General features: G+C 64.7%; 91 protein-coding genes and 1 pseudogene (1 of these 92 only partly in view). 45 read left to right on the top strand and 47 right to left on the bottom strand.

Annotated elements, in window-relative coordinates; all coding sequences use genetic code 11:
• Positions 1 to 113 carry the 5' portion of a hypothetical protein gene (locus CH281_RS24400; protein ID WP_094695727.1) on the bottom strand. Its footprint begins 1,438 nt before the window's first position, so only the first 113 of its 1,551 coding nucleotides appear in the window; its start codon is at positions 111 to 113; its stop codon lies beyond the left edge, outside the window.
• Positions 110 to 1,195, bottom strand: a complete 1,086-nt coding sequence (locus tag CH281_RS24405; protein WP_143544874.1) for a hypothetical protein — start codon at positions 1,193 to 1,195, stop codon at positions 110 to 112. Before CH281_RS24405 ends, CH281_RS24400 begins: the two co-directional genes overlap by 4 nt.
• A 227-nt stretch (positions 1,196 to 1,422) precedes the next feature.
• On the opposite strand from CH281_RS24405, the gene trmB reads away from it, so the two are divergent.
• Genes trmB through CH281_RS24425 form a run of 3 tightly spaced genes read left to right on the top strand, consistent with a single transcriptional unit; the run spans position 1,423 to position 6,287 of the window.
• Positions 1,423 to 2,199, top strand: a complete 777-nt coding sequence (gene trmB / locus CH281_RS24415; protein ID WP_370878763.1) for a tRNA (guanosine(46)-N7)-methyltransferase TrmB — start codon at positions 1,423 to 1,425, stop codon at positions 2,197 to 2,199.
• Positions 2,200 to 2,213: 14 nt separating this feature from the next.
• The gene (locus CH281_RS24420; protein WP_228139387.1) at positions 2,214 to 2,900 is read left to right on the top strand and encodes an NYN domain-containing protein; all 687 of its coding nucleotides are present in this window, start codon (positions 2,214 to 2,216) and stop codon (positions 2,898 to 2,900) included.
• On the top strand, positions 2,901 to 6,287 hold the full coding sequence (locus tag CH281_RS24425; protein WP_094695730.1) for an MMPL family transporter: 3,387 nt from the start codon (positions 2,901 to 2,903) through the stop codon (positions 6,285 to 6,287). It abuts the gene before it with no gap.
• A gap of 116 nt (positions 6,288 to 6,403) precedes the next feature.
• Here CH281_RS24425 and CH281_RS24430 read toward each other — a convergent pair whose 3' ends face one another.
• From CH281_RS24430 to CH281_RS24440, 3 genes are all read right to left on the bottom strand, one after another.
• Positions 6,404 to 8,317 carry a DUF2339 domain-containing protein gene (locus tag CH281_RS24430; protein WP_179274284.1) on the bottom strand — a complete coding sequence of 638 codons (1,914 nt, stop codon included), beginning with the start codon at positions 8,315 to 8,317 and terminating at the stop codon, positions 6,404 to 6,406.
• Between the two features lie 75 nt (positions 8,318 to 8,392).
• Positions 8,393 to 9,043 (bottom strand): DUF1707 SHOCT-like domain-containing protein, encoded by a 651-nt coding sequence (locus CH281_RS24435; RefSeq protein WP_032369502.1) that lies wholly within the window; start codon positions 9,041 to 9,043, stop codon positions 8,393 to 8,395.
• 21 nt (positions 9,044 to 9,064) lie between these two features.
• Positions 9,065 to 10,177 (bottom strand): glycosyltransferase, encoded by a 1,113-nt coding sequence (locus CH281_RS24440; RefSeq protein ID WP_045841188.1) that lies wholly within the window; start codon positions 10,175 to 10,177, stop codon positions 9,065 to 9,067.
• Positions 10,178 to 10,287: 110 nt separating this feature from the next.
• On the opposite strand from CH281_RS24440, the gene CH281_RS24445 reads away from it, so the two are divergent.
• Complete coding sequence (locus tag CH281_RS24445) at positions 10,288 to 10,677, top strand: hypothetical protein (protein WP_032387598.1); 390 nt, start codon at positions 10,288 to 10,290, stop codon at positions 10,675 to 10,677.
• Positions 10,678 to 10,680: 3 nt separating this feature from the next.
• Here the strand turns inward: CH281_RS24445 and CH281_RS24450 are convergent, their stop codons facing one another.
• From CH281_RS24450 to CH281_RS24465, 4 genes are read right to left on the bottom strand one after another with little or no spacing between them, the layout of a single operon-like run.
• The gene (locus tag CH281_RS24450; RefSeq protein WP_045841033.1) at positions 10,681 to 10,899 is read right to left on the bottom strand and encodes a hypothetical protein; all 219 of its coding nucleotides are present in this window, start codon (positions 10,897 to 10,899) and stop codon (positions 10,681 to 10,683) included.
• Between the two features lie 37 nt (positions 10,900 to 10,936).
• Positions 10,937 to 11,563, bottom strand: a complete 627-nt coding sequence (locus CH281_RS24455; protein WP_027495360.1) for a response regulator — start codon at positions 11,561 to 11,563, stop codon at positions 10,937 to 10,939.
• Positions 11,564 to 11,598: 35 nt separating this feature from the next.
• Positions 11,599 to 12,768: a MacS family sensor histidine kinase gene (gene macS / locus CH281_RS24460; protein ID WP_057474410.1), complete on the bottom strand. Its 1,170-nt coding sequence runs from the start codon at positions 12,766 to 12,768 to the stop codon at positions 11,599 to 11,601.
• On the bottom strand, positions 12,755 to 14,002 hold the full coding sequence (locus CH281_RS24465) for an AI-2E family transporter (protein ID WP_371828769.1): 1,248 nt from the start codon (positions 14,000 to 14,002) through the stop codon (positions 12,755 to 12,757). Before CH281_RS24465 ends, macS begins: the two co-directional genes overlap by 14 nt.
• Before the next feature lie 73 nt (positions 14,003 to 14,075).
• Here CH281_RS24465 and CH281_RS24470 point away from each other — a divergent pair, with 73 nt between their 5' ends.
• The 12 genes from CH281_RS24470 (at position 14,076) to CH281_RS24525 (ending at position 25,390) form a co-directional block, all read left to right on the top strand.
• Positions 14,076 to 15,551: an adenylate/guanylate cyclase domain-containing protein gene (locus tag CH281_RS24470; RefSeq protein ID WP_032367437.1), complete on the top strand. Its 1,476-nt coding sequence runs from the start codon at positions 14,076 to 14,078 to the stop codon at positions 15,549 to 15,551.
• Between the two features lie 9 nt (positions 15,552 to 15,560).
• Positions 15,561 to 16,694 carry a TIGR00374 family protein gene (locus CH281_RS24475; RefSeq protein ID WP_057474411.1) on the top strand — a complete coding sequence of 378 codons (1,134 nt, stop codon included), beginning with the start codon at positions 15,561 to 15,563 and terminating at the stop codon, positions 16,692 to 16,694.
• Positions 16,695 to 16,806: 112 nt separating this feature from the next.
• On the top strand, positions 16,807 to 17,358 hold the full coding sequence (locus CH281_RS24480; RefSeq protein WP_027495356.1) for a YceI family protein: 552 nt from the start codon (positions 16,807 to 16,809) through the stop codon (positions 17,356 to 17,358).
• A gap of 182 nt (positions 17,359 to 17,540) precedes the next feature.
• Positions 17,541 to 17,915 (top strand): DUF3054 domain-containing protein, encoded by a 375-nt coding sequence (locus tag CH281_RS24485; protein WP_032367109.1) that lies wholly within the window; start codon positions 17,541 to 17,543, stop codon positions 17,913 to 17,915.
• 134 nt (positions 17,916 to 18,049) lie between these two features.
• Entirely contained in the window at positions 18,050 to 19,366 is a 1,317-nt protein-coding gene (gene nhaA / locus CH281_RS24490; protein WP_032392684.1) for a Na+/H+ antiporter NhaA, read from the top strand.
• Between the two features lie 79 nt (positions 19,367 to 19,445).
• Positions 19,446 to 20,699 carry an APC family permease gene (locus CH281_RS24495; protein ID WP_094695732.1) on the top strand — a complete coding sequence of 418 codons (1,254 nt, stop codon included), beginning with the start codon at positions 19,446 to 19,448 and terminating at the stop codon, positions 20,697 to 20,699.
• A gap of 31 nt (positions 20,700 to 20,730) precedes the next feature.
• Positions 20,731 to 21,096: an ArsR/SmtB family transcription factor gene (locus tag CH281_RS24500; RefSeq protein ID WP_032374799.1), complete on the top strand. Its 366-nt coding sequence runs from the start codon at positions 20,731 to 20,733 to the stop codon at positions 21,094 to 21,096.
• A complete protein-coding gene (gene arsB / locus CH281_RS24505) occupies positions 21,093 to 22,181 on the top strand; it encodes an ACR3 family arsenite efflux transporter (RefSeq protein WP_094695733.1) in 1,089 nt (362 codons plus the stop codon). The genes CH281_RS24500 and arsB overlap by 4 nt, the downstream gene beginning before the upstream one ends.
• Positions 22,181 to 22,603, top strand: a complete 423-nt coding sequence (locus tag CH281_RS24510) for an arsenate reductase ArsC (RefSeq protein WP_094695734.1) — start codon at positions 22,181 to 22,183, stop codon at positions 22,601 to 22,603. Before arsB ends, CH281_RS24510 begins: the two co-directional genes overlap by 1 nt.
• The gene (locus CH281_RS24515) at positions 22,600 to 23,016 is read left to right on the top strand and encodes an arsenate-mycothiol transferase ArsC (protein WP_094695735.1); all 417 of its coding nucleotides are present in this window, start codon (positions 22,600 to 22,602) and stop codon (positions 23,014 to 23,016) included. Before CH281_RS24510 ends, CH281_RS24515 begins: the two co-directional genes overlap by 4 nt.
• Positions 23,017 to 23,021: 5 nt before the next feature.
• Positions 23,022 to 24,077 carry an ArsO family NAD(P)H-dependent flavin-containing monooxygenase gene (locus CH281_RS24520; protein WP_094695736.1) on the top strand — a complete coding sequence of 352 codons (1,056 nt, stop codon included), beginning with the start codon at positions 23,022 to 23,024 and terminating at the stop codon, positions 24,075 to 24,077.
• Entirely contained in the window at positions 24,074 to 25,390 is a 1,317-nt protein-coding gene (locus tag CH281_RS24525; protein ID WP_094695737.1) for an FAD-dependent oxidoreductase, read from the top strand. Before CH281_RS24520 ends, CH281_RS24525 begins: the two co-directional genes overlap by 4 nt.
• Positions 25,391 to 25,465: 75 nt before the next feature.
• Here the strand turns inward: CH281_RS24525 and CH281_RS24530 are convergent, their stop codons facing one another.
• From CH281_RS24530 to CH281_RS24540, 3 genes are all read right to left on the bottom strand, one after another.
• Positions 25,466 to 26,212 (bottom strand): sulfite exporter TauE/SafE family protein, encoded by a 747-nt coding sequence (locus CH281_RS24530; RefSeq protein WP_027495346.1) that lies wholly within the window; start codon positions 26,210 to 26,212, stop codon positions 25,466 to 25,468.
• A gap of 33 nt (positions 26,213 to 26,245) precedes the next feature.
• A complete protein-coding gene (locus CH281_RS24535) occupies positions 26,246 to 27,907 on the bottom strand; it encodes an NTF2-like N-terminal transpeptidase domain-containing protein (protein WP_179274286.1) in 1,662 nt (553 codons plus the stop codon).
• Between the two features lie 107 nt (positions 27,908 to 28,014).
• Positions 28,015 to 29,844: a penicillin-binding transpeptidase domain-containing protein gene (locus CH281_RS24540; protein ID WP_094695738.1), complete on the bottom strand. Its 1,830-nt coding sequence runs from the start codon at positions 29,842 to 29,844 to the stop codon at positions 28,015 to 28,017.
• A gap of 91 nt (positions 29,845 to 29,935) precedes the next feature.
• On the opposite strand from CH281_RS24540, the gene CH281_RS24545 reads away from it, so the two are divergent.
• The 3 genes from CH281_RS24545 (at position 29,936) to CH281_RS24555 (ending at position 33,111) form a co-directional block, all read left to right on the top strand.
• The gene (locus CH281_RS24545; protein WP_032374791.1) at positions 29,936 to 30,481 is read left to right on the top strand and encodes a hypothetical protein; all 546 of its coding nucleotides are present in this window, start codon (positions 29,936 to 29,938) and stop codon (positions 30,479 to 30,481) included.
• A gap of 133 nt (positions 30,482 to 30,614) precedes the next feature.
• On the top strand, positions 30,615 to 32,261 hold the full coding sequence (locus CH281_RS24550) for an ABC-F family ATP-binding cassette domain-containing protein (RefSeq protein ID WP_094695739.1): 1,647 nt from the start codon (positions 30,615 to 30,617) through the stop codon (positions 32,259 to 32,261).
• Between the two features lie 64 nt (positions 32,262 to 32,325).
• Positions 32,326 to 33,111, top strand: coding sequence for an alpha/beta fold hydrolase (locus tag CH281_RS24555; protein ID WP_094695810.1), 786 nt, complete (start codon positions 32,326 to 32,328; stop codon positions 33,109 to 33,111).
• 288 nt (positions 33,112 to 33,399) lie between these two features.
• On the opposite strand, the gene CH281_RS24560 is transcribed toward CH281_RS24555, so the two are convergent.
• Positions 33,400 to 35,115: an AMP-binding protein gene (locus CH281_RS24560; RefSeq protein WP_371128956.1), complete on the bottom strand. Its 1,716-nt coding sequence runs from the start codon at positions 35,113 to 35,115 to the stop codon at positions 33,400 to 33,402.
• A 77-nt stretch (positions 35,116 to 35,192) separates the two neighbouring features.
• Between CH281_RS24560 and CH281_RS24565 the strand changes: the two genes are divergently transcribed.
• Positions 35,193 to 35,666 carry a DUF3995 domain-containing protein gene (locus CH281_RS24565; protein ID WP_218829794.1) on the top strand — a complete coding sequence of 158 codons (474 nt, stop codon included), beginning with the start codon at positions 35,193 to 35,195 and terminating at the stop codon, positions 35,664 to 35,666.
• Here the strand turns inward: CH281_RS24565 and CH281_RS24570 are convergent.
• From CH281_RS24570 to CH281_RS24590, 5 genes are read right to left on the bottom strand one after another with little or no spacing between them, the layout of a single operon-like run.
• Positions 35,663 to 36,769: an ABC transporter ATP-binding protein gene (locus CH281_RS24570; RefSeq protein ID WP_027495338.1), complete on the bottom strand. Its 1,107-nt coding sequence runs from the start codon at positions 36,767 to 36,769 to the stop codon at positions 35,663 to 35,665. The genes CH281_RS24565 and CH281_RS24570 overlap by 4 nt on opposite strands.
• Before the next feature lie 11 nt (positions 36,770 to 36,780).
• The gene (locus tag CH281_RS24575; protein WP_027495337.1) at positions 36,781 to 37,647 is read right to left on the bottom strand and encodes a carbohydrate ABC transporter permease; all 867 of its coding nucleotides are present in this window, start codon (positions 37,645 to 37,647) and stop codon (positions 36,781 to 36,783) included.
• Positions 37,647 to 38,597, bottom strand: coding sequence for a carbohydrate ABC transporter permease (locus CH281_RS24580; RefSeq protein ID WP_027495336.1), 951 nt, complete (start codon positions 38,595 to 38,597; stop codon positions 37,647 to 37,649). The genes CH281_RS24575 and CH281_RS24580 overlap by 1 nt, the downstream gene beginning before the upstream one ends.
• On the bottom strand, positions 38,594 to 39,946 hold the full coding sequence (locus CH281_RS24585) for an ABC transporter substrate-binding protein (RefSeq protein ID WP_441344194.1): 1,353 nt from the start codon (positions 39,944 to 39,946) through the stop codon (positions 38,594 to 38,596). The genes CH281_RS24580 and CH281_RS24585 overlap by 4 nt, the downstream gene beginning before the upstream one ends.
• The gene (locus CH281_RS24590) at positions 39,943 to 40,968 is read right to left on the bottom strand and encodes a sugar-binding transcriptional regulator (RefSeq protein WP_032367122.1); all 1,026 of its coding nucleotides are present in this window, start codon (positions 40,966 to 40,968) and stop codon (positions 39,943 to 39,945) included. Before CH281_RS24590 ends, CH281_RS24585 begins: the two co-directional genes overlap by 4 nt.
• Positions 40,969 to 41,084: 116 nt before the next feature.
• Between CH281_RS24590 and CH281_RS24595 the strand changes: the two genes are divergently transcribed.
• Both CH281_RS24595 and CH281_RS24600 read left to right on the top strand, forming a co-directional pair.
• Positions 41,085 to 42,119, top strand: a complete 1,035-nt coding sequence (locus CH281_RS24595; RefSeq protein ID WP_027495334.1) for an NAD(P)-dependent alcohol dehydrogenase — start codon at positions 41,085 to 41,087, stop codon at positions 42,117 to 42,119.
• A complete protein-coding gene (locus CH281_RS24600) occupies positions 42,116 to 43,591 on the top strand; it encodes a mannitol dehydrogenase family protein (protein ID WP_032367123.1) in 1,476 nt (491 codons plus the stop codon). Before CH281_RS24595 ends, CH281_RS24600 begins: the two co-directional genes overlap by 4 nt.
• Here the strand turns inward: CH281_RS24600 and CH281_RS24605 are convergent.
• The 5 genes from CH281_RS24605 to CH281_RS24625 all read right to left on the bottom strand — a co-directional run bounded on the left by CH281_RS24605 (position 43,575) and on the right by CH281_RS24625 (position 49,318).
• Positions 43,575 to 44,240 carry a potassium channel family protein gene (locus tag CH281_RS24605; protein WP_027495332.1) on the bottom strand — a complete coding sequence of 222 codons (666 nt, stop codon included), beginning with the start codon at positions 44,238 to 44,240 and terminating at the stop codon, positions 43,575 to 43,577. The genes CH281_RS24600 and CH281_RS24605 overlap by 17 nt on opposite strands.
• Positions 44,233 to 45,546, bottom strand: coding sequence for a TrkH family potassium uptake protein (locus CH281_RS24610; RefSeq protein ID WP_032367124.1), 1,314 nt, complete (start codon positions 45,544 to 45,546; stop codon positions 44,233 to 44,235). Before CH281_RS24610 ends, CH281_RS24605 begins: the two co-directional genes overlap by 8 nt.
• A gap of 170 nt (positions 45,547 to 45,716) precedes the next feature.
• A complete protein-coding gene (locus CH281_RS24615) occupies positions 45,717 to 46,916 on the bottom strand; it encodes an L-talarate/galactarate dehydratase (RefSeq protein WP_094695740.1) in 1,200 nt (399 codons plus the stop codon).
• Positions 46,917 to 46,988: 72 nt separating this feature from the next.
• Positions 46,989 to 47,942, bottom strand: coding sequence for a 2-hydroxyacid dehydrogenase (locus tag CH281_RS24620; RefSeq protein ID WP_094695741.1), 954 nt, complete (start codon positions 47,940 to 47,942; stop codon positions 46,989 to 46,991).
• A gap of 29 nt (positions 47,943 to 47,971) precedes the next feature.
• On the bottom strand, positions 47,972 to 49,318 hold the full coding sequence (locus CH281_RS24625) for an enolase C-terminal domain-like protein (RefSeq protein ID WP_094695742.1): 1,347 nt from the start codon (positions 49,316 to 49,318) through the stop codon (positions 47,972 to 47,974).
• A gap of 288 nt (positions 49,319 to 49,606) precedes the next feature.
• Between CH281_RS24625 and CH281_RS24630 the strand changes: the two genes are divergently transcribed.
• The 3 genes from CH281_RS24630 to CH281_RS24640 are packed head-to-tail and all read left to right on the top strand — an operon-like array spanning position 49,607 to position 53,431.
• Positions 49,607 to 51,205, top strand: coding sequence for an aldehyde dehydrogenase (NADP(+)) (locus CH281_RS24630; protein ID WP_094695743.1), 1,599 nt, complete (start codon positions 49,607 to 49,609; stop codon positions 51,203 to 51,205).
• A 31-nt stretch (positions 51,206 to 51,236) separates the two neighbouring features.
• Complete coding sequence (locus CH281_RS24635; protein WP_094695744.1) at positions 51,237 to 52,163, top strand: 5-dehydro-4-deoxyglucarate dehydratase; 927 nt, start codon at positions 51,237 to 51,239, stop codon at positions 52,161 to 52,163.
• The gene (locus CH281_RS24640) at positions 52,163 to 53,431 is read left to right on the top strand and encodes a glucarate dehydratase family protein (protein WP_371831922.1); all 1,269 of its coding nucleotides are present in this window, start codon (positions 52,163 to 52,165) and stop codon (positions 53,429 to 53,431) included. Before CH281_RS24635 ends, CH281_RS24640 begins: the two co-directional genes overlap by 1 nt.
• A 7-nt stretch (positions 53,432 to 53,438) precedes the next feature.
• Here CH281_RS24640 and CH281_RS24645 read toward each other — a convergent pair whose 3' ends face one another.
• The 8 genes from CH281_RS24645 to CH281_RS24680 all read right to left on the bottom strand — a co-directional run bounded on the left by CH281_RS24645 (position 53,439) and on the right by CH281_RS24680 (position 62,141).
• Positions 53,439 to 54,086 (bottom strand): TetR/AcrR family transcriptional regulator, encoded by a 648-nt coding sequence (locus tag CH281_RS24645; RefSeq protein WP_094695746.1) that lies wholly within the window; start codon positions 54,084 to 54,086, stop codon positions 53,439 to 53,441.
• Positions 54,083 to 54,928, bottom strand: a complete 846-nt coding sequence (locus CH281_RS24650) for an SDR family NAD(P)-dependent oxidoreductase (RefSeq protein ID WP_094695747.1) — start codon at positions 54,926 to 54,928, stop codon at positions 54,083 to 54,085. Before CH281_RS24650 ends, CH281_RS24645 begins: the two co-directional genes overlap by 4 nt.
• Complete coding sequence (locus tag CH281_RS24655) at positions 54,925 to 56,463, bottom strand: flavin-containing monooxygenase (protein ID WP_256984026.1); 1,539 nt, start codon at positions 56,461 to 56,463, stop codon at positions 54,925 to 54,927. Before CH281_RS24655 ends, CH281_RS24650 begins: the two co-directional genes overlap by 4 nt.
• A gap of 126 nt (positions 56,464 to 56,589) precedes the next feature.
• Complete coding sequence (locus tag CH281_RS24660; protein WP_162247558.1) at positions 56,590 to 57,444, bottom strand: N-acyl homoserine lactonase family protein; 855 nt, start codon at positions 57,442 to 57,444, stop codon at positions 56,590 to 56,592.
• Between the two features lie 14 nt (positions 57,445 to 57,458).
• Positions 57,459 to 58,454, bottom strand: coding sequence for an ABC transporter permease (locus tag CH281_RS24665; protein ID WP_052057384.1), 996 nt, complete (start codon positions 58,452 to 58,454; stop codon positions 57,459 to 57,461).
• Positions 58,451 to 59,524 carry an ABC transporter permease gene (locus CH281_RS24670; RefSeq protein WP_057474430.1) on the bottom strand — a complete coding sequence of 358 codons (1,074 nt, stop codon included), beginning with the start codon at positions 59,522 to 59,524 and terminating at the stop codon, positions 58,451 to 58,453. Before CH281_RS24670 ends, CH281_RS24665 begins: the two co-directional genes overlap by 4 nt.
• Positions 59,521 to 61,014 carry a sugar ABC transporter ATP-binding protein gene (locus CH281_RS24675; protein WP_057474431.1) on the bottom strand — a complete coding sequence of 498 codons (1,494 nt, stop codon included), beginning with the start codon at positions 61,012 to 61,014 and terminating at the stop codon, positions 59,521 to 59,523. The genes CH281_RS24670 and CH281_RS24675 overlap by 4 nt, the downstream gene beginning before the upstream one ends.
• Positions 61,014 to 62,141 (bottom strand): ABC transporter substrate-binding protein, encoded by a 1,128-nt coding sequence (locus CH281_RS24680; protein ID WP_162247559.1) that lies wholly within the window; start codon positions 62,139 to 62,141, stop codon positions 61,014 to 61,016. Before CH281_RS24680 ends, CH281_RS24675 begins: the two co-directional genes overlap by 1 nt.
• Positions 62,142 to 62,467: 326 nt before the next feature.
• Between CH281_RS24680 and CH281_RS24685 the strand changes: the two genes are divergently transcribed.
• From CH281_RS24685 to CH281_RS24710, 6 genes are all read left to right on the top strand, one after another.
• Positions 62,468 to 63,589 (top strand): LacI family DNA-binding transcriptional regulator, encoded by a 1,122-nt coding sequence (locus CH281_RS24685; protein ID WP_235580058.1) that lies wholly within the window; start codon positions 62,468 to 62,470, stop codon positions 63,587 to 63,589.
• Positions 63,590 to 63,746: 157 nt separating this feature from the next.
• Positions 63,747 to 64,769, top strand: a complete 1,023-nt coding sequence (locus CH281_RS24690; protein WP_094695748.1) for a ketopantoate reductase family protein — start codon at positions 63,747 to 63,749, stop codon at positions 64,767 to 64,769.
• Between the two features lie 24 nt (positions 64,770 to 64,793).
• Complete coding sequence (locus tag CH281_RS24695) at positions 64,794 to 65,720, top strand: 3-keto-5-aminohexanoate cleavage protein (RefSeq protein ID WP_032387571.1); 927 nt, start codon at positions 64,794 to 64,796, stop codon at positions 65,718 to 65,720.
• Between the two features lie 6 nt (positions 65,721 to 65,726).
• Positions 65,727 to 66,251: a gamma carbonic anhydrase family protein gene (locus CH281_RS24700; RefSeq protein WP_094695749.1), complete on the top strand. Its 525-nt coding sequence runs from the start codon at positions 65,727 to 65,729 to the stop codon at positions 66,249 to 66,251.
• A complete protein-coding gene (locus CH281_RS24705; protein ID WP_256984027.1) occupies positions 66,248 to 67,348 on the top strand; it encodes a glycerate kinase in 1,101 nt (366 codons plus the stop codon). The genes CH281_RS24700 and CH281_RS24705 overlap by 4 nt, the downstream gene beginning before the upstream one ends.
• A gap of 172 nt (positions 67,349 to 67,520) precedes the next feature.
• Positions 67,521 to 69,230 carry a ribonuclease J gene (locus tag CH281_RS24710; RefSeq protein WP_045841016.1) on the top strand — a complete coding sequence of 570 codons (1,710 nt, stop codon included), beginning with the start codon at positions 67,521 to 67,523 and terminating at the stop codon, positions 69,228 to 69,230.
• 25 nt (positions 69,231 to 69,255) lie between these two features.
• Here the strand turns inward: CH281_RS24710 and CH281_RS24715 are convergent, their stop codons facing one another.
• Positions 69,256 to 69,660 carry a MerR family transcriptional regulator gene (locus tag CH281_RS24715; RefSeq protein ID WP_032367131.1) on the bottom strand — a complete coding sequence of 135 codons (405 nt, stop codon included), beginning with the start codon at positions 69,658 to 69,660 and terminating at the stop codon, positions 69,256 to 69,258.
• Between the two features lie 34 nt (positions 69,661 to 69,694).
• Positions 69,695 to 71,203 (bottom strand): SulP family inorganic anion transporter, encoded by a 1,509-nt coding sequence (locus CH281_RS24720; RefSeq protein ID WP_027495310.1) that lies wholly within the window; start codon positions 71,201 to 71,203, stop codon positions 69,695 to 69,697.
• A gap of 173 nt (positions 71,204 to 71,376) precedes the next feature.
• Here CH281_RS24720 and CH281_RS24725 point away from each other — a divergent pair, with 173 nt between their 5' ends.
• Positions 71,377 to 72,270, top strand: coding sequence for a LysR substrate-binding domain-containing protein (locus tag CH281_RS24725; protein WP_027495309.1), 894 nt, complete (start codon positions 71,377 to 71,379; stop codon positions 72,268 to 72,270).
• Between the two features lie 3 nt (positions 72,271 to 72,273).
• On the opposite strand, the gene CH281_RS24730 is transcribed toward CH281_RS24725, so the two are convergent.
• Complete coding sequence (locus tag CH281_RS24730) at positions 72,274 to 72,669, bottom strand: universal stress protein (RefSeq protein WP_027495308.1); 396 nt, start codon at positions 72,667 to 72,669, stop codon at positions 72,274 to 72,276.
• Positions 72,666 to 73,565, bottom strand: coding sequence for a 2-hydroxyacid dehydrogenase (locus tag CH281_RS24735; RefSeq protein ID WP_179274288.1), 900 nt, complete (start codon positions 73,563 to 73,565; stop codon positions 72,666 to 72,668). Before CH281_RS24735 ends, CH281_RS24730 begins: the two co-directional genes overlap by 4 nt.
• A 436-nt stretch (positions 73,566 to 74,001) precedes the next feature.
• On the opposite strand from CH281_RS24735, the gene CH281_RS24740 reads away from it, so the two are divergent.
• Genes CH281_RS24740 through CH281_RS24770 form a run of 7 tightly spaced genes read left to right on the top strand, consistent with a single transcriptional unit; the run spans position 74,002 to position 81,368 of the window.
• On the top strand, positions 74,002 to 75,579 hold the full coding sequence (locus CH281_RS24740) for an ABC transporter substrate-binding protein (RefSeq protein ID WP_094695750.1): 1,578 nt from the start codon (positions 74,002 to 74,004) through the stop codon (positions 75,577 to 75,579).
• 1 nt (position 75,580) lies between these two features.
• Positions 75,581 to 76,510 (top strand): ABC transporter permease, encoded by a 930-nt coding sequence (locus CH281_RS24745; RefSeq protein WP_094695751.1) that lies wholly within the window; start codon positions 75,581 to 75,583, stop codon positions 76,508 to 76,510.
• Positions 76,511 to 76,514: 4 nt separating this feature from the next.
• Positions 76,515 to 77,501: an ABC transporter permease gene (locus CH281_RS24750; protein ID WP_094622536.1), complete on the top strand. Its 987-nt coding sequence runs from the start codon at positions 76,515 to 76,517 to the stop codon at positions 77,499 to 77,501.
• A complete protein-coding gene (locus CH281_RS24755; RefSeq protein WP_094622535.1) occupies positions 77,498 to 78,523 on the top strand; it encodes an ABC transporter ATP-binding protein in 1,026 nt (341 codons plus the stop codon). The genes CH281_RS24750 and CH281_RS24755 overlap by 4 nt, the downstream gene beginning before the upstream one ends.
• The gene (locus tag CH281_RS24760) at positions 78,516 to 79,511 is read left to right on the top strand and encodes an ABC transporter ATP-binding protein (protein ID WP_094622534.1); all 996 of its coding nucleotides are present in this window, start codon (positions 78,516 to 78,518) and stop codon (positions 79,509 to 79,511) included. The genes CH281_RS24755 and CH281_RS24760 overlap by 8 nt, the downstream gene beginning before the upstream one ends.
• Positions 79,508 to 80,248 (top strand): sulfite exporter TauE/SafE family protein, encoded by a 741-nt coding sequence (locus CH281_RS24765; RefSeq protein WP_080731235.1) that lies wholly within the window; start codon positions 79,508 to 79,510, stop codon positions 80,246 to 80,248. Before CH281_RS24760 ends, CH281_RS24765 begins: the two co-directional genes overlap by 4 nt.
• Before the next feature lie 46 nt (positions 80,249 to 80,294).
• Positions 80,295 to 81,368 carry an SDR family oxidoreductase gene (locus CH281_RS24770; protein ID WP_094695752.1) on the top strand — a complete coding sequence of 358 codons (1,074 nt, stop codon included), beginning with the start codon at positions 80,295 to 80,297 and terminating at the stop codon, positions 81,366 to 81,368.
• A gap of 37 nt (positions 81,369 to 81,405) precedes the next feature.
• Here the strand turns inward: CH281_RS24770 and CH281_RS24775 are convergent, their stop codons facing one another.
• From CH281_RS24775 to CH281_RS24785, 3 genes are all read right to left on the bottom strand, one after another.
• Positions 81,406 to 82,806, bottom strand: a complete 1,401-nt coding sequence (locus tag CH281_RS24775; RefSeq protein WP_094695753.1) for a xylulokinase — start codon at positions 82,804 to 82,806, stop codon at positions 81,406 to 81,408.
• A 40-nt stretch (positions 82,807 to 82,846) separates the two neighbouring features.
• A complete protein-coding gene (locus CH281_RS24780; RefSeq protein WP_094695754.1) occupies positions 82,847 to 84,544 on the bottom strand; it encodes a SulP family inorganic anion transporter in 1,698 nt (565 codons plus the stop codon).
• Between the two features lie 106 nt (positions 84,545 to 84,650).
• Entirely contained in the window at positions 84,651 to 84,995 is a 345-nt protein-coding gene (locus CH281_RS24785) for an ArsR/SmtB family transcription factor (RefSeq protein ID WP_027495297.1), read from the bottom strand.
• Positions 84,996 to 85,110: 115 nt separating this feature from the next.
• Between CH281_RS24785 and CH281_RS24790 the strand changes: the two genes are divergently transcribed.
• The 4 genes from CH281_RS24790 to CH281_RS24805 all read left to right on the top strand — a co-directional run bounded on the left by CH281_RS24790 (position 85,111) and on the right by CH281_RS24805 (position 89,051).
• Positions 85,111 to 85,758 carry a TetR family transcriptional regulator gene (locus CH281_RS24790; protein WP_094695755.1) on the top strand — a complete coding sequence of 216 codons (648 nt, stop codon included), beginning with the start codon at positions 85,111 to 85,113 and terminating at the stop codon, positions 85,756 to 85,758.
• A 148-nt stretch (positions 85,759 to 85,906) separates the two neighbouring features.
• Positions 85,907 to 87,064, top strand: coding sequence for an acyl-CoA dehydrogenase (locus tag CH281_RS24795; RefSeq protein WP_027495295.1), 1,158 nt, complete (start codon positions 85,907 to 85,909; stop codon positions 87,062 to 87,064).
• Between the two features lie 5 nt (positions 87,065 to 87,069).
• Positions 87,070 to 87,918, top strand: coding sequence for a 3-hydroxybutyryl-CoA dehydrogenase (locus CH281_RS24800; RefSeq protein ID WP_306427562.1), 849 nt, complete (start codon positions 87,070 to 87,072; stop codon positions 87,916 to 87,918).
• Between the two features lie 209 nt (positions 87,919 to 88,127).
• On the top strand, positions 88,128 to 89,051 hold the full coding sequence (locus CH281_RS24805; protein ID WP_080730209.1) for a glucose 1-dehydrogenase: 924 nt from the start codon (positions 88,128 to 88,130) through the stop codon (positions 89,049 to 89,051).
• Positions 89,052 to 89,130: 79 nt separating this feature from the next.
• Here the strand turns inward: CH281_RS24805 and CH281_RS24810 are convergent, their stop codons facing one another.
• The 6 genes from CH281_RS24810 to CH281_RS24835 form a co-directional block, all read right to left on the bottom strand.
• Complete coding sequence (locus CH281_RS24810; RefSeq protein ID WP_027495292.1) at positions 89,131 to 89,889, bottom strand: SDR family oxidoreductase; 759 nt, start codon at positions 89,887 to 89,889, stop codon at positions 89,131 to 89,133.
• Positions 89,890 to 89,957: 68 nt separating this feature from the next.
• A complete protein-coding gene (locus tag CH281_RS24815; RefSeq protein ID WP_032390279.1) occupies positions 89,958 to 90,695 on the bottom strand; it encodes a lysophospholipid acyltransferase family protein in 738 nt (245 codons plus the stop codon).
• A 57-nt stretch (positions 90,696 to 90,752) separates the two neighbouring features.
• The gene (locus tag CH281_RS24820) at positions 90,753 to 91,145 is read right to left on the bottom strand and encodes a hypothetical protein (RefSeq protein ID WP_094695757.1); all 393 of its coding nucleotides are present in this window, start codon (positions 91,143 to 91,145) and stop codon (positions 90,753 to 90,755) included.
• Positions 91,146 to 91,332: 187 nt separating this feature from the next.
• Positions 91,333 to 92,088, bottom strand: coding sequence for an ABC transporter permease (locus CH281_RS24825; protein WP_094695758.1), 756 nt, complete (start codon positions 92,086 to 92,088; stop codon positions 91,333 to 91,335).
• On the bottom strand, positions 92,085 to 93,068 hold the full coding sequence (locus CH281_RS24830) for an ATP-binding cassette domain-containing protein (protein WP_094695759.1): 984 nt from the start codon (positions 93,066 to 93,068) through the stop codon (positions 92,085 to 92,087). Before CH281_RS24830 ends, CH281_RS24825 begins: the two co-directional genes overlap by 4 nt.
• 96 nt (positions 93,069 to 93,164) lie before the next feature.
• Complete coding sequence (locus CH281_RS24835; RefSeq protein ID WP_052053635.1) at positions 93,165 to 94,130, bottom strand: lysophospholipid acyltransferase family protein; 966 nt, start codon at positions 94,128 to 94,130, stop codon at positions 93,165 to 93,167.
• 116 nt (positions 94,131 to 94,246) lie between these two features.
• Between CH281_RS24835 and CH281_RS24840 the strand changes: the two genes are divergently transcribed.
• Entirely contained in the window at positions 94,247 to 95,650 is a 1,404-nt protein-coding gene (locus tag CH281_RS24840; protein WP_094695760.1) for a GntP family permease, read from the top strand.
• Here the strand turns inward: CH281_RS24840 and CH281_RS24845 are convergent.
• Positions 95,647 to 96,621, bottom strand: a complete 975-nt coding sequence (locus tag CH281_RS24845) for an SMI1/KNR4 family protein (protein WP_094695761.1) — start codon at positions 96,619 to 96,621, stop codon at positions 95,647 to 95,649. The two genes, CH281_RS24840 and CH281_RS24845, sit on opposite strands and share 4 nt — an antisense overlap.
• 136 nt (positions 96,622 to 96,757) lie before the next feature.
• Between CH281_RS24845 and CH281_RS24850 the strand changes: the two genes are divergently transcribed.
• On the top strand, positions 96,758 to 97,240 hold the full coding sequence (locus CH281_RS24850; RefSeq protein ID WP_094695762.1) for a hypothetical protein: 483 nt from the start codon (positions 96,758 to 96,760) through the stop codon (positions 97,238 to 97,240).
• A 15-nt stretch (positions 97,241 to 97,255) separates the two neighbouring features.
• Here CH281_RS24850 and CH281_RS24855 read toward each other — a convergent pair whose 3' ends face one another.
• Positions 97,256 to 97,960 (bottom strand): M50 family metallopeptidase, encoded by a 705-nt coding sequence (locus CH281_RS24855; protein ID WP_032369542.1) that lies wholly within the window; start codon positions 97,958 to 97,960, stop codon positions 97,256 to 97,258.
• A gap of 62 nt (positions 97,961 to 98,022) precedes the next feature.
• Positions 98,023 to 98,140: pseudogene (locus CH281_RS27450) on the bottom strand (acyl-ACP desaturase); the annotation flags it as partial.

Consider the following 98,140-nt stretch of genomic DNA (forward strand, 5'->3'; position numbering starts at 1 on the left):
CCTGCAGGTCGGCTGCTGCGCGCACGGTCGATGCGTACGAGGGATTCCGAGTTCCGTCGACGCAGAACACCTTTCAGATCGTCCGGCAGCGGGAACCGGTTCGGATCGGTCACGGTCGGAGCATCCGCACATAGCCACGGCACAGGGCCAGGGCGGAGCGCCGGACGGCGTCGTCCTCCGAGGTGGCGGCACACCGCTTCCACACCAATGCCTGCTCCAGCAGGGCCCGCTCCGAGCCCGTCTCGATCGGCACCGCCAATCGCGCTGCAGCACAGCGCATATCGGCAGCCACCGCCTCGTCCGAAGCCAGATACGATTCGACGGCACCTCGAACGTCTCGGTGACGGGCGGATATCTGCAGCAGTTGTTCGTGCAGGTCGTCGTCGCGGGCCGTCGCAGCAGCCGAGACCGCGTCGGACACCACCGTCGTCACGGCGTCGACGCCGGTGGCCTCCCACAGCTCACGCAGTACATCTGCGTCGGACACCCCGCTGCGCCGCCGGAGCGCCTCGACCAGCAGGGCGAGACCGCGTAATTCCACACGGTCCAGCAGTGCCTCTCGGCGGGGCGTCGAGAGCGGAATATCAGCACTCCGGAACCGATCGACCGTCATCAGATCCCCAGTACGCAGTGCACCGGCCGCGACGGCCCGCACATCGGCCATGTCCACAGCGGAGCCTCGGGCCGCGCCGCCCAGGCCCGCTGCAACAGATCCCATCACCGGCAGCACTCTTCGCCCCAGTTGCTCGGATGCCGCTGCGGCTGTCGCCGCGGGCTCGTCGAGAGTGTCGGCCTTGTTCAGCAGGATCACGGTGTGTTCCGGCGGTCCGCCGGGTCGAGCGGACAGGAACGTGATGTCGTCCGGGGACACGGCACCGGCCAGCACGTGGACGAGAACGTCGATGTCGGATGCGGTGCGGCTCTGCTGCACCTTCGCTGCACGCGGGGTATCGGCCCATCCGCTCTCGTGCAACCGGACCTCGAACCCGTCGGTATGCAGTCGCGCGGCATCGAGCACCGAGAGAATCGCCGACTTCCCTACTCCGACGCGGCCGGAAACGTGCACCTCCAGCGGCCGCAGACGCCGCTCGACGGCGTTCTCGACAGCCTTCCGGGCTGTGCCGGCACCGGCCGCGTCCACGTCTCCCGAGCGCACACGCAATCGACCCAGACCTGCCTCGGCACCGTCCATCATCGATCCCCCCCGGAAACAACCCACCGAACGGCCACATCGAGATGTGCGATCGGCTCGTCGAGCACGATCGGCCACGTGGCCCGCAGCCCCCTGCTGCGGCACCGATTCTGGCACACGACGGCCGTCCCGGACGGGCCGTCGAGAATTACACCGTTGTAGTTATAGGACGCGGCCCTACCGCTGATCAGCGATGGAACGGCAAGTCTCAACTTCAACTCGAGACCCACCTGTCACACACTCCGCCGATGCGCGACAATGGACCGGTGAACGAGCCACAGGACACCTCTGCCGACACCGGAGACAACTCGGTGCAGACCCAGGAACGGGGCTCGCGGCTGTACCCCAGAGTGACCAGTTTCCGCTCCCGCCGCGGAGCGCTGACCGACGCTCAGCAGAGCACCTGGGACAACCTGTGGCCACGCATCGGCCGCGATGTCGCCGACGAGCAGATCGACATCGACGCCTGGTTCGGGCGCAGCGGTCCGGCGATTCTCGAGATCGGGTCGGGCACGGGCACGGCCACCACGGCGATGGCGATGGCCGAGCCGCACGTCAACCTCATGGCCGTCGAGGTCTACCGACCCGGGCTCGCGCAGACTCTGCAGCAGATCGAGCGCGAGAACATCGAGAACGTCAGGTTGTTCCGCGGCGACGCGATGGACGTCCTCGAGAACATGCTGACCTCGGAGTCCTTGACCGGCGTTCGCGTCTTCTTCCCCGACCCGTGGCCCAAGGTGCGCCACCACAAGCGTCGTCTCCTGCAGGGCCCCACGTTCGCGATGATCGCGGATCGCCTGAAGCCGGGCGGCGTTCTGCACGTGGCCACCGATCACGCCGAATACGCTGAGTGGATTGCCGAGGCCGGGAACGCCGAGCCCGGTCTGACCGTTCTCGATTGGGAGTCGCCCATGACGCACGAGCGGCCGGTGACCAAGTTCGAGGGCAAGGCCCAGCAGGTGGGCAGCTCGGTGACGGAATTGATCTGGGGAAAGAAGACAGCATGAGCGTCAGTACGGACATGCCCGACACCGTGATCGATCCCGCCGAGCTCGGGGCGATCGGTGAGTCCCGCCACAGCAAGCGAGTCCTGCTCGTGTGGGATGCACCCAACCTGGACATGGGTCTCGGCGCGATCCTGGGTGGCCGGCCCACCGCCGCCTACCGCCCACGATTCGATGCGCTGGGCCGATGGCTGCTCAGCCGCACCGCCGAACTGTCCACCTCGGGCACCGCGACGCTCGAGCCCGAGGCAACGGTGTTCACCAATATTGCACCCGGCAGCGCCGACGTCGTCCGCCCCTGGGTCGAAGCATTGCGTAACGTGGGCTTCGCGGTGTTCGCCAAGCCCAAGGTCGACGAAGACAGTGATGTCGACGCCGACATGCTCGACCACATCGACTTCCGCAACCGTGACGGCGGCCTCGCCGGTGTCATGGTCGCGTCCGCCGACGGTCAGGCGTTCAAGGGGCCGTTGGAGGCCATCGCAGCAACCGGAGTACCCGTTCAGGTACTGGGATTCCGGGAGCACGCAAGCTGGGCTGTCACGTCGGACATCCTGGAATTCCTCGACCTCGAGGACATTCCCGGCGTCTTCCGTGAGCCACTGCCTCGGGTGAGTCTCGATTCGCTCCCCGACGAGGGCGCGTGGCTGCAGCCCTTCCGACCGCTGTCCGCCCTGCTCGTCGGGCGCCAAGGAGTTTCTTAAGTGTTCGCCAGATGGGGAGACATCGTCTACCGCCTGCGGTACACCGTTATCGGTGTCATGGTGGCCGGGCTGTTGGGCTTCGCTGCCTACGGTCTCGATCTCAACAGCCATCTCAGTCAGAGCGGTTGGGACGATCCGACCTCGGAATCGGCCCAGGCTGCCCGTCTGGCGGACACGACGTTCGGACGCGACAAGCAGGGTGACGTCATCGTCCTCTACACCGCGCCCGAGGGGTCGTCGATCGACGATCCGGAATTCCAGTCGAAGGTCGTCTCGAGCCTCGAATCGCTCCCCGTCGACCATCCCGACCAGATCGAGAAGGTCAACGGCACCTACTTCAAGGTGCCCGGCGCACCCAACCTCGCAGCTCTCGGTACCAACGACAAGCAACATGCCATCGCCAGCATCGCGATGAAGGGTGCCGACGACACCGAACTGACCAACAACTTCCAGGCCGTCAAGGACGCCTTCTACATCGACGGCGTCGACGTGCAGGTGACCGGTCTTCAGGCCGTGGCCGGCGCACTGCAGTCGACGATGGCAGGCGACATCCACCGCATGGAACTGCTGGCGATCCCCGCCGTCGCGGTCCTGCTGTTCTTCATCTTCGGCGGCGTCGTCGCCGCGGCGCTCCCGCTGATCATCGGCGGTCTGACGGTGGTCGGAGCCAACGGCATCGTCAAGGTGTTCACCAACTTCACCGAGGTCAACTCGTTCGTCGCGCCCGTGGTCTCGCTCGTCGGACTCGGGTTGGCCATCGACTACGGACTCTTCATCGTCTCGAGATTCCGCGAGGAACTCGGTGACGGACATACGACGCCACAGGCCGTGCGCCGTACCGTCATGACGGCGGGTCGCACCGTGGTGTTCTCCGCGACGATGATCGTCGCTTCTCTCGGTGGCCTGCTGCTGTTTCCGCAGGGCTTCCTGAAATCGGTCGCATACGGATCCATCGCCACCGTCGCGCTCGCAGCGCTGACGGCCATCACGATCCTGCCCGCGATGCTCGCCATCCTCGGCCCACGCGTCGACGCCCTCGGTCTGAAGTTCATGCGAAAGACCAAGTCGAGCGAAGAGATCGAGAACGGCATGTGGGGCAAGCTCACCCGCTGGGTGATGCGCAACCCCGTCAAGGTCACCGTGCCCATCGTGCTCGGATTGGTCCTTCTGACGCTGCCCGTCGGCAACATCAAATTCGGTGGCATCAACGAGACCTACCTACCGCCGGACAACGTCACCCGCGTCGCGCAGGGAGAGTTCGACAGCCTGTTCCCCGGCCAGCGCACCGAACCCATCAAGATGGTCATCGAGGGCGCGCAGGGCCCGACGCTCGGCGCGATCACCACGCAGGCGAACAACGCTCCCGGATTGATCGAGAAGTTCACCCCCGTCGGTGCCAGCAAGGACGGCGTCATCGTCTTCAAGGCCGGGTTGACCGATCGCAACGACTCGAAACCGGCCATCGACTTCCTCCGCAGCATCGACGTGCCGGACGGCGCGACGGTCATGATCGGAGGTACCCCGGCAATCGAGCAGGACTCGATCAGCGCACTCATCGACAAGCTGCCACTGATGGCCGTGCTGGTGGTGTTCATCGTGACGATGCTGATGTTCCTGACGTTCGGATCGCTGGTGCTGCCGATCAAGGCGGTGCTCATGACCGTTCTCGGCCTCGGTGCCACCATGGGCATCCTGACGTGGATCTTCATCGAAGGTCACGGGGCGGGGCTGATGAACTTCACCCCGGGGCCGATCATGGCTCCGGTGCTGGTGCTGATCATCTCGATTGTGTTCGGCCTGTCCACGGACTACGAGGTGTTCCTACTCTCCAGAATGGTCGAGGCACGCGAAAAGGGTGCCAGCACAAGCGAAGCCATCCGCATCGGAACCTCGCATACGGGACGCATCATCACCGCGGCGGCACTGATCCTCATCGTCGTCACCGGCGCGTTCGCGTTCTCCGATCTGGTGATGATGAAGTACATCGCCTACGGCATGATCGCCGCCCTCATCATCGACGCGACGCTGATTCGCATGTTCCTCGTGCCCGCCACGATGAAGCTGCTCGGCGACGACTGCTGGTGGGCTCCGCAGTGGATGAAGCGCATTCAGCGCAAGCTCGGCCTCGGCGAGACCATCCTCGAAGACGAGCTGCTGCCCACCGGAGACGTGCCCGAACTCGCCCTCGCGGGCGGCGCACCCTCGTCGACCGTCGCACCCCCGATGCGTCCGACACCGCGCCGCGGTGAGCCCCTCACCGAACCCATCCCGGTGGTGGCACCGCACGGAGGCGGACCGATCCGTGCCACGCACGCCGCGAAGGAAGAGTCGCGTCGAAGCGTGACCGGCCGGCCGGCGACGCCACCCGAGCCGACCCGCGCGGCACCGACCACTCCCCCGAAGCAGGCTGAGCCCCAGCCCGATTCGGTGCAGCCGTACTCGTCGCAGGCCTACTCGCCCCAGGCTCGCCCGTCGCAGGCTTACTCGCCGCAGGCACCCGCGGCGCGTCCCACTCCGCCGCGTCCTGCCGAACCGCGCCCACCTGTATCCGGGCCGACTCGGGCTCCGCAAGTTCCGCCGCGTCCGCACGTCGAACCCGAACCGACTCAGGCAGCGGACGTCGTTCGACCCGCTCCCCCGAGTGCCGCACCCGCACCCGCACCCGAACAGTCGCCTCAACCGCCGAGTGCACCCCCGAGCCGCACCCGCGGCACGCGAGCGGGACGGGCCGAGGAGCCGGATTCGCGATCCATCGAAAGTTGGCTGGCCGATCTGCGAGCCCCGAGCGCATCGCAGGCACCACGTCCGAGCACTCCGCGAAGCGAGTCGCCCACCAACGGCTCCCACGGCTCTGACAGCCACGCCTCGAATGGTCACGGCTCGAACGGTCACAGCACCGGTGCCAACGGGTCCTCGTCCAACGGCTCGACCACCAACGAGGCTGCTACCAACGGCGCTGCTACCAACAGGGCTGCCACGAACGGGGCCGACAAGCACGGCACCAACGGCTCGAGCACCGGCACCCACGGCGGCACAGCTGCCGGACGCAACGGTTCCGGGCGAAACGGCAACGCCGACAACGGGTCCGAACGCCGTGGCTCGAACGGAAACGGCATCGACCGCAACGGTTCGGACAGCAGTGGTTCCAACAGCAGTGGCTCCAACAGCAGTGGTTCCGACCACCGCACCTCGGAACGACATGACACCGAAAGCAACGGCAACGGTGTCGGGGCCAGTTCGGAATCGGATCGCGAGGAGAAGCCGTCCGGTCGTCGTGCCGCTCCGTCCACCGAAGGCGGCGACAGTGGCCGCCACCGCGGCGGCGACAACGGCCAGGTGCTCAGTGTCAGCGAACTGTTGGCTCGGGAGCGCAACCGCTCACGCTGACGCGAGCCGTCACAGCCGGGAGCCACCCCTCCCCGGCAACGCGTGAATGAACCACTGCACCGTCGAGACGTGTGCAGTGGTCCATTCACGCAGTTGGGATTAGGAGGCAGCGGGGATCAGGAGGTGACCGCGCCCTCTCGGTCCGCGAATACCTTGGCGTATCGGGTCCCCGCGATCAGCAGCAACAAGCCGACTGCGATGAAGGCGATGACGCGGAACAGGCCGTCCAGGGCGACGAGGTCGAACAGGAACAGTTTGGCGATGGAGGCGGCGGTCAGGGACAGTCCGGCCAGCAGAGCCAGGTGAGCGTGGGCGACACTCCGCAATCCGAAGGCCAGCAGGGCGAATGCGGCGATCATCCACTCGATCGTGGCGGCGGTGTGCCCGGCGGTGAATCCGGTGGTGTTGCCGCCGATCGAGGTTCCCAGGCTCACGGTGGCCGAGGTGAGGCCGTACAGGGCGAGCACTCCGGAGACGATGGCGAGGGTCTGCATTCCGTCGTCGATGAGTTTCAGTTCGGTCAGGACATAGGCGAACGCGAATGCTGTTGCAGCGAGCAGTATTCCGCCGATGATGATGCCCGCGTTCCCGGCAGCGTGATCGGAGTCCAGGAGAGCCTCCGGCGGGGAGATCGAGACGAAGGTCAGCGCGCCGATCACACCGAACGCGCTTCCGATCAGGTACGCCAACGACGAGCGAATGCGGTGGGCCGCGGCGAACAGTGCCAGGGCAACCGCGAACAGCACGACCGGACGCACGTCGACCGTCGTCGATCCGACTGCGGCCTGCAGCATGGCCACGGCCCCGATGATCGAGACGGCGATGCGGGCATGCGCCGGCAGCCAGTGCACCAGCAGCACGATCGCCAGTGCCGCGGCCACCAGAACCAGTTGCACGGTCACGGTGGTCCACCGATCGAACACGCTCGCCGAGATCAGCAGCGGCAGCGCAGCCAGAGCGGTCATGACGGTGGCCACCACGTCGGAGACGTTGCGGCGCAGCAGTTCCAGAGACATACCCATTCCGGACGCGGCCACCAGGACGACGACGAGAAGCAGTCGGTAGTCGGTCGGTTCGGACAGGTCGGTTCCGACCAGCGCTATCAGGACCGTGCCGACGAGGGGAAGGGTCCGGACGATCTGCAGCAGCGGCCAATCACGGCCGATCTGAGCCGGGAAGCTCGCAATGTAGGTGGCGATGAAGAACGCGATCAGGGCCAGGGTCGGACCGTCGGTCAGGATGGGCCCGCACGCCGCGACTCCGGCGAGAATCAATACCGCCATCGGCTGCGACTTCCACTGCACTGCGAGAGCTGTTCCCGCAGCGGCAATTCCGAATGCAGCAATCAACCCGATCACCGGATCGAGCCAGCCGTACAGGACGGACGTCGCCAGAACGTCGAGGTACAGACCCGCAATACCCGTAGCGGCCAGAGCAATTCCGCCGACGCGTCCTCCGGAGCGACCGAACACTCGCACGCCGGCACCGATCAGTGCGAGGGAGAACACCCCGCCTGCGGCGACGCGCAGAGGCGGCCCGAACCAGCCGGCCTGTGCGGCCAGAACCAGCAGCATCACGACGCCGACGAGCGTGACACCTGCGCCCGCGACGGCGAGCAGGCGACTGATGACGCCGTCTCGTTGCCACCACGGCTCACGGGGCGGAGCGGGTGGCCGCGGCGCGACCACCGGCCCTCGCAACGGCGGGGCTGCCATGGACCGGCCGACCGCAGGAGGCGGCGTGACCGGAGGTGCCGACACCGGGCCGTGCGCGGCATAGGGCTGCTGCGGTGCAGGCATCTGGGGCGGCGAGAACGTCTGCGGAGGGACGGTCGGCGCAGACGACCGCGGCACCGGCTGTGGCCTGGCGGGAGCCGAAACGGGCATGGAGGTGGGTGCGGTACCGAGCTGCGACTGCAATGTATGCAGGTCGACGGCCACCTGACGCATGTGGTCGCCCAGGGAATCGAAGCGGCTGGACAGGCGCGCGACGAGTTGCGGGTCCAGCCCGGAGTTCTGGGAAGAAGTCATGGGATAGATCCTGCGGGCCGCGCGGCTCGATAGCCTGAGTAGTGCTACTCGGATCCCTCGAGTAGTCCAGCCCGACTATCCGAAAATTTTACGGAACGAGCTGCCGAAGGGGTGCTTGACGGTGAGGGAACCGAAGCGGACTTTCCCGGTGAGCACCACGTGCAGCGGTCCGTACGGCGGGCCGGTGCGCACCTTGTTGGTGACGGTACCTGCGACGGCCTCGGCACCGTTGACGTCGGCGGTGGCTTCGGTCGGGAGAATCAAAGTGACCGAGCTGCAGTAGTCGTCGACGTGGATGTCGACGACCTGGCTGACCATGACGGCCTGCGTGAAGTCGAGTGTCACCGACGACAGCCGCGTCACCACGTTCAATCGGCGCGGTACGTTCCACGGGCCTTTGCGGGTGATGGTGGACATGCTGCCGCGCACCGTGTCCGGGGTACCGCCGCCGTGCCCCCAGTGCTCCTGCACGACGCGGCGCGGCGTCGGTTGTGGGGTGGGATCGGCGAAGGGTTTCGGCGACGGGAGGTGCTCGCCGGCGATCTGCATGCCCGGTAGATCGGCGAGTACCGAGTTCAGCTCGCCCCGGGTCTTCGACGCCAGAGCGGTGTCCATTCTTTCGGTGAACTCACCGAGCGACAACATGCCTTGGCCGACTGCCCGTTGCAACAGCTGCCCGACGTGCTCGCGTTCGGCATCGGACACTCGCAGATCCCTTGCCTCCATGGGCCCAGGGTAGCGAAGTTCTCAGGCGGCGTGCCCGCGGAGAACCGACAACATTCCGTGTACCGATGCGGGCCAGCCGAACTCTTCGGCGCGCACTCTCGCCGCGATCCGGCGTCCGTCGGCCGGAAGTCGAAGCAGCCGTTGGATTTCCGCTGCGAAGCCGTCGGCGGTGTTGATCGAGGATCCACCGCATTGCGGGGTGACGATCTGGGCCAGTGCCGAGGTTTCGGAGACGACGACGGGCGTGCCCGCGGCGAGCGATTCCAATGCCGCGAGGCCGAATGTCTCGTGCGGCCCCGGCGCGAGAGCGATGTCTGCCGAGGCGAGCAGCTCGGCGACGGCCGACCTGCCGTCGACGAAGCCGAGGAAGTCGACAGGCAGCCCGCGGGCGCGTCGTTCGAGGCCCGCTCGTCGGGGGCCGTCGCCGGCGATGACCAACCGAGCCCGCACACCCGAATCGCAGAGCGCGGCAAGCGAATCGATGCTGGTCTCGACATGCTTTTCCACCGACAGTCGGCCGCAGTGGACCAGCAGCCGGTCGGCGCTACCCAGCCATGCCGAGCGCGCGCCGGCTCGGCGTCGTCGGGGATGGAACAGCTCGAGATCGACGCCGAGCGGGACTCGATGGACGTTGGGTGTTCCGATTCGATCGAATTCCTGCTGTGCGAACTCGGTGGTGCAGACGACGGCGTCGTACGACTCGGCAGTGCGTCGGTTGGCCGCGTCGGCGAGGGGCCGGGCGTATCGCATCGGCATCGTCTGAGCCAGCAGCCGGTCGAGGCGCTCGTGGGAGATCATCACGCTGCGGATGTCGCGACGCGACGCCCACCTGCCCATTCCGCGCAGGGTCAGCCGGTCCGACACTTCGATCACGTCCGGACGTAGACCCGACGCGATCGAGGCCACTCGCCGCGGGTCGGCCACACGGTAGCCGCCGGTGAACGGAACTTTCGGCGCCGGCACCTCGACACGCGTCACTCCCGACTGCAGCGTCGTCTCACTCCACCGGGCACCCGGCACGATCAGCGTGACGTCGTGACCAGCGGCCACGTAGCCCGATCCCAGCTGGTCGACGGCCGTCCGCAGACCGCCGGACCGCGGCCCGTAGAAGTTCGCCAGTTGAACGATGCGCACCTGCTCAGTCTCTCCAGCCGGACGTCCACCCGATGCCACGGCGGTGGATGGTGACCGAACGTTCGGCGAATATCCGTGTGGAGACCGCTACCAGCGGGTACGTGAGAGCTATGCGAGTGACACTGCAATCCACCGGCGACGCCCCGGCACCCGAGGTCTGGGAGCGATACATGGACCCGACGATCTGGAAGACCTGGGCTCCGCAGATCATGGGCGTCGAATACCGGGGCGAACGCCTCGACTCCGACACCACCGGCCGAGTGCTGGGACCGTTGGGGGTGCCGATCGATTTCGAGGTGCACTCGGTGGATGAGCAGTCGTGGACGTGGGCGTGGTCGGCGTGGTTCCAGAACAGGGCCATCGGCGTGGATCTGGCTCACGGTGTCGTCTCCCGACCCAGTGGAACCAGGGCGTGGATCACCATCGACGGCCCGCTGCCGCTGGTTCTGCCCTACCTGCCGATCGCCAAATTCGCGCTCGGCAGGCTGTGTGCCCAGTAGGGGCTACTCGGACCGGGTGACGGTCTTCTCGTCGCTCTTGTCGGCCACCTCGGTCGGCTCCGGCGTCGGAAGCTCGGACTCCTCGCCCGACCCGTCCAGATGGCCGTCGAATTCGTCGATGGCCTCGGCGCGCTCGGCACCGGTCTGATCCTGGTCGGCGTCGACGCCCTTCGTGTGCTCGGCCGGATCGACTGTCGTGTCCACTGCTTCGTTGTCGGTCATGGGGTCAAGAGTGCCCGTCGGGCCGGGTCGCAAACCCCTACAGACCCTTTTCGATGGCGTACCGCGTCAATTCGACGCGGTTGGCCAGCTGCAGTTTTCGCAGTGTCGCCTGCACGTGGTTCTCGACCGTCCGGTGGCTGAGCGTCAAACGGGTCGCAATTTGCTTGGCGCTGAGCCCTTTTGCGACCAGCCTGAGCACCTCGGTCTCGCGCTCGGTCAACGTGGGGCGGGTATCGGACTCCGGCTCCGGTGACGACGACATCCGCCGGAATTCGCCGAGAACCAAACCAGCCAGACCCGGGGTGAACACCGCTTGTCCGGCTGCGGTGGCGCGGACGGCGTCGAACAGCTCCTCCGCCGATGCGCTCTTGACCAGGTAACCCGTCGCACCAGCTTTGATCGCGTCGAGCACGTCGCTGCGTTCCGCCGATGCCGAGAGCACCAGAATCGTGGATTTCGGGGACGCGTCCAGCACTGCGACGGTGGCATCGGCACCGTTCCCGTCGGGCAGATGCATGTCCATGAGGACGACGTCGGGAGTGGTCGCTCGGGCGCGGCGTCCGGCCGCGGCTACTCCGTCCGCGGTGGCGACCACCCGAAATCCGGCGGCCTCGAGATCCCGGGCGACGCCGTCACGCCACATGGGGTGATCGTCGACGACCATCACCGCGATCTCGGCGTTCGGATTCTCGTCGCCGGTCATCTCGCTCCTCTCGTTCGCGGAACCCGAATTTCCCATTCGGTGCCCTCGCCCTCTCCGGTGTCGAGTATCGCAGTACCGCCGAGAGATTCGACCCGGCCGAGGATGGACTTCGAGACGCCCATCCGGCCCTCGGCCTCGGCGGCGGCGAGCCGTCCGGCGGGTATTCCGCGGCCGTCGTCACGAATGCTCAGGATCAGCTCTCCGTCGACGTCTTCGAGCAGTACGTAGGCCTTCGCATCGGCACCTGCGTGAAGTTCGACGTTGGACAGGGCAGTGGTCACGACGGCAGCGAGCTCGTCGGCGACGTCGGATTCGACGAGCACCGGGTCGGCGGGAGTCGACACCGAGATCGACGTGCCGGCCTGGGTGCGCAGCAGGGCGCGCACGTCGACGATCGATCCGGTGTGATCGTCGCGCGGAGCCGACTGTTCGGAGATCAGCACGCGCAGAGCGACTTCCTGCTCACCGGCGAGCTCGGCGAGTTCGGCTGCCGGCCCGCCTATTTCGAGACCTCGACGGCGAACGAGGGCCAGCACCTGCAGAACCCCGTCGTGCACCTGTCGGGCCAGCCGCTCACGCTCCTCGGTGATCGCGGCCAACCGTGCCGCACTGCGCAATTCCTCGTGGGCGCGCCGGGCTGTGTTCGACGCCAATCCCAACGCGAGCCCGGCCGACAGCAGCACCGGGGCGGTGGCGTCGGACCACAGGTCGGTGTCGAACCGGTCCCGTACCAGGGCACTGACCAACGACATCACCACACCCGAGGCGATACCACCCTTGGGCCCCAACAGAATTGCGGCGGAGATGACGGCGTTGGTGGCCCACAGGGTGGTGGGCAGGGTCTGGCGGGTGCTGTACCAGTCGTAGTCGGCCACCAACCGCGTCGACGCCATCAGGGCGATCACGATGATCTGATCTGCGAGCACCACCTGCCAGCGCGGCAGGGTGGCCCGCGAGAGCAGGAGTGCCGAAGCTCCGGACCATACGGCCATCAGGGCGACCAACGCCCAACTCAGCCGCGGGTTGGTGTAGTTGTCGACGGTCGCAGCCTGATAGCTGACGGCGTACACGAGAGTGACCAGGCGGAAGGCCTGCGAGGCCCGCCACAGCGGGCTGTCGGGATCGGCCGAGTTCAGCGTCGGCCGCACTCGGTCAGTCGTCCGCATCGGTTTTCGGGTCTGCAGTGTTCAGCTCCCCCTTGGCAAGTCGATCGGGCTCGGACGAACCGGGAGGGGTGTCCGGGTCGCTGGGTTCGGCCGAGTACAGCGTGTCGCTGACATCGAGTTCCTCGTACACCTCGTCGGGGTCGTCGGCGAGCAGCGACCGGACGGCGGTGTTGAGCACCGCAACGATCGGGACCGCCAGCAGGCCGCCGACGATGCCCGCGAGCAGAATGCCGACGGTGATGGACAGCACGACGGCCAGTGGGTGCAGCCGAACGGCGCGGCCGAGCAGAAGTGGCTGCAGCACATGGCCTTCGAGCTGCATGACCGCGATCACGATGCCCAGGGTGATGACGGCGGTGATGAGCCCCTTCGTCACCAGGGCGATGAACACTGCGACGAATCCGGTCAGCACGGCACCGATGATCGGAATGAAGGCGCCGATGAACACCAGTGATGCCAACGGAAGTGCCAGCGGTACACCGAGAATGGCGAGTCCGGCTCCGATGCCCACCGCGTCGGCTGCGGCGACGGCCACCGTCGCGCGAACGTATCCCACGAGCGATCCGAAACCTTGGATGCCGGCTGTGCGAATCTTTCTGCGCGCCTTCGTCGGTGCGAGCCGGGTGACGAACTGCCAGATCTGATCACCGCCGTACAGGAAGAAGATCAGCGTGAACAGCGTCAGCAGCGCCCCGGTCAGAATTTCGCCGATCACCGTCGCCGTGGTCAACGCCCCGCTGGTGACGGCCTCCTGGTTGTCCTGGATGACCTTGACCAAATTGTCGGTCGCCTGCCGAATCTGGTCTTCGCTGATGTGCAGCGGCCCGTTGCTGAGCCACTCCTCGACACTGTTGATCGATTGGGTGAACTGATCGCCCACCTGCGGCAGCCCCTCGATGAACTGCTCGACGATGAACGTCATGATTCCGGCGACGACGCCGATGCTGGCGATGATCACGATGATCACCGCGGCGACACGCGGCACTCCTCGGCGCTGCATCCAATCGACGATCGGCACCAGCAGAGCGGCCGCCAGCAGCGCCAGACCCAGCGGGATGACCACCGTGCTCAGTTTGGCGATCACATAGGCAAAAGTGATGAATCCGGCAAACAGGACCAGCAGTCGCCACGTCCATTCCGCCCCAACCCGTACCAGCGGATGCACCGAATCTGCGGCCGAAGTGAGGCGCGGGGACGCCCCCGTACCTTGCGCCCGCAACTCGTCGGTGCTCACCCGCTAAATTTAACCTGTGCTGGCATCTTTCCGAGCGGTCTCGCTCACCCTGAAGAGTCGCTGGCCGCTCTATATGCTCTCGATGCTCATCGCCAATGTGTTCGGTGCAGTGCTCGTATTCGCCTTCGTTCGCTACGGTCTGCCCATTCCGGAGTCGCAATCGATCGTCGCCGATCGCGTCCGCAACGTGTACATCTTCGGTGCGTATCTGGGTGTTGCCCTGGTGGTCAGCCTGATCTACGCGTACACACTGCTGCGCTCGGTCATCAGGTGGCAGCTCCGCGGCGGCCCGCCCACCCGCAAGGAACAGATGACGACGCTGCACGCGCCGCTGCGTCAGGCCATCGTGCACCTGATTCTGTGGATCATCGGCGGCATCATCTTCGTGCTGCTGACCATCGCGGAGATGCCGTCGCTGTCCATCGCCGTCATCGTCACCGTCGGCATGGCCGCCACCGTCACCTTCGGTTTCACCTACATGCTCGGCGAACGCATTCTGCGCCCGGTCGCAGCACTCGCACTGAGCGAAGGCCGTTTCGACCGCACGATGACGCCCGGCGTCGGTACCCGCATGGCCATGACGTGGGGACTGGGCACGTTGATGCCCGTCATCGGCATCATCTTGCTGTGTGCCACCCAGCTGACGACCGACCTGGTGTTCTCGCCGAACGCGCTGGCCGTGGCCATCATCCTGCTCAGCGTGCTGGCCATCGTGCAGGCCTTCGTCCTGTCGATGCTCACGGCGAGCCAGATCTCCGACCCGATCAGCCAACTGCACAACGCCATCGAACGCGTGCAACGCGGCGAGACCGACGTCGAGGTCGACGTGTTCGACGGCAGCGAGATCGGTCGCCTCCAGGTCGGCTTCAACCGCATGATGGAGGAATCCGCCGAGCGACGCGTCCTGCGTCAGCTGTTCGGCCAGCACGTCGGCGAGGACGTGGCGCGTCGAGCACTGCAGTTCGGTACCGAGCTGGGCGGCGAGACACGATTCGTCGCCGTGCTGTTCGTCGACATGGTCGGATCCACCGCCACCGCGTCGGAACGCCCGCCGAGTGAGGTCGTGGTGTTGCTCAACGAGTTCTTCCGGGTGGTCGTCGACGTCGTCGGACGCCACCACGGCTTCGTCAACAAATTCATGGGCGACGCGGCGCTGGCGATCTTCGGGGCACCGCTCGACCGTCCCGACGCTCCCACCGCGGCCCTGGCCGCGGCGCGTGAACTGCGTTTCGCTCTGGACGAGATCACCGGACTCGACATCGGCATCGGGGTGTCGGCGGGACTGGCCGTCGCCGGCAACATCGGCGCGTCCGAGCGCTTCGAGTACACGGTCATCGGAGACCCGGTCAACGAGGCGTCGCGGCTCACCGAACTGGCGAAACTGCGGCCCGGACGCGTTCTGGCATCCACCTCGGCCCTGTACTTCGCCGACGACGAGGAGCAGGAACAGTGGGAGTTGGGCGACCAGGTGCAACTGCGTGGCCGACGACGGGCAACCCACCTGGCCTGGCCGGTGGAGTATCCCGACTCCTCCTCGAGTGACGGTTAGTCTGACAGGATGCCCGACCCCAGCTCGACCAGCGGACCCGCAGTGCGGCGCCCGCGAAACCGGCTGAGATGGGTCAAGTGGATCGCCGCAATTGCCCTGGTCGCTCTGCTGGTGGGCGAGGCGATCTACCTGTGGCCACGGCTGCACGAATCCTGGACAGCAGTACGAGAAATCCATTGGGGCTGGCTGGCTGCGTGCGTATTTGCCCAAGCCGTGTCGCTCAGCGCGTTCGGCCGAGTCCAGAAGCAGCTGCTCGACGCGGGCGGCGTGCAGGTGCGGCAACGCAAGTCCGTCGCAGTCATCTACGGCAGCACCGCAATGTCGCTCACTCTGCCCGCCGGCCAGGTGTTCTCGACGGCCTTCACCTACCGCGAGACCCGACGCTGGGGTGCGAGTCCGGTTGTCGCCTCCTGGCAGCTCGCCATCTCCGGCGTCATCGCCGCAGCCGGGTTGGCAGTGCTCGGCGTTGCCGGCGGACTGGTGGTCGGTAGTTCGTTCAATACCTTCACCGTGGTGCTCCCGATCATCGGCGTCATCGCGATCGTGGCCGCTGTCCGATACATCTCGAACCACCCGGAGTCCATCAAACAGTTCGCCCGCTGGGGTCTGCGCAAGTACAACGCGTTCCGCAACCACGATCTCGACGCCGGAGCCGAGGCCATCGACAAGGTCATCGGCCAGATCCAATCCGTACAGCTCGGCAAGCGGGACGGCGCGCTCACACTGTCCTGGTCGGCCGTGCACCGGCTCGCGGACGTCGCGTGCCTGGCGTTCGCGTGCTTCGCCGTCGGCGCAGATCCACGACTGTCCGGGCTGTTCATCGCATTCGCGGCGGGCAAGGCCGTCGGATCCGTCCCGCTCGCACCCGGCGGACTGGTGGTCGTCGACGCCACCCTCATCGCGTTCCTGACCAGCGCCGCGTCCATCACCGCATCTCAGGCAGTGGCGTCGGCCCTGGTCTATCGCGGGGTCAGCTTCATCTTGGTCGCCATCGTCGGGTGGATCGTGTTCCTCGTCCTGTTCCGTAAGCACCAGCACGCCGATCTCGAATTCGACATCGCCCTCGAGCGGCAGGAGACCTCCGATCTCGGCCGAGCCGCCGAGCACGATCGCGACTCCAAAGGCGATCCGGAGACCGCGTAGCCACGTGCCGTTCGGTATGGCATCCGTCACTATTCGTTCACCCGGAATATATACGGACCCCGGTCCGCTTGTGTACTATGAGTTTGAAACTTCAACCCAACAAGGAGTCCTCATGACCACCGCCATCGCGCTTCCCGAGCTCACCGCAGGCACCTGGGCCATCGATCCCACCCACTCCACCGTCGGATTCACCGTCCGCCACCTGGTGGTCAGCAAGGTCCGCGGCCGTTTCCAGAACTTCAGCGGCACCGTCACCGTCGCCGCCGACGGCACCCCGTCCGTCGACGCCGAGATCGACGTCACCTCGATCACCACCGACAACGAGCAGCGCGACGGCCACCTCAAGACCGCCGACTTCTTCGAGGTCGAGAAGTTCCCGACCGCGACGTTCAAGTCCACCTCGGTCAAGGCCGACGGCGGAGACTTCGTCGTCACCGGAGACTTCACCCTCCACGGCGTCACCAAGTCCATCGACCTCAAGCTCGAGTTCAACGGCGTCAACGCCGGCATGGGCAACGGACCGGTCGCAGGCTTCGAAGCCAGCACCACCATCAACCGCAAGGACTTCGGCATCAGCATCGACATGCCCCTCGAAGGCGGCGGCGCAGTCGTCGGCGACAAGATCGCACTGAACCTCGACATCGAGGCCGGCCTCCAGGCGTAAGTTTCACCCCCCTCCCCTTCCGGATTCACCCCTCCCCTTCCGGATCAATGCGCCTTTGTTGCAGTCCAACCGACTGAAACCCACATTGATCCGGACCTGGGGGCGGGATCCAGTGGCATCGAACGGCCCGCACCTGCACTCGTAGGCGCGGGCCGTTCGCGTCGGTGTCCTACAGTGGGCCCGTGAAGTTTCGTTCCCCGGCCGTCGCTGCCGTCCTCGATCTCGTCATGATCGTGCTGTTCGCCGCGATCGGCCGTCGTAGTCACGACGAAGCCACCGCGCTGTCCGGCCTCTTCCACACCGCGTGGCCGTTCGTCGTCGGTGCCGCTGTCGGCTGGATCGCTACGTTCGCTCTGTACCGCAACAAGTTCGACGCGTTCCTCGTTGTTCCGACGGGCATTCTGGTGTGGGTCACCACGGTCGTCGGAGGCATGATCCTGCGCACGGCGACAGGTCAGGGAACCGCAACCGCGTTCATCATCGTTGCGACGATTTCCACCGCGGTTCTGCTGCTCGGCTGGCGCGCGATCGCCAGATTCATTCCCTCGGTTCGGTGACAGGGACCTTTTCGCGATAGGATCATTCACGGTGCGCCGGGAAGTCTGGTCGGCAATAGTTCTGTGCTGCGCACATGCCCGTCGACTCGGCGGACGCGCTCAGCACGACGTTGCTACCGAAAGGCGTTGTTCCCGTGTCTGATTCACCGATTCCCAAAGAGAGATTGCCGCTGTTCTCTCGCGGTTCCTGGTCCGAGGCCGACCGCATCGCACAGGTCTTGCGCAAAGAGACCGTCGGCGGCGCATTGCTTCTCGTTGCCACCGTGGTCGCGCTCGTGTGGGCCAACTCACCGTGGTCCGCCGCCTACGACTCATTGATGAGCACTCGCGTCGGGCCGTCGGCTCTGCATCTCGATCTGACTCTGTCGACGTGGGCGGCCGACGGGCTGTTGGCCATCTTCTTCTTCGTCGTGGGGCTCGAACTCAAACGCGAGTTCGTTGCCGGTGATCTGCGCGATCCGGCACGGGCGGCACTTCCGGTGGCCGCGGCGATCGGCGGAATGGTCGTTCCCGCAGTCATTTTCGTGCTGTTCAACCTCGGCACCGGGGATGGCGCTCTGCTCGGCTGGGCCATTCCCACCGCGACCGATATCGCGTTCGCCGTGGCCGTTCTCGCTGTGATCAGCACGCATCTGCCGACAGCGCTGCGAACCTTCCTGCTGACTCTGGCCGTGGTCGACGACCTACTGGCCGTCAGCGTCATCGCGATCTTCTACACCGACGACATCAACTTCATCGCGCTCGGCCTGACGCTGATCCCGCTCGCGCTGTTCGCCGTCGCCGTGCAGATGCGCGTCCGCTCGTGGTGGGTGCTCATCCCGCTGGCCGTGGTGACGTGGGTACTCATGCACGAGTCGGGTGTCCACGCCACCGTCGCGGGCGTTCTGCTCGGCTTCGCCGTCCCGGTGATCCGGAGCAAGGCGAACGGCGGCCCCGATGCGGGCCCCGGTCTCGCCGAGCATTTCGAGCACAAGATCCGGCCGATCTCCGCGGGTATCGCTGTGCCGCTGTTCGCCTTCTGCGCAGCCGGTGTGACTGTCGGCGGCTTCTCCGGCCTGGCCAGCGCCCTGACCGACCCGATTGCCATCGGCATCATCGCCGGCCTCGTCATCGGCAAGGCCATCGGCATCTTCGGCACCACCTACCTGGTCTCGCGCTTCACCCGGGCCACCCTCGATGCCGGCTTGAAATGGCTCGACGTCTTCGGCGTCGCGATGCTCGCCGGTATCGGTTTCACCGTGTCGCTGCTGATCGGCGATCTGGCATTCGGTGAAGGCACCCAGCGCGACGATCACGTGAAGGTCGGTGTGCTCGCCGGTTCGATCATCGCAGCGTCCATCGCGTCGATCATTCTGCGTACCCGCAACAAGGCGTACCGCGACTTCTACATCGAAGAGACGCGCGACGACGACCACGACGGAATTCCGGACGTATATCAGCAGAAGAAGTAGACCGCGGCCGACATCTGGTCTGTTGCCACTGGTGTAGCACCTTTACAGTTGTCGCCGTGATCGACATCCGGGTCCAGGCATGACCGACCCACAGCCGCTGGCCCGTCGACTGGGCCTTGTCGATGCAGTCGTCATCGGTGTCGGCTCGATGGTCGGGGCGGGAGTGTTCGCGTCGTTCGCTCCCGCGTCGGCCGCAGCGGGTGCCGGCTTGCTGATCGGCCTCGCCATCGCGGCCGTCGTCGCGTTCTGCAACGCGACGTCCTCCGCGCAACTCGCCGCCCAGTATCCGACGTCGGGCGGGACGTACATCTACGGTCGCGAACAACTCGGTGAGTGGCCCGGCTTCCTCGCCGGCTGGACCTTCGTCATCGGCAAGACCGCAAGCTCGGCGGCCATGGCGATGGTGTTCGCGGCCTACGTCGCCCCTTCCGGCTATACGAAAGCCGTTGCGATCCTTGCCATTGTCGCGTTGACGGTGGTGAACTACTTCGGCATCACCCGTACGGCGCTGCTGACGAAGATCCTCGTCACCGCGGTGCTCGCCATCCTCGTCATCGGGGTGGTTCTGGGCTTCGCCGGCTCGCCGGGCAACGGCATGGGCACGTCGGGATCCCTCACCGGGGACGGCTGGTACGGAATTCTGCAGTCCGCGGGATTGCTGTTCTTCGCCTTCGCCGGCTACGCGCGCATCGCCACCCTCGGCGAGGAAGTGGTGCGGCCCGAGCGCACCATTCCACGGGCCATCGTCTCTGCACTCGGCATCGCGTTGCTGATCTATGCAGCGGTTGCCGTGACATTGTTGACGGTATTGGGCCCGGACCTGCTGGCCTCGTCGTCGGCTCCGCTGGTCGATCTCGTTGTGACGTCGGGGTATTCGTGGGCATCACCTGTCATGCGCATCGGTGCCGGACTGGCCGCGCTCGGAGCGTTACTGGCCTTGATCGCCGGTATCGGGCGCACGTTGTTGGCGATGGCCCGCCACCATGATCTGCCGTCGTATCTCACTGCGGTCCACCCTCGCTACTCGGTGCCGCACCGGGCCGAGATCACTCTGGCGGCGATCGCCAGTGCCGCAATTCTCGTCGTGGATCTTCGTGACGCCATCGGCTTCTCGTCCTTCGGAGTGCTGCTGTACTACCTCGTCGCCAACGTCAGCGCGTACACCCAGGGCACCGAACACCGACGCTATCCACGCCCCCTGCAGTCGCTCGGAGCGCTCGGGTGCGTGGTTCTCATTGCCACGCTGCCCTTGTCGTCGATCGCGATCGGCACCGTTGTCGTACTGCTCGGCGTCCTCTACCGTCTGGTCCGGGTTCGGCGACTGTTCACTTGACGGCTGATTCGACAGGGGTCAATATAGACCAATGTCGAATCAAGACCGGACTTCCTCGGCCGGCGCATGCTGTTCGCCGCTCGTCCACGAACCGCTGACAGTGGACTGGGCCGGGGATCTGGCCCGCATGTTCAAGGCTCTGGGCGACCCTGTGCGCCTGCGGTTGCTCAGCCTCGTCGCCAGCCATGCCGGCGGCGAAGCGTGCGTGTGTGACATCTCCCCCGCTTTCGACCTGTCGCAACCGACGATCTCCCACCACCTCAAGGTGCTCCGCGAAGCCGGGCTGCTCGACTGTGAGCGACGCGGAACCTGGGTGTACTACTGGGTCGTTCCTGCTGCCTTGCAACAACTGTCGTCGGTACTCACCGCAGCGGACCCCACGGTGGTCACGGTATGAGCACCACCACGGACACCGCCCTCGTCGGCAAACTCTCCACGCTCGATCGGTTCCTCCCGGTGTGGATCGGTGTCGCCATGGTCGTCGGCCTGATCCTGGGACGCATGATCCCCGAGCTGAACGACGCGCTGTCCTCCATCTCCGTCGACGGAGTGTCGCTCCCGATCGCCGTCGGCCTGCTCGTCATGATGTATCCGGTACTGGCCAAGGTCCGCTACGACCGCCTCGACACCGTCACCGGCGACAGGCGACTGCTGATCGGATCGCTCGTTCTCAACTGGATCCTCGGACCGGCGCTGATGTTCGCTCTCGCATGGCTTTTCCTGCCGGACCTGCCCGAGTACCGGACCGGCCTGATCATCGTCGGCCTCGCTCGATGCATCGCGATGGTCATCATCTGGAACGACCTCGCCTGCGGAGACCGTGAGGCCGCGGCCGTGCTCGTGGCGATCAACTCCGTGTTCCAGGTCTTCATGTTCGCCGTCCTCGGATGGTTCTACCTCTCGGTACTGCCCGGCTGGCTCGGCCTGGAGCAGACCACGATCGAAGCGTCGCCGTGGCAGATCGCGAAATCGGTGCTGATCTTCCTCGGAATCCCGCTGATAGCCGGATTTGCATCGCGCTTCTTCGGTGAACGCGCCAAGGGCCGCACATGGTACGAGGAGAAGTTCATTCCGAGGATCGCCCCGTGGGCTCTCTATGGGTTGTTGTTCACCATCGTCGTTCTCTTTGCGCTGCAGGGTGATCGGATCACCTCACAGCCCTGGGACGTGGTGCGCATCGCGCTGCCTCTGCTGGTCTACTTCGCGGTGATGTGGGGCGGCGGTTACGCACTCGGTGCCGCCATGGGCCTGGGCTACGAACGCACAACCACCCTCGCATTCACCGCTGCGGGCAACAACTTCGAGCTCGCCATCGCCGTCGCCATCGCCACCTACGGCGCAACGTCCGGGCAGGCACTCGCCGGGGTCGTCGGTCCGCTCATCGAGGTGCCGGTCCTGGTCGGCCTCGTCTATGTTTCTCTCGCTCTACGGAAGCGGTTCTCCCCCAGCCTTTCCACGACCACGTCATCGAAGGATTCCTGATGTCCGAGACACCCAGCGTCCTATTCGTCTGCGTCCACAACGCCGGCCGCTCTCAGATGGCCGCCGGATTTCTGACTCATCTCGCCGGCGATACCGTCGAGGTACGTTCTGCCGGTAGCGCTCCCGTGGACACCATCAACTCGGCAGCGGTGGAGGCCATGGCCGAGGTCGGTATCGACATCTCGTCGCAGTCGCCGAAGATCCTGACCACCGAGGCCGTCGAGACGTCCGACGTCGTCATCACCATGGGCTGTGGCGACGCGTGCCCGGTGTTCCCCGGCGTGAGCTACCGCGACTGGGCACTGGCCGATCCGGCAGGAAAAGGCGTCGAGGCAGTTCGTCCGATTCGCGACGAGATCAAGCGTCGAATCGAAGACCTGATCGCCGAACTGGTTCCAGCGAAGCAGAGTTCGGCATCATGACGACACCCAGCGTGCTGTTCGTCTGCGTCAAGAACGGCGGCAAATCACAGATGGCGGCCGGCCTGATGCGCAAGGCCGTCGGCGATTCGGTCGAAGTGCACTCTGCCGGAACCGAACCCGGTAGCGCAGTCAACGCACTCTCGGCCGAGGCGCTCCTCGAAGTCGGCGTCGATCTGTCGGGTGAAGTACCGAAACCGATCGACCCCGCTCTGCTCGCCCGGATGGACTACGTCGTCACCCTCGGCGGTGAGGCCAAGGTAGACGTGGTCGACGGCCCCAGATTCGAGAACTGGGACACCGACGAACCGTCCGAACGCGGTATCGACGGCATCGAGCGGATGCGTCTGGTGCGTGACGACATCGCAGGCCGCGTCGGAGAACTGACATCCCGATTGCGCAGCGCGGAAACCTGATTCGAATGAACACCGAGGTGGTGGTGATCGGCGGCGGTCAGGCAGGACTGGCCGCCGGCTACTACCTGCGACGAGCCGGTCTGGACTTCGTCATCCTCGACAACCAGACGCACGCCGGCGGGTCCTGGCAGGACTACTGGCCGTCCCTGCATCTGTTCTCGCCGGCCGAGTACTCGCGACTACCCGGTTGGCCGATGCCGGCGTGTCACAGTGGTTTTCCGCCGGCATCGCATGTGGTGGACTACCTGCGGGCGTACGAGAAGAGGTACGACTTGCCGGTGCAGAGGCCCGTCGACGTGAAGTCCGTGCATCGTACGACCGAGGGCTATCGAGTCGACACCGACGGCGAGTCGTACGGTGCCGCAGCAGTCGTCAGTGCGACGGGAACGTGGTCTCGGCCGTTCTGGCCGAGCTACCCGGGCATGCGTGAGTTCGGTGGGACCCAGCTGCATGCCGCTGACTACCGAACGCCGGATCAGTTCGTGGGCAAGCGAGTAGGAATCGTCGGCGGCGGAAACTCGGCGGCGCAGATACTCGCCGAGATATCCACGGTCGCGCAGACCCTGTGGTTCACCAACCGCGAGCCGAGGTTTCTGCCCGACGACGTCGACGGTCGGGTGCTGTTCGATGTCGCCAGCGATCGGTCCCGCACTCTGGCGGCAGGCGGTCCCGATACCGGCGGGGTCGCCGGTCTGGGCGACATCGTCATGGTCCCGCCGGTGCGGGAGGCCAGGGATCGCGGAGTGCTGCACGCCCGGCCGATGTTCACCGCGATCACCACCGACGGCGTCACCGACGGACAGACGACGGAAAAGCTGGATGTAATCCTCTGGTGCACCGGATTCCGACCCGCACTGCGGCATCTGCAGCCGCTGCACCTGCACACCGAAGGATCGGGAATAATGTTGGACGGCAATCACGTTCGCGGTGAACCGACGCTGGAGTTCCTGGGTTACGGCGACTGGACCGGCCCGGCCTCGGCGACGCTCATCGGCGTCGGCCGGACCGCACGCGCAGCAGTGGACACTCTCGTTCGACGAGGAAAGGTAGATCAGTCATGAACGAATACCCCGTAGTGGTGGTCGGCGCAGGCCCCATCGGTCTCGCTGCCGCGGCGCACCTGACCGAAACCGGTTCTGCCGTCCTCGTTCTCGAACGTGGACCGTCGGCCGGATCGGCGGTGTCCGAATGGAATCACGTGCGGTTGTTCTCTCCGTGGTCCGAGGTCGTCGACCCGGCTGCCGCCCGACTGCTCGAACCCACCGGTTGGACTCCGCCGGACGGCGACACCTACGCCACCGGACGCGAATGGGTGGAGCACTATCTCGCGCCCCTCGCTGCTGTGCTCGGCGATACCGTCCGAGTCGACTGCGAAGTGGTCGGCGTCGCCCGCCGGGGACGCGACCGCGTCGTCGACGCCGGACGCGACACCGAACCACTGTCGGTGCATGTTCGCCACTCCGACGGCAGCGAGGAACGCATCCTCGCTCGCGCCGTGGTCGACGCGTCGGGCACCTGGAGATCGCCGAATCCACTGGGCAGCGAGGGGCTTCCGGCCATCGGCGAGAAGGCCGCCGCCGACCGCATCGACTACCGAGTCCCCGATCTGGCCGATCCGGCGATTCGCTCCCAGTTCGCGGGCAAGCACACCGTCATCGCCGGTAGCGGCCACTCCGCGCTGACCGGCATCATCACCTTCGCAGAGCTCGCCGCCGACGAGCCCGGCACGACGCTCACCTGGGCCGTGCGTCGAGGCGTCACCGCGGAGGTCTTCGGCGGCGGTGCGGCCGACGAACTCGCGGCGCGCGGCGCACTCGGCCAACGCGCGAAGAAGGCCGTCGACGACGGTTACCTCACCGTGGTCTCCGGATTTCGCACCGAAGCCGTTGCTGTACAGGGTGATCGGCTCGCCCTCGTGGGCGACGGCGGCACCCGTATCGAGAACGTCGACCGCGTCGTCGCACTGACCGGGTTCCGTCCGGACTTGTCATGGTTGTCCGAAGTGCGCCTCGATCTCGATCCCACTCTGCAGGCACCGAAGTTCGTCGCCGAGCTGGTGGATCCGAACATCCACTCCTGCGGCTCGGTGTCCCCGCACGGCGTCGAGGAACTCACCCAGCCCGAACCCGGCCTGTACCTGGTTGGCATGAAGAGCTACGGACGTGCGCCGACGTTTCTGGCGATGACCGGATACGAGCAGGTGCGCAGCATCGCCGCCGAACTGGCGGGCGATCACGAGGGCGCGCGAAAGGTGGAGCTGACGTTGCCCGACACGGGCGTCTGCGGTGGAGCCGGCCTGTTCGACGAGCCCGACGCCCCCACGACCGGTGGATGCTGCGGTGTCTCCTCAGAAGCTGAGGCACAACTGATCTGAGTGTCCACTATTTCGTTCCAGAAGCGGGATCGCGCCTCCCGGCTGAAATGGTGGACACTCAGATCACCTACGACGTCAGCCGAATGCCTGGTACCCCAACCAGCCGGCGAGGCCGAGTCCCAGAATTCCGACGCCGACGCGGAGCACGATCGGCGAGATCACCTTGACGGTCGGTGGCCCGCAGGCACCGCCGACGAAGCAGCCGATTGCGAGAGCCAGAGCGGCCCACCAGTTCACGTGGCCGGAGAACGAGAAGATGATCGCCGCAATGAGATTGGCGATGCCGAGGAAGAAGCTCTTCAGAATGCTTGCGCGCCAGAACGTGTCGGACGTACAGATCAGCGCCAGGGCCAGGAAGATAACCCCGGCTCCGGCTCCGAAGTAGCCCCCGTAGATGGCGACGGCGAACAGCGCCAGCGGGTACAGCGTCGGAAATTGCCTGCCGCCGGACAACGTTCGGATTTTCGGCTGCAGCAGCAGCGCAATCGCAGCCATCGCGACCAGGAAGGGCACGATGACCTCGAACGATCCCTCCGGAGTGACGAGCAGCAGGATGGCTCCGGTGGTCCCGCCGAGCGCCGAGTAGACGGCGTAGCGAATCAGCTGTTTGCCGTCCTTTGCGAGTTCGGCCGACGAGCTCGTAGTGGCACCCACTCCGGCAGCGACCAGCGCGACGGTGTTGGTGACGTTCGCCGAGACCGCGGGAAGCCCTACCGCCAACAGCGCCGGATAGGACACGAGGGATGCGAGCCCGGTGACGAACCCGATGAGGCCGGCGAAGAACCCGGCCACCACCAGTAGTCCGAAATCGAGCACAGTCACCGAACAAAACTACCGTGCCTAACGATCGAGCCCCTATTCGACGGGGTTCGCCATCTCCTGCAGCAAGCGGCTAGTCATCCGCACTGCCTGATCCCCACCGTCGGCGTCCTCGATGTAGACGGCGAAGGCAACATCGCCGCTGGTCGCGAGCACGAAGCGATCATCGCCGCTCTCCCCGGCAAATCCCTGCACGCCGTCGAACGTATCGAGACCACTGCTGTTCGACGATGCGGCCACGATCTCACGCAGGCGGGCTGCAGCGTCAGGGCCCATGGGCTCGGCTGCGCGGTCTGCCACTGCAGTCTGCCCGGCAACGATGGCCGGCGTGGGCGCGCTGCCGCGGGAGATCGCTGCTGCCATCTGGGCCAGTCCGAACGGTGTCACCGTCGCCTCGGCTCCGGATGCGGTGGAGACGTTCCGAATACCGTCGATCGCGCTCCGGCTGTCGGCGGGGGTGCCGGTGTAGGCGTCGAGACCGGGCATTGCATAGTGAATTCCCAGACCCAGGCGTGCCGCCGCGTCGTCGGCACTGTCGTCGCCCCGGTCGGCCTGTACGGCTTTGATCAACTCCGACGCGGTGCCGGCCGGATAGGAGCCGGCGAACACCACGTCGCCCTGCTCGTTGGCGTAACTGTTCTGTGCCGCACCGAGAATCGCACCGGTCGACGTGGACACCGCCACGATCGACGCGGATGTACCCGCCATCACCACAGCGTTCTCGGCCGCGAGTTGGACGCGCGGATCGAGCGTTGCGTGCAGGTCCGGTCCGCCCGGTCCCTGGAATCCCACGCGTCGTTCACCGGTTCCGTCGACGGTGTAGGTGTCGACGGCCCAGCCTGCGGTGGCGTCGCGGCCGGATTGCCATGCGGCGCGCAGGGAGTCGAGCACCGGGGAGGTGATTCGACGGTCGTCGACGATGAGCTTCGGCTGCGGGGCGACCACCACTCCCGGCACCGCTCGCAGATCGTCTTCGAGAACGGCGAAGTCGTCGTCGCGCAGTGTCACTGCGGTGATCGGAGCTCCGTGGGCCGAATCGAGTTCCTTCAGTAGCGATTCGGAGGTGATCAGCGGCGCGACGACGTCGATGACATCGGCGAGTTGCTGAGTCGACGCCGCCGGATCACTGATCTGGGCGGGGTCGAGAGAGATGGCGTTGATGGTCCGCTCACTCATCAGCACGTTGTTCGCGGAATCGAAGATCAACGGCGGAGCGGCGTCGGTGCGGGTGTAGCGAACCGACCCACCGGAGGTCAGATCCGGAACGAGCGTGGCCGGATCCCACGCGATACGCCAGCCGACACTGAGCTTCTTGGTTGCGCCCTGAGCGCTGTACTTCCAGTCCTTGCCCTCGCCGAAATTCCAGGCGGACGCGAGCGTGAAGAATCCGCTCTCGTCGGAGAGATCCATGTACTGCGTCAGGTCGAAGTCGCCCGTCGATCTACCGTCGGCCGACAAACCGTCGAACATCTGATTCAGAGCTGCCGTCGCGGCGTTCGGGTACGTCGTCAGTGCTGCCGCCGCCGCGACATCGCGGTTGTCCAGCGCGTCGACGAATTTGGAGACCAATACCTCGGCCTCGCTCGGTGGGCGGTCGACCATCCAGAACACGGCCGAGACCGACAGCGTCGCCGATGCTGCAACTGCGACGAGGTAGCGACCGCGGACCTTGCGCGGGCCACGACGGACACGACTCATAGAACTCATGAGTCACAATATTCACTGTAGTCACACGAGTAACAAGCACGGGATTCATACAAGCCGGTCACGATTGAGATACGGAGTGGTCCGTTTACCTCGGGCTGTTACCTCAGAAAGCGTCCTGCAGCCTCGATGGCGGGCGCCGAACTTCCCGCGTTGTTCACGAAGACCGCGAACGCGAGATCACCGGAGATCCCGACGAACCAGCCGTGCGCTCCTTCGTTGTTCGGCCCGAATTCGGCGGTTCCGGTCTTGCCGAGCAGCCCCGGAATGCCGTTCAGTGCCGTGGCCGTACCACCGGTGATGGTCTCGCGCATCATGGCCTTGATCTGCTCGGTGACCTGTGGGTTCACCGCTGCCGGCTGCATGTTTCCCACGCCGGGCTTACCCGAGACGACCGTCGGCGGGAGCAATCCGTTGTTCGCGATCGACGACGCGACCAGCGCCATGCCGAACGGTGACGCAGTCACCTGCCCTTGGCCGATGGCGGATTCGACGCGCTGCGCCGGGGTGTCGGCCGACGGCACCGAACCGGTGACGGTCGTCAGGCCCGGGGTCACGTAGTCGACGCCGAGGCCGTACTGCGCGGCCGCGTCGGTCAGACCGTTCGGCGGCAGGGCGACGCCGAGTCGGCCCATCGTCGTGTTGCACGATTTCGCGAAGGCAGTGTGCAACGGAACGTCGCCGAGCGCGAAGTTGTCGTCGTTGGGAATCTGACGTCCCTCGATGTTCTCCGTCGCCGGGCACGGCAACACGGTGTCGGGGGTGACGGCACCGGATTGCAGAGCAGCCGAGGTGGTCACCGTCTTGAAAGTCGACCCGGGCGGGTAGAGACCGGTCAGAGCAATCGGGCCCTCCGCATCCGCCGCGGCGTTCTGCGCGACGGCGAGAACCTCTCCGGTGGACGGCCGAAGCGCGACGATCGCAGCCTGCTGCGGCACCGACGCCAGGGCGTTCTCGGCCTTGATCTGCAACGCCGAGTCGACGGTGGTCGCGATGTCGTCACCGGTGGAGGCATCGCGACCGGCAAGCTGGGTGACGGTGTTGTCGGCAGCGACCGATTGGATCGCCCAGCCTCGATTGGCCGCCTGCTCCTGTTCCCACAGCGACGTCAGGTCGCTGAGAACCGGCGAGACAAGATTGCGATCGGTGGCCAGCAGCCGAGTCTGTGGCGCCAGGGTGACTCCCGGAACGGCCGCGAGCTGCGCTCCGATGGGATCGATGTCCGCCTGACGGAGCGAGACTATGGTCGCCGAATTACCCTGTGCAGCAGCAACAGACGATGCGACAGACTGGGCCGTGATCCCGGGAACGACAGATCCGACGAGAGCGGCGACGGCCACCGGATCGGCCGTCGCATCGACGTTGACGAGGGTGACGACCTGCTGCGACATGAGCTCGCCGCCGTTGGCATCGAACACCCTGGGCGCGACCAGCGCGTCGGTCGGGGTGAATCGGACCGAGGAATCGGCCGTCAGTCCGGGGACCAAGATGGCCGGGTCCCAGGTGATCTTCCACCCTTGCGGAGTCTCTGCCGCGGTCGCAGACGTCGTGTAGTTCCACTCCTTCGGCTGGCCGTCCGGTTCCGCCGTGCCGTCGGTGGTGGTCGAGAAGCGCCAATCGGCGTTCAGCGTGAACGTGCCCGCATCCTCGTTCGCGTCGACAGCCTCGAAATCGGGAGTGGCCGTCACCGTTCCGCCGCCGGACAGCCCGTCGTACAGCTGGGTTAGAGCGGCGCTCGCGCCCGCGGGATCGGTCGTCAGCGCGGCTGCCTGATCGATGTTCGAGCTGCTGACGGCGGCCGCGAACTGCTCGGCGACCGTCTGCGGCTGATCGGGCCCGCTGTTTCCGCAGGCAGCGACCACCAGCGCCAGTACGGACACGATTGCGGCCAGAGTCGTCGGTCTTCTCGTTGTGCGCACGGAGTCGATCATGCCCCAGGCCTCCGACGAATCGGCGGTGGCGCGAACCCGAGATGGGGTGTAATCATGTAATCAGTATTACTGAACCTACAGAGGAGTCACCATGAAACCCAACGGACGCTCGTTCGGTCGCCCCGGCGGCTGGCAGCACGCAGATGTTCCCGACGCCACCGATGCCGGCGACTGGTTCGGCGGCAGATTGCCCGACAGCTGGTTCGAGGGCACCGCGTCGGTCGAGGTGGATCGCGAAGAGATCGTGGTGGTCGGGACGTTGGCCACCGAGGAGGGCAGTTCACCTGCCGCCACCGAAGGCCGCATCGCCCGATTCCGAGAAGGCACCCGGGCCGAGCGCATGCAGATTGCCGACGAGGCCGAGAAGCGCTACGGACGCAAGGTCGCCTGGGGCGTTCGGACCGATTCCGAGGTAGTCCTGTTCACCCACCTGGCCGTCCCGGTCATGACCCGCCTGCGTCAGCCCGAACGACGCGTCCTCGACACCCTCGTCGATGCCGGAGTCGCGCGGTCTCGTGCAGACGCTCTGTCGTGGGCCGTGAAGTTGGTCGGCGAGCACACGCAGGACTGGTTGGACGAACTGCGCGGAGCCATGTCGACAGTGGACGAACTACGCAAGAAGGGGCCCTCGGTCTAAATCGCTTGCGGATTGCCCACGTTCGGCATTAGCGTGGAGATCGCCTTGTTGCCCACAGATTCGGAGAGGCCATTGCTCTTCCAAAGGTTCTAGACGCCTGCAGTTCGACCGCACGCACACCTTTGGAGCATCCATGCCTCATTCATCTTCCCTCTCTGTCTCCGATCTGACGTTCTCCTGGCCCGACGGCGACCCCGTGTTCGACGCGTTGTCGGCCATCTTCCCCAGCGGCACAACAGGTCTCGTCGGTTCGAACGGTGCCGGAAAGTCGACCCTTCTGAGATTGCTCGCCGGAGAACTGACACCGCAGCGCGGTTCGATCTCGATGCCCGGCGTCCTGGGTTATCTCCGTCAGGACATCGCACTCGACCCCGAGCTCCCGGTGGATCGCGTGCTGGCCATCGATTCGGTCCGAAAGGCATTGCATCGCATCGAATCCGGTACATCTTCCGAGGACGATTTCGCCATCGTCGGATCCTCCTGGGACGTCGAGGAACGCGCCCTGGCGTTGCCGAACAAGCTCGGTCTGGGCGGCATCGTCGGCACCCTCGCAGACCTGGATCGACCGGTCGGCACGCTGTCCGGTGGCGAAGCGATGCTGCTGGCTCTCACCGCGCAATTGCTCGCCGAACCAGACGTACTGCTGTTGGACGAGCCGACCAACAACCTGGATCTCGTTGCACGAGAACGACTGTATGCGGCCGTGGACGGATACTCGGGGGTACTCGTCGTCTGCAGCCACGACCTCGAATTGCTCGAGCGTGTCGATACCATCGCCGAGGTCCGCGCCGAACGCAGCGGCACCTCCCGAGTACGCATGTTCGGTGGAAACTACACGCACTACCGATCGGTGATCGACGCCGAGCAGGAAGCCGCGCGGGCGAGCATCCGAGACGCCAAGAACGACGTGCGCAAGCAGGAACGCGAATTGGTCGACACACAAATCAAACTGGATCGCAGGTTGCGCTACGGCAAGAAGATGGCGGAGCAGAAGCGCGTACCGCCGGTCCTTGCGGGCCGACGCAAGCGGGCCGCACAGGAATCGGCCGGCAAACTACGCGGTACCCACAGCGATCGCGTCGACGATGCCCGGACGTCACTGTCTGCCGCCGAGGATCTCCTGCGCGACGATCGCGAGATACGCGTCGACCTGCCCGCAACGAAAGTCCATCCGGGACAGGTAGTTCTGACTCATGACGACGTTCACATCGTCGGTCCCGAACGCATCGCACTCGTCGGGCCGAACGGAAGCGGTAAGACCACCCTGCTGCGCAGTCTCGACGCCGCCGACGCCGAAGTGCCGTGGAAATACCTTCCGCAACGCCTCGACATCTTCGACGAAACACGCACCGTTGCCGAGAACATCGCCGACGTGGCACCGCACGCCACCGCCGAACAGATCCGTGGCCAACTGGCCCGATTCCTCTTCCGCGGATCCGACGCCGACGCCGTCGTCGCCACCCTCTCCGGAGGCGAGCGACTGCGAGCCGCACTGGCACGAATCCTGCTGGCCGAGCCTGCACCGAAACTACTGATGCTCGACGAGCCCACCAACAACCTCGACATCACCAGCCGCCAACACCTCATCGACGCACTGAACACATTCGAGGGTGCACTGATCATCGCCAGCCACGATCGCCCGTTCCTCGACGCGATCGCCCCTACCCGCACCATCGACCTGACGCCGATCGCCCAGCCCAACGAGTCGGCCGAGTCGGCCGAGTCGGCCGAGTCGGCCGAGTCGGCCGCGGAAACACCCACCCGGGAGGAGTCAATGTGACGTTCGGTGGCCTTTTCGGGGGTCAATGTCACGTTGAGTGGACGTCCAGGGTCAGAATCGGAAGGTGGAATACGCCTCGAATGCAGATGATGGGACGCAGATCGCGTACACGGTGGTGGGGTCCGGGCCGCCGTTGTTGATGGTGCACGGCAGTTTCCTGACGCACACGATTTGGCGGACGTTCGGATATGTGAAGGCGTTGCGCGGGACTCGGCAGCTCATTCTGGTCGACAGTCGCGGTCATGGCCGCAGCGAGAAGCCCCATACTCCCGATGCCTATGCCATGGCCAATATCGTCGGAGATCTGACGTCGGTTCTCGACGCGGTCGGCGCTCCGACCGTCGACTATCTCGGCTATTCGTTCGGTGCGCGGGCCGGTCTCGCGTTGACGGCGGCGAGGCCCGAACGCGTGCGTTCACTCGCGGTGGGCGGCGGTAGTCACGGCGCTCAGGCGGGAGCGTTCGACAGGCTGTTCTTCCCGGGCTGCGCGGACGTGTTGGAGCGCAGCGGCATGGACGGGTTCCTCGAGGCGTGGAACGCGCACCGCATGTTCCCCATCGACCCGGGAACACGAGCGGTGTTCTCCGCCAACGATGCTCAGGCCATGGCCGCGTACATCCGCGCATGCGACGCCGATCCCGGCCTACCCGACGACGTCCTGCAGCACTTCACGCAACCGTCGCTGTTCTACGTCGGCAGCGAGGATCGAACCCGGCTGGGCGACACCCGTGCCGCCGCCGCCCTGGTGCCCGACTCCGAACTGCACATCGTTCGCGGGTTCGACCATGCGACGACGATGGCCGCATCGGCCGAGGTGCTCGAATTCCTCGAGCGGTTCTGGAGCAACTGATCTGAACGCCCACAATTCGCGTCGAGAATCGGGATCCCGCCGCGAGCAGCCAATAATGGGCGCTCACCTCACCTACGACTACCGACCCTGCCAGCCCCACCCACAACTGAGCTCAGCGCCCACAATTCGCCTCCAGAATCGGGATCCCGCCTCCAACAACCAATAGTGGGCGCTCACGTCACCTACGACAACCGACCCTGCCGGCCCCACCCACAACTGATCTGAGCGTCCACAATTCGCCTCGAGAATCGGGATCCCGTCGCGAGCAGCCAATAGTGGGCGCTCACGTCACCTCTTCAGCGCGGGGAACTGGTCGTCACGCCACTCGCTGTCCAGTGGTCCGACGGCTGCGTCCTCGCGGGCGCGCAATTCCACGCGGCGGATCTTGCCCGAGATGGTTTTGGGTAGCTCGAAGAACTCGATACGCCGAACTCGCAGGAACGGGGCCAGGTGCTCGCGGGCGTACTTCAGGATCTCGAATGCCGTGTCTTCGTTGGGTTCCCAGCCAGCTGCGAGCGCAACGTACGCCTTGGGGACGGCCAACCGCGTCTCGTCGGGAGCCGGAACGACGGCCGCCTCGGCCACCGCGGGGTGTTCGATCAGCACGCTTTCGAGCTCGAACGGAGAGATCTTGTAGTCCGAGGCCTTGAACACGTCGTCGGTGCGGCCGACGTAGGTGATGTAGCCCTCGGAATCCCGCGATGCGACGTCACCGGTGTGGTAGTAACCGTCGGCCATGACGGCAGCGTTGCGTTCGGGGTCGCCGAGATAGCCGGTCATCAGGTTGAACGGCTGCTGCGCCAGGTCGAGGCAGATCTCTCCCTCGTCGGCCAATTCGCCGGTGGTGGGGTCGACGATCACCACGGGGACGCCGGGCAGTGGCCGGCCCATCGATCCGGACTTCAGCACCGCACCCGGCGTATTGGCAACTAGCGCAGTGGTTTCGGTCTGGCCGAAGCCGTCCCGAATGTTCAGGCCCCAGTCCTGCTGCACCCGCGAGATCACCTCTGGGTTGAGCGGCTCACCGGCACCGATTGCCTCACGCAGTGAACCACCCCCGCCGGCGAGGTCTGCCTGAATCAGCATGCGCCACACGGTCGGTGGCGCGCAGAACGTCGTCACCTCGGCCCGGCGGATCTGCTCGAGCAATGCCTTCGCGTCGAACTTGCCGTAGTTGTAGATGAAGATGGTCGCCTCGGCGATCCACGGTGCGAAGAAGCAGCTCCACGCATGCTTGGCCCAGCCCGGCGAGCTGATGTTCAGGTGCACGTCGCCCGGGCGTAATCCGAGGAAGTACATCGTGCTCAGATGCCCCGCGGGATAGGAGATCTGAGTGTGCTCGACGAGTTTCGGCTTGCTGGTGGTACCGGAGGTGAAGTACATCAGCAGGCGGTCGGTGGGTGCGGTGACGGACTCGAACGGCCTGGCCTCGACGGAGCGGGCATCCGAATAGTCGACCCAACCGTCGTGGGCGGTAGTGGCGATTCGCAGATAGTCTCCGGGCACGTCGTCGAATTTGCCGGTGTCCGAGGGGTTCACGATCACGGCGCGAGCATTGCCGCGCACCACTCGGTCGGTCAGGTCGGCGGGCCCGATGGCCGTGGTCGTCGGCATCAAGACCGCTCCGAGCTTCATCACCGCGAGCATCGACTCCCAGAGTTCCACCTGGTTGCCCAGCATCAGGATCACCGAGTCGCCGCGGCCGATTCCCTGCAATTCGAGCCAACGAGCCACCTGATCGGAGCGACGCGCCATGTCGTCGAAACTGTATTTGGCCTCGCTGCCGTCCTCTTCGACGATCCACAGCGCGGTGCCGTCGTTGCCACGGGCAATCGCGTCGAACCAGTCGATGGCCCAGTTGAACGTCTCGCCGAACGACGGCCATTCGAAAGTCGCTACCGCACGGTCGTAGTCGCCGTAGGTGTCGAGCAGAAGATCGCGTGCGTTTCTGAATGCCGTATATGCCGAGTCGACCATGTTTCCTCCTGCGCCTGTGATGCCCATCACCGCCACGGTAGGGGAGATGAACAATTCCTCGCTACCCCTGAACGGGGGTGGCAACTCGGCTAGCCTCGATCACCGTGGCCATCCGATTCTTTGCGATCGCGTGCGTACTGGGGATCGTTCACGCCGCGTTCTCCGCCTATTGGGCTGCAGGCGGTCGATGGCTGCTCGACACCGTCGGTGCCTTCGCCACGGAGTGGGTCGACTCCGAACCGGCAACGGCACGAACGGCACTGCTGGTGCTTGCCCTCGTCAAACTCGCCGCAGCAATTCTTCCGGCCCTCGCCTATCTGAACCGGCCGCGCCTGGCAGCACAGAACCGGACGAGGGTGCCGTCGTTGATCTTCGGCATATCCTGGCCCGGCTCTGTACTGCTAATTGTCTGGGGCGGTGCGTCGTTCATCGGAGCGGTGATCGGATTGGTCGTCTCGGACGAGAACCGATCAGTCAAGTACGGTCACCTGTTCTTCGACGGCATCTTCCTGCTCTGGGGCGCAGCGCTTCTGACGGCACTGATCCTGTCCAGAAAAGTCCCGTACCAACCGCGTTAGATGCGCTCCCCCGTCTCAGGGTGGAAGAGGTGGATCGCACCGTCGAGTCGCGTCAGCCCGATGCTCTCGCCGATCTTGGCCGGAGCTCGAACGGCCGAGCGGGCGACGAGTGAGACCGGCCCGCCGTCGAGCCCCTTGACCTTCGGGTCGTCGAGGTGTGCGTAGAGGTAGGACTCGCTGCCGAGTTCCTCGATCAGATCCACCTTGCCCTCGAAGCCTTCGCCGCCGCCCTGCACGATGCCGAGCTGCTCCGGGCGTAGCCCGACGGTGACGTTGTCGAGGCCGAGGCTCGCGAGCTTGGTCAGCTCGTCGCGTTCGAGCGGAAGCAGGAACGAGCCGATCTGAACGCCACCCGAGCCGATGGGAACCGTCATCAGGTTCATTGCAGGCGAGCCGATGAAGCCGGCGACGAATGCGTTGACGGGGTTGTCGTACAGATCTGTGGGAGAGGCGAACTGCTGCAGTTTGCCACCGCGCAACACGGCAACGCGATCACCCATCGTCATGGCCTCGACCTGGTCGTGCGTGACGTAGACCGTCGTGGTGCCGAGTCGACGCTGCAACGCCGCGATCTGCGTTCGCGTCTGGACTCGCAGTTTCGCGTCGAGGTTGGACAGGGGCTCGTCCATGCAGAACACCTGCGGCTCACGAACGATGGCACGCCCCATGGCAACTCGCTGACGCTGACCACCCGAGAGCTTGCCGGGCTTGCGATCCAGGTACTCGGTGAGGTCGAGGATCTTTGCGGCCTCGGCCACCTTCTTCGTGCGCTCCTCGAGGGACACACCACGCATCTTCAGGGCGAAACCCATGTTCTCCCCGACGGTCTTGTTGGGGTACAGGGCGTAATTCTGGAACACCATCGCGATGTCCCGATCCTTCGACGGCACACCCACCATGTTCTTGCCACCGATCTCGATGGCACCACCGTCGATCTCCTCGAGACCGGCGAGCATCCGCAGAGCAGTGGACTTGCCGGAGCCGGAAGGCCCGACCAGCACGACGAATTCGCCGTCCTGGATGTCGAGGTCGAGTGAATCGACGGCGAGCTTGTCGGCACCTTCGTAGACGCAGGATGCCTTCTTGTACGTGATTGCAGCCATAAGACTTTCTCCTACTTGATTGCGCCGAAGGACAGGCCGCGCACGAGCTTGTTCTGCGCGAACCATCCGGCAAGGACGACGGGAAGTGCTGCGAACGTCGCAGCTGCGGAAAGCTGGGCCCAGTACAGGCCCTGACCGGTGATGAATCCGACGAGGTACACCGGAATCGTCTGGGCCTGAACGGCAGTGAGGTTGACTGCGAAGAAGAATTCGTTCCACGAGAAGATGACGCAGATCAACGACGTGGCCGCGATGCCGGGCGAGACCAGCGGCAGGATCACCTCACGTACCGAGGTCCACAGTGACGCGCCGTCCATACTCGCGGCTTCGAGCAGCTCGCTCGGCACTTCGAGGAAGAACGATCGCATCATCCACACGGCGATCGGAAGATTCATCGCGGTGTACAGCACGACCAAAGTCCAGATGTTGTCGAGCATTCCGATGTCACCGACGATGACGTACAGCGGGACGATCGCGGCGACGACGGGCAGCATCTTGGTGGAGATGAAGAAGAACAGCACGTCCTTCGTCTTCTTGACCGGACGCAGCGACAGGGCAAAGGCAGCCGGAACACCCAGCAGCAGAACGAAGATCGTCGAGACGACGGTCGCGAACGCCGAGTTCAGCAACGTCGTGCCGATGCCGCTCTCCAGGACCCCTCGATACTGATCGAGAGTAGGTGTGAAGAACAGCTTGGGCGGGTCGGAGTAGGCGTCGGCCTCCTGCTTGAAACCGGTGAGGACCATCCACAGCACCGGGAAGAAGAACGCGATGCCTGCGACCCAGGCGACGAAGGACCAGATGGACCCCGGGCCCCACTTGCTCTTGCGCTTGATCGGCGCGGAAGTAGTTGTCTTGTCCACAGTTGCGGTACTCATCACGCAGCCTCCTCGGTTCCGCTGAAGCTCTTGAAGATCAGTCTCAGCGCCAGGGTGCTGACGATGATGGTGGCCACGACGGTGACGACGCCCATGGCCGCGGCCTGGCCGATGTCGAAGCCGAGGAACGCTCGCTGGTAGATGTAGAACGGCAGGTTCGCGCTCGCCACACCCGGTCCGCCGGAGGTCATCATGTAGACCGCGTCGAAGGTGTTGACCAGATAGATGGCCCCGAGCACCGCACCGAGCTCGATGAATCGGCGCAGATGCGGGAGGGTCAGCTCACGGAAGAGCTTGATCGGCCCTGCCCCGTCGACCCGTGCCGCCTCGGCAATGTCCTTCGGCATCGACTGCAGGCCGGCCAGGATCAGCAGCATCATGAACGGAGTCCACTGCCAGATCAGGTTCGCCATGACGGCGGGCAATGGGTAGCGCGAGACCCAGTCGATCTGATCGACACCGAACGGGCTCAGCGCGAAGTTGATCAGGCCGAAGACGGGATCGAACATCGTGGTCTTCCAGATCAACGCGCCAGCTACCGGGGTGATGAGGAACGGGGTGATCAGTAGGGTGCGAATCAGGCTGCGGCCGATGAACTTCCGGTCCAACAGCAGAGCCAGGAACAACCCGAGAACCACCGAGATGATGACGGTTCCGACGATCATGATCACCGTGTTGAGGGCGACCTCACGGAACTGGCTGTCCTGGAACACCGCGACGTAGTTGTTGAGCCAGTTGAACTTCTGCGAACCCGGTCGCACGAGGTTCCACGACTGCGTCGAGTAGTACAACGTGAACAGGAACGGAACCTGGGTGACGAGAATGGCGAACACCATGGCCGGCAGCAGCGGGCCGCGGCGACGCCACCCTTCGGCCTTGGAGATCGTCCTCGGTCTCGGTACGAACTCCTCGGAATCGGCCTGCGCCGATCGTGTTGCGGTGGTGGTCATCCCTGGTCCTCCTGGTACGTCTTACCGACCACTTCGGCGTATTGCTGCGCTTGTTCGAGCGCGTCGTGGACGCTGATTCGTCCTGCTACTGCGGCGCTGATCTGTTGACTGACGCGGGTTCCGAGGTCCTGGAACTCGGGGATGGTCAGGAACTGCACTCCGGTGTACGGAACCGGATCCACAGTGGGATTGTTCGGATCCGCGCCGTTGATCGAATCGAGGGTGACCTGACCGTACGCAGCGGACGCCTCCTCGTATTCGGGAATCTGGTAGGTCGACAGACGGCTGCCGGGAGGCACTCGCTCCCAACCCAATTCGTTGCCGACCTTGTTCAGGTATTCCTTGCTGGTCATCCACGAGACGAACTTCCAGGCGTCGTCCGGATTCTCGGACGTCTTCGGGATTCCGAGGGCCCAGGAGTACAGCCACCCGTTGTCGCCCTTGGCGGCCGACGGTGCCTTGGCGTATCCGATCTTGCCGACGACGTTCGACGACGTCGGGTCTTCGAGGACCGACACTGCAGATGTGGCGTCGTACCACATTGCCGTATTTCCCTGCGACAGTTGCGTTCCGCATTCGCTGAAACCGCTCGTCGCTGCGCCTGCCTGACCGTGCTCACGTACCAGGTCGACGTAGAACTGAACGGCCTGTTCCACCTCTGGGCTGTTGAGCTGTGCGTTCCAGTTCTCGTCGAACCACCGACCACCGAATGCGTTGATGACGGTATCCAACGGGGCGAGTACTTCACCCCAACCGGGCTTGCCGCGCAAACAGATTCCCGATACGTCCGGGCTGTCGAGCTTCGCGGCGGCGTCGGCGACTTCCTGCCAGGTGGGCTCCTCCGGCATGGTGATGCCGGCAGCCTCCATCAGGTCCTTCCGGTACATCAGGAAGGAGGATTCGCCGTAGAACGGCACCGAGTACATGCTCCCCTCGTACGACAGCGACTCCTTCAGGGTGGGAATGAAGTCGTCCTCGTCGTAGCCCGGTGTTGCGTCGGCATACTCGGACAGGTTGGTCAGCCAGCCGTTCTCGGCCCACTGCGGGGTCTCGAAGTTGCTGATCATCACCACGTCGAACTCGCCGCCGCCGGTGGCGACCGAGGCGGTGATCTTGGCCCGCGCCTCGTTCTCCGACAGCGACACGAACTTCAGATTGATGCCGGGGTTCTCCGCCTCGAACTCCGGAGCGAGCGAAATGGCGTCGGACATCTGTGAATTGGAGACGATCGCGACGGTGATCGTCTTGCCGTCACCGTCACCGCCGAACGAGCCGGCTCCGGCGCAGCCGGACAGCACCAAGGTTGTCGCAAGCGACGCCGCGACAGCCACTTTCGGTAAAACCCTCACTGAAATACCTTTCCATTGGAGGTCGCCGTTGCAGGAGCTTGCGCAACGAGCCAGCGTGCACTTTCGATGTCGGTCACCAGGATCGAGGCCAGTCCGCCGCGCAGAGCACCGAGGAGCGCCTCGTGTTTACGTTGCCCACCGGTGACGAGCACAGCCCGATCACACGCCCTGATGGCGTCGAGCCCCACCGACACGGTTCGGCCGGGGAGTGATCCTCCGGTATCGATGCCGTCGGCGTCGTAGAACCGTCCGCCGATCTCGCCGACTGCACCGAGGCGGCGCAATTCTTCGAGCACGTCGAGGTCGATGAAGCTGCCCTCGAACAAGGTGGTGGACGTGGAAACGGGACCGATGCCGTACATCATCACATCGGCATCGGTCCCGGCTTTGAGGGCGCGAGAGATCACGGAATCCTGCTCCAACGCAACGACTGTCGCCTGATCGGCGTACAGCGGCGCGTTGAGCCTGATGGGTGTCGCTTGCAGGTACGCAGCGCACCGTCCGAGTGTGTACTCGACACCGGTCTGATAGTCGGCCGAGGTGATGGAGCCGTCGAGTTGTACCACCGCAGCACATTTGGTAGATCGGGTCTTCAGCGAGCTCGCCACCGCCACCGTTTCGGGGCCCCAGGTGAACCCCAGGACGTCGCGATCCTTGAGTCGACGCGAGAGCAACGTCGCTGCCGCTCGGCCGAGGGATCCGTAGCCGGTGTCCGTGCCGTCGATGACGTCCGAGACGACCAACACCTCGGTGAGTCCGAACTTCGCTTCGAGCTCACGCTCGACGTCCGCATGCACGGTGCCCTGCAGATCGTCGGGAACGTTGATCTCGATCGTCACGAGCCCTTGGGAACGAGCCCGCGCGACCAACCGTCCTGCAGTCGGGCGCGAGACGCCCAGCTTCACGGCGATCTCGGCCTGCGTCGCACCTTCGAGGTGGTACATGGTGGCGGCGCGCAGAGCCAGCCGGAGATCTTCTCCCGACCGCGCGGACTTCGCCCCGCCGGGCTCCGATCCGTCCATGACGCCTCCCTGACCAGTGAGCAAATGCTCAGCTCGTGTTCATCTGCTCACTAAGCTAACATTAAGGTGTGATCTACACAACACCCCCTCGCATCCAGCGGCCCGTGCCACAGTCCATGCAGGCCAGCGTGCTCACCGGCGTGCACGAGATACGAATGGAAGACCGGCCGGTGCCGACCCCAGCCCACGACGAGGTACTGGTCCAGGTCACCGCCGTCGGCGTGTGCGGGTCCGATGCGCATTACTACCGGGAGGGACGCATCGGCGAGTACGTGGTCGACGGCCCGCTGGTCCTCGGTCACGAGGCGGCCGGTGTGATCGTCGCGGTCGGCTCCGATGTGTCCGACGCCCGCGTCGGGCAGCGGGTGTCCATCGAACCGCAGCGTCCCGATCCCACCAGCGCCCAGTCGCGCGCCGGCCGCTACAACCTGTGCCCGGCCATGGAATTCTTCGCCACGCCGCCGATCGACGGCGCGCTGGCAGAGTACGTACTGATCCAGTCGGTGTTCGCGCACGACGTCCCCGACTCGATCTCCGACGAAGCCGCAGCACTGTTCGAGCCGCTGTCGGTCGGTATCGCGTCGGCGCAGAAGGCCGGAATCACCGCCGGATCCAGCGTGCTCATCGCGGGCGCAGGCCCGGTCGGCATCGTCACCGCCCAGGTGGCCCGTGCTTTCGGTGCCACCGAGGTGATCGTCAGTGACATCGACGCACCGAGACGTGACAATGCCGCGAAACTCGGTGCGACGCGGGTGCTCGATCCAGCAGTGGACGACGTACGTGCGCTGGAAGTGGACGCGTTCATCGACGCGTCGGGTGCCGCTCGGGCCGTCGTCGACGGCATTCATGCTGTTCGGCCGGCGGGTACCGTCGTACTGGTGGGCATGGGCGGCTCGGATTACCCGCTCCCCATCTCACTGATTCAGAACCGAGAACTGGTTCTCACCGGCGTCTTTCGGTACGCCAACACGTGGCCGATCGCGCGCGAGCTCGTCCTGGCCGGTCGCGTCGACCTCGATGCTATGGTCACCGCGCGTTTCGGCCTCGATCGCGTCGAGGATGCCTTGAATGCAGACAAGCAACCCGGCAGCATCAAAGCCGTTGTCATTCCCGGTCTTTCCCAGAGCCCATCGAAGGAGACGAACGTATGAAGTTGAACTCGCGCAATCTCGACGACTTCATCGAGGACGTGGCCGTTCCCACCTACGACCGTTCCGACGTCACCGTAGGCATCGTGCATTTCGGTGTCGGCGGCTTCCATCGAGCACATCAGGCGATGTACATCGACCGGTTGTTACAACAGGGGCAAGGGTCCGAGTGGGGCATCTGTGGAGTGGGCGTACTTCCCGGAGACCGCCGGATGAAGGACGTGATGGAGGCGCAGAACTGCCTGTACACGTTGGCGCTCAAGCATTCCGACGGCACGTGGGACACCCGCGTCGTCGGATCCATCGTCGAATATCTCTTCGCGCCCGACGACGCAGAGGCCGTCGTCGAGAAGATGGCCGCGGAGACCACGAGGATCGTCTCCCTCACGATCACCGAGGGGGGCTACAACTTCTCCGCGACGACGGGTGAGTTCGACGTCGAGAACCCCGCCATCGTCGCCGATCTCGAGGACGGGGCCGTTCCGGCAACCACATTCGGGCTCGTCGTGGAGGCATTGTCACGGCGCAAGGAACGCGGACTGAAGCCGTTCACGATCATGTCGTGCGACAACATCGAAGGCAACGGCCACATCGCACAATCGACGTTCACCACCTTCGCCCGCCTGAAGGATCCGGCTCTCGCAGACTGGATCGCCGCAGAAGGGGCGTTCCCCAACTCCATGGTCGACCGCATCACTCCGGTCACGACACCGGAAGTGATCGAGGAACTCTCTGCCCGCTACGCCATCGACGATCAGTGGCCCGTAGCCGGTGAGCCGTTCACACAGTGGGTGCTCGAGGACAACTTCACGCTGGGGCGCCCGCCTCTCGAGGACGTCGGAGTTCAGGTTGTCGACGACGTCACGCCGTACGAGCTGATGAAGCTGCGCCTGCTCAACGCCAGCCATCAGGCGCTCGCGTATTTCGGCTACCTCAGCGGTTTTCGACTGGTGCACGAAGTCTGTCAGGACCCGCAGTTCGCCGCGTTCCTACTCGGGTACATGGACGAGGAAGCAACGCCCACATTGCAACCCGTTCCCGGCATCGACCTCGCCGAATACAAGCACACGCTCATCGAACGGTTCTCCAACCCGGAAATCCGCGACACCGTCGCCCGCCTGTGCGCTGAGTCCTCGGATCGAATTCCCAAGTGGCTGTTGCCCGTAATCCGCAAGAATCTCGAGAGCGGCGGTGAGATCACTCGCTCCACCGCAGTCGTTGCCAGTTGGGCACGCTACGCCGAGGCAGTCGACGAGGCCGGTGAGCCCATCGACATCGTCGATCAACTGAAGGATTCACTCGTTCCGATCGCGCAGAGTCAGCGAGAGAATCCGACGGCCTTCATCGCCAATCGAGCAGTGTTCGGCGATCTGATCGACAACGAACGTTTCGTCGCCGAGTACACGACACAGTTGGCGTCACTTCAGAAGAACGGTGCGCGCGCGACCCTGGAGGCGCTCATGTCGACTCGCTGAATTTTTCGGTGTCTCGAACCTGGCCGGAGACGATGACGGTATCGCCTGCGCCGATCACCGTGTCTGCCGTGGCGTAGGTGAACCCTTCACCCGGACGCTTGACTGCAACGACGGTTACTCCGTGCTTGGTGCGAATTCCACTCTCGCCCAGAGTTTTTCCTAGCAGCGAGGCCGGGGGCGACGTCTTCGCCATGGCAAAGCCGTCGTCGAACTCGATGTAGTCCATCATCCGACCACGTACCAGGTGAGCTACTCGCTTACCCATGTCGTGCTCGGGCCTGACAACGTGGTGGACGCCGATCTGGCTGAGAATCTTGGCGTGCGCGTTGCTCAGAGCCTTGGCCCAGATGGTCGACATCGACAGATTCACCAGAGCCGATGCGGTGAGCAGGCTCGCTTCGAGATTGGAACCGATGCCCACGACGGCGCGGTCGTACTCGTGTACCGAAAGTTGTCGCAACGACTCCTCGTCGGTGGTATCGGCCACCACAGCATGCGTCAAACGGTCTGCCACGCGTTGCACTACGGCCTCGTCGCTGTCGACGCCGAGCACCTCGACTCCCTGGCTCATCAGTTCCAGCGCCAGCGACTTACCGAAGCGGCCGAGACCGAGAACGACGACGACGTCGGAGGACGGTTTCCTAGCCAATGAACGGCCTTTCCGTGGGAAGCATATAGCGCCGACCGCGGTCGCGGGCGGCGAGAGCACTGACCAGAGTGATGGAACCGATGCGGCCCAGATACATCAGGACGATCAGAATCATCTGGCCCCAGCCGGGCAACTGTGCGGTGATTCCGGTGGACAGGCCCACCGTCGCGAATGCCGAGACGACCTCGAAGAGAAGCACGTCGAGGTCGAAGTTCGTACCGGCCAACAGCGCCACCACCGGCAGCATGATGAGGGCCACCCCGATCAACGCGACGGTCAATGCCTGACGTTGCACCCGAGGATCTATTCGACGGTCGAACACCGTCACCTCGCGGTCACCGCGGATTTCGGCCACGATGACGAACAGCAGCAAGGCAAATGTGGTGACCTTGATGCCGCCTGCCGTACCGCCGCTGCCACCACCGATGAACATCAGGACATCGGTGATCAAGAGGGTCGCGTTGTCCACATCCGCGTAATCGACACTGTTGAAGCCTGCGGTGCGGGGCATGACGCCCTGGAACGTCGCGACGAGCATCTTGTCCCAGAACCCGAATCCGCCCAGGGTTCTCGACCACTCGAAAAGCAACACCACCGTCGGGCCGAGAACCAACAGAACAGCGGTGACGGACAACGTCATCCGGGTGTGCAAGGTCCAGCGCTTGCGAGAACGAACGCCGCGGGCACGCGATCGGGCACGACGGGCGATCTCGAACAGAACCGGAAACCCGATGCCGCCCAACACGACCGCGATCAACAACGGCACACAGATCCACGGGTCGGTGGCGAACCCGATCATGTTGTCGCTGAAGAGCGCGAATCCTGCGTTGTTGAACGCCGACACGGAATGGAAGATCCCCAGCCAGATCGCGCGGCCGAGGGGCTCGTCGTATCCGAAGAAGAAGCGCGCCGACAGACAGAGCGCGACGACGCCCTCGATGATCAGACTGGTACGAAACACACCCACGACGACGCTTCGAACGTCGCCCAGCCCGGATGTGCGTACCTCGGCTGCCGCATTCAACCTGCCCCGAAGACCGATCCGATCCGCCAGGAGCAACCCGACCAAGGACGCGATCGTCATGATCCCGAACCCGCCGATCTGAATCAGGCCGAGAATGACGCCCTGGCCGAGACCCGACCAGTACACCGGGGTGTCCACCACGATCAGACCCGTCAGGCTCACCGCCGAGGTCGACGTGAACAGCGCCTGCAGAATGCCGGTGTCGTTTCCAGGCACGGTGGCCGCCGGAACCATCAGGATGCCCGCACCGAGGAGTATGGCCACCGCGAAACCCGTTGCCATCACTCTGACCGGCGTCGGCCTGAAGAGCGCGAACCGTCGTGATGCCTGGTGAGCGTCTGTCACCCGGCAGACAGTACCGGTGGGACGAGCCGCTTCGCGGCACGTGCGCGGAACTTCGTAGCAGGGGTCGAGTTTCCGCGCACGTCAGCGCTCCACGTCAGCGCTCCACGTCAGCGCACCACTGCCTTCGCCACCGTCCAGGCCCGGCCCTGCTCGCTCAATGTGAATCCCAGCCCCGGGCGAGCGGACAGGTGCATCCGGCCGTCCCGCGTCTCGAGGTGCTCGTCGAACAATGGGTCCAACCAGTCGAAGTGCTCCACCCAGGTCTGCAGTGGGTACACCGCTGCGAGGTGCAGATGAATCTCCATCGCAAAGTGCGGGGCGAGCTGCACGTTGTGATGTTCGGCCAGCCCGGCCAATTTCAGGAACTGGGTGATGCCGCCGATGCGGGGTGCATCGGGCTGCAGGATGTCGACCGCGCCGGCCTCGAGGAGACGGACATGCTCGCCGACGCTGGCCAGCATCTCCCCCGTCGCGATGGAGGTGTCGAAATTCCTGGCCAGCATTGCATGCCCCTCGGCGTCGTAGGCATCGAGTGGTTCTTCGATCCAGACGAGGTCGAACTGCTCGAGGATGCGGCACATGCGGTTCGCCGTCGGACGATCCCACTGTTGATTCGCGTCGACCATCAGCGGGACGTCGTCACCGAGAAACTCGCGTACCGCGGTGACGTGGGAGATGTCGGTGCGCCAATCAGGTTGGCCCACCTTCAGTTTGATACCGCCGATTCCGTTCGCGAGCGACCCGGCCGCGTTGTCCATGACCTCCTCGATCGGAGTATGCAGAAATCCACCGGAGGTGTTGTACGTCTGCACCGAATCGCGGGACGCGCCGATCAGCTTCGCCAGCGGTAACCCGGCGCGCTTGGCTTTGAGATCCCACAGGGCAATATCGATCGCAGCGATGGCCTGTGTCGCAACGCCACTGCGGCCGACCGACGCTCCGGCCCACACCAACTTGGTCCAGACCTTGCCGATATCGTTCGGGTCCTCACCGATGAGCACCGGCGCGATCTCCTGGGCGTGCGCGAACTGGGCAGGCCCACCCGCCCGCTTCGAATAGCTGAAACCGATTCCCTCATGGCCCTGTTCGGTACGGATCTCGACGAACAGAAACACCACCTCGGTCATCGCCTTCTGTCGACCGGTGAGAACCTTGGCGTCGCTGATCGGATTGCGCAGCGGCAGCACGATCGAGGACAGCGTCACCTCGGAGATGCTGTCGACGGACGCGTCACCGGATGCGAGGGCCCGAATCGCCGCATCGGGCGCGGTGAGTCCGCTCGAGGGCTTGTCGATGTACGTTGTCATCTCACATCTCCTGTGTTTGCGAAGGGTGTTGCCTCACAGCCTAATTCGGGTTCCTTACGCGTCCAACACAATTCAGCGGGCCATCGATACGGCAAGTGCATTGATGTTCGACGCGATGTCGGCGACCCGGCCGACGAACGTGTGATGCGTGACGCCCGACGAGTGCGGCGTCATCAGCACGTTCTCCAGCTCGCGGAACGGCAGGGAACTGGGCTCACCACGCCCGTCCGGCCCCGGGTAGCTGTACCAGACATCGATGGCGGCGGCGGCAATCTCGTTGCGAGACAGAGCGTCGAACAGTGGTTGTTCCTGAATCAGCGGGCCTCGACCGACGTTGACGACTATCCCTCCGCTTCCCAGCCTGCGCAGTTCCTCGGCACCGATCATGCCGCGGGTGTGCTCGTTCAGCGGTGCGGAAACCACGAGTACATCGGCGAACTCGGCAAGCTTTCCCAAATCCTGTGCATCCGAAACCCATTCGAGCCCCTCGTCCGAAGCCCGACCGCTCCCGGTGACGGCAGCACCGGTTGCCCCGTATGCCCGAAAAAGCTGCCAGGTCTGCCGGCCGATATGTCCGAACCCGACGAACCCGATCCGCGCACCGCTCAGCGACAACGGCTGCGGGATGGTCGGGTCGTACACGGACGTGGCAAACAATCCCGAGCGGAGGGCGCGGTCTTGCTCCAGGAACTTTCGTCGCAACATCACCGTTGCCGCGACGACGTATTCGGCAATCGACTGCTCGTGGTGAAAGGTGTTGCACACCTGCACATCGGGCCGCATTCCGGATCGATCCACGTTGTCGGTACCGGCGCCGGCAACGTGAACCATCCGCAGCCTCGGGGCAGCCGCGCCCATGGCCGCACTGAACTTGCCGCCGACATAGACGTCGGCGTCGTGGAGATGGGCGATCACGTCCTGCTCGTCGAAGGGAACGCTCCACACCACCTCGGCGTTCGCCGGTAGACCCGCCTCGAACTGCTCGCGATGCGGCACGACGTTGCGGTCACCGACGACGATCTTCATCGACGCACCAGAACTTTTCGAACCAGAACTCATCGAACGAGGGCCGGGCGCTTGCTGTCGAATGTCCAGCCCTCGATCAGGTACTGCATGCCGATGGCGTCGTCTCGGGCCCCCAGTCCTTCCTTCTGGTACAGCTCGTGCGCCGCATCGATCTGCTCGAAGTCGAGTTCGACACCCAGACCCGGCTTGTCGGGCACCGTGAGGTAGCCATCCTCGATCGTGAACGGCTCCTTGGTCACTCGCTGTCCGTCCTGCCAGATCCAGTGGGTGTCGATGGCGGTGATGTTCCCGGGAGCTGCAGCAGCGACGTGCGTGAACATCGCCAGGGAGACGTCGAAGTGGTTGTTGGAGTGCGATCCCCACGTCAAGCCCCACGCGTCGCAGAGCTGCGCGACGCGCACGGACCCGGCCATCGTCCAGAAGTGTGGATCGGCCAGCGGGATGTCCACGGCACCGGACCGGACGGTGTGGCCCATCTCGCGCCAGTCCGTCGCGATCATGTTGGTCGCGGTCTGTAACCCGGTGGCCCGCTTGAACTCCGTCATCACCTCGCGGCCCGAGAAACCACCCTCGGGGCCGACGGGATCCTCGGCGTACGCCAGCACGTCACGCAGCCCTCGGCAGGTCTCGATCGCATCCTTCAGCAACCAGCCGCCGTTGGGATCCAACGTGATTCGCGCCTCGGGAAAGCGCTCGGCCAGAGCACGAACAGCGGCGGCCTCCTCGGCTGCCGGCAGTGCACCACCCTTGAGCTTGAAATCTTGGAAGCCGTATCGTGCCTGCGCAGCCTCGGCGAGGCGCACGATCGACTCCGGATCCATCGCCTCCTCGTGCCTGATCCGCAGCCAGTCGTCGGCTCCGGCCGCCTCGTCGGCGCTGCTCCGGTATGCGAGATCGGTCTTGTTGCGATCGGCGACGAAGAACAGGTAGCCCAGCGCCTGCACCTTCTCGCGCTGCTGTCCTTCGCCCAGCAACGCCGCGACGCTGACGCCGAGATGCTGACCGAGCAGATCCAACAATGCCGATTCCACTGCCGTTACCGCATGAATGGCGATCCGCAGATCGAACGTCTGCGCGCCGCGGCCACCGGCATCACGATCTGCGAACGCGCGACGCATTGCGGCCAGCACCGCGTTGTACCGGCCGATGTTCTCCCCCTCGACCAGTACGCGCGCGTCCTCGAGCGTCTGTCGAATCGGCTCCCCGCCCGGCACTTCGCCGACGCCGGTGCGCCCGTCCGAGTCGGTGAGCACCACCAGATTGCGGGTGAAATACGGCGCGTGCGCGCCGCTGAGGTTCAGCAACATGTCGTCGTGACCGGCAATGGGAATGACACGCATTTCGGTGACGACGGGGGTGCTGGTGTGGACGACCATGCCCGACCTTTCTCGCATACCTCTGGTGATTCGGCTCACAGACGACAGTAGGGCCAGCTATCGATTCCCGTCCAACACCATCTGCGCATCGACTGATGCAGTCGAGGTATCGAGGACCGGCATCCACGCTCGAATAGACGGTCAGCGAGGCGATACCGAGACTGCATCAAACACAACATTTTTAGACTTGGACATGTATCGATCCGGCTCCTACCGTGGTGAGCTATGAGCCAGGTCACGGCCTCGGCGTCACTGCACGTACCGCACCACAGCCTTAGGAGTCACCCCATGACAGCGTCGACGACACAGTCCACGGACCTCACCGGTCGGATGATCATCGCCGGCGTTCCGGTTTTCGGTGCCGGGACGCAGATTCACGGAATCGATCCCGGTACCGGAGAGAATCTCGAACCCGCCTACGGCCACGGCGACGACTCGGATGTCGAGCGGGCCTGTGCCGCAGCGGCCGACGCCTTCGCCGACTACCGCGCTACCTCGTCGGACACTCGCGCACGGTTTCTCGAGACCATCGCCGACAACATCGCGGCCCTGGGCGACACGCTCATCGAGCGGACGGTCGCAGAGTCGGGTCTGCCGCTGGCACGCATCACCGGCGAGGTCGGCCGCACCACCGGTCAACTCCGCCTGTTCGCTTCGGTTCTGCGCGAGGGCAGTTGGAACGGAGCCCGCATCGACCCGGCCCAGCCCGAGCGCAGCCCGCTGCCGCGTGCAGACATCCGTCAGCGCCAAATCCCCCTCGGGCCGGTTGCCGTGTTCGGTGCCAGCAACTTCCCACTCGCCTTCTCCGTCGCCGGCGGCGACACCGCGTCCGCCCTCGCTGCCGGCTGCCCGGTGATCGTCAAGGCACACGACGCCCATCCAGGAACGTCCGAGCTGGTCGCCCGCGCCATCACCGACGCGGTTGTTTCCACCGGAATGCCCTCCGGCACATTCTCGTTGCTCTTCGGCTCCGGTCGCGGACTCGGCACCGCTCTGGTGACCGACCCTCGCATCAAGGCCGTCGGATTCACCGGATCGCGTTCGGGTGGTACAGCTCTCGTCGCCGCTGCGGCGGGTCGTCGTGAGCCCATCCCGGTGTACGCCGAAATGAGCTCCATCAATCCGGTGTTCGTCATGGACGGTGCACTCGCCACCCGTGGAGCCGAATTGGGCCGCGCGTTCGTCGCATCGCTGACGATGGGCTCGGGTCAGTTCTGCACCAACCCCGGTCTGGTAATCGCCGTCGACGGCCCGGGCTTGCAGTCGTTCATCGACGCCGCTGCCGCCGCAGTGCAAGAATCAGCTCCCTCCACGATGCTGACGCCGAACATCGCCTCCAGCTACGCCGAGGGTGTGCGAACACTGTCCGACGCGGTGACGGTGGTAGCGCGGGGATCCGACACCGACGCCCCGAATGCCTGCCGCGCAGCGCTGTTCGACACCGATGCGGACACGTTCCTCACCTCGGAGGCAGCGCAGGCCGAGGTGTTCGGCGCGTCGAGCCTCGTTGTGCGCTGTGCAGATGCCCAGCAGGTTCGGCAGGTGGCGGCACAGCTCGAAGGTCAGCTCACCGCCACCATTCATGCCGACGAATCCGATCATTCCGAGGCTGGAAAGCTGCTCTCGGTGCTCGAACTCAAGGCCGGCCGGATCCTGTTCGACGGATGGCCCACCGGAGTCGAGGTCGGCCATGCCATGGTGCACGGCGGGCCGTTCCCCGCGACCTCGGACTCCCGCACCACGTCGGTCGGATCGCTCGCGATCGAACGTTTCCTGCGCCCGGTCGCGTACCAGGACGTACCGAAATCGTTGTTGCCCAACGCCATCGCGGACGGAAATCCGGACGGCATCTTCCGCCGCATCGACGGCCAGCTCACCCAAGACTGACGCACCCCACCTAGTTCTCGAGGAGACCCCCATGCTCGACGGAGTTCTGTTCTTCCCCGTCACCCCGTTCACCGCATCCGGTGAGGTCGATTACGACCTCCTGGCCGCTCACATCACGAAGGGTGTCGATGCGGGACCCGGTGGAGTGTTCATCGCCTGCGGCACGGGCGAATTCCACGCCCTCGAAATCGAGGAGTTCGGCAAGATCGTCCGCACCGCAGTCGACAGCGTCGCAGGCCGCGTTCCGGTCTACGCCGGTGCAGGCGGATCCGTCGCGCAGGCAAAGGCATTCGCACACGCGGCGAAGGCCAACGGAGCCGACGGCATCCTGTTGTTGCCGCCGTACCTGGTGACGATGCCGCAAGCCGGTCTCGTGAATTACACCAAGGCCGTTGCCTCCGCATCGGATCTGCCGCTGATCGTCTACAACCGCGGCAACGCTCGCTTCACCGAGGAGTCCGCCGTCGAGGTTGCGCAGCTTCCCACCGTCGTCGGATTCAAAGATGGCACCGGCGATCTCGATCAGGTCGGCCGCATCGTCCGCGCGGTACTGGACGCACTGGAGCCGTCGGGCAAGCCCTTCCAGTTCTTCAACGGACTACCCACCGCCGAGGTCTCCCAGCAGGCGTACCGAGCGATCGGTGTCACGCTGTACTCCTCCGCGACATTCGCGTTCGCCCCCGAACTGGCACTGGCGTTCTACCGCTCTCTCGACAGCGGAAACGACAAGCTCACTGCCGCACTGCTCCGCGAGTTCTTCCACCCGCTCGTGCGCTTGCGAGACAAGGTTCCCGGCTACGCCGTCTCTCTCATCAAGGCCGGCGTGACGATGGAGGGCATCGAAGCAGGGCCGGTTCGCCCACCCCTGGTGGACATCAGCGCACCGCACCTCGAGGAACTCACCGCAATCGTTGCCGCCGGCCGGGCCGTGTTGGCAGACGAGCTCGCGGTGCACTGATGCAAGAACCGGTACTGATCACCGGCGCTCGAATCACACCGATCGCCTTCGTCGATCCTCCGTTGCTCAACACCGTCGGCGTGCATCAGCCGTATGCGCTCCGCGCGATCATTCAGCTGGACACCGACGCCGGTGTCGTCGGACTCGGTGAAACGTACGCCGACACTGCTCATCTGGCTCGACTGGAAGCGGCCTCCACCGCCATCTCCGGTCTGGACGTGTTCGCGCTCAACGAGATCCGAGATGCCATCGATGCCGTCCTGGGAACCCTGTCGATCACAGGCGGCGACGGCGTCGCAGGCATGATCACCACAGCCAGCACCACCGATCGGGTGTTCTCCCCCTTCGAGATCGCGTGCCTGGACGTGCAGGGCAAGGTCCTGGGTCGACCGGTGTCCGACCTGCTCGGCGGCAAGGTTCGGGACTCCGTTCCGTTCAGTGCGTATCTGTTCTACAAGTGGGCAGCTCATCCCGGCCAGGAGCCCGACGAATGGGGCGAGGCGATCGATCCGGACGGATTGGTTCGTCAGGCCCGAAAGATGATCGACGAGTACGGCTTCGGGGCAATCAAGGTCAAGGGCGGCGTCTTTGCGCCCGACGAGGAGATCGCCGGAATCAAGACGCTCCGGCAGGCGTTCCCGGAGCTACCGTTGCGGTTGGATCCCAACGCCGCCTGGACTGTCGACACATCCATCCGGGTAGCCGCCGAACTCGACGGCATCGTCGAATATCTCGAAGATCCCACACCCGGGCTCGACGGGATGGCCGAGGTTGCGCGCGAAGCCAAGATGCCGCTGGCGACGAACATGTGTGTCGTTGCCTTCGATCACCTGAAGCCTGCCGTGGTGAAGGATTCGGTGCAGGTGGTGTTGTCCGACCACCATTACTGGGGCGGACTCCAGCGATCGAGGTTGCTCGCCGGAATCTGCGAGACGTTCGAGATGGGACTGTCGATGCACTCGAACAGCCACCTCGGAATCAGTCTGGCCGCCATGGTTCATCTCGCAGCGGCGACACCGAACTTGACCTATGCCTGCGACACGCATTGGCCCTGGAAGAACGAGGATGTCGTCGTGCCGGGCGTGTTGAACTTCGTCGACGGCGCAGTGGCCGTTCCCACCGGACCCGGTCTGGGCATCGAGATCGACGAGGACGCGCTCGCGGCGCTGCATCAGCAGTACCTCGACTGCGGAATTCGTGACCGCGACGACACCGGATACATGCAGAGCATCGATCCGAGCTTCGAGAACACCTGCCCGCGTTGGTGATCGGACTCTACATCTGCAGCGGCGCGACGATATTTGCAAGCATGGTGGCGATCGTGGCGACGACGATGCGGCGATCCGCGGCGTAGCCGCTCTGGTACCAGGTCATGGCGGTGTGGCTGATGGCGCCGATGGCAGCGGTGGCGAGCAGGTCGACATCCAGATCGGGGCCCGACGGCACATCACCGGCCAACGTGCGGAGGTAGCCGAGCAGCAGGGTGCCGAATTGCTGCATCACCGTCAGATACGTCTGCTCCACGCGAGGGCTGACGCCGAGCACCTCCATCCACACCACCCGGGCGAGGTGCGGGTCCTCGACGACTCGGAAGAACGGTTCGAGCAAGTGTTCGGCCACCGCTTTCAGGTCGCCGTCCGGATCCACCTCGGCCATGGCCTCGGACACGGAGTCGGTCAGGTGTGCAATGCATTCGGCGTAGACGGCGAGCAGAAGATCCTCGGTCTTGTCGAAATACTGATAGAAGTGGCGATCGGCGATCTTGGCCTCACGGCACAGTCCACGGACGGTCGCGGCGCGGTACCCGACGCTGCCGAACACCCGCAGTCCCGCATCCAGCAGCTGCCGCCGCCTGCGGTCGTCGCGGTCGGCCGCGCTCTCACCGCCGTAGGCCCGTCCGGCCGCTTCGGACACCGTGCTCATGGCCGTCGGGCATCCAGTTCGGCAGTCAGACGGATCAATTCGGCATCCCGCTCCATCGCGGCGTCCATGATCGGGTTGACGATGCCGCGCAATATCGAGATCGGGATCCAGCGACCGGGCACGGCGATGCGCGCGGCTCGGCGTCCGATACCTCGTACGGCCACGCGGGCAAGCTTGTCCGGTGTGATCGGGCGGAGCAGTGGCGAGGGAAAGGCGCGGGCAGTCATCGCCGTCGCGACGGTGTCGCCGCCGAACGCAACGTCGGCGATCGGCGTCGCCACCCACCCCGGATACAGCACTCCCGCTGTCGCTTTCGTGCCCGCGAGTTCCGCACGCAGAGCGCGGCCGAGTTGTTCCACCGCCGCCTTCGAGGCCGCGTACGGTGCGTTCGCCAGACCGTTGAGGTAGGCGTACGTCGAGGAGGTGAGCAGCACGTAGCCCCCGGACTCGACGATGTGCGGCAGCGCCGCTCGCACCGTGTTCCACACACCGACGAGATTGACCCCGATGACTCTCTCGAACACACCGTCGTCGACGGAACGGATCGTCGATGCCTCTGCACCGCTGGAGATTCCGGCGTTGGCCATGACGATGTCGAGCGAGCCGAAGGTGTCGATCGCGGTGGCAACCGCCGCGTCGAGTTGCTCTCGCACGGTGACGTCGGCATGGGCGATCGCTACGCGCTGGTTGCCCAGCTTCGCAGCAACCGACTCGAGATCGGTCGACTCCATGTCGACCAGGACGATCGAGGCACCGCGCCGATGCAGTGCTGCCGCCACAGCAGAGCCGATACCGCCTGCCGCACCGGTGATCAGCGCTACCTGGCCCGAATGATTCTTCATGCCGATACCTCGTCCTTCGTCGTCACGTCGGTGGACGACCGATGGATGTGATGGGCTTCCGGCCGAAAACGCTTGGCCCACCGTCGGAACGTGAAGCTGAAGCCGGGGAACATTGCGACAACATGCCCGGATTTCGACTGGTACCAGCTGTGGCAGCCGCCGTCCTTCCAGACGGTGCCGTCCATCTCGCGGTGAATCGTGTCGGTGTACTCCTGCTCGGCGGCGGCAGTGACCTCGATGGCGGTTGCACCCGCGTGCTGAACTGCGTCGACGGCTTGCACGATGTACTCCATCTGCGCCTCGATGAGGAAGATGGCGGAGGTGTGCCCGATTCCGGTGTTCGGTCCGGTGACCACGAACAGGTTGGGGAAACCGGGAATCGTGGTGCCGAGGTACGCCCGCGGGTAGGGATCCCAGACCTCGGACAGCGCCCGGCCGTCCCGCCCGATCACCGGATACGAGATGACCCCGTCGGTGGCGTCGTATCCGGTCGACCACACCAGCAGGTCGACGTCGACGTGTTCCCCCGAGGTGGTCACGATCCCGGTTTCGGTGATCTCGGCGATGCCGTCGTTCTTGTCGTGCAGGGTCACGTTCGCTTCTCCCAGTGCGGGATACAGCGTGTTGGACAGCAGCACCCGCTTGCACCCGATGGTGTAGTCGGGGGTGACTTTCGCCCGAAGCTGGGAGTCCGGAACCTGAGACTCGATGTGCTTCAGGGCAGTCCGCTGGGCCACGGCTTTCAGCATCCGCCGCGAGTACTTGAATCCGATGATGCGGGTCTCGAGGCTCCAGTAGATGCCGGCTCGCACCAGCCGACGAATGGGCTCGAATCGCAGCAACTTTCGTTGCAGCGGCGTGAATTCGCGATCGTGACGCGGCATCACCCAGTGTGGCGTGCGCTGGAAGACGTGCAACGCTTCGACGTCGGGCTGGATCGCGGGGATCACCTGTGCGGCGCTGGCACCGCTACCGACGATGGCTACCCGTTTTCCGGCGTGATCGTAGGAAGTGTCCCAGTCGTTGGTGTGGAACTGCTTGCCGCGGAACTTCTCTCGACCCGAGAACGGTGGGATCACCGGGGTGCTGAGCGGGCCGGATGCATTGACGACGAACTTCGCTGCGTAGTCACCGCGAGACGTGGTGATCAGCCAGTGATCGCCGACCCACTGGATCTTCCGAACGTCGGTGTCGGCATGTGTGCGTTGCGGCAGCCCGTTGGACTCGAGCACGTGCTGGGTGTAGCGCTCCAGTTCCTCCCGCTCGGCGAACATGCGCGACCACTCGAACGGCTCGGAGGCAATGGAGTACAGGGGACTCTGCACGTCGACTGCCGCGCCCGGGTAGCGATTCTGCTTCCAGGTCCCACCGAGAAAGGGCCTTCGCTCGAGAATGACGAGGTCGTCGATACCGCGGTCGAGCAGGGCTTTGGCGGCGCATTGACCTCCGAAGCCGCTACCGATGATCACCACGGTGTGAATACGCATGTCGACGAACCCCTCCAGCACAAGACGCAATCCGATGTTGCGTGTCATCACATTAAAGTGATGACACGTGATTCCGCAATGGTCCTTCGTGTCGAGGTGCCCCCACCGGTGAACGCGCGCCGACAAGCCGGCGAGCCGATTGCGAACTACCGGCCGGGCAGGACGTTGCCCGTATCAGGCCGGCCCGATGGTAGCTGCGACCACTCGTTCGTCGCTTCGATCCACCGGCCCTCCGCGCGTGGACGCATCGAAGTCGACGACGCGCGGAAACGCCGAGCTCTGTCCGTGTCCGAGTCCCGGATCATGGCCGGTCAGCACGACGTCGGAATTGGCGACGATGCGGTGGATCGAATCCATTGCGGCGACGACGTCCGTGACGATCCCGGGTGGCGTATTGAGTCTGATGTTCTCCGGTGAATTCATTGCGTCGCCGCAGAGGGCGGCAACACCCTCGGCAGTGTTGACCAAGATGGTCTGGATGCCCGGGCAATGGCCTGGCGTCTGCATGGACCTGATGCCGGGAGCGATGTCGAAGTACTTGCCCTCGATCAACGTGTAGTGAAACGGCGTGAGGTCTCCGGCAAGCCATCGGCCGGTGTAGATGCTGTCCTGGAGTTCGAAAGGCTCGGCTGCGCTGTCCCATTCGATGCGTGAAACGAAGAATTTTGCGTGCGCGAAGAGCGGGTTGTTGTCGCTGTGGTCGTAATGCAGGTGGGTATTGACGACGATGCCGATGTCCTCCGGCGTGAGGCCGACCGTTCCCAACGATCCGACGATCGTCTCGTCGGCCGCCTGACGACAAGGTGCGACGTTGTCGGCGACCCATCCGGGATCGGCGATCCCGGTGTCGACCAGAATATTCGGGATCGTCTCGCCCTGAATCAGGTACGCCCACACGGGTACCCAGATGGACTCGCCGAAGCCGTGCATGTACGTCTGCGAGCTTCGGTCCACCTCCAGCCACCCTTGACGCAGAGCAGTGACTCGATAGATCGGAATCGATCCGTTGGACGATGCGGAATGGTTCACCGTGATACTCCCAGTCATGCGCGCAGGCGCGGGGTTCGTGAATTGGCGAGCAACAGCACGAGCAGAATCAATCCGGTCACGATCTGTCGTACCGCGTTGCCCACTCCCACAGTCAACAGGAAAGTGGTCAGCACCTGTAGCGCGATAGCTCCTGCCGCTGTGCGAATCACGTTGCCGTCACCACCCGACAGCGCTGCACCGCCGATGACGGCGGCCGAAATCGTCAGAATTTGGTAATCGGCACCGAGTGAGAGATTCGCCGTCCCTGCGTAGCCGAGCAGGAGAATGCCTGCGACGCCGGCAAGTACACCAGCCCCGACGAAGGCAGTGATCACGACGCGTTGGACGGGTATTCCGCTGAGCCGGGCCGCCTCGCGGTTGCTACCGACGAGGAGCAGCTGACGCCCGAACCGGCTGCGGTGGAGAAAGACCGCCAACAGTCCTACCAGGACCACGGCGATCAGCGTGATCGGTCTGATGCCACCGATGCTGGCGGACGAGAGGTTCAACAGCACGGCGGGCACCGATCCGGCGGGCGTACCTCCTTGGGCGATGGCGAAGGTGAGGCCGGAGGCGATGACGAGGGTGCCGAGAGTGACGACCAGCGCGGGCAGTCGGAACACGGTGACGATCGTTCCGTTCACGAGGCCGAACAGGGCGCCGACCACGACGACGACCACCAGTGCAACCGGCATCATGGACGGCCCACCTGCCATGGCCATGTATGCGAGCACGGCCGTCAACGACATCACCGCACCGATGGACAGGTCGATTCCGAAGTCACCGGCGATGATGACCAGAGTCTGCCCCGCGGCCGCGATCGCCAGAATGGCGGCGACCGCCAAGATGTCGTTGAGGTTCTGCCACGTCGCGTAGCCCGGTGACAGCACGCCACCCAAGACGAACAGGATCACTGCAGTGGCGACCGCGGGAATCCAGGTGGCCCGCCGGATGCGTGCCCGCAGTCCTGGCCCCGTAACGATCCGCTCGGTCGATGGTGTGACGGTCATGATCGTGCCTTTCTGGCCCGGGCAGCGCGGGTGGTCGCCGCGAGTGCAACGACGATGATCACTCCCGACGCGAGTTGCTGGAAGTAGGTGGGGACATTCAGCGCATCGATGAGAACACCGACCAGGCCCAGAGCTGCGGCTCCCAACAGCGGCCCGACGGGGTCGAGAAGGCCTCCTCGAAGTGCCGCACCGCCGAGCACGGCTCCCGCAACAGCGTTGAGGGTGAACGTGACTCCGATGGTGGGGTCTGCGGACGCAACGGACAGCGTGAACAGCACGCCGGCAACACCTGCGAGCACCCCAGCTGCGGTGAAAGCCAGAACCGTCGTGCGTGACACGTCGATCAAGGCCGAATATGCACGGCTACGGTCGCTTCCGACAGCACGCATCTGCACGCCCAGCGGAGACTTGGCCACCACTACCGCCAACGTGACGACGAGGACGACGGCCAACAGCGGCAAGGACAGCAATGCGGGAGCGCCGTAGGCACCGACCGCCGCCGAACTGACGCTTCCGCCGGGTTTGGGGAAGAACCACAGACCGATACCCGTGACAACGAATCCGCTTGCGAGCGTGGCGAGTAGCGGCTGAAGGCGGGCGTAGGCCACGAGGAGCCCGTTGATCAAACCGAACAGCCCGGTCACCGCGACCGCGATCGTTGCTGCCAGTGCGAACGGTAGACCCTGGGAACACAATCCTGGTTCCGAGCATGCGGCAGCAGCACCGCTGGGACCTGCCGTGAAGAGCGAGAAGCCTACCGAGCCGAGCAACACCGTGAGGATGTTCGCCATGCCCATCAGTGGACCGATGGACAGGTCGATGCTCCCGACCGACATCACGAAACCTACCCCGATCGCCAGGCAGATCGATGGCGCAAAGATCGCCAGAAACCCCGAAAGTGATGGTGCACTGACGAATTGCGGTCGTAGCGCCGTACAGACGAGCAACATGGCCACGAACAGAACGAGGACGGGAAGACCCGGCCACCGGCGCACCTGCTGCAGACGGGTGGACGACCCGTCCGAGGTGTCGTCCGCCGGTCGCGACCGGGGTGAATCGAGCGTGGTCATCGTGCCGCCTTTCTGGCGCTGTGGGTCAGTCCGCTGCGAACCGATGCATCGGATATCTTCTGCTCCGTGACGTCCGCTCCGTACAGTTCGACGACTCGTTCGCCGCGGTAGACGACGATCACGCGATCGCACACCTCGGCAAGTTCGTGGTCGTCACTCGACGTCATCAGCACCGCCGACCCGGAATCGGCTATCTCCCGGACCAAACGGTGGATCTCGCGGCGGGCCCCGATATCGATTCCGCGGGTGGGATCGTCGGCGACGAGGACCGAGGGGGTCGAACCCAACCAGCGCCCGAGGATCACCTTCTGCTGCTGTCCACCGGACAGGCCCCCCATCGCGGCTCTGCGGTGTGTCGAGGGGAGTTGCAGGCGTCCGAGCATCGCACCGACATCGAACTGCATTCTGCGCGACAGCGAGACCGACCGCGCATTCTCGTCCACGGTCCGCACGCCGAACGACATCTCCCGGTCGCGCTCGCCCGAGACGAATCCGACTCCGCTGGAGACGAAATCGCGCACCTGTCCCAGTTGCAGTACTCGCCCGTCGACGGTGACCGTGCCCTCTGCCGGTGTGGTGCCTGCGAGCGCTCGCAGCAATTCTCCTTGCCCCTGACCGCTCAGTCCTGCAATACCTGTCACCGTCTTTGCTTTCAGGGTCAGCGAAATCGGCCCGGCTGCACCGGTAACGAGTACCTGCTCGGCCACCAGTACCGGATCCCCGGCCTTCTCCGTGGCTCGAACGACGCGGCGGCGGTCGTCCGCGACCTGCTCTTCACCGGTCATGGACGTGACGAGATCCTCGATGCTCAGATCGGAGAGTGAGCCGTCGAGCACGACACGGCCGTTTCTCAGGACCGTCGCGCTGGTGCAGAAACGCTCGATCTCCTCGAGTCGATGCGAGACGAACAGCACTGCGCTGCCACCTGCGGCGATATCTGCAATGACCTCGCCCACGAGATCGACTCGCTCGGCGCGCAACGAGGCGGTGAGCTCGTCGAGGACCACATACTTCGGCCGGGCTGCGAGAACTCGCGCCAGTTCGACCAACGATCGTTGTTCGAGATCGAGATCGCGAACGTAGGACCCGAGAACAGCTGCCGACAGGCCGACGCGATCGAGCGCCGAGCTCATGGCGTCTCGCTCGCGTGACGGGGCGGACAGTAGTTTCAGTCGCGTGGGAATGCGGCGGACGCACAGGTTCTCGGCGACGGTGAGATCACCGGCGAGCGACACTTCCTGATAGGTAGCCGCGATGCCGAGCCGAGCGGCTGTGCTGGGCCCCGATATATCGACCTTCTCGCCGTCGATCTCGATCGTGCCGGTGTCCGCAGCGGTGACACCGGTGATCACCTTGGTGAGCGTGCTCTTACCGGATCCGTTGCCGCCCAGGAGCGCTCGCACCTCACCCGGTTGCAGCGTGAGATCTGCGCCCTGGAGTGCCCGGACATGACCGTAGTCCTTGGTGATGTTCTGTACATGCAGTGCCATCAGAAGAACTCCTCGATGCGGTCGACGGGCATGGATGCTTCGAGCGTGTAGTTGTCCGGCTTGCCGTCCACCCGAGCCAGTGCATCATCGAGGCTGATGACTTCGGTTCCCTCCGGCGTCCACGGGCCGGGTTGCCCATCACGCGTGATGGCCAACGACGGTGCGAGCAACACGGCATTGCGCAGATCCTCGCGCTCGGGGTTCGGCGCGAGCATGTTCGATCGAATTGTTCTGCCCTGCAACAGACGAACCGCGAACTCGATCGAATCGGCACCGTTGGTGGGCGAGTACGGCACACCGATGGACACCAGATCGGGCAACGAAGCCCATGAGCGCAAGAACCCGGCGGTGTAATCGCCGGTCATCACTCTCGGTAGATCACGACCGGATGACTGGAAGGCTCGAATGACGCCCTCCGCCATCACGTCCTGCATCAACACCCCATCTATCTGCGATTGGGTTGCGAGGACGTTCGCCATCGCGGTGCGTGCCTTCGCTGGATCCCAGAATCCAGGAACCGATGCGATCACCTCGATACCCGGCGCGCCGGCAAGCACCTCTCGAGCTGCCTTCACGCGTTGAACGTCTGCGGTGGAACCCGGCACCCCGGTGACCATGACGATTTTTCCTCGGCCGCCCAACTGCTCGACGAGCCACTGAGTCTGCATCCGCCACCATGTGCTGTTGTCACCGATGACGTTGACTGCGTCCGGCGTCGGAGCAGGGTCGTTGGACACCACGACCAGCATGCCTGCGGCCTGCAAGCGCGGAATGACGGCCTGGACCGAACCGGCCGACACCGGATCGATCAGCACGGCGTCCAGATCGGAGCTCAGGAAATTGTTCAGTTGACTGATCTGCTGCGTGATGTCGGCTGCGCTGTTGACGACGCGCAGTTCCGACAGAATCCCGGACTGTCGGAGCTGCGCACCCTTGTCCTCGATGTTGGCGACGAACTGACCGCGCCACGAGTTTCCGATGACTCCGTTCGCGTAGCCGATGCGAAATCCGCTGGAGCCGCCCGTAGTACCCGCAGCCGAGGAGCAGCTCGCCAGCACGCCCATCAGGGCAGCACCCGCGGTGCCGCGCAGAAGAGCGCGTCGAGAGAGAACCGGACCGATGTCCATCTTCGTCCTTCCAGTGATCGCCGACGATTTCCCGGCCATGGTGCCGGTGCTTGGGTCGACCGAGGGAACTGTAGGAACCTGCACGAAAATTAAGCAACGTTAAGTTGTGAGATCGACCACTCGACACATTTCGATGCAGAGGAGATCACGTATCTCGGGCACAACGTCTGTTCGGACCGAATTCGTCAGCCACTCGAGCTGGTACGACACGGCTGACTCGCACACTTACCGGCAGATCCGAGCTCCATCGCGCTTAACGTTGCTTAATGATTCAGGTCACACTTAACCTCGGATTCCGCCACGAGAGAGGGAAGGAGGTCGAGACAGTGCAGCCGAACGAAGGAGACCACACCACCGAGGGCACCGATGGTGTCGCAGCCACCTCGACCATCCGACCTCGCGTCTCGGCCGCACAGGTGGCCCGAGCTGCTGGTGTCTCGGGCGCGACCGTGTCGTACGTCATGAACGGGCGTGGAGGGGTGTCGGACGAGACCCGCTCACACGTTCTCGACGTCGCGCAGCGCCTGGGTCACACGTCGAGCGTGCGAGCCGCTCAACTACGAGCCCAACGCACTCGCGTCATCGGATTGGTGCTGACCGACATCGCAAATCCCTTCTATGCCGAAATTGCGGCCGGGGCCATCGATGCAGCACGCGCCAAGGGCTACGAAGTCTTCGTCTCCCATACCCAAGAAGATCCGGACACTCTGCGCAGCATCACCGAAGCCATGATCGCCCGCCAGGTCGACGGAGTAGTGCTCACGGTTCTGCATCCGGACGACGGCGATGTGATCCGGTCTCTACGCAGCGCGCACATCCCCTTCGTGCAGCTCTCGCGCCGCATCGACAGCATCGCCGGAGACTTCGTCGGTATCGACGACTTCACCGCTGCGACAGAGATGATGGAGCATGTCGTCGGCCACGGTTACACCGATATCGTGACCATCACCGGACCACGCACCTCGAGCGCGTCCGCCGCCCGCGAGGCCGGATTCCGCAGCGTCACCGACCGACGCGGTCTTCGCGGCTCCAGCAGCTCCGGCATCACCACCTACCTGAGTGAAGCAGGCGGAGCGCAGGCCGTGCAGAAACTGCTCGCCGGCAAAGTACTGCCCAGAGCGCTGGTATGCGGCAGCGACGTGATCGCGCTGGGAGCTCTCAGTGCGCTGCGTACGAACAACATTCGCGTCCCACACGATGTCGCAGTCACCGGATTCGACGGCCTGTTTCCCGGAGCATCCTCTCTCGTCGAGCTCACCACCGTCCGCCAGCCTCGCCGAGAACTCGCCGAGCAGGCACTCGAACTTCTGGTGCGACGCATCGACGGCGTAGGCGGATCGTTTCAAGCTGTCCTGCGCGCACACGAAATGCGCATCGGAACCACCTGCGGCTGCGTCAGAACGAACGCTGCGATCACTGCACCGACGACCTCCAGATCTCACCCCTGAAACCTTTCGCCCACAACATCTCTCACTGACACCACAGCACAGTCCCGAACGGTGGTAACCCCATGCCCGAGAACGCTCACATCCTTCATCGGCCCCAGGGCGGCATCGGTCCGCATCCTTCGACATCCGCCACCGAACCCAACGAAGAGGCATACCCATGAGCATCAGAATCCTGATCGTCGGTGCAGGCGCGATCGGAGGTGTGACCGCCGCACACTTGGCCCGTGCCGGCCACCACGTCACAGTCCTCGACGCCAACGCCGCACACGCGTCGGCGATGCGTGATCCCGGGCTGCGGTTCGACGAACTCGGACACGAGTCCCTCGTGAAAATCGATGCGGTATCCAATGTTTCGGAGCTCACCGGAACGTTCGATTTCGCCCTGGTCTTCCTCAAGGCGCTCTACATCGACACCGCCTTGGCCCCCCTCGTCGAACGGAACCTGGTCGACACGTACGTGTCGTTCGGCAACGGGCTCGTCCAGGACACCGTCGAACGACTCGTCGGAAGCGACAGGTTCTTGATCGGGGTCGTCGAATGGGGCGCTACCAATCTCGGCGTCGGACACGTCGCGCAGACGACAGTGGCACCGTTCGTCATCGGGGAGAAGGATGGATCGACCTCGCCCCGCACCGAAACACTGGCGGCGCTCATGGCGGACGCAGCCGAGGTCCGCGTGGTCGACAACATACTCGGGCAAGTATGGGCAAAGCTGTTGCTCAACAGCACTTTTTCCGGTCTGGGAGCGGTCAGTGGGCTCACCTACGCCGAGATCGCGTCGGATCCGAACGGACGCAACGTCGCATTTCGACTGTGGGCCGAAGGATTCGACGTCTCGCACGCTCTAGGGATCGAACTCGACGAAGTCGCTGGAGTGTCACCGACAGCTCTCGTCGTTCGTGACGACGCCGATCGGCCGGCGGCCGACGCGGCGTTGGAAGACCTGATGTCGAAACTGGGGCCGACCAAGGCATCGATGCTCCAAGATCTCGAACGCGGTGCGCTGACCGAAGTCGACGTCATCAACGGTGGCGTCACCACCTCTGCCCGACACGTCTGCGCACAGGCCCCGTTGAACAACCTCATCGTCCAGATCGTGCACGCCTGCGAACGAGGGGAACGCAGACCCGATCGATCCACACTGGCCGAGCTCGCCGGCACCTACAACTCGACATCCTGACCGAATACGACCGAGGAGAACATCATGGACGACAAAGTAATCATCACCTGCGCCCTGACCGGCGGCATGACCGTGCCCGCACAGAGCCCCGCAATACCCGTGACCGTGGATCAGATTGTGCGCGAGGGAGTTCGAGCAGCCGAGGCAGGTGCCTCGATTCTGCATCTGCACGTCCGTGAGGAAGCGACCGGCAAGCCGGTCGCGGACCTGGAACTGTTCGATCGACTGCTGACCGAATTGAAGAAGGAAACCGACGCCGTACTCCAACCGACTACCGGTGGCGGACGCGGTATGACCATCGAAGAACGTGGGTCGGTCCTGAAGTTTCGTCCGGAAATGGGGACGTTCAACGCCGGTAGTTTCAACTTCGGCATCTTCCCGGTCGCGGCGCGAGACCTTCCGTTCGCGGACTGGGAGCGCGACTATCTGGAAGGCACCCGGGACTACATCTTCAAGAACACCTTTGCCGACATGGAGTACATGGCAGCGCTGATGAAGGACTCGAACACTCGGCCGGAAATCGAGGTCTACGACGTCGGTCAGCTGTTCAATCTCAAACAGCTCATCAAGGACGGGCATCTCGAGGCACCGTTCAATATCCAATTCGTCCTCGGTGTGCTGGGAGCAAACGGCGGTGAGCCGGACCAACTGATCCACATGCTCCGTACTGCGGAACGACTGTTCGGCCAGGATTCGTTCACCTGGTCCGCAGCCGGCGTGGGCTACCCCAACGAATTCAACCTCGCTGCACTCTCTCTCATGCTCGGCGGCAACATCCGAGTCGGAATCGAAGACAACCTACGGGTGCGGCGAACCGAGGTTGCCAAGTCCAATGCCGACCTCGTCACCAAAGCAGTAGAGCTCGCGGCCCTGTTCGACCGCTCCCCTGCAAGTCCGGCCGAGGCGCGAACCCGGCTGGGCCTCAAGGGCAACGAACACGTCGGATTCTGATCGTCCATGACTGTTCTGATATCGGAAGATTCACGCCCATCGGTCGATTCGAGCGCATGGGTCGCTTCTCCGGCAGTGGTCGTCGGAAATGTGACCATCGGACCTCGTGCAAGTGTCTGGTACGGCTCGGTCGTCAGAGGTGACGGTGACTCCATCACGATCTCGGCCGGAAGCAACATCCAGGACGGATGCGTGGTGCATTCGGACCCCGGCTATCCAGTGACGATCGGAGCGAACGTGTCCGTCGGACACCGCGCCGTGCTCCATGGCTGCACGGTGGAAGACGACGTGCTGATCGGGATGGGTGCGCTGATCCTCAACGGAGCACACATCGGCCGCGGATCGATGATCGCTGCGGGCACGCTCGTGTTGGAAGGGAGCGTCGTACCACCGAACTCCTTGGTTGCCGGACTACCGGGCACAGTGCGTCGGGACACGACCGAGGACGAGCGCCGCGGCGTCGTCGCGAACGCCGAGCGCTACGTCGCTCTTGGGGCCCGACATGGATCGATTTCCGGCACGTCGTCGTGACAGGACCGAAAATCGTTGTGGCACCGGACAAGTTCAAAGGATCCCTGACGGCCGGGCAGGCGGCCGGTGCGTTGGCTCGCGGCATTCGCACCTCGATCCCGTCGGCCGACGTCGTGGAGTTTCCCATCGCCGACGGCGGTGAAGGAACAGTCCAGATGATGCTCGCCCGAGGGTGGCAACGTGTGTCGTGTTCGGTGACGGGGCCGACCGGTCCGTCCGTCCGGGCAGAATATGCCTTCCTCGGCGGTTGTGCCGTCATGGAAATGGCCGCCGCAGCCGGCCTGGCACTCGTACCGGGTGGCCCCTCCCCGGAATCCGCCATGCACGCCACGACCTTCGGAGTCGGCGAGTTGATCGCCGATGCCCTCGAACGCGGCGCGCACCGCATCGTGATCGGGGTCGGTGGCAGCGCCTGCACCGACGGCGGCATGGGCGCGGTGACGGCGCTCGGGGCACGGATCGACCGCTCCGACGCGAGATTGACCGGCGTCGACTCTCGGCTCTCCTCCATCGATCTCGTGGTGGTCTGCGACGTGGACAATCCACTGACCGGTCCCACCGGCGCAGCTGCGATCTACGGGCCGCAGAAAGGGGCCACAGCTCATCAGGTCGACGCCCTCGACGCGAGATTGCGGCACTGGGCCGATCAAGTGGACGTAGCGACCGGCCGTGACCTGCGCACCATGCCAGGTGCAGGTGCAGCGGGCGGACTCGCATTCGGACTCGCGAGCGTTCTCGGTGCGCGACTCGTTCCCGGCATCGAATTCATGCTCGAGTTCACCGGCTTCCACGACCTACTCGCCGATGCACAGTTGGTCGTCGTCGGAGAGGGTTCGCTCGATGCGCAGAGCCTGCACGGAAAGGGGCCCATCGGAGTTGCCAGGGCTGCCCGCGAACACGGGATCGCAGTCGTTGCCGCGGTGGGCAGAAGCGAGATCAGTGACGGTGCAGCCCATGCGGCAGGCGTTTCCGACGTTCATACGCTGACTTCTCTCGAACCGGACGTCGACCTGGCCATGCGCGACGCATCGCGCTTGTTACAGATCGTGGGCAGGACCATCGGCGACCGGTACGCCGAAACTCGGCCCAGGACGTGAACAGACAACTGCGGTGGCGGCCTCACCTGCACCATCGTGTCCATTGCAGACGCGTCCCGGCGACTCTACGACTCCCGCGACGAGGTTGGACATCCTGTCCACTACGGGCAGATGCTCGAATCTACGGACCGGGGTGAACGCCAGGTCGGCAGTCCCCCGTAGCGTTGAGGTCATGTCTAGATCACCACGCCAACGCAGATCCCCCGCCGCACCTCGAAAGCGATCCTCCTCAGCGCTGTCGGCAGGGCACCTTCGCGTGATCGCGACGGGCGGTCTCGGCGAGATCGGCCGGAACATGACCGTCTTCGAATTCGACGGAAAGCTGCTCATCGTCGACTGCGGCGTGCTGTTTCCCGAGGAGCATCAGCCCGGCGTCGACGTCATCCTCCCCGACTGGAGTTGCATCCGGGATCGCCTCGACGACGTCGTTGCCATCGTTCTGACGCACGGGCACGAGGACCACATCGGCGGCGTCCCGTATCTGCTGCGCGAGCGCGGCGACATTCCCGTCATCTCGTCGCGACTGACGCTGCACTTCCTGGCTGCCAAGTTCGAGGAGTTCAAGGTCTCGACCACGCTGATCGAGGTCGAGGCGGGGCAAACCCGGCAGGAAGGCCCGTTCGAGCTCGAGTTCATTGCCGTCAACCACTCGATACCCGACGGTCTGGCCATCGCCATTCGTACCGACGCCGGGCTGGTGCTGCACACCGGTGACTTCAAGATGGACCAGTTCCCGCTGGACGGTCGGATCACCGACCTCCGTAGCTTCGCACGCCTCGGTGAGGAAGGGCTCGATCTCCTCCTCGTCGACTCCACCAACGCCGAAGTGCCCGGGTTCATGGTCTCCGAACGCGACCTGGTCCCGGCCATCGAGAAGGTGTTCCGCGAAACGACGGGACGCGTGATCGTCTCGAGCTTCGCCAGTCACGTGCACCGCATTCAGCAGGTACTCGACGCCGCACACGCACAGGGCCGCAAGGTTGCGTTCGTCGGCCGATCGATGGTGCGCAACATGAAGATTGCGACCGACCTGAGCTACCTCGACGTTCCCGACGGCCTCGTCGTGGACCTCCCGAAGCTCAACCGGCTCCCGGCCAACAAGATCACCCTGATCTGCACCGGATCGCAGGGCGAGCCCCTCGCGGCGCTGTCGCGGATGGCGTCGGGTGAGCATCAGATCAAGGTCGGCGACGGCGACACCGTGCTGATGGCGAGCAGCCTGATCCCCGGCAACGAGAACGCGATCTACCGCGTCATCAACGGCCTCGTCGACAAGGGTGCACGCGTGGTGCACAAGGGAAATGCGAAGGTGCACGTCTCCGGTCACGCCAGCGCCGGCGAGCTCGTCTACTGCTACAACATCCTCGAACCCGCCAATGTGCTTCCCGTACACGGTGAATCACGGCACCTGCGTGCCAATGCCGATCTCGCCATCAGGACCGGTGTTCCTCGCGATCGCGTGATCATCGCCGAGAACGGAAGCGTCATCGACCTGTACGACGGCGTCGCGCAGATCACCGGCTCCGTCCCCATCGAACTGATCTACGTCGACGGCAGTGCCGTTGGTGGCGTGACGGAGGATTCACTGGCCGAGCGTCGCCTCCTCGCGAACGAGGGCGTGCTGACCGTCATCGCCATCGTCGATCCCGACACCGGCCTGCTGGTCGACGACGTCGACTTCATCGGGCGCGGATTCGCCCACGAAGCAAACGCTTTCGACTCGTTGGCCAAGGCGATCGGCAAGACCCTCACACGCGAGAGCGACGTCAAGGTTGCCTCCCGCGAGAACATCGAGAAGCGCATCGTGCAGGAATCGGCCCGCTGGGCCAAGCAGACCCTGGGCCGCCAGCCCCTCATCGTCCCGGTGGTCGTGGACGGCTAGAGCTGGGCGGTCCGATCTGGGCCGGTCAGATCTGGGCCGCTGCGCCGCGAGTCGACAGCACCTCGGTCAACTCCTCGGCGTAGGCGAGCTGCCGCCGCAACGTGCGGCAGCTTTCCTCGGCCTTCGTGTGGCAATCACGAACGAAGGCCGCAGCCGACGACCTCGCGTCGTCGGTCGCGTTCTCGTCGCCGAGAACGTCGAGGGATTCCAGTAGCTGTTTCATTTCGGCCAACGTGAAGTCGAGTGGCTTCATCCGGCGAATGACGAGCAGTCTTTCGACGTCGGACTCGGTGTAGAGCCGAAAGCCGCCGACGGTCCGAGCAGAGGGCGTGACCAGACCGACATCGTCGTAGTGACGAACCGTGCGAATCGACAGCTCGGTTCGCTGAGCTACCTGCCCGATCTGCATGTGTACGCCGTCGTCTGTCATGTGCCGCCTCTCTTCGCCCGACCAACCACCCTAGTCAGTGCTCGGCACCCAGGTTTCCACTGAGACGATCGTGCCGCTCGGTCGACGGCGCGTTCAGGCCCACGATCTCCACCGTCTTGCCCTTGGCTGCGTACTTGGTGGTGATGGCGTCCAGGGTCGCAACGGTCGACGCGTCCCAGATGTGCGACTCGGACATGTCGATGACGACGTTCTTCGGATCTCCGACGTAGTCGAACTGGTAGATCAGATCGTTGCTCGACGCGAAGAACAACTCGCCCTTGACGGCGTAGACGCGGGTGTCGTCGTCGGGATGTGCGACGTCGACGACCTCGGTCAGGTGTGCAACCCGCCTGGCGAACAAGACCATCGCGGTGATCACTCCGACGACGACACCGTACGCGAGGTTGTGGGTGACCACGGTGACAGCGACGGTGGCCACCATGACGAGAGTTTCGCTCTTGGGCATGCGGCGCAACGTCTTCGGGTGAATGCTGTGCCAGTCGAAGGTGCCGACCGACACCATGATCATCACGGCGACCAATGCGGCCATCGGAATGAGCGCGACGATGTCGCCGAGACCGACCACCAGGATCAGCAGGAAGGTGCCGGCGAGGAACGTCGAGATACGGGTGCGGGCACCGGAGACCTTCACGTTGATCATGGTCTGGCCGATCATCGCGCAGCCGCCCATACCGCCGGTGAATCCGGTGACCAGGTTCGCCACGCCCTGACCCCAGCCCTCACGAGTCTTGTTGGAGTGCGAGTCGGTGATGTCGTCGACGAGCTTGGCCGTCATCAGTGATTCGAGCAGACCGACCAGGGCAATGGCCAGAGCGAACGGCGCGATGATCGACAGGGTGTCGAACGTGAACGGCACGTCCGGGATCAGGAACGACGGCAGCGAGGACGGCAGTTCACCCTCGTCGCCCACGTCCGGGACGGCCAGCGCGAAGACGAGCGTGACGGCGGTGAGAATCACGATGGCGATCAGAGGTGCCGGCACGACAGTGGTGAGCTTCGGCAGGAAGAACATGATGAGCAGTCCGACGGCGACCATCGGGTAGACCAACCACGGCACCCCGATCAGGTACGGCACCTGTGAGGTGAAGATCAGGATAGCCAGGGCGTTGACGAATCCGACCATGACACTGCGCGGGATGAATCGCATCAACTTGGCGACGCCGAGGACGCTCAACACGATCTGCAGCACTCCCCCGAGGATGACCGCGGCAATGAGGTAGTCGAGGCCGTACTCGCGAGCCAAGGGGGCGACCACCAGGGCGATCGCTCCGGTGGCCGCGGAGATCATCGCCGGTCGACCCCCGACGATGGAGATGGTGACGGCCATCGTGAACGACGCGAACAACCCGACGCGGGGATCAACACCGGCGATGATCGAGAACGAAATGGCTTCCGGGATCAACGCCAGCGCCACCACCAGCCCGGCAAGAACCTCGGTCTTCAGTCGCCTGGGTGAGCGCAACGCACCCAGCACCGAGACGTCTTCGACGGCGGTGCCGGGCACCTGGGCAGCTCGAGACACGACGACTCCGTTCGATGGTTACGAGGGACGACAACCGGGATGGGCGTCCACTCCGCGAGCAACTCTACTCTTACCGGAGGGAAGGTTACTAATCACCGAAGCGCGGACGACGTGCGCTAGATTTATACGAAAAGGCACGCCGGAACTCCCAGCGCGATGCAAGGAATGAATCGATGTTCTCGCTCAACAGGCTGTCCTGCTTCATCGCCGTCGCCGAGGAATTGCACTTCGGCCGCGCCGCCGAACGTCTGCACATGACGCAGCCGCCGCTCAGCAGGCAGATCCAACAACTCGAGAGCGAAGTCGGCGTGCAGCTGATCGACCGCACGAGCCGGTCGGTGACCCTGACGGCCGCGGGATTGGCCTTCCTACCCGAGGCCCGACGCATCCTCGACCTCGCCGAGGGCGCACTGCTGACGGTACGACGCGTTCCCACCGGAGACTTGGGGACTGTGATCGTGGGATTCACCGGGGCATCGGCGCATGCGGTGCTCCCGCAGCTGCTCGACGCCGCGCGCGAGAAGCTACCGGACGTGAAAATCGTTCTACGCGAGATGGTCTCGGCGGTACAGATGGAGTCTCTGGCTATCGGCGATCTGGATCTCGGGTTGGCCAGACCCCCGCTCAAGCGACCGGGCATCGCGTCCCGGCCGGTGCTGCACGAGTCGTTGATCGCGGCGATGCCCGAAGAACACCCGCTGGCCGCGAAGGACGAGCTGTCGGTAGAGGACTTCGACGAGCAGCCGATCATCATGTACTCGCCCGTCGACGCGCGGTACTTCCACGAACTGCTGATCAGCACCTTCACCATCGTCGGGGTCTCGCCGCGCTACGTGCAGTACGTGACCCAGGTACACACGATGCTGGTGCTCGTTCGCTCGGGAATCGGACTGGCCCTGGTACCCGAGTCGGCGTCGACCATGCGGCCGGAAGGCGTTGTGTTCCGACCGGTTCGGACCGTAAAGGAACGCCCCGTCGAACTCGACGCGGCATGGCGCGTGGACAACGACAACCCGGCACTGCACCGCTTCATGACCGACGTGCTGCCGACACGTGAGTGGGCGTGACGACTACCGCGGCGTCCCCACCGGCGGCTTGACGGCCGTCACCGGGCAGTGCGCCTCGAGCAGTACGCGCTGAGAGATGCTGCCCATGAACAACTTTCCGACGGGCGATCGACGTCGGATGCCGATGACGACCAACTGAGCCTGCTCGTCGAACGACAGGTCGATCAGGTTGTCAGCGTGCGAGCGGCCGGCCTCGTTGTCGTGAATCTTCGTCGTGACACCGACCGCCGACGCCTCCTCGCGAGCCGATTCGACGGTGGCAGCGAAGTCGGCGTCTGCCGCGCTGTTGTCCTCGGCGACGATGAGCAGATCCGTTCCGCGCATCTGGGCCTCGCGAAATGCGAAGGGCAGCGCGCCTTTTCCTTCGGTGGTCGGCGAGTAGCCGACGACGACGGTCACTTCGTCACCGGCGTGACGAGGGAGCCGTCGGCCAGGAATCGATCGAGGTTCTCCAGTGTCAGTGCTTCCATGGCGGCGCGAGTCTCCACCGTTGCGCTGCCCACGTGCGGCAACAGCACCACGTTGTCCATCGCGAGCAGAGAGTCGGGCACGTTCGGTTCGTGGGCGAACACGTCCAGACCCGCACCGGCGAGCTGCCCGGAGGCGAGCAGTTCGATCAGCGCCTCCTCGTCGACGACGCTTCCGCGCGCCACGTTGATCAGATAGCCCTGCGGCCCCAGCGCTTCGAGCACCGCGCGATCGACCAGATGGGCCGTTCCCGAGCCGCCCGAGGCGGCGACGATCAGTACGTCGACGCTCTCGGCGAGCGCTACAGGATTGGCCGCGTACGCATACGGTGAACCGTCGATCTCGTTGCGGTTGTGGTACGAGATGGGGCATCGGAATGCGGTGAGCCGGTCCGCGATTGCAGATCCGATCCGGCCGAGCCCGATGATCCCGACTCGTTTGCCGGTGACCTGGCGGGTCAGCGGAGTGTTGCCCTCGGCCGGCCAGCGGCCGGCCCGTACGAATCGCTCCGCGGACGAGAGCCCACGCACGGTGTCGATCACCAGGCCGACAGCGAGATCCGCGACGCAGTCGGTGAGCACATCCGGGGTGTTGCTGACCCCGATGCCACGCTCGGTGGCCGCGTCGACGTCGGTGGTGTCGTATCCGACTCCGAAGTTCACGACGGCTCCGAGCTGCGGCAACCGCTCCATCAGCGCTGCGTCGACGCCGGTTCGGCCGGAGGTGACGACGGCGGTGATCGACGGGCCGTGTTCGGCCAGGAACTGCTCACGCTCGTCCCCGTCGGGCAAGGTCAGCGCGTCGTAGTCGGCAACCAGAGTGTCCATCAGGGACGGCTTCAGCGGCCCGACTCGGAGCACGCGGCCCCCCTGACGTGAATCTTGTTGCAACACAGACTTTTCCTGTTGACCGGTGGTCACCGTTGTTCTCCTCGCGATGTGGTGGAGCGTGCGCGTTTCCTGTACGGTATGCCGCTTCTCGGATACCTGTCCAACACGCAAATAACATGGACCGATACCCAAACGGCATGAACATGACCCTCAGCATGCAGGTAGACCTAACCCGTTTGGACGTTCGACCTGCTCAGAGGCGCTGAACTGCGAGCATCCACACTGATCCAGCACGATTGTGACGTGGATAACGGGCCGAAACGTCGCTTTCGTCCGGTTGACGGTGGAGATCACCCACTCCTACCGTGTGTCTACCGTCACAGATCCGAATGCGGCTCGATGACGCGTATCCCTTTTCCCACTGGAGGCCACCATGAGCCCTGCACTCTCCGTGCAGCAGGGACGGACCCATCGCGTCGCCGCTATTGCTGTTGGCGCACTATCACTTTCATTGATCGCAAGCGGCTGCACCGTCGCGAACTCGAGCAACGGAACCGCAGCCCGCGCAGACACCCTGCGCATCGTTCTGCCTCAGGAACCGCCCACCCTCGAAGCCTGCGACGTATCGCTGACGTCGGTCGGAGTGGTCACTCGCTCGAACATCACCGAGCCGCTGATGGAGCGCAATCCGGGTACCGGTGATCTCGAACCGAAGTTGGCGGACTCGTGGGAGCAGACCTCGGACACCGAGTGGACGTTCGCCATTCACCCCGGCGTGACGTTCAGCGACGGCAGCCCCTTCGAAGCCGAGGATGCAGCGTTCTCCGTCGACCGCACCGTCAACTCCGAACTGGGATGCAACGTCGAGGGATACGTCTTCGGCGACGCCGACCTGGTGGTGAAAGCCGTCGACCCGTTGACGCTGACAGTGCAGTCACCCGAGCCCGATCCCATTCTGCCGCTGCGGCTCTCGTTCGTGGAGATGGTTCCGCGCACTGCGAGCTACACCGAGCGGGTACGCGAACCGATCGGCACCGGCCCGTTCGCGATCGAGCGGTGGGACTACGGCCAGAAGCTCTCCCTGGTACGCAACGAGACCTACTGGGGCCCGAAGCCCGAATACGCCAGGGCCGAATACCAATGGCGCAGTGAGGGCAGTGTCCGCGCGTCGATGGTGACCAACGGCGAGGCCGAGATCGCCACGTCGGTCGGACCGGAGGACGGTGCAGGCGACCTCGGCGTGGCCTATCCCAACAACGAGACCACGGCACTGCGCATGCAGGCCGCGCAACCGCCACTGGACGACATGCGGGTTCGGCAGGCGATCAATTACGCCATCAATCGCGACGGCATCGTCAAGGCGTTGTTCCGCGGACTCGGTTCCCCTGCAGCACAGCTCATTTCCGAGGGCGTCGTGGGATACAACGAGGACCTGACTCCCTGGCCCTACGACATGGACGAGGCCAGGACGTTGATCGAGCAGGCTCGCGCTGACGGGGTTCCGGTGGACACCGAGATCCGTCTCATCGGACGCACCGGGCAGTTCCCGAAGATCAACGAAACGGTGGAGGTCATTCAGAACTCGCTGTCCAAGATCGGCATGAACGTCAAGATCGAAATGATGGACGCCGCAGGAACCGCCGAGTACCAGGAACGTCCGTTCCCGGACGTCGGTCCGTACCTGCTGGTCATCCAGCACGGCAACCAGGCCGGCGACTCCGCCTTCACCGTCGATCAGTACTTCACCAGTGATGGGTTCCAGAGTGCCTACGGCACAGCGGACTTCGACAAGGAGATCGCCGCTGCCGGCGCTCTCACCGGAGAAGACAGGCAGGCCGCGTACGCGCAGGTCTTCGCGGACGAGCCGAAGGACATCATGCAGATGGCCTACATCGCACACATGAACGGGGTGTTGGCGAAGGCCGCCTCCGTGGACTACACCCCGGACTCGGCCACGGTCGACGAAATGCATCTGGCCGCGATGACCCGCGCCGAGACCGAGAGGCCCTGACATGTTCAGATTTCTGCGCCGACGGATCTACACCAGCTTGATCCCGCTGTTCATCGTTCTGCTGGGCGTCTTCTTCCTCGCCAGGCTCACCGGCGACCCCACCAGCCTGTACCTCCCCGAATCCGCGACCCAGGCCCAACGCGAAGCATTCCGTGCCACCAACGGCTTCGATCAGCCGGTCCTGACACAGCTGTTGGACTACTTCAAGGGTGTCGTGCAACTGGACTTCGGGCAGTCACTGCGCACCGGTGAGGACGCGTCGGCGATGGCCTTGCGTGCCTTCCCCGCAACGCTGCAGCTGGCGTTCGCAACGATGTTCCTCGCCATCCTCGGTGCGGTGATCATCGGCTGCTGGGCCGCATACCGGCCGAACTCGCTGGCCGATCGCATCTCGAGCCTGCTGTCGATGACGGCCGCATCCATTCCCGACTTCTGGTTCGCCATCATGGGCGTCTACGTCTTCGCGATCCTGTTCGGTTGGCTGCCCACCTCGGGCGTGGACAGCGGAATGCTCTCGTGGGTGTTGCCGATCGCCACACTGCTCATTCGACCGCTCGGCGTCCTGACTCAGGTGGTCCGTGGCGCGATGGTCTCGGCACTGTCGGCACCCTACGTGCGGCTGGCGAGAAGCAAAGGGGCGGGCGACCTTCGGGTCGTCACCCACCACGCTCTGCGCAACGCCGCGGCACCGGCGTTGACCGTGGCCGGCGACCTGATGGTCGGACTCGTCAACGGCGCGGTGGTCGTCGAAGCCATCTTCGGCTGGCCGGGTATCGGAAAACTGATGATCGACGCCATCCTGCAGCGCGACTTCGCTGTTCTGCAGGCGGCCGTGTTGTTGACGGCGGTGAGCATCTTCGTGCTCAACATCGTCATCGATGCCTGCTATGCACTGCTCGATGCCCGGGTTCGCGACAAGGTGAAGGTCTAAGAACATGTCACTCGACTTCGAAGCACCGAAAACATCCGAGCCGGAGGATGTTCCACCGACGGCTCCGGTGGAAGCCCGCAAGGCGTCGGCCCCGCTGTGGAAGCTACTCCTGCGGGACCGGGTCGCCACCGTCGCTGCCGCAATCCTGGTGCTGGTCTTCCTCACCGCGATCTTCGGCCCGATGTTGGTCGGTGACGCCGCCACCGATCAGGATCTCGACCGCTCCAATCTGCCTCCGTTCACCCTCGACACCGGCTGGATGAACATCTTCGGCACGGATCCACTGGGACGCAGCATGTTGGCACGGCTGATCGTCGCCAGCAGAACCACACTCTCGGTGGCCATTCCAGCAGTGATCCTCTCGGCGATCATCGGCTCGTTCATCGGTATGTGGGCCGGTTTTCATCGCGGCTGGCGCGAAACCGCGGCGATGCGCGTCGCCGACGTCATCCTCAGCTTTCCGTCCCTGCTGATGGCCGTCGTTGTGCTCTACGTCTTCTCACCGAGCGCCGCCAATATCGTTCTGGTGCTGACCATCACGCGAATCCCGATCTACCTGCGCACCGCTCGCGCCGAGTCGGCCGAGCTGCAGAGCCGACTGTTCGTCGACGCCGCCCGCACGTTCGGTGCCACGAGCGGGTCGGTCATCCGGCGTCACGTGGCCCCGATTCTGCTGCCGACTCTGCTGACCGTCGCAACCCTGGACTTCTGCTTCGTCATCCTCGCCGAGTCGTCACTGAGCTTCCTGGGCATCGGCATTCAACCTCCCGACGTCTCGTGGGGCCTGATGGTCTCGCAGGGCCGTACCTACCTGCAGACCGCCTGGTGGCTCTCCTTCTTCCCCGGCCTCGCGATCGTGTTGACGACCGTCTCGGCCACCGTTCTCGCCGCCTGGGCCCGCATCGCCACCGATCCCGCGCAGCGGTGGCGACTCAATGTCCCCCGCTCCAAGCGGTCTCGCCTGATCCCCGCACGAAAGGTCGTCTCATGAGCGCACCGGCAACCAGCGCACCGTCGGCGCGACCCGACACCGGCAGTGTCGCCCTGGACGTACGCGGACTGACCGTCGACCTGCGAACGCCGTCGGGCGTCATCCGCGCCGTCGACAACGTCACCTTCAGCGCACGCCGCGGTGAAACCCTGGCTCTGCTCGGTGAATCCGGCTGCGGAAAGTCGATGACAGCACAGGCCATCGTCGGGTTGCTCGAGCCGATCGCCGACATCACCGGCGGCTCGGTGGAGATGGGCGACGTCGATTTGGTCACCGCCAAGACCAAGGTGCGACGCACCATCGCGGCCACAGAACTGGCCATCGTCTTCCAGGATGCACTGACCGCACTCAATCCCGTCTATACCGTGGGAACTCAACTGGCCGAGCCGTTTCGGATCCACCGGGGTATGTCGGCCAAGCAGGCGCGAGTCGAGGCCATCGCCCTGATGGCCCGCGTGGGTATCCCCGAGCCCGAATCACGCGCCGACTCCTACCCACACCAGTTCTCCGGCGGCATGCGGCAACGCCTGCTGATCGCGATGGCCGTGGCCCTGAGTCCGTCGGTACTGCTGGCCGACGAACCGACCACCGCCCTCGATGTCACCGTGCAGGCGCAGATCATGGCACTGCTCAAGGAATTGCGCACCGAGCACGACATGGCCGTCGTACTCATCACCCACGATCTCGCTCTGGTGGCCGAAGAGGCCGATCGAGTGGCAATCATGTACGCGGGCAACGTCGTCGAGACCGGACCGGTGGCCGAGGTGTTCGGCGAACCGCGCCACCCGTACACCAAGGGACTGCTCGACTCGGTTCCCGTTCACGCCGTACGCGGTGAGGATCTGAAGTCGATCGGCGGCACCCCGCCGGATCTGCATTCCATTCCCAGCGGATGCGTCTATCAGGCCCGCTGCCCGATCGCCCGCGACATCTGCATCAGCGCTCGCCCGCCGCTCGAATCCGTCGGCAACGGCCGTATGTCGGCATGCCACTTCCCGAACGAGGTATCCAGCCATGTCTGAGCAACTGCTGACCGTGCGCGGCCTGAACAAGACCTTCGACGTCGGCCGCGGCAAGCTCCGCGCCCTCGATGCCATCGACCTGGATCTGCGACGCGGCGAAACCCTCGGCCTGGTCGGCGAATCCGGCTGCGGCAAGTCCACTCTCGCGCGGACGTTGATGATGCTCGAACGCCCGGACTCGGGGACCGTCGCCTTCGACGGCATCGATCCCTTCGCTCTGCGCGGCAAAGAACTCCTCGCGTGGCGTCGACGGGTGCAGATGGTGTTTCAGGACCCGTACGGTTCACTGAACTCGCGGATGACGGCAGGCGACATCATCGGCGAACCGTGGCGAACTCACAAGAGCCTGTACAAGACTCGGCGCGATCGTTCGGCACGAGTACGCGAACTGCTGCACCTGGTAGGCCTGCGACCGAGCGACGAGAACCGATTCCCGCAGGAGTTCTCCGGCGGTCAGCGGCAGCGCCTCGGCATCGCGCGCGCTCTGGCACTGAACCCCGACGTCATCATCTGCGACGAGCCGGTGTCGGCTCTCGATCTCTCGGTCCAGGCCCAGGTGCTCAACCTGCTCAACGATCTGCAGAAGCAACTCGGCATCTCCTACGTCTTCATCTCGCACGATCTCTCGGTGGTCCGGCACGTCGCCGACCGAGTCGCGGTGATGTACCTGGGCCGCATCGTCGAATCAGGCGCTACGGAGGCAGTATTCGATCGGCCCGCCCACCCCTACACCGCAGCGTTGATGTCGGCCGCACCCACACTCGACGCGTCGAGCCGCGGGGACAAGATTCTGCTGAAAGGCGAGGTGCCGTCGCCACTGAATCCGCCGTCGGGATGCCGTTTCCGTACTCGCTGCTGGAAGGCGACCGACCTGTGCGCGAGCGACGCACCACCCGTCGCACACGACGCCGACGAGGCCGATCATGTTGCCGAATGCCATTATCCGCTCGTGGCAGGGAATCTCGGTCTCGTCGCCGCCGGAACATGACACTCACGCACCTGAGTGTCACCGGCTTCGTCGTCGTCGCCCTCGCGATCTTCTTCGCATCCGCGATGCAGGCGTCGATCGGCTTCGGCATGGGCATGCTGGCCGCCCCCATCGTGGCCATCGTCGACCCCGGACTGGTACCGGGAACGCTGATCATGCTCGCGGTCGTGGTCAGCGTGCTCGTACTGGTACGCGACCGGACGGCTCTCGATCTCTCGGGAGCCGGATGGGCACTCGCCGGACGACTCCCCGGCTCGGTGGTGGGTGCGCTGCTACTGGTCCTGTTGCCCGAACGCGGGCTGGCGATACTGTTGGCACTCGTGGTCCTGGGCGGCGTCGCGCTGACGTCGTTCGGCTGGGTTCCGTTGCCGCACAGACGTAATCTCGTCGTCGCCGGGGCCGCGTCGGGAGTTCTGGGAACCGCCACCTCCATCGGTGGGCCACCGATGGCTCTGGTGTGGCAAGGCAACTCCGGAGCCGAACTCCGCAGCACGATGAGTTGCTTCTTCCTCGTCGGCTCGATCATCTCCATCGCGGTGTTGACGGTGGCCGGAGCGGTGAACAGCCACACCGCCACGCTGTTCGCCTTCCTGGCCCCAGCGACAGTTCTGGGGTTCCTGCTCTCTCGGGTGATCAACCGAGTTCTCGATCGGCGACGCCTACGTATCACGGCAATCGCCGTCTCGGCCGTGGGCGCGATCGTGCTCGTCGTCCAGCAAGTACTGGCCCTGACGTGAGTGAAGCGTCACGTGTTGCATCGGCTCCAGTGGGTAACCGGACCCGATGACTACGAACACCACGCGCGCGTTGATCGTCGGTGCCACCGGCATTTCCGGGCAGGCGCTGTGCCGCGCAGCACTCGATGCAGGCTGGACCACCTACGGACTGAGTCGGAGCGGCAGTACCCCCGTCGACGGCGTCGTGCCGGTCGCGGCGGATCTGCTCGACCCGCAGTCCCTCGAAGACGCGCTGAAGGACGTCCGCCCCGAGGTCGTGTTCTTCACCGCGTGGATGAAGAAGGACTCCGAGCAGGAGAACATCGAGGTCAACTCGGCGACCCTACGCAATGTGCTCGATGTTCTCGGCCCCCTCGATTCGGTGAAGCACGTCGCGCTGATGACCGGACTCAAGCACTACCTCGGCCCGTTCGATGCATACGGTGAGGCCGTGATGGCCGAGACGCCGTTCCACGAAACCGAGGACCGCCTCGACACGCCGAACTTCTACTACGCGCAGGAAGACGAACTGTTCGCCGGCGCAGAGAAATTCGGATTCGGGTGGAGCGTGCACCGCGCACACACCGTCTCCGGTTTTGCCGTGGGCAACGCGATGAACATGATGCTGACGCTGTCCGTGTACGCGTCGATCTGCAAGGAACTGGGCGAGAAGTTCGTCTTCCCCGGCTCCGAAACCCAGTGGAACGGCCTGACCGACCTCACCGACGCCGACCTGCTCGCCGAGCAGATGGTGTGGGCGGCAACCGACGACAACGCGCGCAACGAGGCGTTCAACATCGCCAACGGTGACGTCTTTCGCTGGCGGTGGCTGTGGCCGCAGTTCGCCGAGCACTTCGGTGTCGAACCCGAAGGCTTCGACACCGAACCGCGTCCCCTCGAACCCCGCATGTCCGACGCGGCCGCCGCGTGGAAGCGCATCGCCGAGAAGCACGATCTGGTCGAGAGCGATGTCTCCCGGCTGGCGTCGTGGTGGCACACCGACGGTGACCTCGGCCGCGACATGGAATGCCTGACAGACATGAACAAGTCCAAGAAGGCCGGCTTCCTGGGCTTCCGATCCACGCCCGATGCCATCGCCTCGGTGATTCAGCGTTACCGAGATGCGCGCCTGATTCCCTGAGCGGCTGCGCCGCATGTGCGTGGAAACTCGACCCCTGCTACGAGTTTCCACTCACATGCGCGAAGCGCTCTCGCACCGCCGGCGTGGGGTCTGCCTCGTATGTCTTCGAGGTGGCCTGCGCCCAGGTCGGCGGTTCACTGGTCCCGGCCAAAGTCCATGCTGCCTGGCGCGCTGCCCCGTCGGCGACGTATTCACCGGGCTCGGGTACGGCCACCGGCACCCCGAGAATTGCCGGGGCCAAGGCTCGGAGCGCCGCGGACTTGGCACCGCCGCCGATGAGCAGTACGCGCCGCACTTGCACTCCCTGTGCACGCAGGTAGTCGATACCGTCGGCCAGTCCGCACAGCAGTCCTTCGACGGCCGCGCGAGCGAGATGGCCCGGAGTCGAATTGTTCAGGCGTAGTCCATGAATCGCTCCGGATGCATCGGGGAGATTGGGCGTCCGCTCGCCCTCGAAATACGGCACCATCACCACACCGTCGCTCGTCGTCGACAGAGCCAACCGCGACAACTCGTCGTGATCGACGCCCAGCATCCGCGCCGTCGCATCGAGGACGCGAGCAGCGTTCAGCGTGCACACCAACGGCAGCTGACGCCCGGTGGCGTCGGCGAATCCGGCGACCAGGCCCGAACCGTCGGCCGCGGCGGCGGTGGTCACCGCCGAGACGACGCCGGACGTGCCGATCGAGACCACCACATCACCGGGCTGCGCATCGAGGGCAAGCGCCGCCGCGGCATTGTCTCCGGTACCAGGGCCGATCAGCGCACCGGCGGCAGTGTGGCCTATCGCCTCGTTCGGCGCTGCCACGCGGGGCAGCAATGGGTTGCGGCCACGAAAGCCCAACTGCAACAGATCCGTTCGATACTCGTTCGTGGCCGCCGAGAAGTATCCGGTGCCGCTCGCATCGCCGCGATCGGTGGCCAACGCGTCGAGCCCCGACGCGCCACCGAGCTGCCAGCCGATCCAATCGTGCGGAAGGCACACCGCCGCAGTGCGATCGGCGTTGTCGGGCTCGTTGTCGGCGAGCCACCGCAGCTTGGCGACGGTGATCGAGGCCAACGGAACCACGCCCACCGCGTCGGCCCAGGCCTGACCGCCGTCGCCACCGGTCTTCTCGCCGAGCTCCGCGATCAGATCCTCTGCCGCCTGGGCCGACCGAGTGTCGTTCCACAGCAATGCTTTACGGACCACGGATCCGTTGTCGTCGATGCAGACCATGCCGTGTTGTTGAGCGCCGACCGACACCGCAGCGACATCGTCCAGCCCGCCGGCGGCGTCGACGGCCTCGTCGAGTGCTTCCTTCCACCGCTGCGGGTCGATCTCGGTGCCGTCGGGATGACCGGCACGGCCGTGACGCACCAACTCCCCGGTGTCGGCATCGCGAACGAAAACCTTGCACGATTGGGTGGAAGAGTCGATTCCGGCAACGAGAGCCACGATGAGCTGGTCCTTTCGTACGCAAGTGTGACCTACGACCCTACCCGCGGGGCGTGGTCGCCTCGGTCACCAGCGTGCGTGCACAGGCGATGGCCTGCGGGGTGGTGTCGAAGACGTGTCGAGCGTCGTCGTCCTTGGTGGTGAACACACCCAGGGCTGCGAGTGGCCGCAGATGCTCGGGCTTGGCACCGGAGATCAGGACGGTGATGTGTCGGTGTTCGAGTTCGGTGATGGTGTCCTTGAGAACGATGGCGCCGGTGGCGTCGATCGTGGTGACTCGGGACATACGGAGGATCACAACCTTCACGTCCGAGACGTCGGCGAGTTCGAGCAGGAAGCTGTGCGCGGCACCGAAAAACAGCGCACCGTCGATGCGGTACGCGACGATGTGTTCCCGCAGTAGGTCTCCTTCTTCCTTCGAGACCGCATCGAGTGTGTTCAACGGGACCTGCTCGACCGTGGCCGATCGCGCAACGGCCCGGAGAGCCAGGACGGCAGCGAACCCGACGCCGACCGCCACCGCCGTCACGAGATCGAAGACCACCGTGACGAGGAAGGTCGCCGCCATCACCACGGTGTCCCCGCGGCCGGCGCGGGTGATCGCCCGGATGGACGCGGTCTCGACCATCCGCACCGTGGTTGCGAGCAGTACTCCGGCCAGGGCTGCGAGCGGGATATCGGCGACCAACCCCGCCGCGGAGTACATGATGGCGGCGAGGATCACCGCGTGGGTAAGGGCCGCGAGCCTGGTGCGGGCACCGGATCGAACGTTGACCGCAGTCCGGGCGATGGCACCTGTGGCGGGGATGCCCCCGAACAGGGGTGCGGCGATGTTCGCAAGGCCCTGTCCGAACAACTCCCGGTCGGGGTTGTGGCGAGCGCCGACGCCCATTGAGTCCGCGGCGGTGGCGGACAGCAACGATTCCAGGGCAGCCAGAGCGGCGACGGCACACGCCGGGGCCAGCAACGCCGTCACGTCACCCAGGTGGAAAAAGCCCAGGCTCGGGGCGGACAACGACGACGGAATGGTGCCGATGCGGGCGATGTCCAGATCGAACAGCTGGGTGGCCACGGTAGCGGCAGCAACCGCGACCAGCGAGAACGGGATCTTCGGTGCCAGGCGGCCGCCGACGAGCATGACGATCGCGACGGCGATCGCCACAGCGGGGGTGAGGATGCTCGCATGCGCGACGAACGAACGGGCAGCATCGAACGCGGACTGCCAGACCTTGTCACCGTCCGCGTCCGTGATACCCAGCGCCGACGGAACCTGTTGCAGTGCAATGACAACGGCAATGCCCGCGGTGAATCCCTCGATGACGGGCGCGGGCATGTACCGCACAGCTCGGCCGATTCCTGCTACCGCGAGCACCAACAGAATGATCCCGGCCAGCAGCCCGACCGCGAGCACTCCCGTCGGCCCGTATTCGGCCACGATCGGGACCAGCACCACCGTCATCGCACCGGTCGGACCCGATACCTGAAACCGTGAGCCACCGAATACCGCGGCCACGACTCCCGCGATGATGGCGGTGGTCAGTCCCGCCGCTGCACCCAGCCCGGTGCTGACTCCGAATCCGAGCGCGAGGGGCAGCGCCACCAGCGCCACGATCAGGCCGGCGAGAAGATCCGAACCGGGTGCGCGCAGCGCGGGCTTCCACTCGCTCCAGCGGGGTAGAAGGGCGGATACCGCCCTCAGGGCGTCGTTCCTACGGGTGCGTTTCGTCGGTTCGGACATGCGACGCTTCCTGAAAGCTCATCGTTCTTGATCCAGTTGATTGCTAAGTTTAGCAAGTAATGAATCAGACGCGGAGAGATGCTGCACACCTCCCTCGACGGTCGGCTCAGGTGCGCGATCCGGACTCGCCGTCCAGCAGTTCCACCTGGTTGGCCACCACTCCGGTCAATATCTCCCGGGCCACCACGAGGAGGTCCGCCACTTTCGGCGACGTCAGCGTGTACGACACCGACAATCCCTCCCGAGTGCCCTCGATGAGACCCGCGCGACGCAGAATCGACAGCTGCTGCGACAGATTTGCCGGCTCGATGCCCACCTCGGGCAGCATCTCGGACACTGCGTGTTCGCGTTCGCTCAACAGTTCCAGCACTCGAATGCGCGCGGGATGAGCCAACGTCTTGAAGAAGTCGGCCTTCATTCTGTACAGCGGTCGACTCGAATCCGTGGCCATGACGTCCTTCCGCTTCACCGAGCACTGCGAAGCAGGCTACTTGCGAACACTAGCAATCAGCCACCGAGAAGGACGACCTCAGTGCCCCTGCCGAAACTCCGCTACCTTCACTGGCATGCGCGGAGAACCCGAGGAATCCACCGACTTCAGGCTGACCGTGGCCACCGCGGCCCTGGATCTGTTCTCGGTCAAGGGCTACGACTCGACGACGGTGGACGACATCGCGGTGGCGGCCGGAATCTCGCGTCGGACGTTCTTCCGGCAGTTCCGCGCCAAGGAAGACGTCGTCTTCGCCGATCACGAGATTCTGCTCGAGCAGGTCGGCGCTCTGCTCGCGTCCAACACCAACGACCCATGGCAGGCCGTCTGCGATGCCGCGCAGCTGGTGTACGAGCGATTCTCGGACTGGAAAGAGATGTCGCGGCTGCGATATCAGGTGGTGCATCGAATTCCCGCCCTGCGCGATCGCGAGATCGTCACCGTTTTCCGCTACGACCGTCTCTTCGTCGAATACCTGCAGCGGGCGCTGCCCGACCGCCCTCATCTGGAGATCCTGCAGTTCTCCGCCTCGGTGACCGCGACCCACAACTACTTTCTACGACGGATGATCCGCGACGGCCTGCCGACGTCCGTCACCGACTTGCGCGCAGCGTTGGCGCAGGTCCGCGCCCAGTCCTCGGGAGACGTCGTGGTCGCGACATTCCCGCGGGGCACGTCCGTGAACACCGTCGCCGACGCGTTGGCCCGCCACCTTCCGGAGTGACACCCACCTAAGATGGCACTCAGTGCCGTCTTGGCGAGCCCCACCCTTGAATCGAGGCCGGTGCGGTCGTACACTGGGGTGAAGCTTGGCACTGAGTGCCCTTTCTGGGCAGTGCTGTACCCCCGACATCGCGAGGAGCGTGGCCGACATGGCCGGAAATCCCGACTTCGATCTCTACCAGTCACCCGAGGAGCACGAAGAGCTGCGCGCAGCGATCCGGGCCCTGTCGGAGAAGGAGATCGCCCCGTACGCCAAGGAGGTCGACGAGGACTCGCGCTTCCCCCAGGAGGCGCTCGATGCCCTCAACGCGTCCGGCTTCAACGCCGTGCACGTTCCCGAGGAGTACGACGGTCAGGGTGCCGACTCGGTTGCCGCCTGCATCGTCATCGAAGAGGTCGCCCGTGTCTGCGGCTCGTCCTCACTGATTCCCGCCGTCAACAAGCTCGGCACGATGGGCCTCATCCTCAAGGGCTCCGAGGAGCTCAAGAAGCAGGTTCTGCCCTCGCTCGCAGGCGGCGCGATGGCGTCGTACGCACTGTCCGAGCGCGAAGCCGGCTCCGACGCCGCCAGCATGCGCACCCGCGCGAAGGCCGACGGGGACGACTGGATCCTCAACGGCTCCAAGTGTTGGATCACCAACGGCGGCAAGTCCGACTGGTACACCGTCATGGCCGTCACCGATCCCGACAAGGGTGCCAACGGCATCAGCTCGTTCATCGTGCACAAGGACGACGAAGGATTCGTCGTCGGCCCCAAGGAGAAGAAGCTCGGCATCAAGGGTTCGCCCACCGCCGAGCTGTACTTCGAGAACTGCAAGATCCCCGGAGACCGCATCATCGGTGAGCCCGGTACCGGGTTCAAGACTGCGCTCGAGACTCTCGACCACACCCGGCCCACCATCGGTGCACAGGCCGTCGGCCTCGCTCAGGGCGCTCTCGACGCAGCCATCGCATACACCAAGGACCGCAAGCAGTTCGGCACGTCGATCTCGAGCTTCCAGGCCGTGCAGTTCATGCTCGCCGACATGGCAATGAAGGTCGAAGCTGCTCGCCTGATGGTCTACAGCTCCGCGGCACGCGCCGAGCGCGGCGAGAAGAACCTCGGATTCATCTCTGCCGCAGCGAAGTGCTTCGCCTCCGATGTCGCGATGGAGGTCACCACCGACGCCGTCCAGCTCTTCGGCGGTGCCGGCTACACCACCGACTTCCCCGTCGAGCGCATGATGCGCGACGCCAAGATCACGCAGATCTACGAGGGCACCAACCAGATTCAGCGTGTCGTCATGTCGCGGGCGCTGCTCAAATGAGCAACATCGAACTCGTAGGCGTCGTCGGCGGCGGCACCATGGGTGCCGGTATCGCCGAAATGTGCGCCCGCTCCGGTAGCTCGGTGCTGATCCTGGAAACCAGCCAGGGCACCGCCGACGCCGCCGAAGCACGCCTGGACAAATCGTTCGCGCGGGCCGTCAAGTCCGGCCGCATCGACGCCGACGCGGCCGAGAAAGCCCGCGCCGCAATCTCGTTGACGCTCGATATCAACGATTTCGCGGACCGCGACCTCGTGATCGAGGCGGCACCGGAGATCGAATCGCTGAAGCTGGATCTGTTCGGCAAGCTCGATTCCATCGTCAAACCCGAAGGAATCCTGGCGACGAACACCTCGTCGATCCCCGTCATCAAGATGGCCAACGCGACGAAGCGACCCGGCCAGGTCGTCGGAGTGCACTTCTTCAACCCGGTGCCGGTACTACCGTTGGTCGAAATCGTCGTCAGCCTCCTCACCAGCGAAGAGACCGTCGACGCCGTCACCGATTACGCGGCGAACACCCTGGGCAAGAAGACGATTCGTGCGGGTGACCGTGCGGGATTCATCGTCAACGCATTGCTCATCCCCTACATGGTCTCGGCCATCCGGATGCTCGAATCCGGCTTCGCCAGCGCCGAGGACATCGACGACGGCATGGTCAACGGTTGCGCCCACCCCATGGGACCGTTGCGTCTGACCGACACCGTCGGCCTCGACGTCACCCTCGCGGTCGCAGAATCGCTGTACGCCGAATTCCGCGAGCCGCATTACGCTCCGCCCCCGCTGCTACAGCGCATGGTGGACGCGGGAATGCTGGGTCGCAAGAGCGGCAAGGGTTTCTACACGTACTCCTAGCCCGCAGCCTTGTTTTTCCGGCACGCCCCCTTCCGGATCAATGCGGCATTCAGCTACTCCAAGTAGCTGAATGCCGCATTCATCCGTTGGCGGGGATGGTGTGAACTTGGGGGATGGCGTGAGCCAGGGAGAGACCCGACTCAGTTTGTTTGCGGGCGACTCTGGGCATTCGGCGTGGAGACGGAATCGAGCAGCAGGTTCCCCACGCAATGAATACCAGGTTCGGAGACGACCCCATCGTGAGTGATCAGTACACCTTCACCAATCCCGTCACGCAGTACCGCCAGGACGGATTCCCTGAGCAGCACCAGGATCCGCCCGGTCTCGCTGCCGATCTACAACCCCTGGCCGACCACGGCGAGCAGACGTACCGAGGGTCCGGACGGCTGACCGGCCGTAAGGCCCTGATCACCGGTGCCGACTCCGGCATCGGGCGTGCGGCCGCCATCGCCATCGCCCGCGAAGGTGCCGACGTAGTTCTCAACTACCTGCCGTCGGAGGAGAAGGACGCTCAGGACGTCGCCCAGCTGGTTCGCGACGCCGGTCGCACCGCCGTCCTGGCACCGGCAGACCTCACCGATGAGAAAGCTGCCCGCGCCCTCGTGCACACCGCCGTCGACGAGCTCGGCGGCCTGGACCTGTTGGTCAACGTGGCAGGCAAGCAGCAGTTCGTCGAGGATCTGGCGGATCTCACGTCGGAGCAGTTCGACCAGACCTTCAAAACCAATGTGTACGCACTGTTCTGGATCATTCAGGAAGCGGTGCCGCACATGCCTGCCGGCTCGACGATCGTGAACACCAGCTCCATCCAGGCGTACACACCCTCGCCCGGTCTGGTGGATTACGCGACGACGAAGATGGCCATCAACACCATCAGCAAGGCACTCGCGCAGCAGTTGGCACCGAAGGGAATTCGGGTCAATGTCGTTGCGCCCGGGCCGTTCTGGACTCCGCTGCAGGCCGCGGGCGGGCAGCCGACGTCGGCACTGCCGGAATTCGGCAAGGAAACCCCACTGGGCCGGGCAGGTCAGCCGGCCGAGATCGCCGGCGCGTACGTGTACCTGTCCTCCGCGGAATCGGGATACGTCACCGGAGACACCCTCAACGTCAACGGCGGAATGCCGACGCCGTAGTCGCCTTCGCGCTCTGCGTGAATGGACCATTCACACCCGTCCGGGCTCGTGAATGGTCCATTCACGCGTTCAGGAGACGTCAGTCCTTCGGGCCACCGGCTGCGTAGACGACCTGACCCGAGATGAAGCCGGCACCCTCGCTGACGAAGAACGACGCCAGGTGGGCGATGTCGTCGGGATGTCCGACGCGGTTGACCGGAATCTGCGACGCCGCAGCAGCTTTGAAGTCGTCGAACGACATTCCGACTCGCTCGGCGGTGGCTGCCGTCATCTCGGTTTCGATGAATCCGGGGGCGATGGCGTTGGCGGTGACGCCGAACTTGCCGAGCTCGATGGCGAGAGTCTTGGTGAATCCCTGCATGCCGGCCTTGGCCGCGGAGTAGTTTGCCTGGCCGCGATTGCCCAGGGCCGAGGTGCTCGACAGGTTGACGATGCGGCCCCACTTGGCGTCGATCATGTGCTTCTGCACTGCACGCGTCATCAGGAACGAGCCGCGCAGGTGCACGCCGAGCACGGAATCCCAGTCCTGCACCGTCATCTTGAACAGCAGGTTGTCGCGGGTGATGCCAGCGTTGTTGATCAGTACGGTCGGTGCACCGAACTCGCTTGCGATGCGGTCGACTGCAGTCTGCACCGACTCCTCGTCGGCCACGTTTGCGCCGATGGCCACGGCCTGCCCACCTGCGGACTCGATCGCGCCGACGGTGTCGCTGCATGCGGCCTCGTCGAGGTCGACCACCGCGACGCCGAAACCGTCCTTGGCCAGTCGCTTGGCCACTGCTGCACCGATGCCCCGGGCACTACCGGTGACGATGGCCGTCTTGATCTGATCACTCACGAATATCTCCTGACACAACGCCGAATCGAATTACCTGTCATCTGTTTCTACCAACCCCGGCGGCGCAGTCAGTACGCAGCCACCGCTCCGTCGAGTGCTTTCTGCATTCCCTCTGCCACCACCCGGGTGATGTCGATCGGTTTCTGGGGCAGATCGGTGATGGGAGTATCGAAGTAGACGCTCGCCTGCTTCACTTTCGCCGAGCCGGGGCCGTAACTCAGTCCGATGCAGATCAACGTCGGCTCGACGCCGAGTTTGCGGGCCCGCATCGCGATGTGGCCGATTCCGCTGCCGACGTGTTGCACCGTCGTCGGGTCCTCGAGGTTGCAGGTGCCTTCCGGGAACACTGCGAGGTCGTCGCCGCGCTTCATTCGTTCGGCACTGATATCCATCATGCGGTTGCCTGCCGCGCTGACTGCCCGCATCCCGTGATTCTTGCCGCGAAAGACGGGAATGCCGCCCATCATGTCGATTCGCTTGCGCTGCTTGGGGTCCTGGAACAATTCGTCCTTCGCGAGCACTCTGGTGCGCCCGATCACCGGACGCAGCGGCGACGCCCAGGCCGCCGCTGCAAGGGTGTAGGGATCACTCTCGGTGAGGTGATTGACCGCGATGAGCAGACGCGTGTTGTCGTACACCAGACGCCGCAGCTCCTCCCGGGCACCGTCGGAATACGACACCCGCGGGCGGAAGCGCCGGGCGAGGGCGGCATACGCCAGCCTCGCAACCTGACGATTCTGCTGATGCCGCAGATAGAAGTCGTACACCGTCTCGTCGTTCTCGAGAATTACCGCAGGCCGCTCCATGAGCCGAGCCTAATGGTTCGAGCTGTGCCGCCGAGGCCGAGGCCTCATTCGTACCGCCTACCCGATGATCGCCTTGTATTCGGTGAAGATCGGCGCGTACTCGGGGCCGCAGTTCGCGATCGACCAGTCTGTGAGAAGGGTGAGGTTCTCGAACACTCCATTCATCGCGTCGAAGTCGCCGGCCGCACCCTTGGCGTCGGCCTCTTCAATGGCCTGCAGCCACGCCAACGGTTCCGGTGGGGCGACGGCTTGCAGCTCCGACTGGGTCACCGGGGCCTTCGCAGCGAGTTCTTCGGCAATGGATTCGGCCGTTTCGACACTACCGGCCTCTACCTCCCGCAGGTTGGTCAGACCCTGCGCCACCTGTGTGGCGTACAGCGTGCAGAAGTCCGACCCACCCGAATCCACTTCCACCGACTCCACGGATTCTGCGGCCGACGGCTCAGCCATGGTGGACGGGCTCTCTTCAGTGGACGAACAACCCGCGAGAGCGAAGAGAATTACCGCGCATCCCAAAGTCGATCGACTGTTCATCGGCGTTGCACTCCTCGTGAACCCTGCCTGGACGACCGCCAGTCTGCGCCTGTGTGCTCGGTTGTGCAGCGCTGTGAGCACCGCGAACGGTTCGAGCCTGCCTTCACACCCGCGAGGAACCCATTGCCCGGATCCCGACGGCAAGTCCGACCGCCGCGGTGGCTGCGGCTGCGACGACACCTGCCATCACCGTCGAACTCGCGAAGTCTCCGGCGAACAGTGCACGTTCGGCGTCGACGAGATATCCGAGGGGGTTGATGTTCACCAGGAACTGCATCCACCCCGGGGCGGCCGTCAGCGGCAGCATCGTGCCGGAGAGGATGAGCAGCGGGAACATCAATGTCTGCTGGATGGACCAGAACACCCAATCCTGTCCGCGCACAGCCAAAGCCAACGCGTAGGACAGCGCGCCGAGCCCGACGCCGAACACCCCGAGCAGCACGATTCCCACAGCGGCACCGATCGGATTCACGGACAACCCCAGCGGCAATGCCACCAGAACGATCAGCACGGCCTGTGCGGCCAGCGGCACCATTTCCTTGAACGCGCGCCCGACGAGCAGCGCCGATCGCGGCAACGGAGTTACCAACATTCGCTCGTGAGAACCCTGCTGCAACTCGGCCAGCAGATTCGAGCCCGTCATGGAGGTGCCGAAGATGGTGATCATCGCGAGAACACCCGGCACGAACCAGTCCCAGACACTTCCGTTGCCGAGACCGGGGACATCGGTGAGCAGTGGGCCGAACAGAGCGAGCAGGATCAGCGGTTGGACGAGACTGAAGATGACGGTGAACGGATCGCGCACCATCGGCCGCAATTCCCGACCCATCACCAGAGTGCTTCCGGAGAGAACGTTCATCGGAGTTCTCCTGCCACGCTCGCGTTGTCGAGCGCTGCGGCACTTTCTCGAAGACTACGGCCGGTCAGTCCGAGGAACACGTCGTCGAGAGTCGGTCGGGTCATGTCCGCAGTATGGACGCGGATACCGTGTAACTCGCACCGCCGCAGCACTTCCGGGAGAACGACTTCGGCGCGTCCGACACGCAGGTTCAGCCGCGAACCCGATCTCGTGACGTCTCTGATGCCGTCGATGCCGTCGAGAAGCGGAAGAAGCGCCGACGCGTCGGACACGGTGAGAACGATCAGATCGCCTGCCAGTTCCGATTTCAGCGACGCGGCGGTGTCGTCGGCGATGACGGTTCCGTGGTCGACGACGATGACCCGCTCGGCCATCGAATCGGCCTCGTCGAGGTAGTGGGTGGTCAGAACGATGGTCGTGCCCATCTCGCGTCGCAGCCGGAGGATGTGATCCCACAGGTTGGCCCGACTCTGCGGGTCCATTCCGGTGGTCGGCTCGTCGAGGAACAGCAATGCCGGTCGATGCACCAGCCCCAGGGCAATATCGAGTCGGCGACGCTGTCCGCCGGAGAGCGTCGAGACGGTGCGCGAGCGCAGTTCGCCGAGCTCGAGTGCGTCGATCAATTCGTCTGCGCGAGTTCGTGATCGCTGACGAGCCATGCCGTAGCACAGGCCTTGCACGACGAGTTCGTCTCGCACGCGCTGGTTGTGTCCCGCGCCGTTTCCCTGCCCCACGTAGCCGAGACTGCGCCGGACACTGTCCCGGTCCCTGCCCACGTCGAACCCTGCGATCCGGGCCGAACCCGACGTCGGTGCCAGCAGTGTGGTCAGCATTCGCAGCGTGGTCGACTTGCCCGCACCGTTGGGGCCGAGGAGAGCGACCAGTTCTCCCTCACCGATCGTCAGATCGATGCCGCGCACCGCCTCCACGGTCTTCTTGCCCTGCCGAAAAGTCTTGGTCAATCCCGATGTTTCGATCATCTCGTGCGCCCCTCGTCGTATCGGTGAATCCGTACGAGAGGAGACGCTAGAAACGATCGCGGTCAGCTACGGTCCGCGATGCCCGGCGCGAGCGAACTAGCCGAACACCGGGAACTTGCGCTTGCTGGCGAGCTCGTCCATGCCGGCCTGAATACTGGCGCGGACCTCGTCGTATTTCGCGTCGACGTAGGCCTCGTCGTCACAGCGCGACGGATCGTGGTCCAGCTCGACCGGAGGCATGAACCGGGTTCGGATCTTGGCGGGCAACGGAATCTGCGGCAGCGCGGCAGGCGCGATGATCCACGGCAGCGAGATGGCGATGGGAAAGACCTTCAGGCGCGCAAACCTGTCCAGTCCGAGCACTTTTGCGAGCTTGTCGCCTCGAATGAGCACCGGCATGGCGTCGGCGCCGCCCACGGTCGCCACCGGCACGATGGGCACACCCATCCGGATCGCAAGCTTGACGAAACCGGTTCGACCACCCAGTGTCGCCTCGTCACGCTTGCTCCACGGCCGCAGCGAATCGACCTCACCACCGGGCCACACGATCACGTCTCGGCCCTCGGCCAACGCCGTCGACATCGAGTCCGGAGCCGCCGGTAACACTCCCATGGACCGAAAGACTTTGCCGATCAACGGAAATGCCATCAGCGCGTCGTGCGCAGTGCCATGCAGGATGCGCTTGTCGCCGAAGTGTCGCCACCACTGCGCACCCACCGTCCACGCGTCCCACACGAACGGCGCACCCGAATGCACTCCGACGACGAGAACCGGCGACTCGGGAATCGTCTCCCACCCATCGATCTCCATTCGGAAGTAGCGATCCATGACCCCGTTCCAGAGCTTCTGCTGACGGTCCATCGCCACGGTGTTCTGATCGTCGAGATCCCAATCTCCTGCGCGGTCGGCGACCACGGACCCGAGGCCACCCGACGCCTTCGCGCGTCGCTCCTTCATCTTCAGCCGGGCCGCTGCGGCATAGCGCTGCGCTTGCTCGCGTAGAGCGTCCTTCGAAGGCTTGTCGGAGCTGTCCCCACCCACTACGTGATCCCCATCACTCATACTCGCACGGTACTCCACCACGAACTCCAGGTCCGACGGCCGTGCTCGGTATCCCCGCGCGGGCACTGAGCTGTCCGTTATGGTCGAATCTCCAGCCGAGTGAACGAGGTACACAGATGGATCCGATCGAACCGGCGTACGGGACGACTCCCCTACTCCTGATCGCCGCAGCAGCCGTCGCAGTTCTGCTGTTCCTGATCATGAAGGTGAAACTGCACGCCTTCGTCTCGCTGGTTCTGGTCAGCGCCGTCACCGCCGTCGCAGCGGGGATCCCACTGGCAGACGTGCCGTCGGCATTGCTCTCGGGCTTCAGTTCCACCCTCGGTTCGGTCGCTCTACTCGTCGCCCTGGGCGTGATGGTCGGCCGACTGCTCGAAATCACCGGTGGCGCTCAAGTATTGGCCGATACTCTGATCAACCGATTCGGAGCCAAGCGCGCACCGCTCGCCCTCGGTGTCGCCGCGCTGATCTTCGGCTTCCCCATCTTCTTCGACGCCGGACTCGTCGTCTTCCTACCGATCATCTTCACAGTTGCCAGGCGTTTCGGCGGGTCGGTGCTGCTGTATGCACTGCCGACCGCAGGCGCGTTCGCCGCGATGCACGCCATCGTTCCCCCGCACCCCGGTCCCGTCGCCGCCACGGAACTCCTCGGCGGAGATATCGGTTCGGTGCTTCTCGTCGGCGTTCCCGTCGCAGTCGTCTCCTGGTTCGTAGGCTCCTACCTCGTCGGTACCCAGCTCGGCAAACGATTCGTCACCGCGCCTGCCGACCTCTTCGCCGACGGCGCAGCCAACTCCGAAGAACACGACAAAGAGATGGCCGGCCTCCGCGACCCTGCGCCGAAGTTCGGTGCGGTGCTGCTCATCCTGCTGACGCCGCTCGTACTGATCTCCCTCAACACCGTGGTCAACACTCTGACCACCTCAGGTGTGCTGACCGGAGACGAAACCTGGGCAGCGGCCCTGACTCTCATCGGTCAGACGCCCATCGCGCTGCTCATCACCTTGCTGTTGGCCCTGTTCATCCTCGCGCCCGGACGATTCCCCGTCGCCGACGGTGCCAAGTACATGGACCAGGCCCTCGGTCCGATCTGCTCGATCATCCTGATCACCGGTGCCGGCGGCATGTTCGGCGGAGTACTTCGGGCCAGTGGCATCGGCCAGTCTCTGACCGCCTCGTTGTCCGATCTCGGACTGCCGATCCTGTTGCAGGCCTTCCTGATCGCCACCGCGCTACGCGTGGCGCAGGGTTCGGCCACCGTCGCCTTGACCACCACCGCCGGGCTGATCTCGGTCCAGGTCGCCGAGCTCGATCTGAGCAATTTCAAGATCGCGCTGTTGGTGTTCGCACTGGCCGCCGGAGCCACCGTGCTCTCCCACGTCAACGACTCCGGCTTCTGGCTCGTCAGCCGCTTCTTCGGCATGGACGAGAAGACGACACTGAAAACCTGGACCGTCATGGAAACGACACTGGGACTGGCGATATTCGCCCTCGCGTCGCTGCTGTGGGTGGTGTTCTAGCGGGCTTCTCCTTGGCCGCCCTCGAGCACACATCCCCCGGACGGAAGCTCCAGAACGAGGACGTCGTGTCCCTCTCCGGTGACAACTGCGGTGAAGACCGTCTCCGCTCCGTCAATCGACACCCACCAATTCATGTTGGCACCGCGCACACGCGGCACCTGCCGATACACCGCTCGGGCGTCCTCGACCACGGCCTGCGGATGCAGCCTCCGAGCGGTCTCGATGACGGTGCGACGAACATGGTCGAGATCGATCAGGTCGTCGTCATCCGACAGTTGCGACGGACGAAAGTCGATGAATGCGAAAGGTATTCGGATGACAGGGAGCACCGCCGCATGTGCCATTGATCCGTCGGAAAACTCGGGGTCACGCCACTCGAGCACACCGTCCACAAACGTGGGTACTACGTCGTCGTATATCGGAGATCCGGACTCGACGCTGCGGTACAGAGCTGCGATGTACTCGGTCAGGGAGTCGAACCACGGCGCACCCTGGTCGGCGGAATCGTACGAAAAGTTGCGGATACATCCTCGACACAAACCCGGGCGAGTATCCACGTAGGTAGTTCCACCGGCGCCATCCTCGGCAAACGGGACATAAGCAGGGACGAACATCTCCGCCGTCTCACCTGCTTGCTGGGCGCGAACGAGATCAGGCCAGTCATCGCCCAGATCATCGATCGGATGTGGATTTTCGAGGCTGAACGTGTGCCGGGCCAGAACTTCGTCCAATGACAATAGATTCGAATCCGGCAACACCGAGCCAACCGGGACGTGGTCTGTACCCGAGGGAACGTGCTGCCCGTCGTGCAGCCCGTAGAACTCGCGCAACTCATCCGGCCACGGGGTCGTCGCACGTTCGACGGCTTCACGCTCACCCAGGGCCCGCGGAGCCCGAATCGACGCAGCGGTGACCGGCGCGCGCTTCTGGAGGGCCGCCATGTATGCCGTCCACACTTCAGTGAGAGTCACGACGTCAACCTAGTCGCAGGCGAGCCGACGGTGAAAAGAAGGAAGCGCTGAGGTCCCCCTTCCGTCGCGGGTGAGAGCTCCCGCCGAAGAGACCGTCACTCGATTATGCTGCCGCTGTGAGCGATGCGAGGCAATCGTGAGTGACCGCATTCGGTTCGACGGAGTGCTCGAGCCGTTAACGTGGGGCAAAAACACGTACACGATCATTCGTGTTCCGACTCGATTGGTCGAGGCCGCGGAGCTGTGGCCGACTCGTCGGATCGACGGTTCGATCGACGGACTGAGTCTCAATCTCGGTCTCAACAAAGCAGATTCGACTGTGCTGTCCGGGTCGTTCGTCTACATCGGTGCAGGTCTCCAGCGTCGGTTGGGCGTCGCTGCCGGTGATCTGGTGTCGTGCGAATTCGAACCGGCCGACCCCGATCTCGTTCCGGTGTTAGAGGATCTGGCGTGTGCGATGGAAGACGCGAGCTGCACGACCGTATGGGAGCGGAAGAGAGCGAGCGACCGGCGTCGGTTGTTGGTGCCGATCGACAATGCTGCGCGACCGCAGACCCGAGCAGAGCGCATCACGCGACTGGTGAGTTCGTTGACGGAAAGTGAACAGACGGAGGGCTGACACCAAGGCCGGTCGTCACTGCACCGGAACGAGGATTCTCCACGCCCCCAGTGCGAGTGCGCCGACGGTGACGACGAGAAACAGTCCGACCCAGACGATGCCGGGCAGGAAAGTGAGCCGAGCCAGTTGATCGGCGTCGGAGTCCCGCGCCCGTCCGGCACTTCGGGATTTCTGCAGTTCGAGAACGGGGCGCGGACCGGCGATCAGCAGGAAGAACGTGATGAAGTACGCCGCAGCGACCTGTTGTTCCCCGGTACCCCACCAGGACACGACGAACAGCAGCCCGCCGACGGTGACGAGAGACAGCAGTCCGTAGATATTACGAATCATCAACAGCATCAACGCAATCGAGATGATGCCGATCCACAACACCGCCGACGCTCGCTGTGTACCCAGTACCAGAGCGGCTCCGAGTCCGAGAAGCGACGGCCCGACGTAGCCCGCAAAAGTCATGGCGATGACACCGAGACCGGTGGGCTTGCCCTTGGAGATCGCGACGCCGGAAGTATCCGAATGCAGCCGAAGACCCATCAACTGACGCCCGGTGATCAACGCGACGAACAGATGCGCACCCTCGTGCGCGATGGTCACCACGTTGCGTGCAATCCGCCAGGTCTGCGGCAACACGACGATGACGAGCGCCGCCAGGGCAGCCACTTGGACGATCCACACGGGTGGATCAGGACTCACCGCGGAAATGCGGTCCCAGAATTCGTTCACACCACACCCTATGTGAGCGGAACTTCGTAGCAGACTACGAAGTTCCGCTCACATGGGTCACCTCAGGACGCGCGCGCCTCGGCCTTGGCGCGTTCGCGGGCCAGCGAGCGATCTCGCATCTCCTCGAACTTGGTGGCCTGACGTTCGAGGTCTTCGAGGAACGCGGCGAGTTCCTCGCGC

It is taken from the genome of Rhodococcus sp. 06-221-2 (assembly GCF_002258365.1).
In the GTDB taxonomy this organism is placed as follows: Bacteria; Actinomycetota; Actinomycetes; order Mycobacteriales; family Mycobacteriaceae; genus Rhodococcoides; species Rhodococcoides fascians.

Excerpts from the sequence above, each read along its gene's own strand:
- CH281_RS24780 (WP_094695754.1), bottom strand. The coding sequence starts at position 84,544 with ATGTCCGAACCGACGAAACGCACCCGTAGGAACGACGCCCTGAGGGCG.
- CH281_RS24830 (WP_094695759.1), bottom strand. The coding sequence starts at position 93,068 with ATGATCGAAACATCGGGATTGACCAAGACTTTTCGGCAGGGCAAGAAG.
- CH281_RS24620 (WP_094695741.1), bottom strand. The coding sequence starts at position 47,942 with ATGAAGATCGTCGTCGGTGACCGCAACGTCGTGCCGCATCGCGAGCAG.
- CH281_RS24615 (WP_094695740.1), bottom strand. The coding sequence starts at position 46,916 with ATGACAACGTACATCGACAAGCCCTCGAGCGGACTCACCGCGCCCGAT.
- CH281_RS24785 (WP_027495297.1), bottom strand. The coding sequence starts at position 84,995 with ATGGCCACGGATTCGAGTCGACCGCTGTACAGAATGAAGGCCGACTTC.
- CH281_RS24525 (WP_094695737.1), top strand. The coding sequence starts at position 24,074 with ATGAACGAATACCCCGTAGTGGTGGTCGGCGCAGGCCCCATCGGTCTC.
- CH281_RS24690 (WP_094695748.1), top strand. The coding sequence starts at position 63,747 with ATGAGCATCAGAATCCTGATCGTCGGTGCAGGCGCGATCGGAGGTGTG.
- CH281_RS24510 (WP_094695734.1), top strand. The coding sequence starts at position 22,181 with ATGTCCGAGACACCCAGCGTCCTATTCGTCTGCGTCCACAACGCCGGC.
- arsB (WP_094695733.1), top strand. The coding sequence starts at position 21,093 with ATGAGCACCACCACGGACACCGCCCTCGTCGGCAAACTCTCCACGCTC.
- CH281_RS24630 (WP_094695743.1), top strand. The coding sequence starts at position 49,607 with ATGACAGCGTCGACGACACAGTCCACGGACCTCACCGGTCGGATGATC.
- CH281_RS24825 (WP_094695758.1), bottom strand. The coding sequence starts at position 92,088 with ATGAACGTTCTCTCCGGAAGCACTCTGGTGATGGGTCGGGAATTGCGG.
- CH281_RS24645 (WP_094695746.1), bottom strand. The coding sequence starts at position 54,086 with ATGAGCACGGTGTCCGAAGCGGCCGGACGGGCCTACGGCGGTGAGAGC.
- CH281_RS24715 (WP_032367131.1), bottom strand. The coding sequence starts at position 69,660 with ATGACAGACGACGGCGTACACATGCAGATCGGGCAGGTAGCTCAGCGA.
- CH281_RS24670 (WP_057474430.1), bottom strand. The coding sequence starts at position 59,524 with ATGACCACGCTCGATTCACCCCGGTCGCGACCGGCGGACGACACCTCG.
- CH281_RS24835 (WP_052053635.1), bottom strand. The coding sequence starts at position 94,130 with ATGAGTGATGGGGATCACGTAGTGGGTGGGGACAGCTCCGACAAGCCT.
- CH281_RS24820 (WP_094695757.1), bottom strand. The coding sequence starts at position 91,145 with ATGGCTGAGCCGTCGGCCGCAGAATCCGTGGAGTCGGTGGAAGTGGAT.
- CH281_RS24735 (WP_179274288.1), bottom strand. The coding sequence starts at position 73,565 with ATGGACACTCTGGTTGCCGACTACGACGCGCTGACCTTGCCCGACGGG.
- CH281_RS24610 (WP_032367124.1), bottom strand. The coding sequence starts at position 45,546 with ATGGCAACGGGTTTCGCGGTGGCCATACTCCTCGGTGCGGGCATCCTG.
- CH281_RS24545 (WP_032374791.1), top strand. The coding sequence starts at position 29,936 with ATGAAACCCAACGGACGCTCGTTCGGTCGCCCCGGCGGCTGGCAGCAC.
- CH281_RS24570 (WP_027495338.1), bottom strand. The coding sequence starts at position 36,769 with ATGGCTGCAATCACGTACAAGAAGGCATCCTGCGTCTACGAAGGTGCC.
- CH281_RS24725 (WP_027495309.1), top strand. The coding sequence starts at position 71,377 with ATGTTCTCGCTCAACAGGCTGTCCTGCTTCATCGCCGTCGCCGAGGAA.
- CH281_RS24435 (WP_032369502.1), bottom strand. The coding sequence starts at position 9,043 with ATGGAGGCAAGGGATCTGCGAGTGTCCGATGCCGAACGCGAGCACGTC.
- CH281_RS24695 (WP_032387571.1), top strand. The coding sequence starts at position 64,794 with ATGGACGACAAAGTAATCATCACCTGCGCCCTGACCGGCGGCATGACC.
- CH281_RS24580 (WP_027495336.1), bottom strand. The coding sequence starts at position 38,597 with ATGACCACCACCGCAACACGATCGGCGCAGGCCGATTCCGAGGAGTTC.
- CH281_RS24535 (WP_179274286.1), bottom strand. The coding sequence starts at position 27,907 with ATGAGTCGTGTCCGTCGTGGCCCGCGCAAGGTCCGCGGTCGCTACCTC.
- CH281_RS24470 (WP_032367437.1), top strand. The coding sequence starts at position 14,076 with ATGCTCTCGATGCTCATCGCCAATGTGTTCGGTGCAGTGCTCGTATTC.
- CH281_RS24575 (WP_027495337.1), bottom strand. The coding sequence starts at position 37,647 with ATGAGTACCGCAACTGTGGACAAGACAACTACTTCCGCGCCGATCAAG.
- CH281_RS24710 (WP_045841016.1), top strand. The coding sequence starts at position 67,521 with ATGTCTAGATCACCACGCCAACGCAGATCCCCCGCCGCACCTCGAAAG.
- CH281_RS24430 (WP_179274284.1), bottom strand. The coding sequence starts at position 8,317 with ATGACTTCTTCCCAGAACTCCGGGCTGGACCCGCAACTCGTCGCGCGC.
- CH281_RS24740 (WP_094695750.1), top strand. The coding sequence starts at position 74,002 with ATGAGCCCTGCACTCTCCGTGCAGCAGGGACGGACCCATCGCGTCGCC.
- CH281_RS24550 (WP_094695739.1), top strand. The coding sequence starts at position 30,615 with ATGCCTCATTCATCTTCCCTCTCTGTCTCCGATCTGACGTTCTCCTGG.
- CH281_RS24640 (WP_371831922.1), top strand. The coding sequence starts at position 52,163 with ATGCAAGAACCGGTACTGATCACCGGCGCTCGAATCACACCGATCGCC.
- CH281_RS24625 (WP_094695742.1), bottom strand. The coding sequence starts at position 49,318 with ATGGTCGTCCACACCAGCACCCCCGTCGTCACCGAAATGCGTGTCATT.
- CH281_RS24815 (WP_032390279.1), bottom strand. The coding sequence starts at position 90,695 with ATGGAGCGGCCTGCGGTAATTCTCGAGAACGACGAGACGGTGTACGAC.
- CH281_RS24700 (WP_094695749.1), top strand. The coding sequence starts at position 65,727 with ATGACTGTTCTGATATCGGAAGATTCACGCCCATCGGTCGATTCGAGC.
- CH281_RS24560 (WP_371128956.1), bottom strand. The coding sequence starts at position 35,115 with ATGGGCATCACAGGCGCAGGAGGAAACATGGTCGACTCGGCATATACG.
- CH281_RS24665 (WP_052057384.1), bottom strand. The coding sequence starts at position 58,454 with ATGACCGTCACACCATCGACCGAGCGGATCGTTACGGGGCCAGGACTG.
- CH281_RS24635 (WP_094695744.1), top strand. The coding sequence starts at position 51,237 with ATGCTCGACGGAGTTCTGTTCTTCCCCGTCACCCCGTTCACCGCATCC.
- CH281_RS24675 (WP_057474431.1), bottom strand. The coding sequence starts at position 61,014 with ATGGCACTGCATGTACAGAACATCACCAAGGACTACGGTCATGTCCGG.
- CH281_RS24840 (WP_094695760.1), top strand. The coding sequence starts at position 94,247 with ATGGATCCGATCGAACCGGCGTACGGGACGACTCCCCTACTCCTGATC.
- CH281_RS24765 (WP_080731235.1), top strand. The coding sequence starts at position 79,508 with ATGACACTCACGCACCTGAGTGTCACCGGCTTCGTCGTCGTCGCCCTC.
- CH281_RS24600 (WP_032367123.1), top strand. The coding sequence starts at position 42,116 with ATGAAGTTGAACTCGCGCAATCTCGACGACTTCATCGAGGACGTGGCC.
- CH281_RS24405 (WP_143544874.1), bottom strand. The coding sequence starts at position 1,195 with ATGATGGACGGTGCCGAGGCAGGTCTGGGTCGATTGCGTGTGCGCTCG.
- CH281_RS24480 (WP_027495356.1), top strand. The coding sequence starts at position 16,807 with ATGACCACCGCCATCGCGCTTCCCGAGCTCACCGCAGGCACCTGGGCC.
- CH281_RS24515 (WP_094695735.1), top strand. The coding sequence starts at position 22,600 with ATGACGACACCCAGCGTGCTGTTCGTCTGCGTCAAGAACGGCGGCAAA.
- CH281_RS24420 (WP_228139387.1), top strand. The coding sequence starts at position 2,214 with ATGCCCGACACCGTGATCGATCCCGCCGAGCTCGGGGCGATCGGTGAG.
- CH281_RS24760 (WP_094622534.1), top strand. The coding sequence starts at position 78,516 with ATGTCTGAGCAACTGCTGACCGTGCGCGGCCTGAACAAGACCTTCGAC.
- CH281_RS24540 (WP_094695738.1), bottom strand. The coding sequence starts at position 29,844 with ATGATCGACTCCGTGCGCACAACGAGAAGACCGACGACTCTGGCCGCA.
- CH281_RS24650 (WP_094695747.1), bottom strand. The coding sequence starts at position 54,928 with ATGAAGAATCATTCGGGCCAGGTAGCGCTGATCACCGGTGCGGCAGGC.
- CH281_RS24450 (WP_045841033.1), bottom strand. The coding sequence starts at position 10,899 with ATGACCGACAACGAAGCAGTGGACACGACAGTCGATCCGGCCGAGCAC.
- CH281_RS24495 (WP_094695732.1), top strand. The coding sequence starts at position 19,446 with ATGACCGACCCACAGCCGCTGGCCCGTCGACTGGGCCTTGTCGATGCA.
- CH281_RS24445 (WP_032387598.1), top strand. The coding sequence starts at position 10,288 with ATGCGAGTGACACTGCAATCCACCGGCGACGCCCCGGCACCCGAGGTC.
- CH281_RS24475 (WP_057474411.1), top strand. The coding sequence starts at position 15,561 with ATGCCCGACCCCAGCTCGACCAGCGGACCCGCAGTGCGGCGCCCGCGA.
- macS (WP_057474410.1), bottom strand. The coding sequence starts at position 12,768 with ATGCGGACGACTGACCGAGTGCGGCCGACGCTGAACTCGGCCGATCCC.
- CH281_RS24795 (WP_027495295.1), top strand. The coding sequence starts at position 85,907 with ATGGCCGGAAATCCCGACTTCGATCTCTACCAGTCACCCGAGGAGCAC.
- CH281_RS24745 (WP_094695751.1), top strand. The coding sequence starts at position 75,581 with ATGTTCAGATTTCTGCGCCGACGGATCTACACCAGCTTGATCCCGCTG.
- CH281_RS24595 (WP_027495334.1), top strand. The coding sequence starts at position 41,085 with ATGCAGGCCAGCGTGCTCACCGGCGTGCACGAGATACGAATGGAAGAC.
- CH281_RS24455 (WP_027495360.1), bottom strand. The coding sequence starts at position 11,563 with ATGGTCGTCGACGATCACCCCATGTGGCGTGACGGCGTCGCCCGGGAT.
- CH281_RS24520 (WP_094695736.1), top strand. The coding sequence starts at position 23,022 with ATGAACACCGAGGTGGTGGTGATCGGCGGCGGTCAGGCAGGACTGGCC.
- CH281_RS24590 (WP_032367122.1), bottom strand. The coding sequence starts at position 40,968 with ATGGACGGATCGGAGCCCGGCGGGGCGAAGTCCGCGCGGTCGGGAGAA.
- CH281_RS24790 (WP_094695755.1), top strand. The coding sequence starts at position 85,111 with ATGCGCGGAGAACCCGAGGAATCCACCGACTTCAGGCTGACCGTGGCC.
- CH281_RS24750 (WP_094622536.1), top strand. The coding sequence starts at position 76,515 with ATGTCACTCGACTTCGAAGCACCGAAAACATCCGAGCCGGAGGATGTT.
- CH281_RS24755 (WP_094622535.1), top strand. The coding sequence starts at position 77,498 with ATGAGCGCACCGGCAACCAGCGCACCGTCGGCGCGACCCGACACCGGC.
- CH281_RS24770 (WP_094695752.1), top strand. The coding sequence starts at position 80,295 with ATGACTACGAACACCACGCGCGCGTTGATCGTCGGTGCCACCGGCATT.
- CH281_RS24805 (WP_080730209.1), top strand. The coding sequence starts at position 88,128 with ATGAATACCAGGTTCGGAGACGACCCCATCGTGAGTGATCAGTACACC.
- CH281_RS24655 (WP_256984026.1), bottom strand. The coding sequence starts at position 56,463 with ATGACACGCAACATCGGATTGCGTCTTGTGCTGGAGGGGTTCGTCGAC.
- CH281_RS24680 (WP_162247559.1), bottom strand. The coding sequence starts at position 62,141 with ATGGACATCGGTCCGGTTCTCTCTCGACGCGCTCTTCTGCGCGGCACC.
- CH281_RS24500 (WP_032374799.1), top strand. The coding sequence starts at position 20,731 with ATGTCGAATCAAGACCGGACTTCCTCGGCCGGCGCATGCTGTTCGCCG.